Below are 113488 nucleotides of genomic sequence, written 5' to 3'. Positions count from 1 at the left end.
AGCCAAAAGAAGGACACCGAAGGAAAGAGCATGCTTCATCACGCCTCCAGGTACATCCAACTCAAAATTGGTACATCAGACCCGAAGGACGAGAGCCTTTTGTAGAAATAGGCTGTTCCGACGGGGATCTTCGGCAGGGAACTTCTTTCTGCCCTCAAAGCCCGAAATTCTACGCGCTTATTGGGTATGTAGAAAATCCTTTTTTAGAGGGGAATGTAAAGTTTTTACTTCAATTGAGCCAGGAATTCCTGATCTTCTTTGGTCAGCGGAGCGTTTTCTAACAGATCAGGTCGGTTCCGCCATGTCTTCTCAAGCGCTCGTTCCCGCCGCCACCGGCGAATCTGGTCATGGTTGCCGCCGGACAAAACTTCCGGCACCGACAGTCCGCGAAACTCTGCCGGCCGCGTGTAGTGCGGATAATCCAGCAACCCTCCAGCCCCATGCGTCGAGCGCGGCGGCCCATCCTCATTTTCCGGAAAGTGGGCATCAGGCTGCCCGAAGCTCTCATAGGCGCTTGAAGCCTCATTCCCCAGCACTCCCGGAATCAGCCGCATCGTGGCATCGAGGATCACGGCAGCCGCCAGCTCTCCACCAGAAAGAACATAATCTCCGATCGAAAGCTCGCGGTCGCAGAAGAGCTCATTCACACGCTCATCCACACCCTCATAGCGCCCGCAAACCAGAACAACGTGCTCCAGCACTGCCAGCTCCCGCGCCGTGGACTGGGTAAACCTGGCCCCTTGCGCCGAAAGCAGAATGACCGTCTCTCTAGAGAGATCGCGCTCCGTCCTTAGCCCGACACCCAGCGATTCAATGGCCTCAGCCAGTGGCTCAGGCTTCAGCACCATGCCTTCACCGCCGCCGAAAGGACGGTCATCCACCGTGCGATGCCTGTCATGCGCAAAATCCCGAAGATTGTGCATCTCGATGCGCAGCAACCCGCCGGCAATACCGCGTTTAAGCACGCCATGACCGAGGATGCCCGAAAAGAAATCCGGAAAGATAGTGACGATGTCAAAATGCATGGAGCCTGTCTCTTCAGAGTACACAGAGCGCGTGGGGCTGGAATTAGTTTTAGTGATTACTAATGAATTGTCATCCCGACCGGAGCCGAAGGCGGAGGGACCCGCAGTTTGCTTCCGGCTACACTAAACGATTCTATATACAGTCGCAAAACCCAGAAGCTCTACTCGCGATCAGCATTGATATCAAGCAGCCCCTCCGGCAGTGACATCTCGATGCGCCGATGTTCCAGATCCATCTTCCGCAGATAGGCCTTCACAAAGGGAACAAGCAGCTCTTCATTGCTCTCAGCCGGCTTCAGCACTAGCAGGGAAGTGCCGGCACTCTCACGGTCCACCGCAACAATCTCGCCAACGGAACGCGGTTCGCCGCCACCCACATCCACCACGCAGCATCCGATAAGGTCCGAAATATAAACCGAATCCTCATCGAGCGGCGCGCGTTGTTCCCGCGGAATGGCAACATCCAGCCCGCGCAACGCCTCAGCATCCGAGATCGTCTCGATCCCGGAAAACTTCAGAACCACGCGGCCTTTATGCAGCCAATGGCCTTCAAGAGTCACAGACCGCAGCAGTTCACCCGCGTCATCGAGCAGCGCCAGTTCGCGCCGTTCGCCGAAGCGTTCCGGAAAATCCGTGAGGATCTCTGCAAGTATCTCGCCCTGGCGTCCTTGCGGACGGACGAGATGCGCAATCACGATCCACTGCGGTTCGTTGTGCATTCAGGGGGAGCGAGAAAAAGACTTACTCGCCGGGGGTTAATTGCACCTTGTGTTCTTCCAGAATGTCGAGCGTGTAGCGGTGATGGTGTTTCATGCTGACCGCGCCCAGGATCGTACGCATCGAACGGGCCGTACGTCCCTGTTTGCCGATCACCTTGCCTACATCCGTCGGAGCCACACGGAGCTTCAGCACCGTGCTCTCATCCCGCTCCACTGCTTCTACAATTACAGCACCTGGGTCATCCACCAGAGCCTTCGCGATCTCGGTGACTAGTTCCTGCATATTGTCTGGCTTCTGTTCTAACATCATCGTTCTGCCCCCACCTTCGAGAACCAGCTGTCTCAAGGGCTGGCTCATACTAACAGTTCACTGTGAGGGAGGACAGTGCTTTCTAGTGTCTCAATTTCGTATTACTTCCGGCACTTCAAGCAGATAACCCATCTTTAAAGTTGGGAGAGAAGCCGGACAACAACCCGGCACCAGAAGCTAAGCCGCAGCTGTTGTCTTCAAAAGACGCTGCACCGTGTCGGAGAGTTGCGCGCCCTTGCCCGTCCAGTAGTCAATGCGCTCGCGCTTCAGGTCAACGGTTGCCGGAGTGGTACGAGGATTGTAGGTACCAACCACTTCCACTGAGCGACCATTGCGGGCGCGATCCTTCTCAATCACTACCACACGGTAATAAGGCTGCTTGCGGGCGCCAAAACGCGCCAGACGAATCATCAGCACAGGTAAATCTTCCTTTCAATCCTGGTTCTGTTTTTTGGGGAGATGTTTCTGAAGCGGCCGTGATAAGACACAGGCGCACACAACACCCAACGCCTTAGTATAGCAGGGATTTCAAAAAATGATCCTTCGACCAATTGTCATCCCCGCCGGAGCAATTGCAGGTTGTCATTCTGAGCGCAGTCGAAGAACCTGCAGTTTCTTTCCGCCTGCACGAATTCCTGATACGACAAGTCAATTCAGTTCATCAGGCCCCTCTGCATGCTTCAGCGTCCCTTCCACATCCACTGGCGGTAGATTTTTCATCTACCGCGTAAGAATCTCGCCGCAGAAAAGCAAAAATTTCCTCGCCTTGGACACGCTGATGCTGAATCTCCGCAAGTCGCAAGTTTTCTTCTGTTTGTAACATTCCTGTGAAGCAACAACTATGCTTTCCAATTTACTAAGGGACTGCCGGAAAACATATTTCCCCGGTATGGAGGATTACCATGCAAAAGCTTGTTGCCAGTTCGCTGGCAGCCTTGCTGGTCTCTGGCCAGTTGATTGCCCCAGCCGCTGCAAGTGCTCAGCGGGACAATGACACCGCGACGCCCATCAAGCACCTCGTTGTGATCTTTGGTGAAAACATCTCCTTCGATCACTACTTCGGAACCTACCCCAATGCCGTCAATCCGCCGCTCGGCCCACATTTCTATGCCGCGCCCAACACGCCGACCGTAAACGGACTGAACAGCGCTCTGCTCAACAACAATCCGAATTTTCTGAATACGACGCTCAATGGCGGCGGAGCTGCCAACCCCTTCCGTCTGGACCGCAAGCAGGTCGCTACCGCTGACCAGGACCACGACTACACGCCGGAACAGCAGGCCTTCCACGGTGGCCTGATGGATGGCTTCCCTGCCTACACCGGAACCCCTGGACCTCCGCCTACCGGGCAGACAACCAACGGTCTCGTCATGGGCTACTATGACGGCAACACCGTCACCGCTCTGTGGAACTATGCGCAGCGCTATGCCATGAGCGACAACTCGTATGACACCAATTTCGGTCCTTCGACTCCTGGTGCCATCAACCTCATCTCCGGCCAGACCAACGGCATTACCGACCAGAGCAATGCTACTGGCGACGTCATTGAAGACGGCAACGGCGGCTACACGCTCATCAGCGACGCCGATCCGGTGGGCGATGTCTGCTCCACCACCACAGGTGCTCTCGTACAGTTCGGCGGCCAGAACGTCGGCGACCTGCTCAACGCCAAGGGCATCACCTGGGGATTCTTCGAAGGCGGCTTCGATCTCACCGAGAAGAACCCGAACGGCACCACCGGCTGCAGCCGCTCCCATACCTCCGGCTACACCAACAGCGCCAAGGCCGACTATATCCCGCACCACCAGCCCTTCCAGTACTACAAGACGACTGCCAATCCGAAGCACCTGCGGCCCTCTGCAGTGTCCATGATTGGAAAGACCGATCAGGCAAACCACCAGTACGATACCAACGACTTCTTTACCGCTGTGCGCGCCGGCAACATGCCTGCCGTGAGCTATCTGAAGGCCCCTGGCTATCAGGACGCCCACGCTGGGTACTCTGACCCGCTCGACGAGCAGACCTTCGTCGTTTCGGTTATCAACTTCCTTCAGACTCGTCCCGAGTGGAACTCCACCGCCGTTGTCATCGCCTATGACGACTCCGACGGCTGGTATGACCACCAGATGAGCCCCATCGTCAACCAGTCAACCACCGCCGCCGATGCCCTCACCGCTTCTGGCCAGTGCGGCAACGGCACCGATACAGCTCTGCCCGGCCTCACCGCGGCACATGCGCAGGGACGCTGCGGCTATGGCCCGCGCCTCCCGTTGCTCGTGATCTCGCCCTGGGCAAAGCACAACTATGTTGACCACACCACCACGGATCAGACCTCGATCCTGAAGTTCGTGGAAGACAACTGGCTTGCCGGAGAGCGCATTCAGGGCTCCTTCGACACGCTGGCTGGCACTCTGAACGGTATGTTCAATTTCAATTCCCGCTTACCTTCAAACGCCGGCCTCTATATCCTCGACGAGACCTCCGGCGAGGTGCTCCACGGCGGCGGCTTATACTAACCAGGCGCAAGCCGTCACGAAAATATGGGGATGGCTTCGCGCCATCCCCACGTTTTTTATGTCGAGAAGACTCATTCCAGTCGGGCGAGGCTGGGTGGCCCATTCAAGCCTTCATTTGGCTTGAGTGGGATAGCACGAAAGCTAGGGCGTAGGCTGTCTGACGGATAGGGTTTTCGGTAGAAGCACCGGCCTTTAGGCCGGTGAAAGAGGATCGAAAACATAGGGGCTTTGGCCCCGGACAGCATGCGAATCGATTCCTTAGCGGTTTTCTTGGCGTCCTTCGCGCCTTGGCGGTAGATTTTCTTTTAAGCAAATAGCAAGAGGAATAAGTTTGATCACACGTAGAAGTTTCCTGGCCATGAGCGGCAGTTTCTCGCTGGCTCACATGCTCCCCGCGCCTCCGGATGCCCAACAGCTCGACCCATCCACGTTGCACCCATATGTTGACCCGCTACCCATCCCCGTAATCGCGAAACCAGCAGGCACGCGCCAGCACCCTGAAGACACAAAGCAGCAGATCCCGTACTATCGCATCCCCATGCACGAAGCGATGATCAAAGTTCATCGCGACCTCCCGCCCACGCGCATGTGGACCCTCGGCGGCAGCTTTCCTGGCCCCACTTTCGAAGCGCCCATTGCTCAGGGAATGATCGTCGAGTGGGCCAACCAGCTACCCGCGCGCCATCTGCTGCCCATCGACCACGCGCTCCACGGAGCAGAAGCGAGCCTGCCCGAGGTCCGCGCCGTCATCCATCTCCACGGAGGCCGCACGCCCGCAGCCAGCGACGGATACCCCGAAGACTGGACCGTTCCCGGCAAGTCACAGACCTGCTTTTACCCATCAAAGCAGCACGCCGCCATGCTTTTCTACCACGACCACACCATGGGCATAAACCGGCTGAACACCTATGCCGGCATGCTGGGCATGGTTCTCCTCCGTGATGACCGCGAGAATCCTCTCACGCTTCCGAGAGGCAAGTATGAAATCCCCTTGATGATCTGCGACCGCATGCTCAGGACCGACGGTCAGCTCGAATACCCCGTCTCGGAAAAGAAAGGCCAGGTCTGGGTGCCCGAGGTCTTCGGCAACGCCATCCTCGCCAACGGAAAACTCCTGCCCTATCTCGAAGTCGAGCCGCGCCTCTATCGGTTTCGGGTAATGAACGGATCAAACGGCCGCTTCTTCCGCTTCTCGCTTGAGAACAGCGCCGAGTTCTATCAGATCGGCTCCGACCAGGGCTTGCTCGTCGAGCCGGTCAAACTGAAACGCATCACCATGGCCCCGGCAGAGCGCGCCGACCTGCTCATCGACTTTAGTTCAATGGCCGGGCAGAATGTCGAGTTCGTGAGCGACAGCTTTTCCATTCTGCAATTCAGGGTAGGGAAGTCATCTGCCGGCGAGCGCGGCGCCGTCCCCGAGCAGCTGTACCAGTTCGAGCGCCTCGCCGAGTCCAGCGCCGTAAAAACCCGCCGCCTCACGCTCGACGAAGAGATGGACGACATCCAGCGCTCCATGCGCATGCTCCTGAACAACACCCCCTGGCACGCTCCGGTGAGCGAAAAGCCCGTGCTCAATACCACCGAAATCTGGGAGCTGGTCAATCTTACCGACGACTCGCATCCCATCCACCTGCACCTCGTCCGCTTTCAGGTCCTCGACCGCCGCCGCTTCGAAGTCTTCCACTACCAGCAGACGAACGAGCTGCGCTTCACCGGCCCCATCGTCCCGCCCGACCCCAACGAAAGAGGCTGGAAGGACACAGTACGCGCCGACCCGGGAATGGTCACCCGCATCATCGTCCCCTTCGAAGGCTACACAGGCCGCTACGTCTGGCACTGCCACGTCCTCGAACACGAAGACAACGAAATGATGCGCCCCTTCGAAGTAGTAGAGAAATAGCTCTATTTGGATGTGGTGAAGATACAGGTCTATCTAAAAATTGTTTATGTGAGCGCTTCACCCACAAGTCGTCATTGACGTTGTCACAGAAGTAGCGCTCCCCACAAAATTGTCATCCTGAGCAAAGTGACCGAAGGGAACGGAGTCGAATCGTTGCGAAGCAGCGACCGCTTTTTCGCATTGGCAGTCATCACATGGGTGCCCCAGGTTCGCGAAGCTAACCTGGGAGTTTTGCAGGATGGCAGGTGCCTCATCCCTTTCATCGGCAGTTCAACGGGGAGGGTGGTGGTCTGAGCCAGGAGAACCAAGCAGAGGCTCAAAAGAGCCTCCAGCCTGCTGAATAAGAGATTCTACGACTTCCAGGTCAGTTCTCATTGTTCTTGAGGATCATTAGAGCGCTTTCCCAGATTGATCCGCCTCGATACGGGCCGTCCCCTTCAGCATCGTACTGAGGTTCGTCGAACCAGACCCAGTAAATAGTGTTCGTTCCGAGAGCGCTTTTCTCTTGCCGGGTGAGTTCTCAGTCCCATGGTTCAGAAATGGCGGTAACCGCGTCTGGCGGTTTCGAAATCGTGCCGGTTGCACCTCGAGCCCAGAAGAAGTCATCGGAGACCCGCACTCGATCTCCCGCATCAAGCTTGTTGCTTTCCATGTATTTGAGCCCTGTCGCTAATAGTATGCGCCAGATACCCCATTCAAGCCTTCGTTTGGCTTGAGTGGTCAGTTAGCGGAGCCTGCTTCGAGCAGAAAATTCCCTCTGCGTACCTCCGCGAACCTCAGCGTCCTTTGCAGTGAAAGGTTTTTACTGATTCACCCCGGAAGCCAGAAACCCGCCATCCACCACTAGCACCTGCCCGGTGACATAAGAAGCCGCATCCGAAGCAAGATAAATCGCCGCCCCGACCACCTCTTCTGTCTTCCCGAACCGCCCCATAGGAGTCCGCATCAGCAGCTCCTTGCCTCGCGGAGTGCTGTCCAGCAGCTGTGCATTGAGCGCCGTCCGGAAGACCCCGGGAGCAATCGCATTCACCAGCACGCCATTTTTCGACCACTCCACGGCCAGCGACCGGGTAAGCGAGGCCACCGCCGCCTTGCTCGCCGCATAAGCCGCAACTTCTGAGAGCGCAACAAAAGTATTGAGCGAAGCAATATTGACGATCCGCCCATAGCCGCGCTCAAGCATGTGCTTGCCGAAGATCTGGCAGGAGCGGAGAGTCCCCGTAAGGTTCACATCGATGATGCTCTGCCACTCATCCTCAGGAAAGGTAAGCGTAGGCGCGCGCTTGATCTTGCCGGCGCAGTTGATGAGGATATCGACCTTGCCGAAGTGCTCAAGCGTCTGTGCCAGCAGGTTTTCGAGCGAAGCCCGGTCGCTCACATCAGAAGAGACGCGCAGCGTTCGCCTGCCCCGCGCTTCAATCTCGGCGGCAGTCTCGTCGACCTGCTCCTTGCGCCGTGCCGAAGCAACAACATCCGCGCCCGCCTCAGCAAGTCCGATACTGAGCGCACGCCCAATCCCCGACGTGCCGCCAACAATGACAGCAATTTTCCCTTCAAGACTAAGAGGATGACCCATTCGTATTCCTATGATTTAGTGTTGTCATCCTGAGCGAAGCGAAGGATCTGCTTTTTCGCTCTCCTCAGGATAGAACTGCAATCAGAACTGGTTAGCCCTTCACCTGGGCATGACCAACCGCAGCACCGGCCTCTTCTGAAGTCACCCCAAGAAACACAGGCCCAATATGCCGCACAAAAAGATTCTCGGTAACATTCCGCCCCACAACCGCCTCATTCGCCTCCAGCAGATCAAGATAACGGTCGCCCATCTTCGCCGCAATCTTGAACCCGACATGCAGCAGCTGCCGCAGGCTGCTGTTATAAGCAGGCGAATTAGGATCATGGCGCAGCGCCGAAGTGTACTGATCGGACGACCACCCCGCCACTTCCTCCGGCGATGGCAGCTTCTTCGGATCGATATCGATCACCGTCGCATAAGGCCCGCACAGCTCTTCACGATGATCGTAGGCCTGGGCATAGATTTCCTTGGCCAACGCCAGCCCGTCGCCGCCCGCTTCCGCCAGTCCGATCAATTCTTCGAGCCACGTCGTGCCCGCGGTCTTGAGGTGCACGCCGGCATTAAATCTGCGGATGGTCTTATGAATCGCGGCATAGATGGAAAACTTATCGCTGCCCGAGTGCACACTGAGCTTCAGGTCCTTCGGCAGTCCGTAATGCTTCACCGAATGAGCAATTGCCGCCACATCGAGAGCAAATTCCTTCTCGAATTGCGCCACATCGCCTACATAATCGACACCCTTGTTAAACCGTCCGCTGAATTTCGGAGCAATCGTCTGTAGCGGAATCTTCTCATCTGCCGCAGCCGCCAGGATAATCAGCAGTTCTGCAGGAGTCTGCGGCGAATCCGTCTCGTCCATCGAAACTTCTGTGATGAAATTGCCCTCACCCTTGTGTGCCGCAATCTTCTGGTAAATCACTGCCGCCTGCTGCACCGCAGCAAGAAACTGGTTCGCCACCTTCTCCAGAAACTCGCGGGTGATCGTCAGCGGTTCGTCAATGCCATCAATCCTGATCTCGCCCAGGAGCTCCGGATGCCGCTCAATGAATGTCGCAACCGCAGCCGGAGTCGCCGGCGTTCCGATCAGATCGGCAACATCAATGGTGTAGAAATCGCATGCTGGCAGAAAGCGATCGACCGTAGTAAGTCCAATATGGTCTGCATCGCAGAAGTAGGGCTTCGTCCAGCCCAGCGCCTTCACCGCTGCATCCGCCGCGATGCGCGTTGACACAGGTTCCGAGCCAATGATCGTGTGTTCGCGGTTCGACTTGTTCCATACAGGTATGACCTCGACGCCGGCCTTCGCCGCCTGCACGCAGGCCGCCAGCTGCGCCTTGGCCTGATGTACGAACCTGTCGCCTGTTCCGATCGAATACTTCGGCAGGGTGAGAGCGCCCATTCCGCCATGCTCCTTGGATTACGATTTGAACCGGCCGCGATAGGCCCACAGCCCAAGACCGGGATTGGAAATAAAGAAAACCTCTTCGCCATCGACGGTGTTGTAACCGTTCGCCAGCTTTTCCGGATCGTACTTCGCTGTCATCATCGCAAGATCGGCATAGCGGAAACCAACGCTCTCCACTTCTTCCTTGGTGAGCGATCCCGGACAGTAAGTAATGTTGAACCGCCCCTCCGACGACCCATGAATCAGATGCGCCGCTGCGCTCAGGTCAGCAGCAAGCTCCGGATTCTTCTCCACCGCTTCGAGCGTATACGGCGTGCCGCGATATCCATACTTGCGGATCAGCACATCAATCCCCGGATCTTCGCCAAACTCCTTCACTCCGGGAGCAAGCACTATCAATTCGCCTTCATCAGCAAGCGCCATGCGCGTGCGGTAGATTGATTTATTCCCAAGCCAGGTGCTCTTGAACTCATGCGGCTCAAGGTAGACGACGGCCTTCTTGATCGGCTTATCCAGCATCTCGAAATTCACTTGAAGGCTCAGATCGGCCGCGCGAAGAAAGCACTCGACATTGTCCCCAATAAAGAGCCCGCGCACCGCCAGATGCCCCTCAGCATTGCGGCTCACAACCGTGTGCACATAGACAATCGGAATGTTTTTCAGAAACGTATTCGAGGCATAATTCAGCACCTGGCGCACCGGATTATCCGCGCGCCCCATGATGCGTTCCATGCCGTAAACCGCGCCCAGATAGTGGCTGCGGTTGATGCCCTCGCGTCCGCCTGTGCCCACAAGAATGTTCTTGTTGTAATTGGCCATGCCGATCACTTCGTGCGGCACCACCTGGCCAATCGACAGCACAAGATCGAACCCGCCGCCCGAAATCAGCCTGTTCACCTGCGCCGGCCAGGCATAATTCAGCTTGCCTTCTGATTTTTCGCGGATGAAATCCGCCGGAACCTCACCCAGAGTTTCAATGTCTGTCCGCCAGTTGTGCGCGCGAAACAACGAGTGCGGCACTTCGCCGAACATGCGCGTCAGGCTTGCCGGCGACATGGCGGAATGCGTGCCCAGAGCAGGCAGAATCGTCTCCAGCCTCCCACCGTAGTATTCCCACGCGTAACGTGTCAGTTCACCGGCGCGCGAGTGCACCCGTGTCTGATCAGGAGGAACAACAAGCACACGCCTGCGCTCTCCCAGCGCATCCAGCGCTTCAAAGAGCATGGCTTTAAGCTGTTCCGATGTGAATTCAGTCGTGCCGCTTCCGGCGCTGAGGTAAAGGCTCATGAGCTTACGTTTTCAGTGTACGCTGAATTCAAGTGGTATGACCACCCCGAAGAGCGCTTTGGGGTGTGGATCACTTTGATCGTTTTTGAAGGGGCACGGCTTTAGCCGTGCCGTGAAGACTGCCGCAGGACAGGGCTTTTAGCCCCTGAGGGAAATTCTGCCCCCTTCCTCAGACCTCAACTTTTTTCAACCCGGGCGCCAGCGCGTTCAAAATAAGATACGCAATCAGATAAGCCGAGGCAGCCATGGCGAAAAGCGATGCATAGCTGTGCGTGATCTCCAGAATCTTTCCCGTTGTGATGGAAAGGAGAAATCCGCCCACCGACCCGGCCATGCCGCCAATGCCCACCACGCCGCCCACAGCGCTCTTCGGAAACATATCCGAAGCCGTCGTAAACAGGTTGGCTGACCACGCTTGGTGTGCCGCAGCCGCAAGGCTCAGCAGCGCAACCGCCATCCACTCCGAATTTGTCCGCCCGGCAAAGAAGATGGGCACAACCGCGACAGCATAGATCAGCATCGCCGTCAGGCGCGCCTTTGCCATCGCCATTCCTGTCCTGCGGTGGAAGAACGAAGGAAGCCAGCCGCCCCCAATGCTTCCGATCGCCGACGCGTTGTAAACAACAATCAGCGGCAGCCCCAGGTGCGACAGGTCCAGGTGAAAGCGCGCATTGAAAAACTTCGGCAGCCAGAAGAGATAGAACCACCAGAAAGGATCGGTAAGAAATTTCCCCATCGAGAAAGCCCACGTCTGTCTGCGCACAAAAAGCTTTCCCCATGAAATCTGCGCCGTCGGCTGAAATGGATCGGAGAGGATATGCTCCAGCTCAGGTGGATTGACCTTCGGGTGCTCTGTCGGCTTGCGGTAATGCGTCAGCCACCAGGTGATCCAGGTAAGGCTGAAGATGCCGGTTGCGAGAAACGCTGCGCGCCAGCCGAAGCGCAGCGTGATCCACGGAATCAAAGCTGGAGCAAGAATCGCGCCGACATTTGTACCTGAGTTGAAAATACCCGTCGCCAGCGAGCGCTCGCTCTGCGGGAACCATTCAGCAACAGTCTTAATGGCAGCCGGAAAGTTGCCCGACTCTCCAATCCCAAGAAAGAAGCGCGCAATGCCAAATCCCAGAGCCGAGCGCGCCAGCGCATGGCTCATCGCCGCAAGGCTCCAGATACCCATGATGACGGCATAGCCGATGCGCGTTCCCAGCTTATCGACCATGCGGCCCGCAAGAATCAGGCCGATCGCGTACGCCGCCTGAAACGCTCCGATAATGTAACCATACTGCGTCTCCGTCCAGCCAATGCTGTGCTGCAGCATCGGAGCCAGAAGACTCAGCACCTGCCGGTCCATGTAATTGATCGAAGTAGCGAAGAAAAGCAGTGCGCAGATTGTCCAACGCACATTGGTCTTACCAGGTTTGGCAACAGCCTGGTCAGAAAGCGGCTGAGATTCGGTCGAGTTCCCTGAGAGAGTCATGCAAACTGGCCTTCGCTTGGTTATATCTGCGTGTTGTAGCGATGGGCAAGACGAATCGCTGTCTCAGTCCCTATAAACGGTATGCTTTGCGCACGAGGTTTACTGTTAAATCCTGCGCCAGCTCGAAAGCCTCGTCTTCTTCCAGACGATGCTCGGCAACCAGCCGCGCTAGAAATGCGCAGTCCGTGCGCCGGGCCACATCATGGCGCGATGGAATGGAAAGAAACGCGCGCGTGTCATCGTTGAATCCAACCGTGTTGTAGAAGCCCGCCGTCTCCGTCGCCAGCTCGCGGAAGCGCATCATGCCTTCAGGGCTGTCGAAGAACCACCACGGCGGTCCCAGCCGCAGGCAAGGGTAATGCCCTGCCAGCGGAGCCAGCTCGCGGCTGTATGTCGACTCATCCAGAGTAAAAAGAATAATCGTCAGCGAAGGCTCGTTGCCGAATGCATCGAGCAGCGGCTTCAGCGCGTGAACATAATCCGTCGTCGTCGGAATGTCCGCGCCTGAGTCCCGTCCGTACTGCTCAAAGATTTTCTGGTTGTGATTGCGGAAGCTGCCTGGATGAATCTGCATCACCAGCCCATCCTCCACGCTCATGCGCGCCATCTCCGTCAGCATCTGCGCGCGGAAAAGTTCCTGCTGCTCGGTCGTCGCTTTTCCTGAAAGAACAATATCGAATAACGACGCAGCTTCCTTCGTGCTCAGGTTTGCCGTGTTCGCCGTAGGATGGCCATGATCGGTCGCCGTAGCTCCGAGCGTCTTGAAACGCTCGCGGCTCTTGCGCAGCGCATTCACATAGCCGCCCCATTTGGCCGTGTCCTCGCCTGTCAGCTCTCCTAGGCAGTCAATGTTCTTCCTGAATCCATCGAACGCAGGATCAACTACCGAATCAGGCCGGAACGTCGGCACAATACGCGCCTTCCAGCCCGACTCGCGGATAGCGCGATGATTCTCAAGCGTATCGAGCGGCGAATCCGTCGTAGCCAGCACTTCAATGCGAAAGCGCTCATAAAGCGCGCGCGGAAGAAACTCCGGCTGCTGCAGCTTCTCGTCGATCACGTCGTAATAATGGTCTGCATTGGCAGCGCTGAGCCGTTCCTCAAAACCAAAAAGTTTTTCAAATTCATAATCGAGCCACAGGCGCGACGGAGTGCCGCGGAAGAGATGATAATTCTCCGCAAAGATGCGCCAGATTTTGCGCGGATTCTTGGGCGCAGCCTCACGAATCCCCAGCTCTTTCATGGAGACGCCCTGGCTGTAAAGCATCCGGTAGACATAGTGGTCAGGCAGAATAAAAAGCTGCGTCGGGTTAGGGAAGGCCTCGTTCTTCGCAAACCAGGCAGCATCCGTATGCCCGTGCGGACTGATGATCGAAAGATCGCGAACCGTAGCGTAAAGGCGGCGCGCAATGCCGCGTGTTTCCGGGTCAGCAGGAAAAAGCCTGTCTTCGTGAAGGATTGCCATGGGCCTGTTCTTCCTTTGGGTATTCCGGCGGTGGTCTAACCACTACAAGTTAGCCTATCTCTGGTGGAACTTTCAAATTTGATGATAAAGTAGTTCGCCATGACGATAGAGTCGTGTTGAAGCAGTTCTCATTCAGATATAGTCCATCTTTAGATGAAGGTAGAAGCATCGGCCTTCAGGTTTAGAGGATGCTGAAAAAGTCGTAGTTTTGAAGGGGCACGACTTTAGTCGTGCCGTAAGGAACGTAAAATCAGTGCGGCTTTAGCCGCTGAGGGACTGTCTTTGAAACGAAGCCGATTTTTTCAGTAACCTCTTTAAACTCCGGAAATATGCAATCTCACTGGCAGGCGCGAAACGACCATGAGTGAAGCAAACCACAATCACGAAGCCCGCTTGACCATGCAGGTGGTCAACCACATCCGCAAATTGATTGAAGATGGAACGCTGCGCCCCGGCGATAAGATTCCTCCCGAGCGCGAGTTCGCCAAGAAGCTGAAGATCAGCCGCGCCAGTCTTCGCGCCGGGATCGGCCATCTCGCCGCCATGGGCGTGCTTAACGTGCGCCATGGCGTCGGAACCTTTGTTGCCGACGGTCCTCCCGCCCTCGGCGGCGCTTCTCTCGAATTGCTCAGCGTGCTCCATGGCTTCAAGCCGGCGCAGATGTTTGAAGCGCGCATGGTTCTTGAAAGCCATCTCGCTGCCCTGGCCGCAGAGCGCGGACGCGAACAGCACTTCACCGCGCTTGCCGAAGAGGTCACCGAAATGTACGCGACTTTCCAGGAGCCGCAGGAATATCTGATTCACGATATGCGCTTCCACCGCACCATCGCCGAAGCCTCCGGTAATCCGATTCTTGCCATCCTGATGGAGACCATCACTGCCGCGCTCTACGACGAGCGCCGCAAAACCGTGGAGCGTTCGCGCGACCTGAAGCAGTCAGCGGAAATCCATCGCGAAATTTACCGCGCCATCCGTTCGCGGAGCCCGAAAGAGGCGCGCGCTGTCATGGAGCGGCATCTCAAAATGGCTGAATCAGCCCAGGTGACCGAGCAGGCTTCGGCAAAAGATAAAAAGCGTACCTCCTCCACAAAGAAGGCCATCATTCGCAAGGTTTAGTCATATGGTTTGGAGTAGAAGTGTCGGGCTTCAAAGGGTTGCTGAAAAGTCATTGTTTTGAAGGGGCACGGCTTTAGCCGTGCCATAACCACAAGAATGCAGTGCGGCTTTAGCCGCTGAGGGACTGCTTTTCCGATGAAATGGACTCTTCCCCCAATCTCGCGGTTGAACGTATCAGACACTTCCTATAGTTGATCTCCATGCCTGATACAAAATACGATGTGCTCATTGTAGGAGCTGGCGTTGCCGGCTTGGCAGCTGCGTGCATCCTCGCAGAAGCGGGCAAACGCGTAGCCCTGCTCGAAGCCCGCGCGCGCATCGGCGGCCGTCTCTTCACCCTGCATGCCGATGGCTTCGACCTCCCCGTAGAGTTGGGCGCTGAATTTGTTCATGGCCGTCCCCCCGAGCTGTGGCAGCTCATCCATGAAGCTGGCCTCGAAAATTACGAGCTCCATGGCTCCAGCCTCTGTTTTGAACAGGACATTCTGCGCGAATGCCAGGAGATGCCCGCATTCGAGATATTGGAAGAACTGCAGAATGCAGAAGACACAAATTTTGCAGAATGGATCGCGCGTAAAAACCTGCCTGCAGAGATTGTTGAATCCGCCACAGCTTTCGTTGAAGGCTTCAACGCCGCTGACGCTTCAAAAATCGGAACCGCAGCATTGGCTAAGCAGCAGGTCGCAGAAGACGCCATCGAAGGCATGCGCGGATTCCGCCTTCAGCGCGGATATAGCGGAATCCCCGGCTATCTGCTGAACCGCTTCGAAGAAGCAGGCGGAGAAATTTTCTTTTCCACCGCAGTGCGGTCTGTTGAGTGGCAAGGCGGAAACGTCCGCGTCAGGGCCATGCGCGGCGACCATCATCCAAGCTCATTCGAAGTCCAACACTGCATCCTCACCTTGCCCCTAGGTGTTCTCCAGTCCGGCAGCGTGCGCTTCGATCCTGAACCGGTCCGTACATTGCAGGCCGCAGCGCAGATGGCCATGGGCACCGCCCGGCGCATCACGTTTCTCTTTCGTGAGCGGTTCTGGCAGAACAAATTTCCTGATGTAGGTTTCCTGTTTTCGCAGGAAGATCTCCCGCGCGTCTGGTGGACGCCCGCCCCCAGAACAACGCCGATGCTCACCGGCTGGATCGGCGGCCCGGCAGCACTGTCGCCTGCAGTTGCGAACAACGAGAGCCTGGCAAGCCTGAGCCTGCAGACCCTGGCAAAAATCTTCACCATCCCGGAACAGCATCTGCGCGAGTTATTAGTGAGCCAGCACACGCACGACTGGCAGCACGATCCATTCAGCCTCGGAGCCTACAGCTACGCTCCCGCCGGCGCGCTCCACGCCTCAGAGATCATGAGCGAGCCGGTCGAAGACACATTGTTTTTTGCCGGAGAACACACCGACACCACCGGCCACTGGGGAACAGTCCACGGAGCACTTCGTTCCGGACTGCGCGCAGCACAGCAGGTGCTCGCCCCCTAGAACGAATTAGGAGCGAATTAGTTTTTGGCTGGATCGAAAAACAATTTGTCATCCCGACCGGAGCGACTGTAAGGAGCGCAGTGGAGGGACCTGCAGTTGTATCGGCAGCCACATATACGGGTGCCCCAGGGTTCGCGAATCGGGGTCCCCACTATGCGCGGTTTTCGCATGGTGGGGTGAGAAGCTAACCTGGGGTAGTTCGGTGAATCAGCTCTTAGCGCTCAACAGCCCACGCCAACCCATCCGGCTCATGGCCTGCCTCGATGCGACCCACCGCCTGCAACGATTTCGTATCAATCACGGTTACATAATTGTCCGGCGAGCACGAAACAAACACGCGCTTGCCGTCGGGCTCCATAAGAATCCCCGCCGCGCCGCGGCCTGCAGGAATGCGTTTCACTTCCTTGTGCGTGCTGGCGTCGAATACCGCAACATCAGGCTTGCGCAGGCTTGAAATAAAGACAAGCTTTCCATCAGGAGTAAATTTCAGACGGTTCGCGCCCTCGACATTTGCCGCGAGCGTCTGTGCAACTTTCTTTGCGGCGATGTCGATGATGGACACGGTCCCGTCCTGGGCATTAGCAACCCATATCTCCCTGCCGTCGGGAGAAACATCAAATCCTTCCGAGCCTCTGCCTACCGGGATGACCGTCTCGTTCCAGTCGGTTCGATTGCCCGGAGGCGGCATATTCCGCGGCGCCGCTCCCGGACCCGGATTTGGACCAGCCCCCGGAGGCGGCCCCGGCGGAGTGACAGTAACCTTCTCAATGATGCTGATCGTGGCGGAATTTACATTCGTAGTGATAATGCGCTGCTGATCGGGAGAAACATAAATCATGTGCGTCCGGTTCTGGCCTGTGCCCAGAATCCAGTCAACCTTGTTCGTCGCCGGATCCAGCCGCGCAATGGATTTCGCAGCTTCGGCAGTGAACCACACTTTGCCGTCAACGAATGTAAGACCATGCGGACCGCGCAGTGGCCCGAGATCAACCGGGGGCAGCGCCTTCTGCCCAACCAGATCGATAACCGCCAGCGTGTTATACGCGCCAAAGCCGTAATTCGAGACATAAGCCAGCTTGCCATCCGTCGAGGCAATCACCTCATGCGGGTCTTTTCCCACAGGCATCCGCGCAATTACCTTCAGGCTCGCTGGATCGACAATTGAGAGTGTCTGGTCGACCTTCGAAAGCACCAGCAGCGCCGCCTTGGGCGTGCTCTGGGCCCACAGGCTCAGCGCAGCCAGAAGGCTGCACATCGCGATCGCACGAAAAATAGTTTTCATAGCTGCGGAACCTTTATATAGCAATGGACGAACCGGCACACAAAATTTCCCATACATCCGATGGCCCTGAAACCAACAGAACCATTAAGATCGCAAGTGATTCTGCATGGAGACAACCGAACAGCTCTCAGAAAAAACGCTGGCGCGCATCTCCGCCCGCCTGCTGCCTTTTCTTTTTACGCTCTATGTCTTTGCCTACCTCGACCGCGTCAACGTGGGATACGCCGCACTCTTCATCCGCCGCGAGCTCCACTTCAGTGACACCGTCTACGGCACAGGCGCAGGCCTCTTCTTCCTGAGCTACGCCCTCTTTGAAGTTCCAAGCAATCTCGTCCTGCTACGCCTTGGCCCGCGCCGTTGGATCGGCATCCTCATGCTCGTATGGGGCGTCATCTCCGCCAGCATGCCCCTGGTGCATACTCCCATCGCGTTCTACCTGCTGCGTTTTCTTCTCGGAGCAGCCGAGGCCGGATTCTTTCCCGGAATCGTCCTCTATCTTACCTACTGGTTTCCCCGCCGGCAGCGTGCGCGAGCGGTAGCGCTCTTCATGGCTGCGACCGCCATCGCCGGCGTCATCGGCGCGCCGCTTTCAGGCCTTCTGCTCCGGCTGGATGGGACCGCAGGCATCGCCGGATGGAAATGGCTCTTCGTCGGTGAAGGCCTGCCATCGATCCTGCTTGGTTCGTTCGTGTTTCTGGTGCTGACCGATTCTCCCGAGCAGGCGCACTGGCTCGATCCCGATGAGCGATCATGGCTCAGCGAAACGCTGGCCGCCGAGCACGCAACCATCTCGGCCTCGCATTCCGTGCACCTGCGCGATGTGTGGCGCAACACCGTGCTGTGGCAGCTGGCTTTCATTTATTTTGCGATCAGCGTCGGTCTCTACAGCCTGAGCCTCTGGCTGCCGGTTGTGCTCAAGCAGCTTTCCCATGCCTCCGATCTGCGTGTGATTCTGCTCACTGCCGTGCCCTACCTGCTGGCCGCCATTGCCATGATCCTTATCGCGCGTTCGTCCGACCGGAAGCAGGAGCGCAAAGGGCATCTTGTCGTAAGCCTGCTCGGCGCAGCCTCTGGATTCGCCCTGAGCGTCATCCTCCAGAGCCCATGGATGGCGATGGCCGCGCTTTTTCTCGCCGTTGCCGGCATCTGGGGCTGCTTCGGGCCCTTCTGGGCATTGCCTACAGCGATGCTGCGGGGAACCGCAGCCGCAGGCGGCATCGCCATTATCAATTCCATTGGAGCGCTTGGCGGATTCTGCGGATCCTATGTGATGGGCCGCGCCAGCGACGCCACGCACAGCTTCCACGCCGCGCTGGCTGCGGTCGCAGGCCTGCTTCTTATTGCCGCGGTGATCGCATATTTTCTGCGCACAGAATGAGTTCCGAATCGGAATTCGAGAGTGCATGCTAAGATACCGTGGTTCACGGCATCGCCTCGAAACCAGTAAAATAGAAGAGACGATGAAATTTCTGGCGATTCTCCGGGCTAATTCACCTCGAAAAACCAGCGTTTTGAACACCTTCAGGCGAACGTCTGCGCGAGAATCGATGCCGGCAATTTCCGGACAAAAAATATGAGTGCTACCAGGCTGGAACCTTCCCATTCTGACTTACAGCAAGCCTCGCAAAATCGCGAGCAGATCTTCGATGCTTTTCGCCGCTGGGGATATCTCCAGGCACAACTTGATCCTCTAGGCCAATACCTCTCTCCTGAACCGATTCCCGATCTCGATTTCGATGGCGAAGATGCCGACGAAGCCCGCAGCTGCTACTGCGGCACCATCGCAGCCGAGTTCATGCATATTCCCAACCGCGAGCAGCGGCAGTGGATCGTCGATCGTCTCGAATCTCCAGCTCCAAAGGCGAACCAGAAGCGCATTCTCGACCTGCTCATCCGGGCTGACATCTTCGAGCAGGTCATCCAGTCCCGCTATCTCGGGACCAAAAGGTTTTCGCTCGAAGGCGTAACCGCGCTCATTCCGTTTCTCGATGAGCTGCTCAACCGGGCGAGCGAGCTTGGCGCAGAGAAGAGCGTGATGGGTATGAGCCATCGCGGACGCCTCAGTGTCATGGTCAACACCTTCGGCAAGTCTCCGGCAGACATCTTTTCTAAGTTTGAAGACGTCGATCCCCGCAGCATTCTCGGCGGCGGCGACGTGAAGTACCACGTCGGCGCGACCGGTGCCTACAAAACCCGCGACGGAAAAACCATGGCGCTGCATCTGGTCTCGAACCCGAGCCATCTTGAAGCCGTCGATCCCGTTGTCGCCGGCCGGGCGCGCGCCAAGCAGGTCCGCTACGGTGCGGAAGGCACAGTCCGTGTGCTGCCTGTCGGCATCCACGGCGATGCGGCCTTTGCCGGGCAGGGCATCTGGGCTGAGACATTGAACCTCGGCGCAGTCGAAGGCTTCTCCATCGGCGGCACCGTCCACATCATCGTCAACAATCTGCTCGGATTCACCGCTGAGCCGGAAGAATCGAATTCATCGCGCTTCGCCTCCGACATCGCCAAGCGCCTGCCCATTCCCATCTTCCACGTCAACGCTGAAGACCCCGAAGCCGTCGTCCGCGTGGCCACTCTCGCCGCCGAGTACCGCTACACTTTCAAGACTGACGTAGTCGTGGACCTCATCGGCTACCGCCGCCACGGGCACAGCGAAGTTGACGATCCGACCATCACGCAGCCTCTGCGCTACGCCAAAATCAAGGACCATCCGCCGCTCTACGAAATCTACGCGAAGAAACTTGGCGCAAACGTGAGCGAGCGCGTGCGCGAGCTGCAGGCTGAGTTCACCGAGGCGCAGCGCACCGCAACCAAGATGCAGAAGATGCCGACGCTCGCCGTGCTTCCCGATTACTGGTCGCACTTTACCGGCGGCAAATACAAGCCTGAGTACGAAGTCGAGACCAGCCTGAGCGCGGAGGAAGTCGGCGAAATCTCTGCGGGCATTGCCAGAGCCCCGGAGGGTTTCCACGTTCATCCCAAAATCCAGAAATTACTGGACCAGCGCCTGGAAATGGGCCAGGGCAAGCGGCCCTTCGATTACGGCATGGCTGAAGCTGTTGCCATCGGTTCGCTGCTCAAAGCCGGAGTGCCGGTCCGCCTCAGCGGGCAGGACAGCCAGCGCGGCACCTTCAACCAGCGCCACAGCATCCTCATCGACATTGAGAACGAGCAGCTGCACATTCCGCTCAACCATCTCACCCCGGACCAGGCAAAGTTTGAGGTTTACAATTCCGTTCTTTCCGAAGCCGGCGTGCTCGGCTTCGAATATGGCTACAGCCGCGACTATCCCGAAACATTAGTCATGTGGGAGGCGCAGTTTGGCGACTTCGCCAACGGCGCGCAGATCATCATCGACCAGTTCATCTCCTCCGGCGAAGACAAGTGGGGGCTGCTGGGCGGCGTGACCATGCTGCTGCCGCACGGCTATGAAGGCCAGGGGCCGGAACACTCGAGCGCGCGCATCGAGCGCTACCTGCAGCTTGCCGCGCATGACAACATGCAGATTTGCCAGCCCTCGACGGCCGCGCAGTACTTCCATCTGCTGCGGCGCCAGGCGCTGCGCAAGTGGCGCAAGCCGCTTATCATCTTCACGCCCAAGAGCATGCTGCGGCACCCCGATGCGGTCTCGCCCATCGAAGATTTTGCTCAACCGCACTTCCTCAACGTGATCCCGGAAACCGAAATCACGAGCGCCAAGCGCCTGCTCATCTGCACCGGCAAAATCGGCCACGAGCTGCGCGTCGAGCGCGAAAAGCGCAAGGACGGCACGACAGGCATCGTCTTTGTCGAGCAGCTCTATCCCTGGCCCGAGGCCGAGCTGGTCGCCGCGATCAAGGCGCATCCCAATGCCCACGAAGTGATCTGGGTGCAGGAAGAGCCGGAGAATATGGGAGCCCTGTCCTTCGTCATGCCGCGCCTGAAGCGTCTGGCGCGCGACCGCCAGGTGCTGAGCATCAAGCGCTCAGCCGCTGCCAGCCCGGCGACGGGATCAGGCAAGGCCCACGAACTGGAGCAAAAGACCCTGATCGGGCTTGCCCTCGGCCCCAGCCTGAAAGAGAAGGCCGGGCAGCGATAATTGCAAATGAGGGGTCTGACAAGTCCAGAGTTTAAAACCCATGTCAAGCCCCCAAACTGCGCAAAATCCGCGCAACCCAAACAAACCAAAGCAAAAACAGAAGAAAAATAGTTGTCATAGTATTACGGCGAAAATTGGTAAACTGGAAATAGAGAGAAAAAGCCCGCCGTATGGCGGGCTTTCCTGTTTTCAGGATTTATTTAGTTTGTCATCCTGAGCGGAGCAACGTGGACCGGGGTTCCCGGACTGCGCGCTGTTCGCAGGGTGGGGGAGTCGAAGGACCCCCACGAACTCGAAGAGCTTGCCCTGAACTTGTCGAAGGGTTCGTGGGAGGTCGGCCAAAGGCCGACGGGATATACATCGAGACGAGTCAACCGATGGAAAGCCATAACCCCAGGAATTGGTCATCCTGACCCTGAGTGCAACGAAGGAGAAGGATCCATACATGGCATCGAGCCCCACAACATCCGGCAGCTTTCCACCACGAATACGGATATCCCAAGCCGAAAGACCGCCGCCGGAAGGTAACAAAAAAATAGACCCCCCGCTAAATACAAGAAAACATTATAGTAGTGCACAACCAATAGAAGAATCAACAACATAGCAGAGGGTCGCCCCCGCTATCTCACTGAAAACAAACAATCCCCGTAAAACAGGGGGGGAGGGGGTACCCCCTCATGCTCCCGCAAAACCTGCCGCCAGAAATATATCCAACTCCTGGTGGTGGCTGCCGATGCGAAAGGACGGTCGTTGCTACGCAACGATTCGCAGGAACGTTTTGATTTCGGTCAGCTAGATTCCACTTGTTCCTGCGGGTCCTTCTACTCCCCCTTCACTCCGTTCAGGTTTCGCTCCGGCTGACAATTCTTACATGCCTTGACACGTATATGCTTTTAGAGGTATATAAAGTGACGTGGAATCTGTATTCGAAATTATTGCGGAGCCGAACCGTCGCGCGATCCTGGGCCTTCTGGTCTCGTCAGAGCAGTCGGTAGGAGAGATCGAGCGCCAGCTTCGCATGTCGCAGCCGACGGTGTCCAAGCACCTGCGGGTGCTGCGCGAGGCTGGTTTCGTGGAATCGACGGTGGACGCACAGCGCCGTCTTTACCGGCTGAGACCAGAACCGTTTCAGGAGGTGGATATGTGGCTGGCTCAGTTCCGCAGGTTCTGGGAAGTTCATGTGGATGCTCTCGAATGCCACCTCGACCGCATGGATTCCCACCCCACGGACGAAGATCTGTCCGCGGAGCCACGGCCATCAACGAAAACGAAGGCTACACCAACGAAAAGGAAAACGTAGTAATGCGGCATCGTCCGCAAATCTGAGAATGCGAGGAAACCAATGAAGATCAAACTGACCAGTGTGTATGTCGATGACCAGGAGAAGGCTCTGCGCTTCTATACCGAAGTGCTGGGTTTTGTGAAGAAGGCCGATTTCAGTCAGGGGCCATTTCGCTGGCTGACTGTGGCCTCAGCAGAGGAGCCGGACGGCACAGAGCTGCAGCTGACACTCAACGACAAACCGGCGGCCAGGGCCTACCAGCAGGCCCTGTTGCAGGCAGGCCAGCCCGCAGCCATGTTCTACACCGACGACGTGCAGGCCGATTACGAACGCATGAAAGCGCACGGCGCCGAATTCACCATGCCGCCGACAGACGTGACGGCCTCGAAGATCGCCATGCTGAACGACACCTGCGGCAATCTCATTCAGCTCGTGCAGCTGATGCACTGGCAGGGCTGACGTTCAAGGAGAAAATGAATGACCGATCGCGTGCAGTATGAACCGGGTCCGGCCAGCGGGGCGCAGGTACGGAAGGACGGAGAGAAGTGGACGCTCATTCTCACGAGAGAACTGCGCCACTCGCCGGAGAAAGTCTGGCAGGCGCTGACCGATCCGGCTCAGCTGCGCGAGTGGGCGCCCTTTGAGGTCGATGGGAATCTGGGCACGGTGGGAACCACGGTGAAACTCACCTGGGCGGGGACGGCGCAGGTTTCCGAAACAATGGTGACGATAGCAGAGGCTCCCAGAGTGCTTGAGTACCACGATATCCGGTGGGAACTTGAACCGCTCGGCAGCGGCACGCGCCTGACGCTATGGCACAATATCGATCGCCGCTTCATCTCGTGGGGAGCTGCAGGCTGGCACATCTGCTTCGACGTGCTGGATCGGCTTCTTGCGGGCGAGCCAATTGGGCACATTGTCGGTCCCGACGTTATGAAGTTCAGCGGCTGGCAGCGATTGACTGCCGAATACGCAAAACAGTTCGACGCTGAGGCGCCCGGCGCTTCGAAGCGTGGAGCATAATTAAGTGCGGGAATGGGAGCTGCGTATGGAATCTGCTGCTGCATTCATCGATGAGAAGATTAAGCAACTCGGGGACTGGCGCGGGAAGACGCTCGCGAAGGTGCGCGGAATCATACACGAGGCTGACCCTGAGATTGTGGAGGAGTGGAAGTGGGCCAAGGCGACATCACCGGGTACTCCTGTCTTCTCCCACGGCGGCATCATCTGCACGGGAGAGACGTACAAGGATGTCGTCAAAATGACGTTTGCCAGGGGAGCCGCGTTGAAGGACCCTGCAGGTCTGTTCAACTCCAGCCTTGAAGGGAATGTGAGGCGCGCCATCGATATTCACGAAGGCGATAAGATCAATGAGGCGGCGTTGAAGGATCTTATCCGCGCTGCAGTGGCGTTTAATCTCGAAGGCAAGAGCAAGGCGAAGCCTCGGCGAGCGGACAGCAAACGGGCTGATTAAGAATGAGGCGGCTCATCCGTTTTCGGTACGGATGAGCCGCCTGTTGCTTTGGTTTATGCGAGGTCGAAGCGGTCCAGGTTCATCACCTTTGCCCAGGCTGCTGCGAAGTCCTCAGCGAATTTCTGTCCGGCGTCGCTGCTGGCGTAGACCTCAGCGACGGCGCGGAGCTGGGAGTTGGAGCCGAAGACGAGATCGACGACGGTGCCGGTCCACTTCACCTTGCCTGTCTTGCGGTCGCGTCCTTCCAGTACACTTTCGTCCTTCGCAGATTTCTGCCATGCCGTGCTCATGTCGAGCAGGTTCACGAAGAAGTCATTGGTCAGGGTCTCAGGCTTGCTGGTGAAGACGCCGTGCTGCGATTGTCCGAAGTTCGCGTCCAGGACTCGCAGACCGCCGATCAGGACGGCCATCTCGGGAGCGGTAAGGGTCAGAAGCTGCGCCTTGTCGATCAGCAGGTCGGCGACATGTGGCTCCAGCCCTGCCTGGACGTAGTTGCGGAAGCCGTCTGCCTTGGGCTCGAGCAGAGCGAAGGAAGCGACGTCGGTCTGCTCCTGCGAGGCATCGGTGCGGCCCGGCGCAAAGGGGACCTTCACGTCGTGACCGGCCTTCTTGGCCGCCGCTTCAACAGCAGCAGAACCGGCGAGAACGATCAGGTCGGCGAGCGAGACATTTCTGCCCTTGCTGCCGTTGGTCTGCGAGCTGTTGAACTCCTGCTGGATGGCTTCGAGTTTCGAAATCACCTTCTGGAGCTCGGCGGGCTGGTTTACTTCCCAGTCCTTCTGAGGTTCAAGCCGGATGCGCGCGCCATTGGCGCCGCCGCGCTTGTCGCCGCCACGGAAGGTGGAGGCTGAAGCCCACGCGGCTGAAACGAGCTGGGAGATAGACAGGCCGGAAGCAAGAATCTTGGCCTTCAGTGCTTCGATGTCCTTTTCGTTGATCAGCTCGTGATCGATGGCCGGGACGGGATCCTGCCAGATGAGCACTTCTTCGGGCACGAGTGGTCCAAGATAGCGGGCACGCGGACCCATGTCGCGATGCGTCAGCTTGAACCATGCGCGGGCGAAGGCATCGGCAAACAGATCGGGATTCTCGTAGAAGCGCCGGGAGATTTTTTCGTACTCGGGATCGACGCGCAGGGAGATGTCCGTGGTCAGCATGGATGGCGCACGACGCTTAGACGAATCAAATGCATCCGGAATCGTATTGGCGCCTGCATCACCCTTCGGCTTCCACTGGTGCGCTCCAGCCGGGCTCTTCGTCAGTTCCCATTCGTAGCCGAACAGGTTCCAGAAAAAGTTGTTGCTCCATTTTGTCGGCGTGGAGGTCCAGGTGACCTCGATGCCGCTGGTGATCGCATCACGGCCAACACCGGTGCCGTAGCTGTTCTTCCAGCCAAGACCCTGCTGCTCGATAGGAGAACCTTCAGGCTCGGGGCCGACATGGCTGGCCGGCGCAGCGCCGTGGGTCTTGCCGAAAGTGTGCCCGCCAGCAATCAAGGCGACAGTCTCTTCGTCATTCATCGCCATGCGTCCGAAAGTGTCGCGGATATCTTTAGCTGCCGCGACCGGATCGGGTTTGCCTTCCGGGCCTTCGGGGTTGACATAGATCAGACCCATGGTGGTGGCGCCGTACGGGTTTGCGAGATCGCGTTGACCGGAATAGCGCTTGTCCGTGCCCAGCCATGTAGTCTCCAGTCCCCAGTTGACGTCCTGATCTGGTTCCCAGACGTCTTCGCGGCCACCGGCAAAACCGAAGGTCTTGAAACCCATCGATTCGAGCGCGACATTGCCGGCGAGGATCATCAGGTCGGCCCAGGAAATCTTTTTGCCGTATTTCTGCTTGATGGGCCACAGGAGGCGGCGCGCCTTGTCGAGGCTGACGTTGTCAGGCCAGCTGTTGAGAGGAGCGAAGCGCTGCTGGCCGCGACCGGCGCCGCCACGGCCATCGCCGATGCGGTAGGTGCCCGCACTGTGCCAGGCCATGCGGATGAATAATGGTCCATAGTGGCCGAAGTCGGCCGGCCACCAATCCTGCGAATCGGTCATGAGGCCACGAAGATCCTTGATGACAGCATCCAGATCAAGGCTCTTGAACTCTTCAGCGTAGTTGAATTCCTCGTGCATGGGATTGGACAGTGAGGAATGCTGGTGCAGAATCCCCAGGTTCAACTGTTCAGGCCACCAGTCACTGTTCGTTGTTCCCGAGCCATTGGCTTGATGGAATGGGCACTTCGTTTCGGTCGACATTTTCATCTCCTGTAGTCGTCTGCAACTGCGGCTGACGAGCACGTTCAGTATAAGTTTTGGCCAGCAGTGTGGATGAGACTTCTTATCTATAGTTTTGATTGCTGAAAACTATTGAAAAGGAGGGCTCCAAGGGCATTGCCCTGAAGACGATAGATGAGAGGTTTGATTAAGTGTCCATTAATAAAAACAAGCCAGCTTCTAATTACCGGCAGACAACAGGCAAAAATGCAGGGCGTGCAGACTAAGCCCGCCCTGCAAGGTAGTCGCGACTTGCGGTTACTGCTGGAAGTTGACGGTAAGTGGCAGCGCAGAATTGGATGGAATACCGTTCGCGTTGCAGCTGAACGTTAGATCCAGAGGATCTGTGCTGTCGGTGGTTGAAAAACCATTTCCTAATGGGGGATTTCCGACGCCGTTGGCCAGTCCCAAAGCGGAGAAATACGCGCCTGTAATGACGCCGTGCGAAGCACCGCCACTGCATGCAGGAGCCGGTGCTGATCCCTGGTAGACAAACGGACCCGGAACGAAGGATGGGTTGTTCGCCGGAGTCGAATAAGTCTGGTTTTCCGGCATCGGAATGGTAAGTGTGTAGGAAGTTCCATCGAAGCATTGGACATCTGTCTGCACGGTCGCGCCTATCACCCCAACCGTTGCTGCCGGATGCTTGCCGCCGACTGCCAGTCGATAGCCTCCCTGGACGGGCTTGCCCTCACTGGCTACCAGAGGCAACAAACCAACATTGTTCAATGACATGACTACAGTCCCGCCTGTGTTCCAGTCATTTGGGAATTTCGGACCGCTGTTTGGATTTCCTCCCCACCACCATGTCCAGCGCTTTGCATCGAGAGTCGGGAATGGGGTGACTTCAATATCTGAGCCGGCTGACGTCTGACCGAGCATGAATTTGTTAACGAAGCTTGCGACTGCCGGAGCTTCGGCTGGCAGCGTTGCGCAGTGCTGGTGGCCGCCGTCGATATAGAAACCGAACCGGTCTCCGATGCCCAACGTGTTATATATCTCCTGCGTTGCCCGTGCCGAGACATAATTGGATCGATTGGACAGCCAATAAAAATCCGTGTTGCCTGTCTCGAGCAATGCTCTGGGCGCAACCATGGCCATGAGTTCATGATGGTCCACCGGCAGCTTGTATATGTTGTCGCCGGCGAACTGTTTCATTTGACCGGCGAACCAGTTGTAGTCGGTGTCGTCGACATCTTCTACTGAACCCTGGGCCTCAATCTCATGCGAGACGCGCCATGATGGTGCGCCGCCGCCGCCGTTTTCCTGGGCAATGGTAAGAGCAACCCGCTCGTCGAATGCCCCGGCAAAAAGCGCCATCTTTCCGGCATAGGAGCATCCAGTGACTGCCAGATGACTCACATCGATGGGCAGGGGATTGACGGCCTGATGACTGGCGATTTCTATGCCATCGATGAGGCGGCTCACTCCCCAGGACCAGGCGGCGTATTGTCCCGAATTGCTGGTGCCGCTGCTGCACACTCCAGCGCAAAGCTCAGGATAGAGCTGGTAGAACGGGTCCGTGGAATGGTCACTCGGAGAGGTAAACGAGTAATTAGTTACGTTGTTATGAACAAAGTCAATGGTTGCGACCGGGAGATTCGTAAAAACACTGGAGGGGAGACTGCCGTAATTGGGCCCGCTGGGACTGGGAAAGAAGGTCATAGCGATCACTGCAGGAAACGGGCCGCTGCCCATTCCTGATGGAAGCCAGACACCTGACGTCAGAGTCAACGATTTCCCATTCCTGGTGACGACTACTGTCAGAGTGCCTCTGGCTGTCGCCGCCGATCCTGGAGCTGGGGGCACCCAGTTCGCTGTAATGGTGCAGTCCGAGCAATCAGGCCTGGTGCCGATCTCGTATTTTTCGATTGCGGCCCTGATCTCGTTACGCCGGAGCTCCCAGTCCGTGAACCAGGGCTGGCGCAATCTGTCGTTGGACTGGAAAGGATCCGGCAGAGGCCGAATGATCGGAAGCTTGCCGAAAGATGGAAAGACAGGAGCCCGGAAGTGCGCACCCGTGTTCTCAACTTTATAAACCAGCGGAGTGCTGGAGTCGCCCCACGTCTTCTCCTGGGCTGATGCTTTTGGTGCTGCAGCTGACACCAGCAGTACCAGCATCAGCGCAAGAGACACTTTGGCAAGATTGGAAGACATAGCGAGGTGCGAATTTGTAAGTGCATTACCAAGGAAAGTCGTGAGCCGCAGCACTGCCGGCCCGATCCACATCAAGCAAAGACTTCTCATAGGCTTTTCCTCACGCAGGGGGAGGGCAGGGGAGTTCTTTCCACTGGCCCGGTTAGGAGGCCGTATTTAACGCGCCTCGCCACGTTGAAGCACCGTCACGGCCATGCATGCGGCGGAGCTGCTTCGCCGGGCGTTGGTTTGCGGCCGGCGTCAGTCCTATTTAATTTGCGTCACAAACGATATGCAGAATAGCTTTATGCTGTCAAGGAAAATGACGATATTTGCAGAATGAAAATCGATATAGCCTAAAAATTCACATATCGAATTATTGACAAAAACATTTCAAAAAGGACGCGATTTTTCCGGCTTTTTCTGAAGCGGATACGGTAGGCGGCGTGATGATGCTCAGGGCTGTGTTGTTGTGACAGGACAACAGGACTGAACTATAGGTTCGAGCCGAAGGCCAGCAGGCGGCCGTCGCAATCTTTCAGGACAAACTCTCGCGAGCGCCATGGCATGTTGGCAAGCTCGCGAGTGAACTCCACACCTTTGGCGGCGTACTCGGCATAAAGCGCGTCTGCATCTTCAACAAAGATGTAGGCGTCGAGCAGTTCGTCCGCATATTTGTTGGGGTTGGGCGTGGGAGGCTCAGCGCAGCGAAAGTGAATCGCATGTTGATCGCGCGCCGCGATGGCATAGACCGGTGGATCCTGCCATGTTCCCAGACATTCGAAGCCCAGCTTTTCCTTGTAATAGGTAAGCGTGCCTGGGATGTCCGTGGTGAAAAACAGAGGCGCGATCTGACGGATCATAGACACCAAGTGTACAGTAGCACCTCTGTTGCGACCATTGCATCGGCTGTCAACAAAATATTAAGGATAGCGAGTATTCATGTGATTAATCAGCATTCCCGCCAATACAAAGAAAAGAATCACAAGGACAAATCCGCATGGAACGAGTATGCCTTCATAGAGCACATTCCACTTGCTGTTCTGTCTCATTCCGTTTTCTGCCCGTATATTTGCCGGGTCAAGAAAAGGGTCGGTCTTGAGTTGATGAAGATTCATGATACGTTCGTTTCGTCAGACTGATGTTGTTACGCACCACTAGTAAATTCAGGTTTCTGCATTGCAGGTTACCTGCTAACTTCTGCCTTAAGCTTCTGACTGTCAGCTTCGGAATGAGTTGAGCTATTGGCGTCTGGAGCGGATGTTATCTGTTCTCGCCACACCCGGATAATTGTTACCAGTTCGGGTTTGGAAAACTTTGTAAGTTTGGTGATGGGTTCTCCTGCTTTTGCATTCAGGGGGCGAACCACTGTTGCCTCGTTTACTCCAGGCAGGATGCGAAGAAAGACGTTATGTTGCGGCTTTGGTTCTCCAGGCGCAACCGTTGAAGCCATTCGCAATTCACCATGCGGCTTCATATGCGGCACTGCATACACACTGCAGTTGCCATCTTTGAGCAGTTCTCGGACCAGGTCTTTTACCAGATCGGATTGATTCACCTTGAACTCAATACCATGTATGTTCGGCATTGGAACTATCTCCTCTCCAATACAATTGCGATGCTACTGCTAAATCACTAAAAAAGATGTAAGTGCGTCTAAGTCAAGGATAGCTATTATTCAGGGTTGATGGGATATTTATAGATTTCTTATAGAAGACCTAAACTAAGAGATATGCCTTAACTATTTCTTTATGGATTTCGAGCTCTACTGGAGAAGAGGAGATATCTGGTTCGGATAAGATAGCGTGAGAACCACGATGAAACCAAGAAGCCAGTTCAACCCGTACCCGACGGGAGCCGGATCATAGTGGCGACGTCAGTTCTGGCAAGGGACACTCCCAAAACCTCGGAATCCTTAGTCCGGCACTTAACTCCTGCGGACCTGCCTCATATCACTGCAATCTACGCCAGGTTTGTATTATCGAGCACGGCGACCATGGAAATTACTGCTCCGGATGAGTCGGAGATGTTAAGGCGGTGGCGAGCTGTTCGAGATCTTGGTTTGCCTTATCTTGTCGCAGAGCTCGAAGGTTACATTGTGGGCTATTGTTACGCGTCTCAGTTCCGCGCGCGTGAAGGCTATCGTTACACCGTGGAAGACTCAATTTATGTCCGCCCGGATTGCATCGGTCATGGAGTTGGCAAGGCGCTGCTGTCCCAGCTGATTGCGGAGTGCCGGACAAAAGGTTGCCACTCGATGGTTGCCTGTATCTGTGGGATGAATCCATCCTCCGTTGCCTTGCATGCGTTGCTCGGATTCCAGCAGGTCGGGTTGCTGCCTGATGCAGGCCGGAAGTTTGGAGAATGGGTGCGTCTGTTGATGATGCAGCGTAGCTTGCAGTGATGTGCGACAGCATGCTGTCGCACTCAGGATGAGATATTGTGGGGCCACGCGCTGTGCCCCACTTTGATGAGACGAGACCTATGGCTTATACCGCGGAGGCGGTCAGAGTACTGGCTTCAGCATGCTCTTTTTCGGCCAGAGAGAGGCACTCCTCGAAAATGTCGAGGGCGATGGCAGCTTCGTGCTCGTTGACGATAAGCGGAGGGGCCAGACGGATTGAGGTTTCGCCGCAGCCGAGGATCAGCAGGCCGCGCTCGAAGGCGAGCTCGACGATGCGGTCACGCAGCTGAGGAGCTGCTTCGCGGGTGGTCTGGTCTTTGACGATCTCGATGCCGATCATCAGGCCGCGTCCGCGCACGTCGCCTACGGTGGGATGCTTTGCCGGCCACTCGCGGAGGCGCGACAGCATCTGGTCGCCGATTTTTGTTGCGTTGGCAATGCCTTCGCGCTCGACGATGTCCATGGTGGCGAGAGCGGCGGCGATGGAGACGGGGTTTCCGCCAAAGGTCGAAGCATGCGAGCCGGGTTTCCAGTCCATGATGTCGGCGCGCGTCATGCAGATGCCAAGGGGCATTCCGGAGGCGATGCCTTTGGCCATGCAGACAATATCGGGCTCAACGCCGGTATGCTCGATGGCCCACCACTTGCCGGTGCGGCCTGCTCCAGATTGCACTTCGTCGGCGACGAGGAGGATGCCGTACTTGTCGCAGATGCGGCGCAGCTCCTGCATGAAGATGGTGGGAGCGACGACGTAGCCGCCTTCTCCCTGGATGGGTTCGACGAAGATGGCGGCGACTTCTTCAGGGGCGAGGGTGGTCTTGAAGAGCTTTTCTTCGATGTACCGGGCGCAGCCGAGCGCGAATTTTTCTTCGTCCTGCTGTCCTCCGCTGCAGCCGCGATAGGCGTAGGGGTAGCGGACGTGGGTGACTCCGGGAACGAGTGGTGAGAAGCGGCGGCGCTGCTGCGGCTTGGACGCGGTGAGAGAGAGCGCGCCCATGGTGCGTCCGTGAAAGGCGCCGAAGAAGGCGATGATGTGCTGGCGCTGGGTGTGGTAGCGCGCGATCTTGAGGGCGCACTCGACGGCCTCGGCTCCGGAGTTGCCATAGTAGAAGCGGTGCGGACCGGGCATGGGAGCGACGGCGGAGAGGCGCTCGGCGAAAGTGACCAGCGACTCGTAGTAGAAATCTGTGCCGGAAATATGGATGAGCTCGGCGGCCTGCTTCTGGATGGCGGCGACGACTTCAGGATGGCAGTGCCCGGTGGAAGTGACGGCGATGCCGGCGGCGAAGTCGAGGAACTGGTTGCCGTCCACGTCTGCAATGCGCACGCCCTTGCCGGACTTTGCCACGAGTGGATAGGAGCGGGTGTAGCTGGGGGAGATGAGGCGGTCGTCGGCATCGACGATGCGCCTGGCGTTGGGGCCGGGAAGCGGACCGTTGAGTTTCGGGCCGAATTTCTTGAGGATTTCAGTCGTCTGCATGGGGTTCTCCTTAGGGGCCTGTCGTGCGTTGCATTGAAATGGGCTTATGGGAGAAGTCTCTCTTCTGGTCATGGATGCTCTTTGAGCGACTTGGTCGCTGGATCGGAGAGCGCCACGGGCAGCGGTGACTAGTCGCTGCCGAAGAGGCTAGGTCGTGTGCGGGTGGGCAGGACGCGGTCGATCGAGCGTACACGGGTCCTGCTCCAGCTAGGGGAGCTGGAGACGGAAGCCGTCATGTGCCGCGGAGTGCGCATCGCTTTGCCTGTTGAGGTGAGAATAGCATGCGGGTGTTGGGGGTGGGAAGGATTACGGGCGTGACGTGATGTGTCAGTTTGAAGACTGCAGAGGAAAAGCTTCACGCAGAGGACTCGGAGTTTACGCGGAGGCCGCAGAGGAAAACTTCTTTTACCACAGAGAGCACAGAGGACACATAGGTAACTTGCCCGAGTCCGTGATGCACCTGAACGCAATCGCGTTGATATGCGAGCGCTCTATATCTGCATCTGTGGAGTTTATAGTCTGGCGAAGCGGCGGATGCTGTAGGAGATCGGCAGACCGACCACGACCATATGTATAAGCAATCCCTGAATCAGATCGTGGAGTTCGTAAGGGCCTCGGGCATGAAGGGCGGAGAGCGGCAGGACGATGAGGTTCATGACTTCTTCGACTGCGGCTCCATAGAAGAGACCGCAGATAAGAGGGTGTTCCGTCAGAAAAGTGAGTCTTCGGCTGACCGCATAGTAAAAGGCGGTGAAAGAGAAGGCGATGAAGAAGTGGAGGAATACTCCAAGAATGAAGGCCCCGGTGCCTCCGTGGCTAGCCTGCGGCCCTAACAGTCCGCCGGCGATCGAGAGGGGAATGTCCCATCCGAAGAGGATGGAGGCCTGGGTGAGGTCGAGGGTTCCGGCGATCAGTCCTCCGGTAGCGATGGCTACGAGGGCGCTCTTAGCTTCTGTCATTCGTTGTCTCCAAGGTTGTTCAGTGGCTTACGATAGCGAGGGAAGTATGGGAAGTCCTGAAGCCGGTCTGAATTACTCTGAATCCTTCTGAAAGGTCTCTGATGGAAGGCCAAACTCCTACGCGGTTGCGCATCGGCGAGTGGTGTGTGCACCCGGCTTCGGGTGAGATTTCGCGGGGTGAAGAGACGGTACAGCTCGAAACGCGGGCGATGAGGCTGCTCGTATGTCTGGCGGAACGGGCCGGCCAGGTGGTGAGCATCGATGATCTTCTGAACCATGTCTGGTCGGGCGTGAATGTGAGTCAGGACTCGGTGTATCAGGCGGTAGCGTCACTTCGCCGCGCGTTGGAGGATGATCCGAAACAGCCAGCTTACATCGCAACGGTTCCGCGGCTTGGATACCGGATGGTGGCGACGGTTGGTCCATGGGCGGAGCCTGCAGCGGAGATCACGACTACAACGTCCGGTTGGCGCCGCAGGATTGGCTTGACTGGCGGTGCTGTCGCTGTTCTTAGCCTTGTGCTCGTTTTTGCTTTTCTGTTTCGTGGCAAAACAGCCGATCAGCATGCAGCCGTTGCGGCGGCTGCTTCGGAGCCGCAGAAATCGATTGCAGTGCTGCCGTTTCTCGACCTTACTGAAGGGATGAAAGAAGAAGAGTTTGCCGATGGCATGACGGAAGAGCTGATCGACAGGCTCAGCAAGGTTCCGGGGCTGCGGATTCCTCCGCCTACGTCGTCGTTCTATTACAAAGGCAAGCAGGTTCCTGTTGCGGAAGTGGCAAAGGCGCTGGGAGTGGCTTATGTACTGGATGGAAGCGTGCGGAAGTCGGGCGACAGGCTGCGGGTGGCGGCGCGGCTGGTGCGTGCGGACAACGGATATGTGGTCTGGTCGGAGACGTATGACCGGCCATTCCACGATGTGCTGATGGTGCAGGATGACATTGCCGGCGAAGCGGTAAAGGCGCTTGAGACCTCGATTGGGAAATAGCTATCCGGCTTTGCGGAAGGTAAGGTTGATACGGCAGCGGCCAAGGGCTGGGTGATTGCCTTCCTTTAACGATGTAATGCCGTGATAGCGCAGTCTGGCGGGGCCGCCCCAGACAACGACATCGCCGTTGGTGAGCGGGATGCGCTGCTGCTTGTCAGAGCGCTTCAGACCGCCGAAGAGGAAGACGGCAGGCAGACCGAGCGAGACGGAGACGATAGGCTGGGTATAGTCCTGTTCGTCCTTGTCCTGATGGAGCGAGAGCTTCGCTCCGGGCTCGTAGCGGTTGACGAGGCAGGCGTCGGGGAGGAAGCCGGGGAATCCGGCTTCGGCAGCTGCGGTTTTTGCGAGGGTAGAGAACGTCTCCGGCATTGTAGGCCAGGGTTTTCCGCTTTCAGGGTCGGCGGGCGAGTAGCGATAGCCGGTGCGGTCAGTGATCCAGCCCAAGGGACCACAGTTGGTCATAGCGACAGACATGCGGTATCCACCAGGAGTGGTCATGTGGCGGAAAGGGGCTTTGGCTATTACATCATTGAGTGCGGCGAGGATTGCAGTTTCATTGGGCAGGGCGAAGGTGTGGAGTAGGTAGGCTCTGGGGGCTAGTTCTTCTTTCTTCAGTTCGACGGGTTGGAAGAGGTTTAAGGTCATGGTTTCTTCCTGTCTAACAGAGTAAATTCCTGGAGTGAGTATCCCGCGAACTCCGGAAATGATCTCTCTTTTAGATAATGAGAATCTGGACAATCTATCGCATCGATGTAACGGTTCACTGATCTATTCAGCATCATGAGTCGCCGAAATCTGAGTTCGCTTGCGGTTCCGTTTGCCTTTGGCTGCGTGTACTTCTTCTGGGGGTCGACGTACACGGCCATCAAGGTGGGCGTTCAATACTTGCATCCATTGGTGCTGGGCGGGGCGCGCTTTCTAATAGCCGGGTTGCTGATGCTGGCATTCTGCCGGGCACGCGGTTTGAAGGTATTGCTTCCGAAGCGCGAGTTGGTCTGGCTGAGCGTGGTTGGCCTGCTGTTGCTGGTGGGCGGAAACATCGGGCTGGTGTATGGCGAGAAGTATGTCTCGAGCGGTCTGGCGGCCTTGCTGGTGGCTTCGATGCCGCTCGATGTGGCGGTGATCGGGGTGCTGCTGCCGCGAGGGGAGCGGCTGGGGGCGCGCGGATGGGCGGGGCTGGCGCTGGGGTTTGCCGGTCTGCTGGTGCTGTTCTCGGATGCGGCGATGAAGAGCGGGCAGGCAACTGCGTGCGTAGTGATTCTTGTTGGAGCCTTCTTCTGGGCTGCTGGGTCGGTGCTGTCGCGGGAGCTGAAGCTGGAGGTCCATCCCATGGTGGCGGCGGGGTGGGAGATGTTATCTGCTGGAGTGGTGGTTTCAGTGGCCGGGGTCTTTGTTGGAGGTTGGTCATCTGCGCAATGGAACCTGAGATCGGTGGGGGCGGTCGCGTATCTCGTGGTTTTTGGCTCACTGGTGGGGTATTCGGCCTTTGTGTGGCTGCTGGCGCATGTTCCAGCGGCGAAGGCAACGACTCACGCTTACGTCAATCCGGTGGTGGCAGTGGTTCTGGGGGCGGTCCTTCTGAAAGAGCGGCTGGTGGCGATGGAGTATCTGGGCATGGCGGCGGTAGTGATTGCGGTGGCGCTGGTGACCTCGTCGCGGATGAAAACAGCTCCGAAACCAGAACCGGAGCCGGCAAAGATACAGCCGGAGCTGCAACCTGCATGTGTTCTTTCAGACTCCAAATAAATGGAGGTGAAGCATGCCGAATACGATTGGCGTCCTCCTGTTATTTGCCGTGGTTTTTGTCGCCGCCCTGCTGTGGGCCACGCACGGACATTGTTCCGACTCTGAAGGAAATGGTGATGTAACAGGGCATCCGGGCAAGATGTCGTAAGTCACTATGGAGTCACTCTCAAGAAGATGGAACGGAGCGGAAGTCTTCTGATAGCCTGAGTGAAAGGGCGAACCTTGCCCCACAGAGAATGGATACGACAACTGCAGAAATCAGGCATCTGGAAGCACCGCCTATTGAATCTTCACAGGAAGACGAACGTACGCTTCTAGGTTTGCTCACTATTCTTGCGCGGCGTAAGTGGTTCATTGCGAAAGTTACCATAGGGTTTGGGCTGGTTGTTCTCATCATCTCTTTGCTCATGGCAAAAAGCTACACCGCAGAGACTACTGTTCTTCCACCTCAACAGAATTCTTCGCTTGCTTCGAGCATCATGTCGCAGCTGGGAAGCCTCGGCTCACTAGGCGCTCTTGCCGGGGCTGGGGCGGGGCTCAAAAATCCCAATGATATGTATATCGCTATGTTCAAGAGCCGAACGGTAGAAGACGCCATGGTAGGGCGTTTCCACCTTATGCAGAGATACCACCAGAAATACATGTCGACGGGACGGAAGGCATTTGAAGGCCGTGTAAAAGTAGAGTCGGGGACAAAAGACAATCTGATTCATATCGCTGTTGTGGATGGAGACCCGAAATTTGCAGCTGAGATGGCCAATGGATATGTGGAGGAATTCCGAAATCTTTCGCAGCATCTCGCTATTGGCGAAGCGGCGCAGCGGCGGCTTTTCTTTGAACAGCAGCTTGCACAAGCCAAGGACAATCTTGCTAATGCAGAAGAGGCGCTCAAGGAAACGCAACAGCAGACAGGGATGCTGCAGCTCGACAGCCAGGCAAGGGCATTGATTGAGACGGTGGCGTCGCTGCGTGCGCAGATCAGGGCCAAGGAAGTCCAGTTGCAGGCCATGAAAACCTACGCGACTAATGAAAATGCCGATGTAGTACAGGCCCAGAAGGAAATGGACAGCCTGAAGGCGCAACTTGCGCAGCTGGGTGGTTCAGCCGAGGACTCAAGCTCAGATCTGATTCTCCCCAAAGGGAAGGTGACGCAAGCCGGCCTTGAATATGTTCGTAAGCTGCGCGACGTGAAATATTGGGAGACGATTTTCGAGATTCTTGCGCGGCAGTTTGAAGTGGCGAAGCTGGACGAGGCCAAAGAGGGCGCATTAATCCAGGTAGTGGACCCGGCGATTGTGCCAGACTACAAGTCTGGGCCAAAGCGCGGATTGATGACTATTGTTGCTGCGTTTATCGGGTTCATCATCAGTACCTTTATCGTGCTGGTTCAAGAAGGCCTGGCACGCGCTCGTCAGAACCCCGAACAGAATGTGCGCCTGACAGAACTTCACAGGGCGCTCTGGGGTAAGAAGACCGCCTGAAAACTATGAGCAAAAGTGATCCTATTCTGGTGACCGGGGGCGCCGGTTTTATCGGCTCGAATTTTGTCCTGCAGTGGATCAAGCAAGCTGGTTCTCCTGTGGTGAATCTTGATCTGCTGACTTATGCCGGCAACCGCAACAACCTGCATTCGCTTGACCACGATGCACGCCATATTTTTGTCCAGGGAGACATTGCGGACGAGAAGTTCGTGTCTGCGCTGCTGCGTGAGCACCGACCGCGGGCCGTGGTTCATTTTGCGGCTGAAAGCCATGTCGACCGCTCGATCATCGGACCGGATGCGTTTATTCAAACCAATGTTTTCGGAACGTTTTCCCTGTTGCAGGCGGTACGGGGATATTTTGCAGAACTGAGCGCTGAAGAACAGAAACGATTTCGTTTTCTGCATGTCTCTACGGATGAGGTTTATGGCACGCTGAGACTGGAAGATCCTGCGTTCTCGGAAACAACAGCGTATGCGCCGAACAGCCCTTATGCCGCATCGAAGGCGTCATCCGATCATTTAGTCCGCGCGTATTTTCATACTTATGAACTACCGGTGCTGACGACGAACTGCTCGAACAACTACGGTCCGTACCAGTTTCCGGAAAAACTGATCCCGCTGATGATTCTGAACAGTCTTGAAGGCAAGCCGTTGCCGGTGTACGGCGATGGGAAGAATGTTCGGGACTGGTTGTTTGTGGAGGATCACTGCTCGGCGATTCGTGCAGTGCTTGAGCGCGGCAGGCTGGGCGAAACCTATAACATCGGCGGATCGAGCGAGCGCACGAATATCGAAGTGGTGACGGTAATCTGTGATCTGCTGGATGAGCTGGCTCCGAGTGAGTCGATCGGCTCGCGGCGAAAACTGATCACCTATGTGAAAGACCGACCGGGGCACGACCGTCGCTATGCGATCAACGCAGCGAAGATCCGGCAGGAGCTCGGGTGGGAGCCTGCGGAACGCTTCGAATCAGGGATCCGCAAGACAGTCGAGTGGTATCTCGGCCATCAGGACTGGGTTGAGAATGTGCGCTCCGGCGCATACCAGCAGTGGATTGAAACCAATTACGCGGAGCGTGTGGCTCAATGAAAGGAATCATCCTCGCGGGCGGGTCGGGGACCCGCCTGTATCCGGTGACGCATGTTGTTTCGAAGCAGCTGCTACCGGTTTATGACAAACCCATGGTCTATTACCCGCTCAGCACGCTGATGCTGGCGGGTATTCGCGAGATCCTGATTATCTCGACGCCGCAGGATACATCGCGCTTTGCTGATCTGCTGGGCACGGGGGAAAAATGGGGCATACAGCTCTCGTATGCAGTGCAGCCCAGCCCGGATGGCCTGGCGCAGGCATTTCTGATCGGCAGGGAATTTATCGGCTCTGACGCCTGCTCACTGGTGCTGGGCGACAACATTTTCTATGGACAGTCGCTCACGGGGCAGTTGAAGAGGGCGGCAGAGAGAACGGACGGCGCGACGGTTTTTGCTTACCCTGTGCATGATCCGGAGCGTTATGGCGTGGTCGAATTTGACGGAAAGGGGCGCGCGGTGAGTCTTGAAGAGAAGCCTGCGGCTCCGAAGTCGCGTTATGCAGTGACAGGGCTCTATTTCTACGACAATGATGTTGTCGAACTGGCGCGATCGCTGAAGCCTTCACCGCGTGGCGAGCTTGAGATCACCGACCTGAACCGCCGCTATCTTGAGCGCGGCACTTTGAATGTAGAGTTAATGAGCCGCGGCATGGCATGGCTTGATACGGGAACGCATGATTCGCTTTTTGAGGCCGGGCTCTTTATCCAGACTATCGAGCGGCGGCAGGGATTGAAGATTGCCTGCCCGGAAGAAATTGCCTATCGTAGCGGATACATTACTGCAACGCAGCTAGAGGCGTTGGCTGAGCCCGTGCGCAAAAGTGGATATGGGCAGTATCTTTTATCACTCCTTAATGAACCTCAGTTTGTCGCAGATACTATCTGAAGCATGAAAATTATTGAGACTGCACTGCCGGGTGTCCTGATTCTGGAGCCGAAGATTTATAAGGACGCGCGCGGCGCCTTTTGTGAAACCTATAACGAGCGCCTGATGGCTGAGGCCGGACTGCCAACTCGCTGGGTGCAGGATAATTTTTCTCTCTCAAAGAAGAATGTTGTGCGGGGTATTCACTATCAGATCCAGAACACGCAAGGGAAGCTGGTGCGGGTGACTCATGGCGCGGTGTGGGATGTAGCGGTGGACCTGCGCAGCGGCTCGCCGACATTCGGAAAGCATGCAGGTGTCGAGCTTTCAGGCGAGAACGGACGCCTGTTCTGGATTCCGGAAGGCTTTGGGCATGGATTTACGGCCCTATCTGAGATAGCGGGTTTTGCCTACAAGGTGACGAGCTATTACTCGCCTGCGGATGAAAGAACTCTGCTGTGGAATGATCCTGAGGTGGCGATTCCGTGGCCTGTCTCGACGGAAGCGGCGATTGTTTCCGAGAAAGACCAGCAGGGGGGCAGGCTCGCTGAGGTGGATGTTTTTGCATGAGCGGGCGTAAGTTCCTGATTCTGGGCGCGAACGGTCAGGTAGGCACAGAGCTGCAGCGGAGCTTTCGTGACGCGGGCGAGGTGATCGCATACGATCGCAGGACGGCTGATTTGTCGCGTCCGGAAGAGCTACGCGGACTTGTTGCGAAGCTTCGACCGGATGTGATCCTGAATGCGGCTGCTTACACTGCTGTTGATCGTGCGGAATCAGAGCCTGAGCTGGCGATGACGATCAACGGAGTTGCCCCCGGCGTCCTGGCCGAAGAGGCGCGGAAGATGGATGCATGGCTTGTTCACTATTCGACGGACTATGTTTTTGACGGCACAAAGCAGGGCGTGTGGTTAGAGAGTGATATGCCCAATCCGCTGAATGTTTATGGGAAGACAAAGCTTGCAGGTGAGCAGGCGATCGAGCAAGCTGGCGGGAAGTATCTGATCTTTCGCACGAGCTGGGTCTATGGGCCCTATGGGAAGAATTTTCTGCTGACTATGCTGCGGCTGGGTGGGGAGCGCGACCAGCTGCGCATTGTGGACGACCAGATTGGCGCGCCCACTTCATCGATTGCAATTGCGGATGCGACTCGCGCGGCTCTCGAGAAGGCGCGTGCATTGCAGGCGGAATCAGGCGTTTATCATCTGACGTGCCCCGGCGAGACGACGTGGTGCGGATTTACACGCGCGATCTTTGACCGGTACAGTCCGGATGCTGGTCACGCGTGGCCGCAAGTTATCGGCATTCCGTCGAGTGAGTACCCGACTCCAGCCCAGCGGCCTGCGAATTCCGTTCTTGCAAACGGGAAACTCGAGGCGCAGCTGGGCGTGGCGCTACCTCACTGGACGGAGGCTCTGGACCAGGTGCTGGGTATTCTAAAGTCGGTGGGCGCGTAAAGCACTATTTCTGGTTTACTGTCTCGAGCTGGAGACGGTCGAGTTCATTCATCTCATGCATGACACGCGCGACAGGCTTGTGCGTGTCCACGGACTTGCGTCCTACGACAAAAGATACACCGCAGAGAAAAAATACAAATAAAAGGGTTCCGACTCCGGCAATACGGCTCTTCATGATTGATCCTCGATTGAGTTCAAGTGAGAGAACTAGGGGGAACTGGCAGAAAAATCCTTACAAAATAGCTGCAAACACTATCTGGGGGTACAGATTTTTTGTTTGTGTTCTATTACATTACACGCAAATGCGCGCATGTCCAAGGTGGAACTGTGCTCATGAGTAGGGGAAGTAAACTTTGGTAATGGACTTGAAGGGCTTTTAATTTACGAGCTTCCTGCGTGCCTGTTTAGAGAAAAATATAGCCGTGTCCTAAATTTTTAGTTGACACCAGCGTTTAGATTGACATAATTTCCTATTTGTTTAGGAGACTTCTGGTGGGACGTAAGAAAGGCTCGCAGTACCTGACGCCGCTTGAGCTGAAGATCATGCAAGTGCTTTGGCAGGAGGGGGCGAGTAATGTTCTGCATGTTCAGAAGAAACTGCTCCCCGATGCTGATCTTGCTTATACAACGGTACAGACCATGCTCAATGTGCTCTGCCGCAAGGGAAGAGTTGAGCGCAGGTTGAGCGGGCGCGCCTACGATTACAGCGCCGTGGTTTCGAAAGAGAAGGTCCTGGGCCAGGCGGTACGCGAGCTGATCGAGAGGATGTTCGGCGGTTCCTCGGAAAGCCTGGTGATGAATCTGATCAAGAACCGCCAGGTCGATCCGGAGCGGATCGCTGAACTGAGCCGGCTGATCGCAGCAGAAAAAGAGGCGAAGAAACATGAGTAGCCTGGTGTGCGCTGTTGTTGGCTATGTGGTGAATGCGGCCTGGGAGGTTCCTCTGATTGCGTCTGCGGCATGGGCTGTTAGTGGGCTGCTGAAGAAGATTAGTCCGCGGACCCAGCATGTCACTTGGGCTGCTGCTCTGGTAGCAGCTGTTCTTACGCCGGTTCTGCCGATGCTTGTGCTTCCTGGCTTTCAGAATGCCGCTGCAAGCCATGCCTCAAGCGTGATAGCTCCGGTAGTAGGTGCAGCAACCAGCGCAAAAGGAATGATTGTTCTGCCTGCGAATGTCATTCTTCTTCTGTTTTCTGGTTACATTTGTGCCTTCTTCTATTTTGCTGCGCGGCTGGTTTTCTCTTTTTTCAGAACGCTCCTGCTTGTGCGAGACAGCAGCCTTGCCGCTCTCAATCAAGAGCAAAGCAGACTCTGGAACCATTGCAGCAGGGCATTTTCATTGGCCGATGCATCGATCCGAACTTCGCCAGATGTGCATGGTCCTGTCACTGCCGGATTCTTGAGGTCGGTACTGCTGCTGCCCGCTGGATTTTCGGAGCAGTGCACTATGCATGATTTTCTGACCGCGATTGGCCACGAGTGTTCTCACATGAAGCGGCGGGATTTTGAAAAGAACTTCTTGTATGAAGTCGTAAGTCTTGCGATTGCTTTCCATCCTGTGACCTGGCTGCTGAAATCTCAAATCGCGCAGACGCGGGAGATGGTCTGCGACGCCATGGTTGTCGAGAAGCTCATGGACTCATACGAATACACACAATCTCTGCTGCGGCTGGCAGCGATGATCGCTCATCTGCCGCAAGCCTTCACCACTCACGCCATCGGAATTTTTGATGCCCACATATTGGAGAAACGAATCATGCGCATAACGGCGAAGAAACTGAACCTGACCCTGGCCATGAAGTGCGGCCTGATTGCTCCGGGTGTACTCCTGCTAAGCTCCGTGGTTGCTGCCTCGGCGACGGCAGCTGTCGGCATAGAGCCACAGGCCCAGCCGTCTTCATCTTCATCCGCAAGCCAGGCCGACCTTGCAGGGCAGATTTACCATATTGGCTCAGATGTGAGCGCGCCTCGAGTCATCTATGCGCCCGATCCTGTCTTTCCGAAGTCCGCGCACAAAGGGAAAGGAACGTTCCAGGGAATGTGCGTGGTGAAAGCTGTTGTCACTACTTCAGGAACGGCTACTGATGTTCAGGTGGTGCGTTCTCTCGGACCAGACTTCGATGCCAGCGCTATCAAGGCGGTGCAACAGTATCGCTTCAGTCCGGCCATGCACGCCGGAATGGCTGTTCCTGTGCTGATCCGCATCGAGGTGAATTTCAGGAGGTATTAAGGCGGCTGATTTTTAGGTGGGGGTTAGATGGTCGGGGGAGGAATTCGAAGGCTCTTACACCCGTGATCGCTATGCCGTTTCTTTGTGAGATTTAACTGCAAAACCATTCAATTTCAAGGGTTTGCCAGAATTCTCAAGCGTACCCTCTTGTCCCGGATTTTCTCACCAATGGACAGTTTTCGCAAGATTTTCGTATCACCAAATTGCACCAAAAATTATGCAATTAGTATAAAAAGTCGGGGCGGAGGGACTTCACCTTTCCGCTCGAAAGGGGCTTGAAGTTCGCCTACCGACAAGTTTTCAACTTCATTCATTTTGAAGAGAGAGCTTCCAGCAGACCCAATTTCTTCGTCCACTCAATAGGGAAGCGGACTACAAGTCACTTTCAATAAATCGATCCAACCCATCAGGATCGAATTCGATTAGGAAACTCGCTACTCATGTGACCGGCTAGACCAACAGAACTCCATGCCTTCCAAGAACCCACGACATAAAGGTTCTGCCTGGCTCGAGAGACGGCGACGTTCAAGATGTTCGGTGTCCCCGCAGCCCACTCTCGAGCACCATTCTGAGATTCGGCGGGCGCGCCTAGCAGCAATATAACGGTGTCGGCCTCGCGTCCTTGAAATGTATGGATCGTACCCACATGATCTTTCAGCCACTGTGTGCCATCACGGCTTAACATGCGTAGAAGATCCGGCCGGCTCTCTAAAGAACGAGCCATCTCGTGCACAACGATGCGGAAAGGCGAGATTACGAAGACATCTGGGTTTCCTGTCACCGATGCCAACCTGGTAAGCAGATCGATCACAGCTCTGCCTTCCGCCGGAGACCATTTCGAATCAGCTTCTCCCTCTACATCGATCCATGTTGATGCTCCAAGCACAGCTTCAACATCCAGTTTCCTGGGACCAACCACCTGCACCATCTGGCCGGCATAAGCGATCTTGTTCGAGATTGAGAACATCGGATTCTGGCAGCGGCGATGCACAAGCAATGGGAGACCTACGCGTCTCTCTCCCGCAATGGCTTCGAAGCTTGATTGATAGTGTGAGGCACGATCCGTAAGTGTTTGCGTCGAGGCTGCTGGAGCCGTCCAATCCAGTTCATTCACTTTGAAGAAGTCACAGATGTCTGTGTTCAGACGCTCCGGTAGCGAGACCACGGGCTGGATTTGCAGAGGATCGCCTATAGCGATGGTGCGCTTTGCTCGCAGGATTGCACCCATAGCAGCTTGCGGTGTGGCCTGACCAGCTTCATCAATCAGGAGCCATCCCAGAGTATTCGGAGGTAGGTCACCGAGCATTCGTTCAACCGAGGCGAATGTCGTCGAGAGTACCGGCACAACAAGGAAGAGTGTGGACCAGAGATCGCCAAGTAATCTGCGCCGCTTTTCGTTCTTCAGCATCCCTGTACTTGATACCTGAAGTGCACCAAGGTTGTGGAGAATCCTGGAAGCTGAGGCATCGATGAAGGCACGGTGAAGGGCTAGAGCGGCAATGAAGAGATTCTCGCGCTTGGCGTTCACCGCTTCTGTAACCCAGGGCGTCGATTGATTCCAGCTTACGTGTCCCTCCTGAAACTTCTCTTCACCAATAATTCGGTCATCAAGCCGGGTGCGGTGCTCGGAGATGAGTTGTGACCTTGCAGCGAGTTGCTTCCGTTCTCTCTCGAGATCCGTTTCAAGAACTTGTGCTTTCGCTGCAGCAAGCGAACGGGCACGTTCTGCTTTCTTGAGGTCATCTTCTAATACGGCCAACTCCCTTGCCGCCGAGTCCAACGGTCTTCGCCAAACAGCAGCTTCCTCCGCCCAGGCCTTTGCTTCGTCTGTACGTGCCAGACGTGCAAACAACCCAGGGCGCGAGCTCTTGTGCTGATTCCAAGCTGCTGAAGCTTGCGTATGGCGTGCAGAGGCTTGATCGCGCTCTTTACGAAGTGTCTCCACGCTTGCGACGAACTCGTCACGTTCTGCTTGCAGGCTCTCAAGTTCTTTTTCTTTGCCGGCTAACTGACGCCTGGACTCCCCTAGCACAAGGCAAAGAAGGCGCACCTCTTCAAGCGCCTGTAATTCAGCGTCTATCTCTGCCTTGAGAGTAAGAAATCGTGTTCGCGCCTTCGGCCAATTTTCCTTCGCTTGTTGTGGAGAAGGCGGATGTTCCCTAAGTACAACTTCGGGAGTTCTCTTCTCGACGACGCCCGTAGCCGGATCTCGATTTTCGATCAGAACGGAATGTCCCATTACAGTCTTGAGGTAGGTTCTGAAACCGCGGTCCTCGTTCCACCAGAACGCCTTCCAGAAAGCCGATCGATTGCCCTTATTGCCGAGGACGGCTGCGATCAACCCCCATGTCTTCACTGGCTCCGGCGCAAGACTTTCCTCTGTCGCTTCTTCCTCTTGCTTGCGCGGGCCGTGGACGAGGTCGCTGATCGACTTGAAATAACTCAATTGCTCACGTGAGTGCGCCACGGCGCCTTCGGCGGGCAACTCCTTGCTCACGTTCTCGACCGCCTTGTTATTGCTGGAGGCAACCAGCATCTCATGCCCCTTCAGGGCGGCATCGAGCTGGTAAATGTTGAAGGAAGCCTTTCCCGCTTCGACGCGCTCTTCGGTCTTCGTGAAGGCTTCTCTGGGGTCATCGAAGGCGCTCATGGCAACAGCTCGCTCAAGGATGCACATGGCAACAACGTCGCGCAGGAGCGTAGTCTTTCCCGTGCCAGGAGGCCCGTTCACCGCAAGAAGCCCTTCCTTGCCATTCAGTTCCTGCCTGATCAGGTTCACCGCAGCCTGTTGCAGCATGACGAGTGATCTGCCTTCTCCGGCAGGCCACTTGGCAGCGGGAATCTTCGCTGGAGCAACCGCCTCCTCCAAGAGAGAATGTTTTTTGAGCACATCCAGTGGATTGCTCTCTGACACCGCGCCAAGATATCGCAGCACACTGGTCGGAGCCGTCCTGTTCTCGATATGACGAGCAACGCGACTCAGATCGTGGAGGAAGAATGAATTGAGAAGCAGAGCCTCCGGCTGAGTCTTCGACCCCACCGGATAGTAGTGGCGCAGCACAAAGGTCGGGCGTTCGATCAGCCCATCTGGAACTTGGCATTTCTCGACCAGCCACTGATATGCCCGCTCCATCGTTGAGATATCGAGTGGAATGGGCTTACCGTCGGAATCAACTCTGTGCACGATTGCATCCAACCCGCTTTGCAACTCCTCCTCTACTGTCGGCCAGTTTCCAAGCTCTTGCAGCTTAAGCTGAAGTGCAAGAGGAAGCGCCCATGGAAAGCTGGAAACTGTGATTGCCTTCTCGGCAAGCACAACGCCATCACTGTTCAGCAAAACTTCTGCGGCGACCGCCTTCTTCTTCGATAGGCGGACTCTCGCCTCGTCATCGCCGAAGACCCTGATGAGAGCTTCGGTGGCTGGATCCATCAGCATCGAACCAAGGATGACGCTATAGAAGATCTGCTTTCCAGGCGGAGGCTTTGTGGATGTGGTCCAGGGCAGTGGCCCATCCTCAAAGCGGACTACCCGGTTCCGATCACCGTACACAAGATCGTGCGGAGCGTTGTAGGTTGCAGGCGAGAGCGCTTCGAGCACCGTCCATGTACTAAGGATGGCCGTTGGTTCGTTTTTGGTGTTGCCAGTCACAGTCGACGAAGATGCTGGTGATGGTGACGTGGGGCGTGCGCGACGAAGTCCTGAGCCCATGTCCAATCCTTTGCCCCCTTTGAGGGCCTGATTACCCCCTTATTTTCGCCTAATGCCGAGAAACGGGTTACGAGGCGAGTGTCTTCTCTTTCGGACACTTCCCGACAGACTAACCGCACCGACGAATAATGCCTTGCGCCTAGCGGGGGGTGGGTAACGGTTCTCCGCAGAGACTGGGCAAATCGATATCACTCCGATTGGTTACCTGGAATCGACCAAAATCACGCCGCGCTAACCACTTTAATTGGCACGATAGTAGAATTCGCGCCAATTAAGCGAGGGGTGAATATGGCGAACCGCCGTGGGGATGAGATCGCAGAGAACCTCGCGGCTGTCGTGGACTTCATACGGCAAAGCGTAGATGGTGCACAGAGTGGTCAAATTGCCAACGCTCTGAAGGGGATCCCTCAACGAACCCTACAGCGTTGGCTGAAACGTCTCGTGGAGGAAGGAAAGCTAACTCAGGCCGGCAAAGGGAGGGCTGCGCGATACCGGCTTCCGAAGGTACTAGAGGAACCAGAAGCCGCTCCCGGCCGGCAAGTGCAGCCGGAACAGGCAAAGTCGGAGGAGGCGGTTGGGTATAACCGTCAGTTTCTCGACGGCTACCGACCCAACACAAGCTTTTATCTCACTTCCAAAGAACGGGAACACTTGGCGGAAGTAGGCAAGACGACGACCGAGATCGAAGCCGCTGGGACGTATGCCAAACAGATTCTTAACCGCTTGCTAATCGACTTGTCGTGGAACTCCAGCCGACTCGAAGGCAATACCTATTCTTTGCTCGATACTCGCCGTTTGATTGAATTTGGCGAAGAGACAGAAGGGCAGAACAGACTGGAAGCTCAGATGATTCTCAATCACAAGGATGCCATTGCATTTCTTGTGAGTGCGGCCGATGAGATAGATTTTAACCGCTATACGATTCTGAACCTCCATGGAATTTTGGCGCAGAATCTCTTGCCGGACGAGGCAGCTCCTGGACGCCTGCGCCGCATTGCGGTCGGCATTGAAAAGTCCGTCTTTCATCCTCTCGAAGTCCCGCAGTTGATCGAGGAGTGTTTCCATCAGGTGCTGGCAACCGCGCAAGCGATTCGTGATCCGTTTGAACAATCCTTCTTCGCCATGGTGCAACTGCCGTACCTTCAGCCCTTCGACGATGTGAATAAACGCGTATCCCGCCTGGCTGCGAATATTCCCTTCATCAAGGAGAATCTATCGCCGTTGTCGTTCACTGACGTTCCGCGCTCGACCTACACGGAAGCCATCCTAGGAGTCTATGAGTTGAACAAAGTAGACCTGCTCAAAGATATCTTCATCTGGACCTACGAGCGCTCAGCCGAGAGCTACGCAGCGGTGCGGCAATCCTTGGGCGATCCCGATCCATTCAGGCAGAGGCATCGGGAGGCACTGCGTCAACTAGTGGGCGATGTGGTGCGGCGGCATATGGATAGGAAAGAGGCAGTTTCCTATATCGCGCAGTGGGTGCAGGACAATATTTCCGCGGATGAGCGAGGCAGATTCAGGGAAACTGCCGAGTCCGATCTTCTCAACCTGCATGAGGGAAATTTTGCTCGCCTTCAGGTTCGCCCCAGCGAGTTCGCGGCGTGGCAGACCGCGTGGGAACACAAGGAATAAATTTCCAAAATTGTAAATTTGGAGCCTCTGCTGGAAGATGCGTTTTTAAGCTCGCCTCTTTTCCTCTAGTCTCCAAAGCTACGTTTCTGGTATTCGCCGGGATTGGTTCCGACGATTCGCTTGAATGCTTTGCTGAAGGAGGCGTCGGATTCATACCCGACTGATCGTGCAACGTCGATGAGCTTCTTGTCGCGCTGCTGTAGGAACTGCATTGCCTTCTGCATGCGCCATTCGGTTACGTATTCCAGCGGTGTTTGTCCGAGGAGTTCTTTAAAGCGTGCGGCGAATGCGGAGCGCGACATGCCTGCTGCTGTGGCTAGGGATTCCACCGTCCAGGGTGCATTCACGCTGTTGTGAACGGCATTCAGCGCGGTGCCGATTTGAGGATCGAAGATGGCACGAAGCCATCCGTTATTGTGTTGCGGTTGGTATGCGATGTGCGCACGGAGTGCCTGGATAAATAAAACCTCAGCCAGCCGCGTTGCCACAACTTCCGATCCGGGCGCCTGTTCTGCCATCTCTAACGCCAGCGCCTGCATGGTGGTGTGAAGTGCAAGGGTGTGGGCCACATCGGCCTTGATGAGCATGAAGCTTGGCAATAGCTGGGTAATTGGCTTGAGGCTGGCGCGATCGAAGCTCAGGGAGCCACAAACGATGGTTGTGGGTGCGCCGCCTGCTCCGTAGTGAGCAACATTGCTGCCATCTCTGGACGCGACTTCGCTGAAACTCTTCATAGGACGTGTTTGCAAGCTGTCGCGCAGAACAAACGAAGTTCCTCGTGCCAGAAAAAAGCAATCGCCACCGGTGAGGGGAATCGGCTCTGGAGTTCCTTCCACACTGAGCCAGCAGTTGCCGCGCGAGAGCATGGCGAAGTGTGCCAGGTCTGTGAGACCACTCTCTCTATAGGCAGGCGTGGCTTCTTCTTCGGCCCATTTCCCCTGAATCAAGCCCCACGGGGCTGTCGCCTCCAGCCTGTGCTGACCGAACGCGGTGACGTGCATCGTGCGGAAGATGTCTGTTATCGGATCCAATTAAACCTCCTTGTTTGGACGAATGGACAAAACATTTGGACTTATGGGCAGTTCTCGTCCACGCCCAGCAAAATCTACTCCTCAGTACAAGATGCTACACATCGCGAAAGGGAGTATGTATGGGAAAGCTGGAAGGTAAGGTAGCAGTCGTCACAGGCGGATCGAGCGGCCTGGCGCTGGCGAGCGCCAAGCGCTTCGTTGAAGAGGGTGCCTACGTTTTCATCACGGGTCGGAGGCAAGCGGTGCTGGATGAGGCCGTCAAGGAGATTGGCCGGAACGTGACCGGCGTGCGGGGTGACGCGGCCAATCTCGACGACCTCGACCGTTTGTTCGAGACGGTCAAGCGCGAAAAGGGCAAGATCGACGTCCTCTATGCGAGCGCTGGCTGGGGCGAGGCCGCACCGTTGGGCGAGATTACCGAGCAGCACTTCGATGCGATCTTCGGCCTGAATGCGCGCGGAACGCTGTTTACGGTCCAGAAGGCGTTGCCATTGTTCAACGATGGCGGATCGATCTTCATGACCGGGTCCGTTGCTTCGCTGAAAGGTTTTCCTGGTTACAGCGTGTATGCGGCGAGCAAGGCGGCATTGCACGCATTCGCACGCGGGTGGCTCAACGAGCTGAAGGGCAGGAATATCCGGGTGAACGTGCTGCACCCGGGGCCGATCGCCACACCGATGCAGGACCAGGTTCTCACCAAGGAGGCAAAGCAAATGTTCGAATCACTGATCCCGCGGGGAACGATGGGGCAATCTGAGGAAATCGCAACGGCCGCACTGTTTCTTGCTTCAGACGATTCGAGCTTCGTCAATGGTGTGGAGTTGAACGTCGACGGCGGCTTCTCGGCTATCTGAACTCGGAGGATTTCGGTGAGTGCATGATCCAATGCACTCATCGAATCCGATGAGTATTGATATATCGACCAGTGTCGAGCTATCCAGGCAGTTAGGCCATCGACTGTCGATTTCAGAGCAATACTCTTATGCAGTAACGATGCGGGGAATAACTTCCCATAAGGCATTTTTCGTGAGTAATACAGAAATTTGGTATTGCTCCGGCCTCGGTGGCCCTGTTTCTCCAAGCTAAGAAGCGTGTCTTTCCATCATGCCCCGAGCTTATTCCGAAAGTTGCTTTCTAGAAAGTTTCGTCATTCTGAGCGAATCATGGTTGTCCGAGGGTCTTCACGTGTATAGGAGAGAAGCACAACGGGTTTCGCTTTGTTGCGATCTGCCACGGGACAATGATAGATGCAAACAAGTCGACCAAGGAATGCGGATCGAAGAAATGAAGGGTAGCCCCATAGAATTTCCCCAAAATTCTCATCAATTCATTTCCATTAACTGGCTGTTCTAATCCAAGGCTGCTCTTGGCCTTTTCAGACAAAGAGTTCCAAAGATCGAATGATGAAACGAAAGCCCGTGCTGCACTTCCACTCGCAGTTCCCATTTCGATTTCGACAGGGTCGGTCAGGATCTGCTCTGCTACCAGTCTATGGCATTTGCCATCGCCTAGATTTAAATCGCCCCAGGCGTCTAGCAACCGGATCAATGATGAAATAGAAGTGGCTATCTGTTCCGCTGAATACGGATGGGGGCGCATTCCTTCCCAGATGCAAGCTACGCCTGCCTGAACTGTATCATCCCTGTGCGGGAGTTTAGGGGGGACGATCAATAAGTCAATACAGGTCCGCCGCGCAGCAACTAATTCGCTAAGTTCTCTGTGGTTCTTTTTGAGTTGTTCGATAGACCAGAAAGGAGGCTTCGAATCGACATCGACAACACTCCAACGCTCGTCCGGGCCTTTGTTCCATCCAGTTTCAAGCGACGTCGAGTCAAGCACTGGAATGAGATCGCCATGCGGGGATTCAATCTTTATGTGCAACCCTCCTCTTCTTAACAAAGTGTTCTTCAAATTTCGAAAAGAGCGTTCCTGAGCTATCTGTGACCGATAATCATCAATCATCTGTTCCAGATGGCTACGGCGGTCAGGATAAATACGGTTTTTTTCTATTGTCGGCTCCGCTCCCGTTTGGGGAAAGACGATGCGATCGAACGGCCAGATTAGAGCAATATCACACTGTGCTTCCAGAAACAGCCCTGATTGCGCCTGAAGACGCCAGAGATTGGGAACATCGATTTGCAGAAATCTCAGCATCAATCCCGAACGAGTTCCCTCTTCAAAGAGACTGCTCACCGCCTCAGGATCAACGAGATAGATGGCACCATCTTGACCTGTTACCCCGCCTTTCGCCGCAAACCAGCCTGCAATGCTGGGATCTGTCGAAAAATCGATGAAAGGTGTCGCTGCCACCTGATGGTGTTGTGCTGCTGCGATAATTTTGTCATCATTCGCCAGATAAGGTACGAGTTTTTCAGCACCGTATACCCAATCAGCAAATGCACAAATATCTTCCTGCGCTTCGCGCTGCCCTGTGGCATCCAATCGCGCGAAGCTTGACGTCACATGCCACGTAGCGTCTCGCTGCCCACGAAAGTAACGGTACTTACCAGTTTCTCTAAAGCGTTTGGCAAGTGCGATTGCTTCTTCAACATCTGTAACGTCGAATTGAACAAAGCCTCCAGGCATTTCGCGTCCGAGTGGAAGGCCGGGATCGCAATAGCTGAGCCTCTCCGAAGCAAAACCGTTTTTGTCGTATATTTCTGCCTTTTCGTCCATCCATGTCCCTTTCAGACATGCGCCAAAAACTAACTGGCTAATCTTATACGTCTTGAGGAAGTAACTAATCCACTCATCAAACTATTGCTAGGTCAGCTTCTGAGAAGTGATTCGGCCGTGATCTGTAGGCATCGAGAGCGGCGTTTCACAGGACTAATGTTCGGAGGTCGGCTCAAACCTTTGCTGGATGAGTGCATTGGCCTGAAGTCACCGGTTGAGAATGGTGTTCGTAAATAGAAGCCGACTTCCCGGTAGCGAATGTTGTGCCTTACTGAAGTGATTGACGGACCTCGAACACCACACCCATACGTCATGCTGTTTGGTTGCCAACGCGACTTCCAACGATCTGGCCCGTTGCGCCGAACGGGTTGTCTCAACAAACCGTATAACATGGGTCTGTCGTTCTTCATTTGCCAGTTTCGGGAAGGTGCAGATGGGAATCGAGACCATGGGTGATCGAAGGCGCGATACCTGCCAGGTGCACGGAAGAAGCGTCGAAACACCGGGCATTGTCGTCGAACGCCGCACGAACGGAGCGGGTTCGCATCCCGCACAAGCTTATCCCTGCAACGAGTTGATTGTCATGCTGAGCGGTCAGGCGCTCGTATCGCTGGAAGCCAAAGCCGATGCCTCGAGCGCTCGACGCACAGCGCGTTAAGCGAGTCCTGGATTACATTGACGCTAACCTCGGCAAGCGCTTGCACTCGATCAGCTTGCGGCCGAGGCATGCCTCAGCCCCTTCCACTTTTCGCGCCTCTTCAAGCAGGCCATCGGTCTTTCACCGCAGCGCTATGTCACCGACCAGCGGGTGCAGGCCGCCAAGCGTGCGTTGGCATCGGAGCATGCCTCACTCTTCGAGATAGCACTCGATAACGGCTTCGGGTCGCTTGACAACTTTATTAGGGTCTTCCGCAAGAACACCGGCACAACACCAGCCCACTATCGACGACAGGTCTGCTAAAACATGGCTCTCGGGTGGAGCGCAAAGAGCAAGATGCGTCGAAAACTCCGCAAGAACTGCCGAGATTTGTCTATCTTTCTTCGGATACTTTCATCGACAGGATACTTGGATTCGGCGTCAGCACATGTGTTGTACCTCGAAGAAAGCCGAGTCTCGCAACCTTCTATTCCCAAATCCGGTGCTTTTCTTGAAATTGATATATTGCCTCAGCGTATCGGAGAGTCCGGAGAGAAGCTTGGTTCCATAAAGCGTTTGCATCGCGTCCGAAAGAGCCACATTTCCAGCACCCTCAACGCGTTTCTGTGCTTGCTCTCCATCGAAAAAGAAACATGGGAGAACATGTGCAGGGAAAAGAAGCTCTTCAATGCGATTATTGGCCTCTTGCCAAGAGGAATATCGCCGCGGGCGATTTTGGTGTTGGATAATGACCTCTTCGCCTTCGGGGGTATTGATATCACGTAATTTGCCCCGTGGAAGAAAGTGCCAGATGCGTGTGATGGTTAGAGGATTATCTTCTCCAATATCAAACACGAGCTGAACGCTGACCTGGGGATCAGATTCTCCAATCGATCCGCGATGTAGAATTCGCTCGATGAGTTGTCGGTACGAGCGCTGTTTTTCCTCTTCGTTATCAGAAAGCTTGACCCCTTCGACGTAGTACATCGCCTCCCGGCCAAACAAACCGAGATGGAGAGAGGCAAGCAATGAAGTCTTGCCTGTGCCATTCATCGCTCCGACAAGAATTACCTTCTTCCGCGCACTTGGGGTGGGGAATTGGAAAGTTGTCGATCGATAGCTACGCCAATTTTTGAGGGTCACCTCGCAGAGATGCACTAGACTGCTCCTATCATGCTTCCAAGTGATCTCCCAGAATGTTATCGACGTCGCCGTTGATTCCCTCACGACGGCCCGACCCGATGTAGTTCCTCTGGAGGTCGATTAATTGCTCAAGTAGCTTCAGCGTAGTTCTATTAAGCTAAAACTGCGAAAGGATGAATACTAATCATCAATACTCGATGAAGTTGGTATCCATCTGATATCCACGTCCACAAGTTATTGATTTTAGGTGATTTGATGGTCGGGGCGGAGGGATTCGAAGGCTCCTAGACCCGTGATTGCTATGCCGTTTTCTTTGTTGAATTTGACTGCAAAACCACTCAATTTGAAGGGTTTGCCAGAATTCTAAAGCGCACCCTCGTGTCCCGGATTTTCTCACCAACGGACAGTTTTTCGCAAGATTTTCGTATCATCTCGTATCACCTAATTGCACCAAAAATTGTACAAGTGAGCTCAGAAGTCGGGGCGGAGCGCCCTTCAGCCCTAAAAAGGAAGAATTTCGAATTTCCGAATTGGAAATTCTTAGCAATGCTCAATGATCCAGAGTCGAGATTGCCAGTCCATTGAATGCCACAGTATTTCATCTTTATGGTCCGATGAGTGATTCGGCGATTTGGCACCCTAGACTTAGTTACGTCAGTGATTTGCCTTTCAGGAGATCGATCTTGGGATGAAAGAGTCTTCTCTGGCGCGGTCGAGTTCCACGCACAGATTTCTCTTGATCGGACTTTCCTTCGGAAGTTACCCGCGGCGCGCAGCCGCAATTGCGAATAGCAAGATGACAATTAGCAACGCAGGCCTCTAAGCCTACGCTTTTCGAAACCTCCTTGTAGGAAACTAGCTGCTGAGGTGCACAATTGATCAAATATGAAACTTGAAGAACTTGTGTCCCGAACGAACGAGTTTTACTTCTTGAGAGAGTTCACGTTCTCTACGGCGAAATTCCGCCCCAACGCACAGTCTCAGGTTGAGTTGGCCGATGCCGTCATCTGGCTCGATGACCTTGCAGTCATCTTCCAATTGAAAGAACGATCCGATGACGTCGAATTCTCGGAGATTGCCTCTACCCGTTGGTTCGAAAACAAAGTGATTGGGAAAGCGGCACGCCAAGTCAAGAGCACACTTACCTACCTGAACCAATACGACCCGATTTCAGTCACGAACAACTACGGCCAGACTGTTCCTTTATCCGTTAGGGAGATAAGAACCATCCATAAGGTCATTGTCTATTCGGAGGACAATCCTGATCCGGTGCGACCAAAGTTTCATCTCAGTCGCACCGGGGGCCTGATGCACCTAATTCGGGCTGAGGATTACATTGGTATCGTAAGAACTCTTCTGACGCTTTCCGAAATCTCTGAGTACTTCTCATGGCGCGGCGATCTTCACGCAACTTGGTTAAGTGAGGCCGAGACTCTCCCTGAGCAGAGCTTGGTCGGCCACTATCTTCGTGGAGAAATGAAATTAAAACCGACCTTAACTGATGCGAAGAATCTTGGGCTCGTCGAAGAAGACATAGAAGAATGGGATGTGACTGGGATTCTACACAAGTTCTTAGAAAGAACGACAGACAACGATATAGACGGGATTCAATACCATCGCATTATTCGCGAAGTCGCAAAGCTCCACAGAGGCGAGCTTCGCTCATTCAAGGAGCGGTTCGTTCTCAGTATGGAGGCCGCAAAGGCCGACGAGTTCACCCGGCCTTATCGATTCATAAGTCCAAGAACCGGCTGCGGATTTGTTTTTATACCGCTTGAGTCCCAATTCTGGGAGGCAAGACGCACCGCTCTCGCAAACCTCACAGCGGCCTGCAAGTATGATCAGCGCCTGGACAAATGCATTGGGATCTCGTTCGTGCGCGATGGCGACGGATGGTTCACGGTGGATTGGTGTATTCATGTAGCGAAATGGGAGTTCAATGCAGAGATTGAATCCGTGCTCAAAAAATCGTACCCGTTCCGCCCGGTCAAGGAACATATGGTTTACAGATACCCATTCAAAACTGATAGTGAGGAGATCTAGTCGGTAGTGCCTGCCGGCAGGTGGCGGTTCACTGATCCTGCGTCAAATGTCGATTTCAGTCCAATGCGCTCGTCGAAAAGAGGTAACCAGGTCACCGCGTCAGAAGGGGGACCGATTTCATGTGAGCCGTTATCAAGCGGCAGGTCTTCTGATCCAGCGGGAGCTCTTTCTGGAGTCTAGGCCAGAGTGTCATCATTCTCTCTATGGTCTCGCGGGCGGTTTCGAGCACGAGCTTACTAGGAACCTGTGCTTTTCGTGCAAAGCGTTCCATCAATTCCCAATCCAATCGGCTGACGGCCTTCTCTTTGGCGATAGATAAGGCCAGACGATCCTCTGCGATATAGCGCACGGTAGACACGAAATCGTAGGCCGGGGCGAGTTGTGGCGTGTGGCTGTCAAGGTAGATAAGGGACCAGTTCTTCAAGTGCATGTCATTGTTTCCGATGACTGCATTGAAGATGAGCCTTCGGACGAACTCGGTGAACTGCGTCTCATCCGTCAGACGCCATAGATCAGCGGCCATATTGGTGTAGCTGTAGTTCTTATATTTGGCTTCGGGAAACTGCCCATATATCTGGTTGAAATCCTCGATATGGATGCGCTTTCCTTTCGCGCCGCGATCAAATCGCCTGATGTAATAGGCATCCCCCTTCAACTGCCCCCATTGTTCTGGAACGCCATCAATCCGGTCCATAGGGAGCAGGCCAACCTCGGGCACCTGTATGCCTACTTCGCGCGCGAACTGCATCATGGAGTATTCATTTTCGGGCAGGTTTGGATATGCCACGGACGGCAGTTTTACGATCCAGTGTTCGCCCTGCCTGGAAGCGGGGATAGAGAGTTGCCGGTTCGGATTGCCGACCGCCGAGAGCTTCAACTGGACGCCGGCGAGTGAAAATCGCAGGACATCCTTGCCGACCTTCGTGCGTACTTCGGCGGGAGTGCTTTGAGCGGGCGGAAATGTGCGGCCTTCGATGTCTTGAATAGTGACAGCCCCCGGCAAGTCATTGCCAAGAAGCCATAACAGAAAGAACTCTCTTTGCGCGTTCACATCGCCATGCTCGGCAATATATTGCCGCAACTGTCCTTCCGGCAGAAGATTGGAAAAGAATGGGGGCAGTCGGCGCGTTACTGGCCGAACGTCGGTTCGGAGCTCCCGGTATGCGTCATAGAAACTCAGGCTCAGAACAGGCCGTTTTTCGTCGGCTATATAGGCCGCATCGAAGACAAAAAGATTCTGATCGTTGGGCAGATTCGTAATCGTGCCAACAACGGTCCCCGAGAGACGTACCTCCAGGACGGAAGGCCGACTGGGGCTAGGAGCTTTCTTCGTCGGCATCTTCCGGCACTCCTCCTACAAGGGATGGGCTGCTTTCGGCAGAAACTTTTGAATGACCTCCATCGCCTGCATGTTCGATCAGTGCTCGCACGGCTGGCACAAGACGCTTGGGAATGAGCATGGGTTCGAGCTCTAAAACGCGCGCCATCTCCAGTAAAGTAGACACACGCAGATCCCCACCGCGTTCGATTCTGGAGACGGAGCTTTGCGGTTGGCCGATACGTTTCCCCAGGTCACCCTGGGTAAAGTTCCTAGCCTCACGAGCCTGCCGGATTTGATCCTGAATATATGCCATACGATATGTCCACCCAAAACATATCATAAAGCATATATGTGCTATAGCGCCGCTTACGTTCTGGAAGAATTCTCCATTCGGAGAAATAGCTTCCCACGGCGTATCGTCCGCTGTTTCCTACTCTGCTTTAGGTGGCTGAGCAGGCAGACCGTTTCGACATTGTTCATGCCTACGCCGACATCGAACATTCAAACAGTAGTTTGCTGCACTGTAATGTTGATGGAATGGAATGCGCCGAGATAAGTTGGTTTAATTCGAATTAGACGAGTTTTAAATCCGGATTGGACGAACATTCAATCCGGATTAGACGTTGTACTAATCCGGTGTGACTGAACCATCCCCTCATTTTTCGAGCGTTTCAACGAAGCTTATGTTTATGGGGTTAATTCATGCGTCTTGTTGTGATCTCTGACACTCATGGCCTCCACAATAGAATTCAGGAGCTTCCCGAGGGCGATGTGCTGATTCATGCTGGAGATTTTATGAACTCTGGCTATGATCCGGAGGAGATCCGGTCCTTCAATCATTGGCTGGGAAGGCAGCCTTTTGAACATCGCGTGGTCTGTGGCGGGAATCATGATCGGTATTTCCAAAATTCACCGCATCAGGCTCGCGCTCTTCTTACCAATGCAATCTACCTGGAGAATGACGGTCTCACGATCGACAATGTCTCCTTCTGGGGATCGCCCTACACACCTGAATTTATGAACTGGGCTTTTATGTACCGTCGTGGCCCAGCAGCCAGGCAATATTGGGACCAGATCCCATATAACCTGGATGTGCTGATCACACATGGACCACCCTTCGGCATTCTCGATCAATCCATGCCAGACGGCCCACATCTCGGTTGCAAAGAATTATTCGAAGCCGTGGAAGAAAAGAAGCCCAAGATCCACCTCTTTGGCCATATTCATGGAGGTGCTGGGATATTTGAGAACGGGGGCACTCGCTTTGTGAATGCCGCATATCTCAACGAACAGTACAAACCACTGGAGCCTGCGGGCAAGGTCCGCATCATTGACCTTTAGGTTATTGAAGAAGGATTTGACAGGATAGTTCGGAAAGCTCGGTTGGTTGGCCAGAGCATTTTTTCGCTGATGAGCTATCTAAAGATGCCAGCTTTTGGGATGAGTGTGAAGATCAATGGGGTCGCGGAGGGGGCTATCGAAATCGAATCAACGAGCGCAATCGCCAGAGGTTCGAGAAACAGGGCACGCAGCATCAGACGCCAGAGTAATTCAGATCATCTCGGATAACTGGACAGAAGCCCTTGCTCCAATAAAAGAACTAATGTGCGAGAGCGCGGTTGTGGAGGCCGCTTAGTGGCGGCTCCGGATCACTCAAAACCCTGCCGGAAGCGCTCTTCAATGAGGAGGAGGTGTTTCCGGAGATACGTACCTCTTTTGCACATTGCGATGTACGTATTTTGCGTAGATACTTTCACCATGCCAAAAGTTCCATCGCTTGAAGTAGTATTCCCAGAGACTCGCCGGGCGGTGCTCAACTCGGTTCTTTTTTCGGGGGATCGCTGGTGGTACCTGGCTGATCTTGCCAAGTCCTTGGGGAAACGACCATCGAGTCTCCAACGAGAGATGCAAGCCCTGAATCAAATTGGGATTCTTTCACGACGAGTCGAAGGTCGAAAGATCCTGTTCCGAGCAAACCATCAATCTAAGGAATGCGCTGCCTTACGGGGAATCTTCGAGATTTCCCGCCGAGCGTCTTGACCCTCCTGGAAAGCCGACACTGAGTCCCACATGGCAAATCGAAATATCCTCCTGATCGAACCCGGGTACAAGAATAAGTACCCGCCACTGGGCCTGATGAAGATTGCGCAGTATCACGGCCCCAATGGCAGGCGGGATCACGTCAAATTCATCAAGGGCGAAGACAAGTCGGTGCTCGGCCTGCCATGGGACCGTATTTATGTCACCACTCTTTTTTCGTTCGAGTACCCGAGGATCTCGGAGTCGATCGAATTTGCAAAACGGGTGGCGAACGGGCAAACGGACAAGATCTTTGTCGGCGGGATAGCCGCATCGCTCATGCACGACCGTTTCGTTGAGAACGATTCGTGGCGGGGCATACGCTTTATCAAAGGTCTTCTTGGAGAACCTCCTGCGGTTTCGCTACAGCTCGACGACTTCGCAGAAGAGATGTATTCCGACGATCGTGACGGAACTCCAATCGAAGATCTGACTCCGGACTACAGCATCTTGGAACAGATCGATTACAAATACCCCGTATACGACGCATACTTCGCCTATGCGTCGCGCGGATGTATCCGAAAGTGTCATTTCTGTGGGGTTCCAAAGCTCGAAGGTGAGCAGCGTGACATGCAGTCACTGACTTCGGTTGTGACACGTATCCGAGAGCTCTACGGCGAGAAGAAAGATCTGATTTTGATGGACAACAATGTGGTGGCGTCAGAGCGATTCCGGGAGATCGTCGCGGAGATTCGGGACCTTGGCTTCATTCCTGGTGCAATGTTGAAACGAGGGCGTGTGCCGGTTCAAAGGCGTGTTGATTTCAACCAGGGGGTGGATGCAAGAATTTTATGTAAGGATCCGATGTATCTGCGGGAACTGTCCAGTATCGCGATCAAGCCCCTGAGAATAGCCTTCGATCATCTCGGACTTCGAGGGCCGTATGAGAAGGCGGTGCGCACCGCCCACGAGTTTGGATTGAATGAGCTTTCGAATTACATGCTGTACAACTTTCACGATGATCCTAATGACTTATACGAGCGCATGGACATCAACGTCCGCTTGAATGAAGAACTCGATATCCGAATCTGGTCTTTTCCAATGCGTTACCAACCGACTGACAGGCCAGATAGGGGACACATCGGAGAAAAGTGGAGCCGTTACGAACTTCGGTCGATGCAGTTGATATTGCAAGCAACACACGGGGTTGTGAGCGGCGCCCCGATTTTCTTCCGTCGCGCTTTCGGCGCGAGTGTCTCCGATTTTCGTAACTTGCTGTTGCGCCCCCATCACTTTATCTTCAATCGCGACTGGTTTGACTCCGGTTTAGGGAGACCTGAGCTGGACGAGTTTTCCGCGAATTTTAGACGGCTTTCTGACGATGACCGTCGCGAGTTGGTGGAGCTTCTTTCCTCCTGCGATCCACGGGACATCCGCAAGCTGAGTGCATTCGCACAATCCAATTCGGTGAAGAGGATCTTGCCATTTTACGTACCTATTTCGAAGGATAAAGAAGCAGAGATTTGGAGAATGAGGAAAATGTCAGGACAACCTGCCGACGTTCCAGAAGATGAGAAGGTTGAAGATGCTGGTCTTGATGAGCCGATTCTGTTTCCGACGAAGCGACAGAAACCTCTGTCGATTGGAGCGACTGTATGAGTAATGTGCTTCCCATCTACGCGGCTGTTCGAAACGAATGGAAGAACATTGATGAAACACCAATATTGGGCAAGGATGTCTTGGAGTTACTAAGCAGCTCCATGTACGTGAACCCACTTTCTGTGTACCGCGAATATGTACAGAACGCTGCGGACTCGATAGAGGAGGCCTCCGCCATTGGCTCGCTGTCGCGTGCGAGCGAAGGACGTATCGAAATTTCCATCAATCAGTCCGAACGCAGCATTCGCATCCGTGACAACGGGACTGGTATCGAGCAAGGGAAGTTCGTTTCTCGAATGGTTGCGCTTGGGGCCAGCCGTAAGAGGGGCCTGAAGGCTCGTGGGTTTCGTGGTGTTGGACGGTTGGCTGGCCTCGGATATTGCCAAGAGCTGATATTTCGTTCGCGCGCCGACGGTGAACGGGAGATTTCAGAACTTCGTTGGGATTGCAGATCGCTCAAATCCAACCTTCGCGACCCTAAGTTCTCAGAGCAGCTTTCTTCCTTGATTTCCAGAGTTGTTCGAACCAGAAAGGGCGAGGATGCCGACTATCCTGACCGCTTTTTTGAGGTCGAGATGATTGGGGTAATGAGGAACGGAGCAGACATACTGATGAACTCCAGCGCTGTCGCATCATACCTGAGCCAAGTCGCGCCGGTCCCTTTTTCTCCTGAATTTGAACAGGGAGAAACACTCAATCAGGCTCTGACAAAAGCGGTCCCAATGGGGAATGTCAGAATCTACGTAAATGATAGCCAAGCCCCCCTTTATCGTCCCCACAGAGGGGAGTTCGTTGCCCGAAAGGGCATCAACGACACCGTTCGTGATGTGACGGTCAGGGAATTCTTCGGAGCGAATGGCGAACTGTCGGCCATAGGGTGGTGGGCTGACCATTCCTACTTGGGCGCGATTTCGTCCGAGACCGGGATCGGAGGGCTCCGCTTAAGGTGTGGCAACATTCAGGTTGGCGAGCATGACCTGCTTAACGACCTTTTTCAAGAATCCCGGTTTAATAGCTGGATTGTTGGCGAGATTCATGTACTGGATGAGCGCATCCTCCCGAATGGAAGACGAGACCATTTCGAACAAAGCGTCCCTTTCGCGGATCTCCTTACTCAATTGACTCCGCTGGCACATGAACTCGGCAAGAAATGCCGTGAGAGTTCAATCCAGCGTAACGCCATGCGCGAGTACCAAGCGAAACGTAAACAGATAGAAGATAGTCTAGAAATTCTCAAACAAGGGGCAATTTCTTTGGACAATGCAAGGCGGCGTGAAGAGGATATTCGCGCTTTGCTCGACCAGTTATGTCGCTTCAACAGTAGTCGCATCAAGGACGAACGACTAAGCCGCATCATGGCGCGAAAGACTGAATCCTTAAGGACGCGGGCGGAGCGAATATTTGCGAAAGCTCATACTGCGCCCGCTCTAAAGTCGAAGAGTAAGGCCGAACGATCGAGGTATGAACAGATCTTCGGAATGATCTACGAATGTTCTACCGAGCACAATGCGGCTAAGAGCCTTGTTGATCGGATCTTGAAAAGAATGGGCTCCTGAGAGCGCTCGGTTCTGTTCAGATCAGTCTCGAGAGTCATTTATTTTCTTTAGAAGCGCTCGGGCCCGCACGCTCGTCCGGTTTTGAGATCGAAATATAGTGTTGAACAGTCCTGTACGAGGCTCGAAAGATCAGTCGTTCCCGAAGACACGCAGTATCCATAAAGCCCCATAGGCGATCTATCCTTGTACTTAATCGCTCCGAAACATCGCACAGAAAGTTCTCTCTGGATTCCATTCAAACTAAGCGCTTTGAAAAGAGTCAGTGATGGATGAGCGCGACGGAATGTGCTTTTCACTATCGCTTCGTTAGAGGAGTCAATTCCGAGTACATCGAACTCTCCGCCAAATTGGTCACGGATAGCAGGGATGCCCAGGTGATGCCCAAGGTGACTTGTGATTATGAGACCATCACCCTCGCGAATAATCTCGTCCTGGAACAGCTCGCCGAATCGTTGGTCGTAATCGCCCCATGCGCATACGCCCAGTAGGTCAATGTAGAAGAGGTGAGGTAAATTCGACGTACGTTTGTGATTCCAAAGGGAGCCATGTTGGAGCTGAACTGAGATACCGATGTCCTTCAGTTCGTTTGCGGTCTGTTGTGCTAGCCCATGACGGTCTGCGTTAGTTTCATATGACCAGAAATTATTGGTGAAGTCAGGCTCAGCGAAGGCTACGCTGGGTATGTCTCGGAGTTGTGTTCCTCCTAGAGTCACGTAGCAATGCGGCCCCGGCAGGGCGCATTTGCGCAGCCATCTAGCGAGCATTAGATGGAAAGCCGCGTACTTGTTCGGACCGAAGTCCAGGCGGATATCGCTGGTGGTGGGCATCGGGCTAGGACTTTCTGGAACCCTTCTGCTTCAGGACGCTGAGAACATGCTCCTTGGCTTTCTCGCTGAGTTCCTTCTTGACTTTTGGACTGTCAAGCGCGCCTTGTATCTGAAACCAAGCTGCCACCCGTCTTGCCTCTTCAGTTGTTATCGCAAAGCTTAGCTGAACGCCCATATCTTTTTTCTTTTTCGGAGGCGCAAGCGTCGGTTTGAAAATATCGTCTGGGAGTTTCTGACCCCTCTTGCGGGTCGCGTCTATCGAGACGGTTGCGGAGTTCTTGAATTCAACCTTGTGCGTATGTTTATTGGAGACGTCGTAGCGAGCTTCGATCGTTTTCTTGATTCCCCCGTCACGCAACCTGCTGATCTGTTGGTAAGCATCATGCCAGTTGGAGAAAAGCTCCTTGACTGCAGGGTGAGTTCGAACGAGGTCGATAACGTCCCTGTCATAGTTCAGATGTCTCTTATGCGTATCCCATGGAATGAAGACGTTCGGACCTATGATGTTTACCCAACCCCGCACCAAGTTCCCCGCATTCCCCTTGGGGAGCTGTTCTGCGAAGAGTCGTGTGTCGTGAGCAGTGAAGAGGCGATTGTTCCCATATAGATCGAAGCCCGGGCCGGCCGAATGACGGTTTCCCGTCGTGACACGACACCCGATAACGATTTCGATAGTGATCGGATGCCTTAGCCCTTCATATTCCAAAGATGTCTCGAATGTGACCTGTTGAGGCGAAATGTTTACCCCGCCATCGTCGGCACCAGAAAAGTCATAGAACTCGTTAATATCGGAAGGAATTCGTTTCCCGCGCTTTGGGAAGTAAATATTTATGTTGCCGGACCGAGCAATCAACAGCCCGTAAGTCTTTGTAATCTCCCGAGTGATCTTATCCATTTCTGCGGGTGTGCAGTACCACATCGCACCGACAGGCTCGGGGCGCAGTTGCATCACGTACCGAGTTTGCCCACGCTGGAGATCAGATGGCCCAGCAAGATCAAAATAGGGAAATTTGTACTCGTCTACGTCGGACAGCCAGTCACTATCCAAGTGGATCGCTACACCCGAATCACCTGTCTCAGCAGGATTCCAAAATCGAGTCGTAATGTTGATAGCGTTGGCTAGGCGGAAGATTGCTTTCTTCCCTCCCGTCTTATAGCTTCCAATGCTCTTCGCTAATGCTTCGGTCTCACTGTGTCCTGGAACCACCAAGTTGATGAGCTTATCCGAAGGTACACCTCCTGCGTTGTCTTCATATGTCAGCTGTCCTAGCTCGGAGTCAATATCGATGTAAATATTAAGTTCAGATGCAGTCTTTTGTGGATAGCGCTCGCGCCTACGGTTCCAAGCATCGATGCTGTTGTCGATTAATTCAAGAAGAGCCTCGGATCTGTCGAGGTCACGCCAGGCGCCAAGAACGACCTCTTTGTTAGGAGGGCTTCCAGCTTCTTTGGCCGTTCCAGAAAAGGTCTGAGGCTGCCACAGAGCCTTCTCTCTAGCAAGATGCTGACGAAAGACCCCGTCGTCGCCGCCGTCAAACGTGTAGTCGTTGACGATTTGATCCTGTGGCACGTCTCTCAGAACCTGGAGTTTTTCTTCATGCCCTAATGTTTTCCAACTTGCTTTGGTCATTGGGTGTTCCTTTGGTTATTGACCGTGCGAAGAGCACGGGTTTCTTCGAAACTGAACAGTCGAACTATCGAGCCCCCAGACGACGAGACCAAATATGCCGAGCCTCGTGGAAGCGAGCTTACGGTCCTCGACAAGGTCTCTTCTGAGAGTCCTTCGAGAGCACGTTTACGAAGTTGCTTCACGACGCGGCCATTGGTGTCGAAAAGCTGGAAAGCTAGCTTTGTGGCGGTGTTGGTATATGCGACGGACGTAAAGTCTTCTGGTTGTTGCGAGGCGAGAATCACTCCCAAACCGAACTTCCGTCCTTCTCGCAAAAGTCTCTGCACCGGAGACCCGTCATTCATTGCTAATCGATGCGCCTCGTCGAGCACGATATAGCATCGTAGAGAACCTGGGCCGATAGATTCTGCAAACCTGACTAGATTCCATAGCAGGAACTCGGTTACCGCCTTTTCAACTGACTCTTCCAACCCATTAAGTTTGAGAATCCAGATTTGATCTCCGGATTCAAGCAGGTCTGGCCAGCTAAGAGTCAGGCCGCTTCTGCGGAACGTATCGAAGAAAAATATTGTTGAGATGTGCGATGCGAGGGACGAAGCAGCTCGACGTTCGACAGCAGTACCGGCTCGCTCGTATTCTCTGATTTTCGCTTCGATCTCTCGGAATGCAGGAACCGGGTGTTTCCAGCTTTCCTTGCTCTCAACCGTGATACCAGCATCTCTGAAGGCCTCGGTAGCAGCTTGCCTAAGCAAGGTATGCTGCTGAACACCTAGTCTTGGATACACGCGAAGAAATGTATCAGCGACTCGTTGTGACACCGTCAAGGGTCCAAGCAGATCGGTCGGAAAGATTTGAAGTGGATTGATGCTGATACCTTTTGCGCCTAGGTCGAGTGTCTTGACTGAGATCTCTTTGGCAAGATTGGCAGCTTCGGGTGTCAACGTGAAGCCTTGGCCATAGTCGAAAATAATCGAAGGTACTCTATGATTGGCAAGTTCTATCGCTAGCCGCGAAACGGTATACGTTTTGCCGGACCCGCTTTCCCCAACAATTAGGACATGCGGGTTACTTGCTCGCGACGGAGACCATGTAACTATCGCCCCGGAGGGATCAACGCCAAGAGGCAGCTCGATCGTTCCCGCAGAGTCATTCAGAAATTCTGTCGTAGCGGAACTAGTGTCTCCCGATCCAGCTTCGATTCTGGATAGAGCGCTCGTTTCTCGGTTGCTCCGCATCGTCCGATGTGCGAGTAACGCCGATATCTGTCCAGGTGCCAATCCTGTTTCGTTTGAGATAGCTTCACGGCTCATGCCCGCGTCCAGCATTTGGAATAGCCTCTGCTTCTGTTCTAGTGTGATCCGAGTCTTCACTGGGCCGCTACCCTCCCGGACGACAACGACCTAAGCAACTTTCTCAGGCACGAATTTATTGCGGTAGTCCTATCAGGCACGAGCCCTTCTCGCTCGGCCACTTGAAACTCGGCCCAAAGGGAGCGTTCAACCCGAAAAATTACCGATACGCGATCCGACATTTTTGTGCCTGCGGGCCGTCCAACCTTTCGGTTAGGCATCCGATTCCAAGCGAGCCGTGCTGCTGCGGAATAGTTTGTGATCTCGTCCATTCGAATCTGCATCGTATGGGCATCGCCATCCAAGGCGACGGTCCAACCAATGGCACCGCTCGACACTAGTACACCTCTCCGCCCAGCGAATTCGCCTTTTTTGATTCGCACCTTATCCCCAGATTTGAAAAGCGATTGCACAATAGAATGGTAAGGTTCAGAGTAAATACATGCAATAAATAAATTAGGCTATACTGGATTTCGAGGGCTGAAAGTGGCCGAACTTTCCAAAATCGAGTGGACGGACGCAACTTGGAACCCTGTCCGAGGGTGCACGAAGGTGAGTCCGGGCTGTAAGCATTGCTACGCATCAACATTTGCGGAGAGATTCAGAGGAGTTCCCAATCACCCGTATGAACAAGGATTCGATCTGCGTTTGGTCCCGGAGAAACTAACGGAACCGCTGAAGTGGTCGTCCAGCAAACGGGTCTTCGTAAACTCGATGAGCGACCTTTTCCACAACGATGTTCCTGATGACTACATCGCAAGGGTTGAGGATGTGATGGGCGAGGCGAAGTGGCATACCTTTCAAATCTTGACCAAGCGGGCTGAGCGTCTTCAGACGTACTCAGTGAACTCGAAAGGAGCCTGTTTGCCCAACGTCTGGTGGGGCGTGAGCGTTGAAGACCGCAAGTATGGCTTGGAGAGAATCGAGCATTTGCGTCATTCACAGGCAAGGTTCAAGTTTTTGTCGGTAGAACCACTCTTAGAGGATCTTGGTGATCTTGATTTGTCAGGCATTGATTGGGTCATCGTAGGTGGCGAGAGCGGATTCGGGGCGCGTCCTATGAATCCAGATTGGGTTCGCAGCGTTCGGGATCAATGCCAAGATCAACACGTTCTCTTCTTCTTTAAGCAGTGGGGAGGAGTGCAAAAAAAGCGCACAGGCAGAGAGATTGATGGGCGTACTCATGACGAATTGCCTCCGCACAGCAGTTGCAGAATTCCAGACAAAGAGACCCGAGACCTAACGATCAAGAGACTAGGCCTACGTTGGGGTCTACCAAGTGCTGCCCTAAAGCCAAATTCAGCACAGAACACATCCCTCAAGCTATTCGACTGTTGAAGTATCTAATTTCGATTTCGGTAGTGTGGCCACCTTCTCTTGCCCGGCAGAATTTCGGAATTCCTTGTTCGCGCGACCTCCTGCGGGTTTGCTTGAAATATTCTTAGCCATTTCTTAAAGGAGGGTACTTCGTCGATTGACAGCCTCGTAAATGACCCACCGTCCCAAAGTAAGGTCAATATCTTGACTATTACGTGTAACGTATGTTTATAGAGGCAACATATTGTCTTTTTATCTCAGGACGACGCAAGAGGTTCAGAAAGGGATTGCGGAGCGATTCAAAGCCCGGCGTCTAGCCCGGACCTGACGCAAAGAGAACTGACGGTGCGCTCGGGCGTGACCCTGAGCTCCCTGAAGCGATTTGAACGCCAGAGATTGATCGCGCTGGATTCGCTTTTGAATCTAGCCTTGGCGCTGGATTGCCTTGAGGATTTCGACAAGCTGGCGGTGAAAAGTCAGCCGATCCCGACGGCCCAATCGCTCGACGACATGCTGGCCACACCGATGTTACGGCGGAGAGCTACAGACAGAAAGGACGTACCCATGGCGGATGATCCAACAGGGTTGCCGACCGTCTATCTGGATGCGCAAGATCAACACCGTAGGGTCGGGCGCCTCGCATTCAAGGATAGACAGATTCTCTTCGAGTATGACGCCGCGAATCTCACTATAGGTACGCTGCGATATCGTGAGGGTCGAACCGGATCGAACTGGAAATCTTGAGTGACGGGATTTGGCCTTTAGCGGCCATCCTGTAGATCTTCTTGATCGATACGTCCAGGATTTGGGCGACCTCCGCTACGCGGAGAGCTTCTTTCTTACCTTCTACGATTTCGGCTAAGAGCATCGGTTCCTCCGTAGTCCCAAGCGAAATGGGGTCTGGTGAAAGTCTCACCGAATGGAATTTCGGTCAAATTCAGGAATAGGGAACGTCAGATGGGAAGAAAGGGATGTTAAGAGGCACGCTTCGACGCTCGTAGCCATTTTTTAAAGGGAGGGGGAGGGAGCTCTCTCACTGACTGTTCATGATGTTCTCAGATGGAAATTGCTGGATGCAGGGAACACGCAGGAACGTCGTGCTCTTGAGAAGGCATCCAAGGTGCCTGTTGGTACAGAGGCTGGTATAAACGAAGCGAGGGATGAATGAGCCATTTCTACACCGTTCAAGAGGAAAATCCGCTTGCGACTGCGAAGCTGAGGGGGATGAAGCGTCGGGAGGAGATGGTTAAGGCTGCGGGTGGAACGATGACTTCCGAGCAGGTAGCCAAGGTTCTGAATCTGTCCCGCCTGGCAGTGGACAAGCGCCGCGCATCGAACCAACTGCTCGCCCTTCCTCAAGGAAAGCGAGACTATAGTTATCCGCGCTTTCAGTTCCATGAAGGCAATATGCTAGACGGTTTCGAGCACGTACTCAAAAGCCTCAACTCGCTCGATTCCTGGATGCAGCTCAATTTCTTCACCACTCCCGATGAACGTTTAGAAGGAGAAAGTCCGATCGAAGCCCTGCAACAGGGAAAGATCAATGAGGTTGCAAGGATTGCCAGCACATATGGGGAGCAGGGAGCGCTATGACGGATTCCAAGTCTTTAGGCGGATACCCTTTGCTACATCCAGAACTCGCGACACAACATCTCGTAATATTCCCAGAACTCATACAGCGCTAGCCACCAAGCATGGTTTGTGCTGGTTGTGGCTGCGGTTTGCGAAACTCAAATTGACCCTTTCGATGACAGCCTGATTCCTGGCAGGCTTCAAATACCGGATAATGCTCTCCAGGTTGGTCTGTCCCATCCAGGTCATCACCGTTCTGAGGTCGATGCCAGCCTGAAGGTGAGTGGTGGCGAAGGTCGCGCGGAACTTGTGGAGCCAGAACTCATCGGGATTCAATTCGGCTTTCTTGGCGTTGCGCTTGAGGGCGCGCAGCATATGTTTGTCTCGCGTGTTGTTTTCTGTGCTGAAGACCAACGAATGGGCCGATGCGCGTGATGCTGGCAAGGATTTGCGATGAGCTTCGAGTATCGCTAGCAGTTCGTTCGGTACAGGCACTTCACGTTCTTTGTAGGCCTTCGGTGTCCAGTTGAATTGCGGCTTCCAGCGCATCTCGATGATGTTGGCGTTGAAGCGGACATTGTTCCAGGTGACGTGCATGGCCTCTTGTTCCCGAAAGCCGCTCATTAGAAGGAAGTCATAGAGCGTGCTGTGATAGGGCGAGCAGGCTGCATGGAGCTTCGATAGCTCCTCTTCCTCGTAGATCGAGACTTCCTGCTCGATGAAGCGCGGATGATCGTTCTTGCCAATCAGCTTCGGCACGCCTTGGGCCTGAAGGAAGGTGAGCACGTCTGCGAACTTGTTATGCACGGTGCGTGGAGAGAGCTTCTTTGTATCGCGAAGGAAAGCCGCCAGACGCAGGAGATCTTTCCGTTCGACTTCATCCAGAAATCTCTTGCTGCAGGATTCCTGGAAATATCGCAGGGAGACGATGTATCCCATCCAGGTCTTTCTTTGTCGGCTGAGCTGAATCTCTTCGAGAAAGTCGTCTACCGCAGAATTGATTCGTAGTCGGGAGTCGTCTTCGATGGGATTGGAAACGATGAGTCCGGATGCGAGCGCATCCAGCTCTCTTTGCTTGCGAACTCGGCAGTTGTATGCAGCAGTGGCATCCGTGCCAACAGAAACACGTGTGCGCTTTCCGTCATCCGTCCAGTCGAGGTAGTAAGCGCCTTCGGGATGCCTTTCCTGGCGTCCATCAACCATCACCGAATCGGGCTTGATGCGTCCGTTGGGACCGACGACGACCGGGCAGTAGCGCTTGCCTTCCGGGGTGTCGATACGTTTGGTGATATTCACCTGCATGGGACCTTCCCACGGCAAAGTTCGTATCACTTTTCGTATCACCCCTCCCATACTCGGTCAAAAGCATTGATGGGAAATGGGTTAGATGGTCGGGGCGGAGGGATTCGAACCTTCTCGCCCTTTTCCCGAAAGGGTTCCAGAATCAATCCTCTGGACTGAGCTTCCGATCGGTGGTGCCTAGGGTGGTGCCGTTTTGGCCAGAAGATGGCCATGGAAGTCTGCCTCACCAGGCATATCGTAACCCAACCTCCTCGCCCTCTTCTGGACCGAGATCCAGGCCCAGCAAATTGGACTGAACTTCCCGGCAGTAGTAACTACACTGCTGCCGCTTTGGCCAGGAGATGACCATGGAAGTGAATGTGATCAAGCGCGTCATAACCGAAAACTGGGACCGGTACTGCACCGTAGTCCTCAACAGCAGTGGGCGTATCAAACCGGACTGGGTCGTCGTCGACGGCAATCCGGAGAAACACCCGGAGGGGTCCTACTATCTGGAATGGCGCGAGGACGGGCGAAAGAAGCGCCTCTCGGTGGGCAACGACGCCACCGTCGCCTTCAACAGCAAAATACGAAAGCAAAAGGAGCTGGAGGCCCGGGCACAGGGGCTGATCGTCGAAGCCCCCAAGGACGAGCCGGACCGCGCCCAGCTCCGCTCCGCAATGGCTGACTTTCTCACGGAGATTAAGCTCTCCCGGAAAGACAAGACATGGCGAGGGTACAAAGTGGCCTTCGCGTACTTCCAGAAGTCCTGCGACAAGACATGCGCCGAAGACCTGCAACGGATCGATCTGCTCCGCTTCGTCGCCTATCTCCGGGACAAGAAGAAGCTCTCCCCGCGGACCGTCTTCAACAAGTTCACCTGTGTGATGACCTTCCTCGATGCGCAGGGATTACCGAAGCTTCTGGCGAAGAACGATCGGCCGCGCTTCGTGCGAGCCGAAGTGGAGATCTACGAGGACGATCAATTGCTCGACCTCTACCCTGTCTGTTCTCTCTACCACCAGACGCTCTACGACTTCCTGCTGATGACGGGTTTCCGGGAACAGGAGGCGATGTACGTCACCTGGGAGAACATACGGTTCAGGGCGAATATCGTAGAGATGAAACGCAAGCCCCAGTACAACTGGATGCCGAAGGGGTACAAGGAGAGGGAGGTTCCCGTACCCGATGAGCTGCTCCGGGCGCTCGAAGTCTATCGGAGTACCTTGCCTCCGAAACGCGCTGCCCCGGCCGCGCTCGTCTTCAGCACAAGAAGCGGAAAACCGGATAAGCACATGATCCGGGCGCTCAAGCGAAACGCCAACAAAGCCAACTTGAACCCGGAAGACTTCTGGCTTCACAAGTTCAGAGCGACGTTCGCAACCACGCATCTTCGGGCCGGAGTCGATCTGAGGACGGTGATGCTCTGGATGGGGCAGACCACGCTCGAGAGCATCACCCGCTACTTGAAGCCGGCCCGCAAGGACGAAGTCATCCACAAGGTCAACTCGAGCTTTACCGGACCCACGTTTGCCAATCGCAAGAAGTTCGTGGATTCAGGCACAACAATTACAGAAGCAGCCTAGACCACGCTAGTTTAGGTGGATAAAGAGGTTGATTCAGTTCAATTTTCCTTACGCCGGGGAGCAATCTCCGGCGTTTTTCTTTTCACTCTATAGAACGTATTCACAGATTTGACGCAAACCCCACTTGACCTCATCGTTACGTGGCCATTGCTTTTACTCCGAGATAAGCAAAAGGAGGACATCATGCTTATCGATCAGATGCTTGAGCAGAAGAAAGGTGCTCTTAGAGCAAGTGAGATAGCACGCTTATTAGATCTTTCCGCAAAGCAGATCTACAAGATGGCTGCAAGTGGAGAGATCCCATCACTCCGCATTGCAAATTCCGTCCGATTCGACCCACACGATTTTGCCGCTTGGCTCAGGAGTCGATCGAGTGCTCCTGCAATCGAACCCGAGCAAAGGCCCACTTTGCGGAAGCCCCGCCCAAGACCGCATCAGCATTCGAAGAAGAACCGATAAAATCGATTAAATTTGGTCAAAGATCATTCTGGAGGCGGAAATGACAGAGCCTCTGAGCAGATCGCCGGTTGCCTGAATGCTTTCACTGACCATTGTCTGAGGAAGTTCTTGTTCTCGCTATGTCCATCGATTTTTTAGAGACTCTGTAGAAGAACAGGAAGGGTTTGTGCCCGGTTGATTTTCTCAAGAATGTGGAAACAATGGAAGGTCGCCGAGAATCCAATGTCTCACCCCATCGAAGCAAAGCCTCTCTTGCGAATCGAAGCAAATGTGACCCATCGGCTCGATTCCTTTGATTGGTCTCATTCCTTGACACATACCCCGGTTATCAATTCGAGACTTTAAGCGCAAGCGACTGCATCATCAGTTCAATGCCTCCGCTCGTTCAACTTTCTTAAAAGCTATGCCGAATTGCTCCGGAGGAGGTTTTCCCCAATTGCGCATTTCGGTGCAAACCCTACCGTCTTTTCCTCAAATTTCCGGGGAACAATAGATAGAGCAGGGGCAGACAGAGTTCCCGAGCAATCAGAGCCACCGCGTGGCACGCGAGCTGGCGGTGAACTCAACGAACCGCGCCAGGGCCGTGGGACGACTCAAGTTTCGCTCGCTAGCATCGGATCGTAGTTATCGCGAGAGGCTTAGTCCGCCTGCAAATTCACGAGAAGGAGAGAACGCCAGAATATTGGCTGCGCACCATGACGCCAACACACTCACCCGACGATCCCAACAAGCAACGCGACGAATTCACGAGACAAATGGTTGAAGTATTGCAGGACAAGATTCTGGAGATTGTCGAAAATTTTGCGGAAGATCATCCAGACTGTGACCCCGCCGCTTACCCGATTGCAATCGGGCAAGCCTTCGTCGCCCAATGCCTCAAGACTTACGGCGTGCAAGGCTTTGAGGCGGCGAGTAAGCAAGCGAAGCTCATCATCGATGAGATGAAAAAGGCATTGCGCGATAACACAGGTGATTACACGATGTGATCCCAGGAGGTTCTAATCATGAAGCTACATATTTTGGTTTTGTCAGCTATCTTCGCGCTGCTTGCTCTCTCCGGTTGCAAGTCCGCGCCTCCAGAGATTGCAGGTAAGTGGCATGGCACTAGCCCTATGAACGCAACCCTTACGACCACGCTTAACCCTAAGCCCCGCAGTGAACAAGCGGAAATCGATATCACTCTTGTTCTCACCCAAAACGCCGGCACAGTGCAGGGAGAGGCGACTGTGGCGGTGCCTAAAGGTTCCGTCTATCACATCCCTATCAAAGCCGGAGTAGTGGCTGCCGATGGCAAGATTACCCTCGACGGCGAGTCTGACTCTGCCCTCACGAAGTCACATTTTAGCTTTGATGGGACGGCCTCTACCGGGAAGCTGTCCGGCGATGCGGAATTCGGATTCAGTAACGTCGGCGGAAAAGCTGATTGCAAAGGGCCAGTAACTTTCGCCGCTGCAAGTTGAAAGAGTGCTTATCAGCGAACTGCTCGAAAATTTGACCGAAAAGTGAAGCCGACCCACACTCACCCCGCGCAGAAACTTCCGCGCGGAGGCGAAGGTGTTCGAAAGTCCGTCACAAGCGCATCAGGCGCTGACAGACGTCGGCTACATCACGGACGAGGTGACCGCAACCACGGTCTACCTGGCGGGAAAGCTGCATAAACCTCTGCTTCTGGAAGGGCCGGCAGGCAGCGGGAAGACGGAACTTTCCTATGCGGTAACCCGCGCGGCCCAGACATCGATCGAGCGGCTGCAATGCTTCGAGGGTCTTGCCGCCAGGCATGCCATCGGAGAGTTTGATGAATCGCTGCAGCGGCTCTATCTTGAAACGGCCACACGCGTAGAGAGGCCGGACTGGAAGGCGCTGGCCAAAGAAATCACGACGCTTGATTTCTTCATCCCTGGCCCGCTTCTCAAAGCCATCCTTGCAAGAAAGCGCTGCGTTCTGCTCATTGACGAACTGGATAAAGTGGATCATGCCATCGAGGCCATGCTGCTCGAGATCCTTTCCATGTGGCAGATCTCCGATCCCCGGCTCGGCACCATCCCCGCGGAGTCGATCCCTTTCACCGTACTCACCTCGAATGAAGAACGGCGGCTTGGCGATCCTCTGCGCCGTCGCAGTCTCTATCTGCGTATCGAATATCCTACGCCCGAGCGCGAGGGAGAAATCGTTGCGCGTCGTACACCGGAAGCGGCGGCTTATACGCACCTGCTAATTGCGGGGATCGCTAAAGCTCTCCGCGCCTATCGCCTGGAGAAGCCACCTTCGGTCTCCGAAATGATCGATATTGCCCTGGCGATCGAGTTGCTCCGGATCGACGAGGTTACAGTCGAGCACCGCGATGTACTCTTACCGCTCTTCGCCAAGACATCACGCGACCGAAAAAAGCTCGCCGATCTCAGAGATGCCTTCGCCACCATTCTCTATGCTGCCAAACTCTATGCGCGGGACATGGCAAGCCGTGATGTTTCCGAAGTGCTCAAGCAGACGGCCGAGGAGCAGCCTGTATGAACAGGCACATCTTGGTAACGGTGATGTTTCTGCTCTTCGGGAGCAGTGCCGCTCATGCGAATACCCTCGATCACGAAGCAATCTATTACGCCAATGCATACGCCGACCACTATGGTGTACCGCGTCCCCTGGTGTACGCGATCATCGATCAGGAATCCGGGTGGAATCCCAGAGCACTTTCGAATAAAGGAGCTATGGGGCTGGGACAGCTCATGCCCGCTACCGCCCGCCGTTACGGCGTGCAAAGACCCTTCGTGAAGTCCGACAACATCGGCGGATGCGTCCGCTACCTCCATGATCTGCTCACACAGTTTCACGGGGATATGCGCCTCGCTGTGGCGGCCTATTACACAGGCGAGAAGCGGATTGCGCATCGCGGTCTAGCTCTCCGAGATCCCGATGTTGTCAGCTATGTGGCGCAGGTGCGTCAGCATTACTTGCGCGAATTGAAGCTTCACTCCTCACCTACCGCGGAGGGTCATCCATGAACCGGCAGATCCTGATTCGTCTCTTTCTCTGCTGCGCATATTCTGCAACAGCCCAGTTGTCATCTCCAGGCGTTGCGACGAATTTGCCTGTAAAACCTCAGGTATCACAAATTCTGATCTCGCCTGACGTTGTCTCTGAAATTCACCTCAGACCGAATATCGCCACCAGCATCCTCATGCCTGAAACCGTCGCGGACGTGGTGCTGGGAGCCCCCGAACTTTTCAGTGCGGAACACTCCGAACACGCGCCTCAATTGGTCGTTGTGAAGCCAATCACGGATCAATCGGCCACCAGCAATCTGCTCATCTCAACGAGTTCAGGGCAACACGTGAGTCTGAGGCTCATCAGTGATGGATCCACATCCCCAGAACAACCGGTGGACTATGTTCTCGTCTACAACGTTCGGCATGACTTTCTGATTCCATCGGATGATCCAGCGGATGCAGTTGGAGTCGGACCTCAGCCTCAGTCCCAGCCGCGCTCGGTCCTCGAGGCAGCATTTGAGGCGCAACAACGGATCGCCAGCCCCAACTGGAAAGTCGAAGTCGATGCCAAACATCCTTCTAAAATCACGGCTTCGATTGGCTCTGTAAGTGCTGACGGGAACAGCCTTGTTGTCGCATTTTCTGCTTTGAACCAGAGCGGTCAATGGGTCGAGATCTTGCCGCCACAAGTCGAGTTGAATAATCCAGCTGCGCAGGCGGGTAAGAAACCGAAAAAGAAACACCCTGAAATTCTCGCCGACCAGATTCCGATCACCGACTATCGCTATACCCAACAAAAACTCGCGCCTGGCCAGCGCGCCGATGGAGCCGTGCGTTTCGAACGTCCGGATTTCAAACAGGCCCAGGAACACCTGCAGCTCGAACTGGCCACTGCCGACGCGGTCAACGAACCGGTTTTGCTCAATCTCATCTTTACCGCGCCCGCAAATTCACATTCATCGCAGGAGGACACCGATGCCCGTCCCTGAACCGACTACCCGTCAGAAAAATCCTATCGAGCATCTGCGAGATTTTGTTTCCAGCGTACTCGAACCACAGAAAAAGAAACAGGATCCAGAGCCGGAGCAAGCGGATGGCGCCGAAGCAAGGAAGCCTTTCCGCGGCCGCAACGTCGCTGACGGCAATAGCGAAGACAGGACCATCAAATTCCTCTTTGCCGGCACTGGAGCCGTGGTTGTGATCGTTCTGATGGTTATGGGGCTATCCCATAAACATGTCACGAAGAAAGCGCCCGCGAACGCTCCCCCGATCGGCCAACCTCCATCCTCATCCCAGCCATCGCCCACACAACCGAACAACAGCAATATTGTGCCCCATATTGCCATGCAACCTGCTCCGGCGCAACGAGAGCATGCGGGAAAGCTCACGGCGCGGGACCTTGAAAACGCAGACACCGCATCCTCGTCCGCAGTTCCGCAAACAAAAGCTATTCCGAGTTCTCCTCCTGCAACTCTGGGGCAGGTCGCTCCATTCAATGCAGGTCAAACCGGCAATGATAACTGGTCGCCAAAGCCCTACGCAGGCCAGACAGAGCCAGCAAGCGCCACTCAACTAAAAGCAGAACGGGCCGGCCTTGCAAAACCTTCGTTGGTCTTTGTAGCCACACCAAAGGCGGAAACTTCTTCCCGCGAGGCGGCGAACCCGCTTCAGCCAACTCTCAATCTGGGACCCGGGACTCGCCTGGTTGCGAGACTGAACGCTATCACGACAACTGCTGTCGATCTGCCGGTGAATGCAGACATTGAGTATAGCTATCAGCGCGACGGCGAAATCATCGTGCCTGCCGGCTCCACAGCCGTAGGCCATATTCAACAGGCAGACCGCTCCGGCTATATGCTGATCAAATTCGACCGGATAGAGATTCCCCATCGGGGGGAAGTTCCCATCGACGCGGTCGCCACGAACAGGAATCTTGGGCCACTTAAAGGAAAGGTAACCGGAACTCATACCGGCCGCAACTTTCTAGTGCGCTCGTTCACCGATGTCGGGTCCGGCCTTGCGATGTTTGCGGGGCAGAACAATACGAGCGGTGCCATCAGCGAAAATGATCTCCTCCGCGCTCAACTAGCACAGAACGTTGGCAATGCCGGAGATCAGGAGATCATGCAGTTGATGCTCACCGAGCACCCTATCGTCACTCTCCCTGCGCACACGGATATTTTCGTGGTGTTCGAAAAGACGGACGCCAAAGCAACGAACGCCAACAGGGGCACACTCTCAAGCGGTCTCCCACAAACGTCTCTCACTCAGTTGCGTCAATTGCTAGAGCTTCAGCGAGAGCTGAATCAGAGCCAGCCTGTCGCCCCAAACGCGCAGCAATAGTTTTCGCGGTGTTCAGCATCTGCTCGCGCCATGGCATTACAGTCATCATTGGATGACGATGTAATGTCGCACAGCCAATCCGCTTTTCCAAGTGCACTGCTTTGTCCTTAGGCTGAGACTCCTCAGCGCGCAAAGACAACTCCTGTCTTTGTTTGATCGAGCGCGATTGACTTTGCGTTACTTCAGAAACCCCGCCCCGTCTTTGTATTTCCTCGGGCAAATGAGTAAAAGGTGCGTCATTGCTTTCGTTCCATGAAGAAGATGCACTCGCTACACCGTTGCATTTCCAGATTGCGCAGTTGGATCAAACCTATGGACTTGACCGGAGTGCGCATTTGGGCCCGGAGGTGAGCTTTTCCTCATTACGCAATCAGGGAGAAAGTCTCTACAACTCCTGAATGCGCAATTCGTCTCAGTTCACCGTTTCCGGTTTGCGCAGTTGGTTCAAACCTCTAGACGTGGCCGAAGTGCGCATTTCGGTCCAAGACCAGCTTTCGCCAGTGCGCAATCGGGGAATAAATCATTACAGCGCCCGAATGCGCAATCAGTCTCAAGCTTACTTTTCCGATTCGCGCAGTTTGGTCAAACCTATAGAGTTGACCGGAGTGCGCGTTTGGGTTCAGAAGTGGGCCTTCCTCACTGCGCATTCAGGGACAACCTCTCTACAAGACCTAACTGCGCAATTGGAGAATAAACTCTTCCAACCCTGTGTTAAGTCTTTGAATTTGCGATGCACGATCTCCGCGGATCTGTGCGATATGAAGGTTGCGTAGACGCTGTCTTCTTACATGCAGCAATGGCCGCGCACGTGAGTCAGCGAGCAATCACTCTCAACACGCACACATAGATGCGATCTGACATTCCTTATGTCCCCGCAATAGCGACATATTCGTTGCCTGCGAAAAATTGATCGAGTTATGGAGCCGACTTAAGTTTCCTTCCGCGACGGCACACCGTCGAGGAGGAATTCATGAAGTCCACTCTCAAGCGCTGGCATGAGAGAGTTGCCCTCCAGGCTCTCATCGGCGTTTTTCTTCTCACACTAGCGATGGTCCCCGCAGCTGCCGTCGCCCAGAATCTCGGACAGCAGCCGGCCACCGGACAAGCAGTACAAGGCCAGAGTGCCACTGCGCCCGAAGGGACCTTCTTAAATTTCACAAACTGGGTCGGAAACGTTATTTGCCCGATCGCCGCCGCTCTCGCACTGGTCGGCTCGATCATCAACTGGCGCCAGGGCCGCAACTATGCCGGATGGCTCGCAACTGCAGCCGGACTGCTCATGGTCTCAGGCGGCCTGCGATTCATCGAATATCTGATCGAGAACTCGCAAGCGGTGGGATAGGACGCGCCATGCAACTTCCCACCATCCTCGGTTCCGCGATCAACCTCCTGCTGGGGCTCGCCTCCATCGCAGGCCTCGGCTCGCTGATTCTTGCGGGCTGGAGCCTGCGGCAGGAGGGGATCGGAGTGAACTTTGAAGTGGGCGGCAGCTTTCTCCGGTACATTCTCTGGGCGGGAATCTTCCTCACTCTTCCGGGAGTTTTCTCCTGGCTCAATGCAAATGGCGTGAGCGTGCAACAGGAGACCACGGGCGCACCGTCTGGTTACATGCAACAAATCGAAACGGTGATTGAGACATTTGTCACTGACATCGTTCTCACGCATCTGGTTCCGGTGCTTGCGGCAGTGCTCGTTCTGAAAGGCATTTTTGACGCAACAGAAGGACACATTCCGACGGGATCCATCATTGCCTGTCTGTTTCTTCTCGGCATCTATGGCATCTACAGCCATGCCACTCAGCAGTGGAATGACGTCTCCCCTTATGCCACGACCAACTTCCTGATGAATGTCTGGACCTGGGTTGCAACCAGCATCTGCCCCATTGCTGCAGGCCTTTCGATTGCAGGCGCGATATTTGCCTACGTGCATAATCAGCGATGGGTTCATTACGTGGGCAGTGCCCTCGCGTTGCTGAGCGTGACTGGTCTCTACGCGCTCGTGAAGAGCATGACGGGGGTCAATGTATGAGAACGCGCTGGCTCCACGTTTTGCTCTTTGCACTGCTTCTTTTCGCGACGATCGTTCTATTGCGGCTGCTACTGGGGACTGTCGCCGGCCTGGTTTTCGCCATCGCTGTTCTTTCTGCCAGGATTCTTTGGACTCTCTACCGCTGGACAGAAGCCGCCACGATTCTGCTCTGGGCATTCACCGGGGAACTGTCGGAACGCTTCGCGCAGGCGCGTCAGAGTCGCCTTGCCGCAAAGGAGGCGCGTCATGCAGCAAGGCTCCTTTGATAGCGCCATCCTGAACTTGACCAACTGGGTCGGCAACCAGGTTTTCGTGATCCTGGCTGGATTGATCCTGGCTGCGGGAATCTACCAGTATTCCAAAGGACGCGATGCGGACCGCTACTTCTATGGCGGACTTGCGTCTCTTCTGGTTTCTGGATTTCTTCGTCTTGCCGAGACGATGAGCCAGCAAGCATCCGGAGCGAACCAGTACTGGACCGCCATTCTCACGCTGACCAATTACGTCGGCAACGTCATTCTGCCCACCTATGCCGCGCTCGAAATTGTGAAGCTGATTCTCGGCTTCGGCGGCGTTTTCGAACGCCTCAACATCGGCGACGACTGGCTGCGGCATCTCTTCGCCGCCATGATGTCGCTCATGGTTTCGGGCATTCTCCGCGAATTCGAACACTTTGTCACTGCCTGATGAGAGGAGCTTTGCCATGCCGCTTCTGATGAGTCCGATTTCCCGCAATCTGCACGCGAAAATTACCTTTTTCTACCTCGAACTCGAGGATCTTCTGACCGTGCTGCTCTCGACCTCGGGATCGATGATCGTCGGCAATTTCCTTTTTCCCGACCGCGAAGTCTTTCACATCCCGATGAATTATTTCCTGCCACTGATGATCCTGGTCTTCGGCGTGCCTGGACTGATGCTCTTCAAGTACGGCAAGCCGCGATCATACTTGCAAGACCTCGTCCTTTGGTATGCCAGGCCACGCGCTTATTCCTGCGGCTCCCATGACAAGCATTTCACCGAGCCGTATCTGAGGGAGGACGACTAAGCCATGTTCGCGAAACCCAAAGATCGTGAGCCAGACGAGCCCGCAGTCTGTGAGTTGCTGCCCGTCCGGGACTATCTCGACAATCTGATAGTTCGCGACAACGGCGCCTTTGTGGCCGGCTTCCGCTTGCAGGGAGCGATGAGCTACTTCGCTGACGACGAGGGCCGTAATGACCGCAAACGCCATCTTGAGGCCCTTCTGCGCACGATCCCGGAAGAGAGCATGCGCGTGCAGTTCCGCTATGAAGTTGCCGAGGATCTCGGCGACCTGCTGGCGCGGTACCAGGACGAGACCCGAAGCTCGCGGGAGCCGGTGCTTGCGCTTGAACGGGAACGCATTGCGCAGTGGCGCGAAAAAGAAGAAGCGGGAACCTACCTTCGCCGCATGGCCCATGTGTATTTTCTCTGGGATCCCGTGAAGCACCATCAGGTGCTGGCGGCGGGCGGCAGCAACCCAGGCAGGCACAGCAGCGGCAGCCGCAGTCTTTCGACACGCACCCAGATCCAGAGAACACTCAAGGAGCATCTCGATCTCACCAACGAATACGAAAGCATTCTGAACGGAATTGAGTCGGCGCTGAGGAGTGGCGGTTTCGAGCCTACGCGGCTCACCGACCAAGATTTATTTCTTGAGACGAAGCGGGCGCAGGCGCCCCTCTGGCCTGACATCGCGCCCTTGAACCTCTACCCGATGTCGACCCGTTATGTGAGCCCGCGCGAGCAGGCTGCGATGGGCAATATCCTCAACCAGACGGAAACCTATATCAACGTGGATGGCCTGCTGTGGAGCACTGTCACTTTGCGCAACATGCCTGAGGCCACGTATCCAGGTATTCTTCGCGACCTCCTTACCTCTGGGATTCCGATGGTGATCTCGGTGCAGGTCACCATTCCCAACCAGGTCAAAGTCCTCGACCAGTACAAGAAGAAGCACAAGAAGATGCGCGCCTCTCAGCTCGATTCCAAAGGCAACCAGCGCATCGATGTTACGGCCCAGGTGGCGGAAGCCGAGCTCCTCCGGATCCAGCAGGAGATTATCGCCAGCTCCACCAAAACCGCAAAGCTCAGCCTGACCATTGCCCTCCGCACTTCAAGCCCAGCCTGCACGCAGTCGGAATACGAACTGGCCGAGCGAGAGATTCAGCGCCGCAGCCAGCAGGTCATGCACATCATCAGCCGGATGAATGGCGCTCGTGGATTTGCCGAGAACAAAGCCAAGCTTCGCCTCTATCTCACCACGTTGCCGGGCATGATGGACCAGGACAAGCGCGAGCATGATCTGCTCACGACTCACGCAGCGGACCTGATTCCGATCGAGATGCCCTGGGACGGCACGCCGCGGTCGCCGCTGATGCTTATCGAGACGCCCTACCGGCAACTCCTCCCATTTTCTCCCTTCGACGCCAATCTCTCCGACGCCAACATGATGATTGCCGCCGCCCCGGGCCACGGCAAGAGCGTGCTCATGGGTCACCTGCTCCTGCAGGCTGCGCGCCAGGACAATCTCGTTTCGATCCTCGAACGGGGAAACTCCTACCGCCCCATGGTCGAGTACATGGACGGGCAGATGATCACGGTGGCGCTTGATTCGAATACCACATTGAATCCTTGGGACCTCGAAGAAGGTCAAACCGAACCGAGCAAAGAGCAGATCGCTTTTCTGAAGAACCTTACCCGGTTCATGCTTGGTGATTCGCCCAGCGTCGACTCAGAACTGCTCGATATCGTGCTGCTCGACGCCATTCGCCGGACCTACGCCCGAACCTCCATGCGGCCGTCGAATCCCATCCCCGTCCTCTCCGATCTGCGGGACGAGCTTGAGTACTACCAGGATGAGAGTGAGCGAGTCGTCGCCGAGGCCAAGCTGGCTGCGACCAAGCTGCGCAGTTGGGTCGACGACGGCGTCTATGCCAATCTTTTCGACCGGCATACGACCCTGAAGCTGACCCAACCATGGGTCTACTTCAATATCGAACAGCTCAAAGATGATGCGCGGCTCGACCAGGCAATGAGCTTGCTGATTGCGCACGTCACGACGAAGCGCGCCGAGGGCAAGACCAGCCAGCGCAGCGTTACCGCACTCGAAGAGCTCTGGGACCTGTTGAAGTCCCCCCATCTCGGCCCAGTGGCGGAACAGCTCTGGCGCACAGCCCGGAAACGGAATGGCAGCGTCTGCGGCATTTCACAGGCTGTCGAGGACATCACCGGCGAGGTGACCGCTCCCAATCCTTTTGGGGCAGCCATCCTCAAGAGCACGACAACGCGCATCATCGGCCGGCAGGTGGGCGGCCTCGATGCTCTGCGCCACTTCCTCCATTTCAATGACACCACCATCAATGAAGTGCGGAAGCTGGGAATGGCCGAAAAGGGCAAACGGAGCGATTTCGTGGTCGCGATCGGAGACAAGGCGGAAACCACACACAGCTTCCGCGTCGTGCTGGCGCCGATCGAATACTGGCTGTTGACCACGTTCCCTCGCGAAAAGTGGTACCGCGCCTGGTGGCTGCGCAAGCATGAACATCTTTCGCTTCATGCTTGCTACGAGTTGCTGGCAAAGAAATACCCGCACGGCCTGGCGCAACTCGATCAGCTCCCCGAAGAGCGCTCGGGCGAGGTGTTCGAGGGGGTGGCAGCATGAATATGCATCCTCAACCTGCCATAAAGCTGATTGCCCGCGTAACGGAAGTGCTGTTATGCCTTGTGCTTTTGGTTCCTGTGCCGGCTCATGCCGGGATCTTCGACATCTTCAGCTCGATCGAATCGACGATCAACAAAGTCATCGGCGGTGCGCTCCAGGACATCCGGACAATTCAGTCTCAAGTCCAGACGATGTACAAGGAAGTGCTCTGGCCGGTCACGGCGATTCAACAGGCTCAATCCTTCGTCTCGCATACGATCCAGAGCTATCGCGGCTGGATGAATAGTGTCTATAGCCTTCAGATCGCCAGCGCGCAGTTGAGCAATCAGCAGCAATTCGAATCCCGATTCCTGAGCGGAAGCGCAGCCGGCTTTTCGCAGATGAGCACCGGCTACACGGCCACCTATGGGAGTCTCCCGACTGCCCAACAAGCGCCAGCAACACGCCTCCAGATCATGGACATAAATGACGCACTCGCGAAGGACGCACTCGCACAATCCATGGCCTCCGACCAGGCGAACCACCAGATGCTGGCGCTTGCGGACCAGATGGAGAGCGGAACCTCGACAGCTGCTCCGGGCACCGCTCCGTATCTCACGGCAAGCGCCTTGACAGCAACGCTTCAGACCCAGGCTTTTCAACTCAAGCTCATGGCCTCGCTATTGCGTGAGGAGTCGGCGCAGCTCGCACATCAGAACGCGCGACTCAAGCAATTGGTGACAGAACGGAATCAATTGAACCTGAACCTGCAGCAGATGCTGAACACACGGTAGAAGACATGACACGGCGCACATATCTATCGATCGCAGTCACTCTTACAGCACTCCTGCTGTGCGGCTTTTCAAGGCCCAAGCTCGTTGCAGCCGGAGTGACGGCTATTGTCCATGTTTATGAGCGTGTGACTGAGCGATTCACCGAAGCTTTTCGGCCACACCCAGTTTGCCCACTGAGCGAGGAGTGCATATGAATCAGACAATTAAATTCCCAACCTCTCTCGTCAGGACCACGTGTGCGAACCGGTCCTTCCTCGCTTGCGGTGGAGTGTGGCTTCTCATTGCTCTTATCTTTGCAGCCTGGCCGCGCCCGGCGCACGCGCAATTCGGTATCGATATCGCGGCCATTGAAGCGGGCCTGCAAGCCGTGCAAAAAGCTCTTGTGAACTCTGTCGGCACGCCGCTTCAGGACATCGGGAAGGTCGAAAAGGATTGGACGCAGTTCGAACAGACCATCATCTATTCGCAAACGGCAATCAATCAGGCCAAGAGCATAGTGACAAGCCTCGCGAGTCCCATGCAGCAGATGAACAGCGTCTTCTCGATGACCTATTCAAGCGCGCAGCTCCCAGGCCCTCAGCAACTCGAACAGCAATTGCTGTCACGCGATCCCAACCAGGTTTCCACTCTCGGAACAGCCTACCACCAGGTCTACGGCAACCTGCCTGCGAACACGCAGGCACCGCAGAATGTACTGAACTCCATCGATATCACTGACGCCGAAGCGCAGGACGGCTTCAAAAAAGCCATTGAGCTCGATGCTCTGGCGCAGCAGGAGCAGCAGGTCGCGGAACAACTCCAACAACAGATTCAACAGGCGGCACCAGGGTCGGCTCCAATCCTCGAAGCCGAAGCTGCGTCCTGGGTTGTGCGGGCGAATGCCTACACGCAATCGGCGATGGCGGAGCTGATGCGTGTCCGCAGCGCGGGTGCGGCCAATCAAAGCAGTACGCTCAAAAGCATCACCACCAACAACGTAAACACGAACCAGAACCTGCAGCAGATGCTGAATGTGCGGTAGGAAGCGATGAATCCGACGAATCAATATTTCTGGGTACAGCCGCTGCAGTCGGCACTCAACGGCATCAATTCGAGCAACCTTATGGAAGTCGTGTCGAGCGTTGGCTATGCGCTCCTCCTGCTGAGCTTCCTCTGGTCCGTATACGAGTCTTTCTTTCGTGGAGGAGATGTGCGCGGCTTCGCAGTCAGCCTCCTGAAGTATGGGACCATGACGCTGGTCATTCAACACTGGAGTCAAGTCTTTCAGGACGCAGTGAATGGGTTCAACAGCATCGCGACAACCATCATCCTGAATTCCGTCAATCAGGATCTCACCACCCGTTGGACCCAGCAGTTGCAGGCATACTACACCGCGCAGAATCCGAATGGGAGCATGAGCAACGGCCTTTCCGCACTCTCAACGATCGACAACGGCCTGGGAACTGCCCTCATCAATCTGTTTCTCACTCTGGTCGCAGTTGCGATCTGGCCCCTTTGTGTGGAGGTCTTTGCACTGGTGTATTCGCTCTGGGGATGTGTCCTCTATTGCATTGGCCCGCTGGTGCTGGGACTCATGCCGAGCATGGGCTTTAGCCGGATCACGAAGGCATACATTCAGAACCTGATCATCTGGAACATGTGGGTAGTCCTGATCGCCATCCTGTGGGCGATGTTGTGGGCCATGAACCTCACGTCCATCAGTACGATCCTGAATACCGATGGGCTGCTTGGTTACTTGCAGGGCGTCAATGCAACCCTGCTCGTATCTATCTCCACTCTGTTGCTTTCAATCTGCACCCTCCTGATTCCGTTTGTTGCCCGGCACATCTTGCACGGCGAATTCGGAGCAGTTGGCATGGCCGCGGCTTACATGGCGCAGCGTGCGTCGCGCGCGGTTGCCGCGCTTTTCAGCGGCGGCGCCGCAGCGGCAGCGTCGGCAGGGGCCAGCGGAACTGTCGGCATGGGCGGGATGATGACCGGCGGATACGGCGGCGGGCTGATGCCGGGCGGGTTCGGGGGCGGCTCCGGGGGAGTCTTCACGACAGAAGGTCCGATGCTGCCGGGGTCGGGAGGACCAGGGCGCTTTTCACTCCCGCCGTCAGAGACACCCCCTCCCGATGGGGGAACACGATACTTCCCGCGTGGGGGTGGCCCGCTGCTGCTACCACCACCCACCACAGCTTGAAGGAGGCATGACGCTATGCAGGAACGAACGCAAAGCAACGTTGCGCGAGATGAGATCTTCGATCTCAGGCGGAGCTACGTCCGCGATGGGATCATGCGCGCCTATGCGAACCGTTTCGGGCTCCTGGCTTTTCTCTGTGCCGGCATGGCCCTGATCTCACTTGGATTTGCGATCTACGTGCGCATGCAGCCGCCCACTCTTATCCGCACCACGCCGGACGGTGAATCCACTGTGATCAGCGGTCGGGCATTCTTTCACAAAGCGAAGCCAGCCGTGCTTGCGAACGCGCAAAGCTCACCGGAACCCATGGACTACGAGAAGGAGCGCATCGTTCGTGATTTTCTCGACGACTATCTGAACTATGACTATCGCAATATCGGCGACAGGTGGGCCGCAGCCCTGAACCTCACGACGCCTGATCTGAGCGGTCCCGCAGTCGACATTATCAAGAAGGAACACCGAATCGAGCAGGCGCGCGCCGCCCAGATGCGATCGACCTTCATGGTCCGCGAAGTGGAACAGTCAAAGCAGGATCCCATGACTTACACCGTCTTCGGCGTCCGCAATGTGTACCGGATGGATGGCACGCGGGAGATTGCCGAACAGATGGTGAACCGCTACGAGATCCGTCTCGCGCTTCTGGACCGCACGCCTCAGGTGCCTCGCGGCCTTCTGATTGCAAAGTACAGCGAAACCCAGTTGGACGGCGAAACGAAGCAGCCAACCTTCGCTGTCGACAGCGGACTGATCGATTCTCGCGAAACTTCCCGCGTGAGCGCAGCGGCGCAACCGTAATGGAGGTGGACGATGGAACAGCTTCGAGGCAGCAACGAGGATACGGCCACTTCAAAGGGGGAGGAGCCAACTAGTGACGAAAAAAAGACGCGCAAGTCCCGCAGAACTGCTTTTCCTGCTCCATCGCAGCGGTCGGCGCGCTTTTTTCTCGCTGCCGAGGGTTCCGGGCGTGACGGCTCGCCCCTCGTACTGGGTGAAGAGATTGCAACCGAAGACGAAGTCATGGTTGCGGCATTCAAGAAAGATATTCCGTTCTACCGCGTGGAGACATGGCGCGCGCGAATGGAAAAGAAAGGCAGGAACATGGTCCTCCGTAAACAAAGCTGACAAAGGTTTCTTGTAGAGAAGAGGCGAGTTTCAACTCTGTCCTCTTTTACAAGCGACCCGCGCTTTCCGAGCGCGGGAATTTGTCGCTGACCGGTGCTTCCGCACCTGGCCAGTCCCTGCTGGCCAGATCAGGACACCGGAGAACAGCACCTCTCCCCTGTTCCTCGTCCACGGCCAGTTTGATTCCACCGTGAACAGCGAATGAGGAGACACACCATGAAAAGAATGACGATGCTTGAGATGACACGTGACGGCAAAATCACCGAGCGGCTTCCGGAGAACAACTCCGAAGGCGTTCTTGACGGCACGTTGCTCCATGCACTTTATCCGAATATCCACGTGGCCATGGTCAGCCTGCCACAAGGGTTTCTCGACATCCACGAAGAATCGGGCTTCTCAGGGCAGTTCGATCTGATCGAACACAATGGGATCCGCTATCAGCTCGCAGGTGGATCGGGCTCGGTGAAGAACCGCAAGTACTATTTCGTCGACGAGGATCACAGAGATGTGATTGCCGAACGCTACCAGCGGTGGCCGGAAGCGCTCATCACCTACCTGGGCATCCTGGTCAGCCCCTGCAAGAAGATCGTGCAGAACAGCGTTGGGGTATTGGTTGTCCAGGACAAGACCTTCGGGACGAATGCAGATCGTGCCTGGTTCAGCAGTCGATATGGGAGCCAGTTCGGCATGTTGCCGCGCCGGTTCTACCAATTCCGTATGGCCTTTCTGGACCTCATGCAGGCCAAAGGAAGCGCCAAGATCATGGATGACAATGTCGCTGACTTTCTCGGTGCCGACATCATCCTGCCCATGAGCTGCATCAAGCCCGCCTCGGAAGCGGAAATTTCTGAAGAAGGCTTTCAGGTGCAGACCGATGTCACCTCCGGAATCCGTGAAACCTCACGGCTTCTGAATTTTGAATCCAGCAACACACTCATCATCCACGCTCCACGCGAGTCCGTGCAGCTTGAGATTATTCCCGAAGCTCGCACGAAGATTCGCAAGGTGACTGACGCGTTCGCAACACGGAATCACCCCGCACTTGTGGAATTGCTGGGACGCAGTGTCCCTGACGATTCCGACAATGAGGAGGAGGCAACGGAGAACGCGCAGGAAAGGATGCTCGAAGCTATTTTGCTGGCGGATGGAAGCGGCGAGATCACTCGCCACCCTTATATCCACCAGCAGCTCAATAAACGGCTGGCTCACTGGGCCTACAAGACGCTGACCGCGGGAGGACTGGAGTTGCCTGCGTTTGCTCTGGCAGACGACGGCTACCTCTTTCTTGACAACGGACAGCTACGTTGTGGGTCTGACTGGCTGCCGCTCGATACAGCCATTACTGCGGTCTCCGCTCCTTACGGGCTCTGTGTCCGCTACCCGATTCGCATGCGCGAGGATCTGCTTCCCATGATCCACATGCACGCCGATCAGGTGGCCGAAGAACTGGTCAGGCGCGAGGGCATCGATCCCATCGAGGCGCATCGGATCGCTCGCGATCAGATCTGCCTCCAGGGTGTTTATGTCCTCAACTCGGAAACCGCAAAACGCAATGGCGGTGATTTCGATTTCGATCTTGTCTGCGTCGTCGATGGAGACAAGTACGAACGTTTCGTCGCCTGGCGCTTCAACATCACGGAGCGCCCTGCAATCGAAAAAGACAAGAGCGAGAAGACGCATTCGCCGTGGTTCAACTTCGAGGACACGGCCATCGAGGCGGGAGGCAATCAGATTGGACGCATTACCAATCTGAAAATTTCCTGCACCGCTGCAGGACGTGATGACCTGGAGTACGAACTCACGAAGGAGTTGCAGAACGAGATCGACTCGCTCAAGTGGGGCACACGCGCCAACATGAAGCGCGTGCGCGAGATCGAAAAAGAAGTTCCGGCGGCGCCGTGGCTCGACCTCAAATGGGCGGAGAAAATCAGCGATTTTCCCGATCATCTTGAGGTGTTGCCCACCGATGTCATCGGCAACATGTACAACGAGCTTCGCCCCGATATGAAGGCGATGCTCGCCGACCCCCTGCCCATCAAGTACTTCAAGGGACTGATCAAGGGCATCCCGCTCACCCGCAACATGATCCGGGAAGTGCGCTTTATCGGCTCGATCTACGGTGCTACGCACAGGGAACAGATAGACAAGGTCGAAAAAGCAAAGCTTCGTCTCGCCGAAGTACAAAAGCGCTACGACGAGGTGAAGGCCGCGACCGATGCCGAGCTGGCTCAGCTTGGAATCAGCGGTAAACCCTCCAAAGGCAAGGTCAGCGCGCAGGTCGCGGAGAGGTGGTCACAGCTCTGGGACAAGCGCGAAAAGGCCTATGACCGCTTGCGAGAGGCAAGGCTGAAACAACAGGACGCGATCGAAAAATATCGCTCGAAAGCGTCGCAGATCGCAAAAGTCATTCGCGACTGGGGAAATGGGAAGGCAGAAAACCGCCGCGCCTGGGCTGTGGCAGCACATCAATCCGCCTGCCGTGGCACAGGTAAGGGGTCGGTTCTCTTTTTGGCGTTCCCGCAGGAAGCAGTAGACATGATCGCAGAACGCACCGGAGGCATTCGCACGGAAGTATTTCAGCCTGCGAATGCCGGTGTCGTCGTAATCGAAAACGACCGTCTGTATGAGGTCACAGAAAAAGGCCGCCGCAAGTTTGTGCTGCGCTACGAGCGGGCTACACAGACGGTGCACTGGCGGTAATTAACCCAAACAACCGGAACGGGAGAGCGCACGAAACGCAGGACCTGCTCTCCCTTTCGGGGAAGCGCAGGAATTTCGTTCATGGCGCTCTCGAGGAGGAGGAAAGATGAAGATGCCGTGGACGAGAAAGCAACCGATGTTTCAGGTCCGGTCGATGCAAATGGCCGAGCCTGTAATTTTCGACCTTGTGGTGCGCCGCACCCCATCCGGGTACGAGCAGCAGTGGAGGGTCGATCGTATGTCGCTGGCTTCGGCGGGCGCAGTGGCTTTGGCGGAAGAGCTGGCCAACGCGCTTCCTGAAATCATGCGGCGGGCCAACCGGACGGCCCCCAGCCGCCCGGAGGTCATTCACCTGAAGATGGGCATGTACTAGGCGAAAGGCATGACCCTTCTTCGCAATCGCTGGCCGCGGAAGACTCCCCGTCTTCCGCAGCCGGCAGGAGGTGCAGTCGTTATGAGATGCCGAAGCTTCGCGATGGCGACCTTTCTGTTCAGTGCCGGCGCCTTTGCCCAAAAACAACCTGTCACGGAAGTCCATACAGCGCTCAATCATGTCACGGTGATCGAACTTCCCGAAACCATCACCAGGGCCGCAGCCGGGAGCGATTCTTTTGAAATTACGAGGCATGGCAACCAGGCTTTTATTGAGCCCTATCGTGCAGGCGTATCCACAAATCTATTACTCGAAACTGCCCACAGCGAAACCATGTACGAGCTTGAGGCTCCCGGGGAGGTCAAAGATATGGATGTTCTCATCGTTTCGAAACCGCATGTCGAGTTGTCGCCCGCAGCCGCAGCGGCAGTCCACGATTCGGAAGTGCAGAAGATCGCCGACATGGTGATGAGTAAAACGCTCATGCAGACGCAGCATATCTCGCAGCGCGACTTCCAACCTGCTAAAAACGGAGTGAGCGTTCAGATCGAGGACGTTGTCTATGGCAAAGACTCACTGTATGTGCGATATCAGCTTATCAACGACAGTAAAACGCCGTACCGGCTGTCCGAGCCCAGCGTGGAAACTATCCGGCCGGCACAGCCTGCGGTCTCCCTCCGCTCATTCCTCTATACGCAGCTGAGTGAGAAATCTCTGCTGCGCCTCGGCCCAGGACAGACGACTGGTGTGCCAGTGGCCCGCTCGGAAATTGCGGACAGGGATATTGCTCCAGGCACTGTCGGCTCCGGCGTCATCGCCGTCCGGTTATCCGGCGCCAGCCCCCAGGTATATCGGCTGATATTTGGCAATGACGGCGCGCATGCAGTCGTCGCATCCGCGGTACTCTGATGGTTTCCCGGGAGCAGATACGCGCGGAATTGGTGGCTGCGTACAAGCGGCGCAAGGAAGATGGCTTCCTGCAGCTTCTGTTGCGAGGCACGAGCGACCCCATCAAGCCGCTGACGGAGAAGAAACGCCGCCGCTTTCATCCGATCCTCATCACGGCGTTGCTCCTGCTCAGTCTTTGTCTGGGAATTTCGCTGCTCCTGTCGAGGTGAAACCATGCCTCCCACGTCTTCCCGCTCTTCCATGCGCGATCCGAATCAGGAAGCCCTGTTCCTGATCGGCATTCTCTGTCTTCTTACGCTGCTCAGCGTCTACTACCTACTTTATGCGCGGCTCCATCTTTATCGCAATCAGTTGATCGAGCTTACGGTTTACCTGACATCCGGCTGCCTCTGCGCCTGGGATGTCATCCGCTACGTCGCGACCTTTGCGCGGACCAAGGAAGAAACCTGGCCGCATCCGGCGATGTATATCGAACGGTGCCATGACGTGCGCGAGATGGAGAAGGCGCACGCGCGCAACTGCGTTCTCCTCGGCTATGATCTCGACGGTAAGCCATGGCTATGGTCCGACGAATCGCGCGTCATGCAGGCCAACAGCTTCGGCATGACCGGGGCTGGCAAATCGACCTTGTTGTCGAGCATTATCGAACAGGATCTGGTGCGCCTCACCGGTCCTGCGGGGAGCAGGCACAAGGTCCCTCTGATCATCATCGACGGAAAGGGAGAGAAATCCTTCCTCGATGACTTTCTCATCCCTGCAGTTGCCGCTGCTGGCCGTCTTCAGGACCTCGACATCATCGCGCCCTCGCGACCGGAGATCAGCGCGCGCTTCAACCCGTTCGTCGCCATGGCCCAGAACTATCAGGACCACGTGAACTTCATCTTCGAATCGTTCGACCTGAAGACCGATTTCTTTTATACCCACCAGAAAACCTATCTGAGCGATGTTGTCCGCATCCTGTATTACACCGGCAAGCGGTACAACATCTACGACATCCTGGTGATGATTTACGATCAGTCGGTTCTCAAGGAGCAGGCACAGATTGCGCAGCGCCGCATGGCCACTCTGTCAGGAGTGAGCAGGCAACAAAAGCTGAATTTCGAGATGAGTGTGCGCAGTCTCGTGGAGTCGTTCAATGATCCCAAGCGCGTGCAGATGGTCCGCGGTTTGATCAACAATATGATGACATTCCTCGAAGACCGGCTCTCGATCATCACCGGTCCCTATGAGGATCTTGTTTCGATCGAGGAAAGCATCGAATGCAAACGGATCCTTGCCATTTCACTCAACACCAGCGCAAACGATGAAACCACCACCGCTCTCGGCCGCATGATTCTCCAGAACCTTCAGATGGTCATTGGAGAACGTTACGAGCAGAGTAGCCGCGATATATACATGCCGTTTGTATCCGTGACCATGGATGAGTTTGCGCCCATCGCTTACTACAACTTCGCTACGATCATCCACACGGCGCGCGGGTCGAACACAGCATTCAACTTCTCGATGCAAAGCTCTCCGCAGATGCTCGAGGTTGGACGAGGCTTCCAGCGAAACATTGTGAGCGCGCCGAACACCACGTTCATGATGCTGACCCGCGATAAGGACACTTGCGATAACTTTATCGAAGCTTCGTCGCGTGTGAAGCAACTCCGGCGCAGCCGTAGTGTGCGCAAGGTGGGCGTCCTCAATCCGAAGTACCGCGACGAGGGTGTCGGAACGGAAACTGAGATCAAGGACACGCGCTCGCAGGAAGAGCACATCAAGAACATGCCGGTCGGACAGATGGAGTTTCTGACGAGTGATCGCACTTTCGGCACTGTTCACGGCCATCTGCATGTCCGCTCACCGTTCTACGATCACCTGGCCAGCGTGAAGTCGATTGTGTTTCCGCGTTACACAGCTCGCTACAACACGGAGATCGGCGCCAACCTGCGATTTTCAGATGTGGAACTTGAGGCCAAACGTCAGCGCGGCATGCGCACCTCGCGGAGGCACATGTGAAACTCCTTCGATTCATCGCTCTCGTGCTCGCGTTCAGTTCGATCCTTGCGCACAACACATGCGCACAGGAAAAGCAGACGAATACACAGACCGCACAACAAGCTCCACAGGAGTCCGACAAAACAGGTGCGCAACGTCATTACGATCCGCTTGCCGGCCGGCAGCATCTGCGCGGCAGTCTGTGGGATAACGCACTCAACAGCATCAATCCGGAGAACAGGGACTATGGCGAGTGTGTCAGCGAGTGGAGGCGTATCGCCGCAATGGCTACCATCGAGAATTTTGTCTTCTGGGTAGCAATACTCATGTCGGCATCACTTCTCTTGTCTCTCTTCTTCAACTATTGGCTTGTCCATGATCGCGGGCGGCGCCTGCATATCAGCGTAGAGATTCTCGCTCAGATATCAAACGCTTATATTGATGCGCGCGACCATGCACTTGACGCCATCGAGCGCCATAACAAGCTGGCGGACGACTACAACGTATTGGCCGAGAAAATGGCTACGCTCGAGAAACAGAAAACTGAAAACGCGAAACGAACCAAAACTACAAATGAGAGCGCCGACCCGGAGACTGCCCAACCCGCACTTGATGAGAGTTCGCGGACTGCGGACGATGCGGCGGCGGATACGCGTCTCAGGACTCCGTCTCCACTGGAAACCGAGACGCAGGTGCGTCAGCGGTTTGCGAACCAGATCAACGCCTTGCAGGAAAAGAATAAGAACCTGCGCAACTCCTTGAATGAAGCGCTTGCACAGCTTGAGCAAGCCACGCAGCAACATGGCTCAGCGCGGAGAGGATGAAGATGGAATTGACCGTGCAAATTCTCAGCTTCGGGTCGGCATGGTGGGTGCGCCCGGGACGCGATGAAATGGATTCCGACCGTTATACAAGCCATGCCGCGTACTTTAACTCAACCGGCATTGTCGTCGGCAGCAAAATCCACACCGCGGGGCCGGTACAAGGGCTGGTGCGGTTCAATGCGACAAGCGGTCTCGATCCCCATCACACCTTGGCCAACGTAGGCCGAATCTTTCGTTCCAATCCCATGGAGCGGTATCGTGATACGAACCGGCTGTTGTTTCTTGGGGCGGCCGCCCGCGAGACATCCGCCACACACTTTCTCGTGTGTCTGAACAACGTTCTGCACGGCATGATTCGATATCGCAACTTGCTCAATCAGGGGGACGTGCAACTGATTGCACTGAGCCGCTACCGCGGCAAACAGGAAGGTCTTCTCCTGTTGGCACGGGATGCTCGCATTTCGACCACAAACGGAATCTGGGCCGTTGTGCAAAATGCCGTCGCTACACCAAAGCTTATGTTACTCGCCGAAGAGGAATCTCAAACACATGCGATATAAGAGAGGCTCTGTCGCCCTGAGTGATGCATTCGACTTTCCGCTACTGTTGCATGTCCGCAACGCGCGCTGCATCGGCCGGGAACAAATGCGCGAATTACTTGGCATGGAGGTGTCGCACCTCGCGCAAAGACGACTCGCGTGGCGAATGGATAGGCTTGTGACTGCGGGTTATCTCGACGTTCTTGAAGAGCGCATCCAGGGAGACAGGATTTACAACATTACGCGGAAAGGTCTCCGGTATCTCGAAATGCGCGGGCAAGGACTGATTTCCATTCACTCATCAATGGAGAAACTTTTCGATCCCGTCGCCGTGATGCATGCGCTCGATCTTGTCACGATCCGCCTCACGCTGCAACGGAGCGGGCTGCTCAATACGTGGTTCAGCGAAGCAGAAATCAGCTCGGAGAACATCGAGACAGGAAATGGATACGCCAAAGATTATGACGCCGTTGCCAGCCTGCGCGTACAGAACAGTGTGCTGAATTACGGAATCGAATATGAACGCACCACGAAAGCTCATCACCGCTACCGCGAGTTGCGTGACCGGATGCTGGTTGAGAATCGCCTGCACGGCATACTCTATTTCATTCGCGACACGCCTCGAGATACTAGACGCCTGTTTACAGTTGCAGCCGAACTCGCAAATGCACACGCCGGAATCTTGTTCTGTGACGCTGAAAGTTTTTTTGAACGCGGCCTTGATGCAATCTTTCTTCAAAGCGTCGTTGAGCCCGGAGCGACTCTTAAGGAAATGCTTGAACAGCGGCGAAACGGCCTCAGACTTTGACCTGCATTGCCTGTTTCTTTGTCTTCTATAGCGTTCTATTGCCATCGCCTTTGTCTTCGATTGCCTTCCCCTTTGCGTTCGCATCCGCCCTTTGAGTCGTTATTGCGCTGATTTTCAGCTCAATAACGATTGCAGTTTCAGCAGCTTGGGCGCTGACTATCCCTTCATTTGATGTTTTTTGGATGAGGTTTCCGAATTTCTGTCTCTCCCTCCGGAACTCGGCCGGCGCTCGTATCTGCTGGGCCAGGACGCGCCATTCCGCCGACGCCGAGCTGACGGTTGCCGACAACTGGTGCAGTGGGGCCTGAGCCCGTAGCCGGGCAGAACCTATTACGCACGAGTTCGCCTGTACCGGGCTGCCTGTTGTCTGCACAATTACAGCTCCCATCTAGCCAGGCTCACCCTACTCCAGAAGTTGCGCTCCTCTTTTGCATCGCCTCTACACCGGCTGCTTGCACGCCTGTGCAACCTAGCGCTTTGTTGATGCTGTGCTTCACAGCACTGTGCTCTTGATTTTAGCTGCACCGACAGGATGCACCCACCATTGCCGAAAAACAGGGAGGTCAAAATGATTGTCATCGATCATGTACAGAAGAGACTTCTCGACGCAGGAATGCTCTGCACTGCGCAGAAAACTCTGCCTCACTGCGTTCAGTTGCGCCTTGCAAACGGAGCGATCGTGAACATCTACGGCACCGGCAAAATCCTGGTGCAGGGCAAGAACATAGATGAGGTCCGTCGGATCCTCGGACTGATGCCCTGATCAATGCGGGTACCGCACCGAAGCTACGAAGCCAGCACTGAAGGTTTCTCACACACCTGTCTCTCTCAGAACTACTCAATCCTGTCTCACGCTAAGGAGCACCTATGCTTTCCGAGCCAGCGTTCTATTTCAGCACACCGGATATTCCTGTTCAGACACTGCTTTCGCTAAGAGCCCAGGTAGAGCGGATTCGCAGTTCGTACGCAAACGCTCTGGCTGAACTGGATGAAATGCGCGGCGGCTCCCGCTCCCGCCTCTTCGGACCCAAACTCGCCTCCAGTGCAGCGCTTCTCATATCCGAGCTCACAGCCATCATGCATTCCTTCGGTGTGAATTCGGAGCTCAGTGCCGAGCATGCGGCGCTCTCCCGCAGCATAGAGAAACTGGTCGAAGAGTTATCGGCGGTGGAGGACATCCTGCGTCCCGGGCAGGCTATTGCCGGCGGCACCAAGGCGCTGAATATGTTCCGGAGGATCAGCGACGATTTTCGCAGTCCGCTTTCTATTCTCGATTTTTTGATTGCCGAACGCGAGCGTACGTCCAATCGACGGTCACGAGGGTCGCGACGCAAACCCAAAGAAGAGAAACCACTCGCCTGACCGCCCCCTCTCCGATCTCGAGTTGCGATCTGCCTGCTCACCCGTATCGTTCGAAATTGCGAACCGCCCCGGCTGGCCACCAATTTCGAATTCACCAGCTGGTCGCATTCGTCATCACGGAGGTTCTCCATGACTGTTGTCGAAAGGCTAGACGATCCCACGGATTGTGATCGGTGTGGCCGTGAGCTTTTAGCGGGCGAGATCGTTGCCGTCGATCATGTTCCGGTTCCTATCTATGGCGACGAAATTGATTGGGTGCCGGTGATCACGGATTGTGCGCGGTGCGCTGAAATACCGATTGGATTCCAACCCGGATGGAACCTCTACTGTGTCGCTGAAGGGAACATCTTGCAGTTTGCGGAAGAGAGCGGTGAGGATACCGCTGCGAGATCGTTCGGAAGCGCCGAGATAACAGCTGCGCTCCACACAATCGCCCGCATCAGGCACTATTTGCTTTGCCGTTCGCTGTCAAGGCATTCCAAGTTGTCCCCCCGCCGAAGCTCTATACGACACGCCTGAATTGCGTTGAATATTCACCACGACTGATTCCGCCCAGCGCCCTGCGTCCATGCCCACTCGCGGTCGTGCATCTCTCGGCCGTCCTCTGTCCAAATGTCCATGCCGATTCTCAGTCCTTCACTCTAAGGAGAACTCTGCCGTGTCTGAATCATCTATTGTCTTGATCGAAGATTGGGGCATCACCACGCACCCATACTATCCAGACTCCGAACCATGTTTGCGTGGCATAGTCACGGGCCATCCACGCTTTCTCGATGGCGATGTCATTACCTCAACCTCTCCCATCCGGGAACTCCGCGCTCGCCATGTCGTCACGCGCTCCGGGACCGTTTACCAGCTAGGCAGGCCCGATCCGAACGCGGTGAGCGCCGCCTTCGCGATTCGGCGTGAGTTCGCCTACCTTGTCCTTTTGCTTTGCTTCATTTCCTTGCAGGGTCCAGGCATGCCGCCCGCAGCTCCTCCTTATCCGGCAGAGCCCACCGTGACAGCCCCGGTGCTGGCGTTCGCCGCTTCTTCCCGCAATGGAAGGAAACCTCCAATCCAGTGATGGAAGACTGGTCCTACGCGCCGAGAGCCACCAGCTAAGTTTCCTTGCTTTGTCCCGCTGCTTCCACCCGTGTCTTTTCACTCTGGCCGAAAATTCGACCGGATTTTGCTTTCGGGTTATAGATCGATCACTTCACAGGCGCGTGAGCAACGCTCGCGGCCTCGGCCACGTGCTCAACCCCATCCTCCAGGAGGAGTCCATGACATTCTTTGCATCGTTCCACCCGAACTCGATCCGACGCATGCAGGATGTGTTATCTCCACTCGCATTCCGCCTGCTTCGCCGTCTCACCCTGTGCCTCTTCAGCACCTTAGTCTTCGGTGCGCTGCTCGCTCACTACGCGTTACCGTCGATCGCCCGCTTATGCGCGATGGGTGAACCGGCAGGACTGGCGGAAGTCGCTCTCCTATATATATGGTTCCGCAGCCTCGCTGATATGTGGCGTTACGCCGCCTGGGATCTTTTCCATCTGACCGCTACTCGGCGCAATCGGGAAAAGCTTTCTGTTCAATCTGTTACAACAAACGGCCCGGAAATTTGACCGAGTTTTCATTCCGGGTTACAACAACGCCACTCGAGGGAGAGATGCCCATGTGCCAAATTGTGGAACACGACGATCTGTGGCAGCCTCCCAAGCACCGAGTACCGGTACTGGAGGTCAGTGAAGAGAACATCGCTGACTTCTGGAATCTCTTTGTAAATCGTCGGGCCTACACCCGCCAGTCGAATCGACCATCCACGAAGAGCGGTAAGTTCTTCTACTATCCGCCGAAAGCTAGCCGCGCCAAAGATGCGCCTCGTCTGCCGCTGGACCGGCCTGCGGTCCGCCGGCACCTGGCCGGATGGCAGACGATCGGTCTGTACGCCGTCCAGCCTGAAACACAGAAGTCGAAGTGGGTTGCTATCGATGCCGATTATGGGCGCGCCCATTACGATCTCAAGAACCTTAAAGAGGAACTGCGCGAAGACGGCGTCGAAGCACTCGAAGAAGCCTCGCGGCGCGGCGGTCATCTCTGGATTTTCGGCCGTGAACCGCTGCCGGCACGCGAGTGCAAGATTTATATCTACAATCTCGCCCTGCGTTTGGGCGTTCCCATCAAACGTTCTGCGGACGAGGACGGCATCGAAGTGTTTCCTCGCCAGGAAGAACTGGCTCCCGGAAAGTTCGGCCACCAGATTCGCGGCCCGTTGGGAGTACATCGCGCCACGCTCAAGCGGTACTGGTTCTATGGCGCCGACCAGACGCTCGACGACCAGCTAGCCTTTCTTAAATCTGCGAAAAAGCTGACCGCGGAAGAATTGCACCGGTTTACAGCTGGTATGCAGCTGCCCGAAGAGTTCACGCGGCCTAAGGTCACTGCGGCGGAAATCAACTATCGGTCAAACGGGAATGAGTTTCGCATCCTCGACTACGTGACGATCACGGAGAAAGAAGGCTCCGACTACCGTGCACCGTGTCCGTCCTGCGGGCCGGCGAATGATCCCAGAGGCCACCACCTTGCGGTTTCGATCGCCGAGCCCTGGAAATACCGGTGCTGGTATGGATGCACGAAAGAGATGATTCGGGGGGCAGTGGGCTGCCCCATTCCTGACAAAACGCAAGGAGGCCACTATGCGCTTCGCAGATCGTGAGTCGCAGATACACCAAATCATCCATCCGGCAGCAGCACTGAAGCATCTGCCGGCAGACCATGTTCCCTCATTGGGCCCTTGGCCTGAGTCCCAGTGTTCGACACAACGGCTCATCAAGCAGGCGAGCCGGTCGCAATCCCGCAAGTGGAGGCAATATGCCACATCCGAAGAAGGAGGACCTGATCGCGCGCCGCGGTCTGACGTTTCCTGAGCGGACCCGGAACTATCTCCGGCAGGTTGGCATCTGGAGCGATGCGAATCTGTCGGTCGAAGAGCAGAGATGGTTGATACCTGCCGCGTGGCGCATTCGTGGCACGGAGTCCGGCGGCGCGGTCGCAGAAATCGGCCGCTATGTCGGGTTTTGCCGCGAAGACGGCAGTTCCCTGTCCTGGATGCAGCGTGTGCAGAATTTCATGCCCAACGGCGTGCATGCCATCGTTCTTGCTGAAGAGCCCCTGGTGCGTTTGGATATATACCGCTATCAGACCTCGTACGACCTTCTGATCACACGGCACCGGCTTCATCAAGAACCGGGGCAAACCCGCCCCAGGCTCTGGAATGAGACTTTGTTTTTCGCGCGGTATGGCGTGATCGATTGGGAACTGTGGGGCAAGGACAAGAAATATCGTGGTGCCGTTGCTCCACGATTTATGGGCAGAAATGGAAGCGAGTTGCTACTGCCAGAGCAGTTTCGCTTATCCGTCTTCAAGATGGTCGAAGGTGTGACGACGCTCGGATGCCGCCAACCCTGCCTGCTCGAAGCGCCGCAACCAGTTGTCATGACGTAACCCCCGCCGTAGCGCGGAGAATGCGGCACACCGCCTTATACCCAAAGGCGTCCGCCCGCCGTGTGCGCAATCGATCTCGGGAGGTATTCGATGGATATTCGCGCGCTCTGCGCACAGGCCATGGTTCCTGTAGAGCTTGGAGGCCGGGACCAATGGGGGCATGTGTATGAGGCTGACGAGCTCCGCTTCGGGTTTGCGTTTGAGCAGCATGTTCTGTGCTTTCGCCATCGCACCTGCGAAGGGTCAAGCGGATGGTTCATCCACGTGCGGGGGCCTGGGGTGGAAGGGTCCTCTTTGGTTTTCACGCGCATCACTGAAGCCGATGTCGCCCAGATACTGATGCTCTATACCGGTCGTAGCCAACGCAAACCGCCGCGCACTGCGCCCCCGACGACTCGTGCCAACCAGCAGTTCTCGCTGTTCGGTTCCTGATGCCTCGATCAACCTTCCACACTAAGGAGGAAGTTCCAAATGGCCATCTCTGCCGCCCGCCGTCAAAGGCTCGAACGAGCCTGCGAGATCATCCATGACCGCGCATTCAATCCCCGCAAATATGAGCTGCCTCCGTTGCCACCTTCACCCCCTCTGGCGCCTGCCGAGCCGCTGCACTCACGGAAGGAATGGTTGGAAGAGCGCTTCCGCTCAGGAGTGCAAAAGGAGTTCGCGCGCCTCGGATTGAAGTGAATGGACGGCCAGGCCATTCACGGACGCGCATCGACTCAGGAGCTCGCCGCACTTTCCTCTCTTCATCGCCAACCCTTGCCTGTACCGCCAGCCCCACGTTGCATCAAAATGCATTTCCTTGCCACCCACGACAGGAGGTAGCCATGCCCATTTATGGCGTGACCCACAATCAGGACGGATCTGCCATCCTGCGCCGTTCCGTCACCACGAAGCTCGCCATCGGATTGCCGCCCAACGACAAGGACGGCCAACCCAAAATGCTCGACCATTTTGTCTTTCAGAAGAAAGTGCAACGCGGCACGGGCAAGCGGCTGGAAGTTGTCTGGGAAATCGATGAAGAGAAGACCAGGCACTATGGCCGTAACTGCCGCGCCGTCGACATCATTTTGCTTGATCAAGACCTCGAACGCATCTTTCGCACCGAATACGCATGGTGGTCAGAGTCCCAGAAGGAATGCTGGGGAGATGGTGATACCGCAACTCGTCGCACGCGAGAAAATCCGCACGGGGAGCCGTGGGAGCCCTGCGCCAATGACAACTGCCCTGACCTGTTTGATGACCGGTGCCGTCCTTCCGGCGATCTGTACTTCCTGCTGGCCGACTATCCCACACTAGGTACGATCGCCAAGCTCCACACTTCGAGTTATCAGTCCATCCGTGAAATCTACGCGGCACTCGAGGATATCCGCGGCTATGCGAATGGACAAATGCGCGGACTGCGGCTGAAGCTCTTCGTCCGTGCGGAACGAAATGTTTACCGCGACGATCAGGGCAATCTCAGAAATGGGATGAAGCACGTACTCGGATTGGAGCTAACTGCAAATCATGTGCAGCAACTCACCACGCGGTCGCTCTCGGCCGCGGAATCCTTCCGTCCGATCGACCTCCAGCTTGGAGGCAGGCCCCTGGCCATCGAGGATCCAGAGAGCGAGCAGGCGGCCGCGCTCAAGTCGGAGTTCTATCCGGCTTCAAACATTCGGCGCGCTTCTGGAGAAGAAAGCCGCAACGGCTCGAAACCATCGGAGACAGTCCTGTCGCCACTTCGGAAGAAGGTCGAGGCTGCATTCGATGATCTCAACGCGACCACGGCGCAGCGGGGCGCGTTGCTGGATCAGTACCGCCATGATCTCGCCGGCCTGCTGAAGCATCTCGAAGGGAAAATCGCGCGGAAGAATCACAACGGAAATTCCCAGGTTTCCCTACCAGAGCAGACGGCAAGGTCGAACGGGAACTCTAACCAGGCACGGCCAACGTCGGCTTGTTCACCGGCGAGGAGGGCAGGATGACACCCTCTCCTCTCGTGCAGATCCAGCCTCTCTCACAGTCGAGCTTCGAGCAGATGGCCTGCGAGTATGGTTACCGCGCAGTCCACGTCCATCATGTGGACCGCGCAGGCACCCTCTGGGCCGATCTCTCGCTCGAAGCCCATCGCGTACTGTCCGAGTACATCGAGCATCTGGTCGAGACGCGCCAGGCCACCGACTACGAATACTTCGACGCGCTCATCGAAGCCGTGCGGCCAGAGATCCTTGAGGAACTCGAACGCGTTCGCGACACCCTCGTCGTCGATCCGGACAAGGTCCTTGGAACCGAGCAGTATATTGGTCTCGACAAGGACTTCTCGCTGGTAGTCATGGAGCACGTTGCACACGGCCACCGCACCGGAGGCGATCCGCGCATCGAGTATGAAGGCACCCTCGATCTCGTTCTCCTCGATACGCCCGCTGAAGCGGAGATCCCAGACTGGAAGAACCACTTCTATGTCGCCGCGCCGGATACATTTCAGGCGAAGCTCTACTCTTTGCTTCTGTTTTGCGCATTGCCCAGCCTTGAGACGATTCATTTCCGCCTTGAATACCTGCGATGGGGCGCTACCCGGTCAATCACGTTCACGCGAAAGGACGTGCCTCGCCTCAAGCGCATGGCCACCGTCGCGCGCAACCGGCAACGCAGGATTATCGCAATGGAGAAGGAACCGAGGCCGACTCCGCACAAGGGATGTATCTACTGCCCACTCTTGCTGAACGGCTGTCCCATCGACAAAGGGAATCCTTATGCGCGGCTGAGCGGCGAGGATCGTCTCCGCTTGCAGGTCTATCTCGACGCGGCGCAAAAGGTGAATCAGCCGCTCTTGAAAGAGTGGGCCCAGCGCCAGCCGATCTCGACGCGTGATGCAAACGGCGCGACCTATACCGCGTCCTTTGTGCCTCGCAAACGCACGCGCTATGCACTCGATTCGGCACTTCCCGTTGTCGATAGTTGGGATCGGAATCACCCTGAAGATCCGTTGCGACCGCGCCTCATCATCGGGGCGTCCGAGCTCAACGAGCTTGCCAAAGCCCGGGAAAAGAGACCCGATCTCGCTGCCTCTCTCAGCGCGGTGGCCGAGGTCACACCGTACACGGAATTTCAGATCACGGTGGAGGCCGCGAAAACGGGCACCAAGCGGCAGACACGCGCGTCGCGCCGCCGCCGGAATTGATGTCTCCTAACCGCAATCCAGACGAGAGGACAAAAGACGATGGCATACGACGCTCAGACTCTCCATGACCAGTTCGGACACTGGGGTGAACACCCCGAGCATCCGCTTTCCGACTGGCGGCATGAAATTGCGGACGACAACACGCGACTCGGATATTGGGACTGGGTAGGCTCACGCCTCGAAGAAGGACGAGAGCGCGAACCGCTTTCTCTCGACACCATGACCAGCGAGGATGCTGATCGTCTGCTTGGACTCGCGGATCAGTTTCTCGAGGACTGGGCGAACGACGCCATTGACAAAGGCTCCCCTGATTCTGAATACGAGCTCCGCAACCAGGAGTGGGAGATGGCGCGGCCCCTGTTTGTCGCGTCGCCCACCATGATGCACGGGCTTCAGGCCATCGTGGAGCTTGGCAGGCGCGGTGATGCGTTGAGCGCGCGGCTCTGCTCCCAATTGGCCGGCATCATCCTCACCTCCATCCATCGCGACGAGTAATCGCGTCCCACACCAACCAGGAGTGCTCCGATGCAGATATCCGTCACGTCATGCCGGTTCTGCGCAGCGACTCCAGTCACCAAGACGTACCTCGCCGCGCCACAGCCCGTATCCCTCGGCAAGCTGACCATCCTGGTTGCCGACATCGAATGGGACGCATGCGGCGCCTGTGCAGATCTGATCGATCGGGCACGTTGGGACGAACTGAATCAGCATGTTTTCCAAGCCCGGCTGAATGGGCTCAAGGCCAAGGGAACAATTTTAGATTTCGAACAGCAGGACCGGCTCAGGCGAAGCATCATCGAGGCTCACCAGGTGATGCGTGAAGCCATGGGAAGAACGGCCTAGCGTAATGAAGGGCCCATTCCTAAACGACTTTGCAAAGGAGCGAGAAGATGAGCGACCTATCTCCTGCCACAGTTGCCGGGGGTCATGAACAGCAGAGATATCCAAAGTTCTGGTCCGACGATTTCGACCTGGACTTGTTGAAAGTGTGGCCGGATCTGCCAGAAAAACTCGGCCCCGCCGCCGACGTGGTTCTCTGGACGGTCGGGAGTGAAACCTATGGCCGCCTCAACCACCCGTCCGTCTGGAACACACATGGCGCGTATCTCTGGTTCGAAAAGCCAAATCTCCCGCGCGATCCGGACGGATGGTTCCGATTTCAAGGGTGTGTCGCAAACTCGCCAGAAATCGAATGCACCTGGCTCGAATGGCTGCGCAGCTGGTGGCCCCATCACCACGGGTTTCTACTGTCCGGCCAGTACTTCGACGCCTGCGTTGAGGAATACTTCTGGCAGATCATGGAGCACATTCGTGGACACGATCGAGGCGCGAGCGCAGAGTTCGCCTATGTCATGTCCCTGGGCGAAATTCTGGCCATGAATCGCCGCTTCGTTCGTCTGCTCGAAGCCTATCGCCTGGGCCGCGAGGACTTCCCCTACTTTGCTCCTCGCTATCGATAGCTGAAACGCCGCTCCCGATCCCTTCTCTATGGAGACACCCATGGCGGATGAACCGCAAAAATTCCGGAATTATTATCGCTGCCCGCATGATGGCACGGAGTGGTCGGACAGATGGTCGTGCATGTGTAACGACCGGTGTCCGGTGTGTCGTGCCGAGATCGAGCCGTATACATCGGAGGAACTCTGCCTCAGATGTGGCGCAATCGTAGACAACGCTGAAGAGGGCATGTGCCCGGAGTGCGGAGAACCTGTCGCAGACTTCGACGCCCTGCAGGCCGCACTCACCAATCGTCATGAACCTGCAGAGAGCGCCCTTTCCATCGCAACAGAGGCTAGAGCAGAAGCATGGATCGTTCTTGTGCGTCGCGCAGAAAGAGTGACGAACTTCGCTTACGAATTTACCTCGGAAGGGGAAGCCCGCTCCTTTATTGACGCCGCTCCGGCACAAGGCCTCTGGCTGCGGCTCTATCGCGCAACGCTTGCTGGAGAGCGAAAACCATAGCCGCTGCTCGAACCGTGGGGAGAGGAGAACCGTATGGCTCAGTTCCGAGAATTCAATCCCTCAAATCAGCTTGGGACCTGTCTTTACTGCGGACGCCGACTCAACTGGATCAAGAAAGCATTCACGGACGGTCCCCGCGGCGAACTCATTCCGTACGAACAGCGCCCGAATCTGTACGACAAGCCTGGAGATTATGGCGATGGGTTCTTCTGCGGTCTCCGGTGCGGCTATCAGTTTGGAGTCCTTGCGGCCACGCATGGCCATCGCTTCCGAAACAAGAAAACCAACTGATTCCTAGCAACAATCGCCCACACGCGTGACCCGCCAAAGGAGTCTTCTATATGAAGAAGGTGATGTATATCGGTATCGCCCCGGAGTTTGGCAAAGACAGTGTGCGTCGCGTTCGCGAGGAACAGGACCCGCCTCAAGGCACGGTTCTCAACCCGCGCCTCGATCTTCGTCGTCACAGTCCGGACGGTTTTGCGTGGGGCTATGGGGGCAGTGGCCCGGCACAACTGAGCCTGGCAATCCTCGCCGATTTTCTGGGAAATGATCGCCGGGCAGAGCGTCTCTATCAACACTTCAAGTTCGCGGTCATCGGGCGGCTGCCACAGCGCGAAAGATGGATCCTCACCGGGGAAGAAGTTGCCAGCGCCGTGGCAAGGCTCGAGCAGGAGCGGGGCTGGGTCTGGGATGAGACCGCCCGGCAATATCAAGACGAGATCGACTGACCCCGATTTCGGCCAATTCGAACACGTCGCGTCATCTCACCTCATCCTCATGCCTAAAGATCCTCGCAGGAGATAATCCTATGCGCTATTCGTTTACGTTCTACTGGAATGCCCACCGGGATCAGGCTGGCCACCTGATCGGTTTTCTGGAGGGCTATCAGCCGGGCCACCGGTTGGAGATTGCTTACCAGGGGTTCGTTTCCGTGGATGAATCTGAAAGGCCACGTGAACAGGGAGATCTCGTGCGAGTCGCCGATGTCCTGTTCGCGGTCTTCAATGACGATGATCGCGCCCGGCCTGCTATCGCGGTCCCTCGATGAGCGTGGGCAATGTGGTCGAGGTTCAGGGTGTCTGCTTCGCTGTCGCGCCTGTCGGTTTCGAGCGGGTAGAAATCTGGCAGAGCGAAATCGGTCCCAGCGATCGGGGTTGGATCAGTTCCATAGACTGCCCGGAGGTCGTTCGATGAAGATTACAGTAAAAAGTGCGCTGGACATTCCCCTTGCCTCTCGATTCGCAGAACAGATCAGGCCCTTGAATCAGTTCCTGACCAAGGCCTATGGTGTGCGTACAGAGATTCGCTCCCTGGCATTCGAAAGCGCCACCTTGTGTGGTTTCGAAGCGAACACTTATTTCTGGCAGGTCACTGTTACCGCCCAAACATTCCACGAGAGCGCTCTAGGAGAATTCTCCTGTGAGATCACACCTACCGATGCCACCCCCGTATCGGAGTATCTGAAAGCGGCGCTCGGTTGGCTGTATGCGATGGACGATATCGAGCCTGCTTTAGGACAGGAGTTTGGGTTCCATGCTCCCTGGATTGTGATCGAGGACATATGATCATTCACCATCCCGTCCGCATCTGGCGCGCCTTCTGGAATTACTGGTCTGAACTGAAGGATCAACCGATTGCGATCAACCGCTCCGGCGTTTTTCATTCTGCCTGGTGATGGCATGCGCCATCTCGAAACCTCTGTTGACCCTTCGTTTTCGACGGCAGCACTGACGCAGGCGGGCGCAAGGGAGTCCACTCTGCGCCACCAGCAAAGGAGCCCTATGCAATTTGAAGTGATCGGATATGCGGATATTTCAACAGCCTATCTTGAAGAAGGCGACCTTCCGCTGTTGGAATCAGCCCCGAACCATCTGGCGGAACTCGACGACGGCGTGGGAACAATTCTCTGGGTCCCGAGTGAAGCTGACCTGCTTGACGACTTCGTGTCCAAGGCACGGGCACTTGGCATGAGCGAGCGCTTCGTCGAGATCGTCACGGAACTGCACAAGCAGAAGATCGCTTACGTCCGTTTTGACGCCGATGGCGGCGAAGTTGAGGGCCTTGACCACGCAGAAAGCTGATACGCTGCCCAAACACTGCAATCGTGCAGAAATCAATGCAACCGGAAAGGAGTGACATGGTGATTGCGGTCGAAGAAATCGGCGATTGGATAGCATCGCTCCCTAAAGGGACCGAAGTTGCGATAGACGACGGCGGGCTCGCCCTGGTGCACCTTGGCAGCAATGCCTATCTGGAAGTAGGCGGCATCCCCAGTGCAGAAGACGAGGACGAATGCGTCTGAAGTGTTGAGAGGTGACCGGCAACAGACAAACAGAACGACGTACTTTCTCCCGCCCTTGAAAAGACGCTCCCGGCTGCGGTCTCTCGAAGATGATCTCTAAAAAGACACTGTCAAAACGCATTTTGCTGTATCAGAAGGGTAACAAGCACGGCTTCCCTGAACCGTTGTCCCCAAGAGAACGCCCGTGTTGAACTAACTGCTCTGCGATCCCATCTGCAGGAAAACATGTCTTTCAATCTCTCATTCGTTAGCGCGCGTCGCAGCTTTGTTTCTCTCCACGCTTAATCCCTAGACAACCCGAAACAAAGCAAGTGAAAGGAGATCCTGTGTCCGATGTGATGCAATCCTTCATCCGCACTTTTCTTAGTGCGCGGATGGTTTCGACGCCTCTGGTGTCCATACGCACACCCGACCCGGCCGGAACTATCCGGGCTATCAGCGATGCAGTCGATTCAGGCTCGGAAGTTGGCGAAGGTAGCACGCCCCTGGTCAGCTGGGATGTAATGCGCGGGCTGGTCGGCCTGAACAAGGCCGGCAAGATCACGGTGACGAAGGTCCTGACGATCGGGGATTCAACCGCGCTTTCGCAAAAGCCTGCGGATGCCCTCGAATTTGCCGAGGGCCTCGCTGAAGATACTGTGCTCTTTTTCGTCAATGCGCATCGTTTCTACGATGCCCCGGATGTGATGCAGGGGATCTGGAACCTGCGTGATCGTTTCAAAGCTGAAGGCAAAATGCTCGTTTTGTTGACAACTGTTGGCGCGACACTCCCTCCGGAACTGGCCTCCGATATCTTCGTCCTCGACGAGCCTCTGCCCACCCTCGGGGATCTTGAGCGCATCGTGATCGAGACCTGTTCTGCAGCAGATCTGAAGGCGCCGGCGCGGGAGGTGGTGATGCGTGCCACGGATGCGCTGATCGGGCTCTCCAATTTTCCTGCGGAGCAGGCGCTTGCAATGTCCCTCACAAGAAAAGGTCTCGATACCGATGGTCTGTGGGAACGCAAGCGGAAGTTGATTGAGCAGACACCAGGATTGAGCATCTGGCGCGGGAACGAGTCGTTCGACCAGATTGGCGGCGCGGACAATGTCAAAGAGTTTTTGAGCTCAGTGCTCCGAGGCATCGATCCACCGCGCGTGATTGTCTTCCTCGATGAGATAGAGAAAGCTTTCGCAGGCACAGGCACAGATCTCAGCGGCACCAAGACCGAAATGACGGGGACCATGCTGACCTGGATGCAGGATCGCGAGGTCGATGGCTGTCTTTTTCTGGGTCCACCGGGCTGCGCCAAATCGGCGGTCGGCAAAGCTGCCGGAAATCTTGCCGGTATTCTGACGATTGCATTCGATCTCAGCGCGATGCAGAACTCCCTTATCGGAGCCTCCGGAGAGCGTCTGCGGAGTGCGCTGAACATTGTGGATGCCATTTCTCAGGGCCGGGCACTCTTCATTGCAACCTGCAATTCACTGAGCAGTCTCCCCGCTGAACTCCGGCGCCGATTCAAGCTTGGAACCTTCTTCTTCGATCTTCCGACCGCTGCGGAGCGCCGGCTCATCTGGAACATCTATCGCAGTAAATATGGAGTCACTGGCGATTTGCCGGAGGACGAAGGCTGGACAGGCGCAGAAATCAAGGAGTGCTGCCAAAAAGCATACCGCCTGAAAATGACCCTCGGACAGGCTGCTTCTTATATTGTCCCGGTGGCTCGCTCGGCTGCAGAACAAATCCGAAATCTTCGTCTCCAGGCAAGCGGAAAGTATATTTCCGCGTCTGTTCCCGGTGTCTACCAATTCGAAGAATCCATCAATACAAATCTCGCGACGCTGTCACGCCGCAAGATTCGTGAGGAGGCCAGCAGTGCCGTGTAATACGATCCAACGCTCCAAGGTCGAATTTCTCGCTATCAGCACGGAGGTTCGGCTACTGATGGAGGCTCTGCGCTCGCTGGGCTACAACAGTGTCACCTTCGAGAACCAACAGGTCACGTTTCGGACAGCGCGCGGCACTGGCAGCTTTGACAAGACCACGGGAAGGCTTGCCCTTCCCGCATCGTGCGATGTGAATGTCATCAAGCGCGCCTATTCCGAGCAAGTGGTGCAGTCTCAGGCCGCAAAGCATGGATGGAAGATCGCATGGGCCACCAACGCGCAAGGCCGGCGTCAGGCTTCCGTCCAACGACGCGGGTAGACTGAAACGCTTTCCCAGCAGAAAGGAGTCTCAGCCTTATGGATTTCGACACGCTCACCATTGAAATTCTGGAAGACGGCACGATCAAAACTACCTCTGATGTGGTGTCCCCCGCGAATCATGAGAACGCGGAACAGTTCCTCAAAGGAATTGCCCGGCTTGCGGGAGGAGAAACGACGCGCGAAGCGCGCAAAGATGTCAAACATGGGCATGTCCATGTCCACTCCCATGCAAAAGAACATTTGCGCCACGAGAAATAGTGGCAGCGGCACTCCTGCTACGCCTTCGCAGATGCACGCTATCAGCTTCGATTCCATTCAGAAAGGAAAGGTTATGGCTACTCTTGTCTCTGAAAGAATTCGTGTGCCCGATCGGGATCTGAGTCAGATGACTCTTTGCCTCAGGGTGCAGATGGGCTCTTTGGGCAACTCGCGGAAAGTCAGTTCCGCACGCGTCGATGTCGATGCGGACAAGAACCTCATCCGTGTCACCAAGCGTCTCCTCGACGCTCGTGAATTACAGGCGATTTCAAGCTTTGATAACGCGTTGCGCCAGAGTCTATACCAGCTGTGTCTGCCCTATGACATCGGAATCCAGCTTGTTCCATATGAGATGGTCGAAGAAGTCGATGCGAAACTTATGAAGGCGAAGGGTGAGCGCCTGGCGTTGGTGGAAGCGTTCCTAGCCGTCTACCCGAGTCTTTGCCGGCAGATCTCCATGCGGCTGCGGACGCTCTATAACCCCGCCGACTATCCACCGATGGACTATGTGCGCTCCAAATTCACTCTTGACTGGACCTACTGGAAGTTCGGTGTTCCGGCTGAATTGAGCGAGATTTCCCCTCGTATCTTCGCGAGTGAGCGGGAAAAAGCAGCCCAGCGCATCGCGGAAGCAACTCTTGAAATCCAACAGATCCTTCGCACGACCCTGGCACAAATGGTGGATCGGCTGCGTGAGCGCCTCAGCGAGGATGAGAGTGGGCGACCAAAGCAACTGCGCGATTCCGCAGTAGAGAAGCTCAAGGAATTTCTTGCGACTTTCGATATCCGTAACGTCACGGACGATCGTGAACTGGCGCGGGAGGTCAGCAAGGCCCGTCAGTTGCTCGATGGCGTCAGCGCCGATACGATCCGCGACACAGATACCCTGCGTGATCGCATTCGAAGTGGCATGGAGGAAATTGGAGAACGCCTCGACAGCATGATCGTCGAACGCCCAAAGAGGAAGTTCCGCTTTCCTGTCGAGTAAACGTACCGAAATCTGAACGATCCAAGGGAGGTTCCGATGCGTATTCGTTGCATTCTCTTAGGCTGCCGTATATATGACCAGCCGGCTTGCGGTCGTTGCATGGCTGGGATCTACGATGCCGACTTCATTCAGATGGGGCATCTCGAACCGTTGACCGATCGCATCGCCAGGATCCGCGGATGGTTTCGCACAGATAATGCCCGCTGTGCCGAATGCCGTCGTCTGCTCTCTCTTCCTCGAATGTTCAGCGAATCGAAACGGAACGGGGAGTTCTGGAGCTGCAATTCAGCGAAGTTCTGTTCGGACGAGTGCCGCGACCAGTGGCTCCCGTTTTGAGGAAACATAGGGCGCGACGGGGGATGAGGAATCGAACCGGGAAAGGAGACGCGATGCCACGCAAGCGGGTTCCGGAGAACTCCGTTGCCCCATTCTATGGAGAGCAGACGGGCGCTGAACGAACACTGCAGGAGGGACGGCTTGACGCCGCTCCCCAAGCGGCCGTCGATGAGAAGCGCCGGGCGCTGCTCCATCGGATCAACACGGATCCCAAAGAACGAGAGGATCTCGAATCACGGTATGGCAAAGTGTGGAACACGCAGGAACTGGCAGGTCCTTGGTTTCGCGGCGCCCTTCGTAGTCGTGCGTCGTAGAACGGATGGACAAAAAGGAAGCCTCGAGTTCCAGCACTTACCGCGCTTCTATTTCAACTTTGTCGGCGATCGCTAAACAGGAGCGTGGCGTCAAGCGGCGCTCCATACCGGTGAAGGAGAAAAAGATGAAGCCAACCTTACGGGAGTACGGCGACCTCGATCGCCATGAGATGTCACAGGGGATACTCCTGGCAAGTTGTGAAGGCTGGTCGCTCAGCAACCATAGCGAAGGCTACGAACCTGCGGGCAGTGTTGCCCGTTACACGCCTGAGCGTTGGCGAGTGACCAGATACGATGCGCGATCGAACACGACATATGGCAGGTCTTTCCTTACACACCAAGCTGCCGCTGCCTATTTTGACGAACGCGTAGCGCTTGTCCGGCAAGCCTAAAGCGCTTCAGTTCAGCGCTCGTTGTGAGCGGCTCGCAGAACAGTCCCCACTTTTCCAATGACCAGGAGCAAGCATGGACAAGCACTTGATGGAGGTTCTCTGGGAGTTGCTCGCGAGCGAAGATGCGACCGGACGCCCAGATGACCGCACGGTCGTTGCTGCCGAACCCGTCCGCCTTATCCGTAGCTATCTGCGCACGCATCCCTCGCCGTCTGTTGGCACACAGAAGCCATGGCATCTCGAATCGTCGGCTGACGGAACTATTCATCTGGTGCTGACGTCGCCTGCTGCCGTCGCGGTCGCAACTGCGCTGGAGAAAGGCGCTACCGGGAGGCAGAGGCTACGCTTTGTCGCTCCTCTCGTCACGGCTCTACGCAAGCTTCGTGCGACTGGCGAATAAATTTCCCATCGCCGCGCAGCCCTGGGGCGAAGCAGCAACGTGCTTTTCAGATGCCTCGTACCGTCCCGTGTTCCAACACTGCACCGCCTGCTGGTGGGGTTTGCGAGAAGCGTGGTTCCCAATGCAAACCCCGGAAG

General features: G+C 55.6%; 115 protein-coding genes and 1 pseudogene (1 of these 116 cut by a window edge). 86 read left to right on the top strand and 30 right to left on the bottom strand.

All coding sequences use genetic code 11. From position 1 onward, the window contains the following. From AC5S16_RS14995 to rpsP, 5 genes are all read right to left on the bottom strand, one after another. Window positions 1-39: the 5' portion of an aryl-sulfate sulfotransferase gene (locus tag AC5S16_RS14995; protein ID WP_493930889.1), read on the bottom strand. 2196 nt of this gene lie to the left of the window's left edge; the window shows 39 of its 2235 coding nt (coding positions 1-39); its start codon is at window positions 37-39; its stop codon lies off the left edge, out of view. A 185-nt stretch (window positions 40-224) separates the two neighbouring features. Continuing rightward, window positions 225-1025 carry a tRNA (guanosine(37)-N1)-methyltransferase TrmD gene (trmD, locus tag AC5S16_RS14990; RefSeq protein ID WP_493930888.1) on the bottom strand — a complete coding sequence of 267 codons (801 nt, stop codon included), beginning with the start codon at window positions 1023-1025 and terminating at the stop codon, window positions 225-227. Between the two features lie 161 nt (window positions 1026-1186). Continuing rightward, window positions 1187-1720: a ribosome maturation factor RimM gene (gene rimM, locus AC5S16_RS14985; RefSeq protein ID WP_493930887.1), complete on the bottom strand. Its 534-nt coding sequence runs from the start codon at window positions 1718-1720 to the stop codon at window positions 1187-1189. A gap of 46 nt (window positions 1721-1766) precedes the next feature. Continuing rightward, window positions 1767-2054 carry a KH domain-containing protein gene (locus AC5S16_RS14980; protein ID WP_493930886.1) on the bottom strand — a complete coding sequence of 96 codons (288 nt, stop codon included), beginning with the start codon at window positions 2052-2054 and terminating at the stop codon, window positions 1767-1769. 177 nt (window positions 2055-2231) lie between these two features. Further along, window positions 2232-2465: a 30S ribosomal protein S16 gene (gene rpsP / locus AC5S16_RS14975; protein ID WP_493930947.1), complete on the bottom strand. Its 234-nt coding sequence runs from the start codon at window positions 2463-2465 to the stop codon at window positions 2232-2234. Between the two features lie 491 nt (window positions 2466-2956). Here rpsP and AC5S16_RS14970 point away from each other — a divergent pair, with 491 nt between their 5' ends. Next, on the top strand, window positions 2957-4570 hold the full coding sequence (locus AC5S16_RS14970; protein WP_493930885.1) for a phospholipase C: 1614 nt from the start codon (window positions 2957-2959) through the stop codon (window positions 4568-4570). A 358-nt stretch (window positions 4571-4928) separates the two neighbouring features. Continuing rightward, window positions 4929-6470: a multicopper oxidase family protein gene (locus AC5S16_RS14965; RefSeq protein ID WP_493930884.1), complete on the top strand. Its 1542-nt coding sequence runs from the start codon at window positions 4929-4931 to the stop codon at window positions 6468-6470. 802 nt (window positions 6471-7272) lie between these two features. Here AC5S16_RS14965 and AC5S16_RS14960 read toward each other — a convergent pair. From AC5S16_RS14960 to uxaC, 5 genes are all read right to left on the bottom strand, one after another. Further along, a complete protein-coding gene (locus AC5S16_RS14960) occupies window positions 7273-8046 on the bottom strand; it encodes an SDR family NAD(P)-dependent oxidoreductase (protein WP_493930883.1) in 774 nt (257 codons plus the stop codon). Between the two features lie 91 nt (window positions 8047-8137). Beyond that, window positions 8138-9445, bottom strand: a complete 1308-nt coding sequence (locus AC5S16_RS14955; RefSeq protein ID WP_493930882.1) for a tagaturonate epimerase family protein — start codon at window positions 9443-9445, stop codon at window positions 8138-8140. An 18-nt stretch (window positions 9446-9463) separates the two neighbouring features. Beyond that, window positions 9464-10738 carry a nickel-dependent putative hexonate epimerase gene (locus tag AC5S16_RS14950; RefSeq protein ID WP_493930881.1) on the bottom strand — a complete coding sequence of 425 codons (1275 nt, stop codon included), beginning with the start codon at window positions 10736-10738 and terminating at the stop codon, window positions 9464-9466. 169 nt (window positions 10739-10907) lie between these two features. Then, entirely contained in the window at window positions 10908-12215 is a 1308-nt protein-coding gene (locus AC5S16_RS14945; RefSeq protein WP_493930880.1) for an MFS transporter, read from the bottom strand. Window positions 12216-12285: 70 nt separating this feature from the next. Next, on the bottom strand, window positions 12286-13680 hold the full coding sequence (gene uxaC, locus AC5S16_RS14940) for a glucuronate isomerase (protein WP_493930879.1): 1395 nt from the start codon (window positions 13678-13680) through the stop codon (window positions 12286-12288). A gap of 360 nt (window positions 13681-14040) precedes the next feature. Here uxaC and AC5S16_RS14935 point away from each other — a divergent pair, with 360 nt between their 5' ends. Both AC5S16_RS14935 and AC5S16_RS14930 read left to right on the top strand, forming a co-directional pair. After that, the gene (locus tag AC5S16_RS14935) at window positions 14041-14796 is read left to right on the top strand and encodes a FadR/GntR family transcriptional regulator (protein ID WP_493930878.1); all 756 of its coding nucleotides are present in this window, start codon (window positions 14041-14043) and stop codon (window positions 14794-14796) included. Window positions 14797-14996: 200 nt separating this feature from the next. Continuing rightward, on the top strand, window positions 14997-16274 hold the full coding sequence (locus tag AC5S16_RS14930) for a flavin monoamine oxidase family protein (RefSeq protein ID WP_493930877.1): 1278 nt from the start codon (window positions 14997-14999) through the stop codon (window positions 16272-16274). A gap of 214 nt (window positions 16275-16488) precedes the next feature. On the opposite strand, the gene AC5S16_RS14925 is transcribed toward AC5S16_RS14930, so the two are convergent. Then, window positions 16489-17556, bottom strand: coding sequence for a YncE family protein (locus AC5S16_RS14925; RefSeq protein WP_493930876.1), 1068 nt, complete (start codon window positions 17554-17556; stop codon window positions 16489-16491). 106 nt (window positions 17557-17662) lie between these two features. Between AC5S16_RS14925 and AC5S16_RS14920 the strand changes: the two genes are divergently transcribed. The 6 genes from AC5S16_RS14920 (at window position 17663) to AC5S16_RS14895 (ending at window position 24393) form a co-directional block, all read left to right on the top strand. Continuing rightward, the gene (locus AC5S16_RS14920) at window positions 17663-18934 is read left to right on the top strand and encodes an MFS transporter (RefSeq protein ID WP_493930875.1); all 1272 of its coding nucleotides are present in this window, start codon (window positions 17663-17665) and stop codon (window positions 18932-18934) included. A gap of 195 nt (window positions 18935-19129) precedes the next feature. Next, window positions 19130-21637 carry a 2-oxoglutarate dehydrogenase E1 component gene (locus AC5S16_RS14915; protein WP_493930874.1) on the top strand — a complete coding sequence of 836 codons (2508 nt, stop codon included), beginning with the start codon at window positions 19130-19132 and terminating at the stop codon, window positions 21635-21637. A gap of 913 nt (window positions 21638-22550) precedes the next feature. Beyond that, window positions 22551-22937 carry an ArsR/SmtB family transcription factor gene (locus AC5S16_RS14910; RefSeq protein WP_493930873.1) on the top strand — a complete coding sequence of 129 codons (387 nt, stop codon included), beginning with the start codon at window positions 22551-22553 and terminating at the stop codon, window positions 22935-22937. A gap of 42 nt (window positions 22938-22979) precedes the next feature. Beyond that, window positions 22980-23378, top strand: a complete 399-nt coding sequence (locus AC5S16_RS14905) for a VOC family protein (RefSeq protein WP_493930872.1) — start codon at window positions 22980-22982, stop codon at window positions 23376-23378. An 18-nt stretch (window positions 23379-23396) separates the two neighbouring features. Continuing rightward, window positions 23397-23942, top strand: a complete 546-nt coding sequence (locus tag AC5S16_RS14900; protein ID WP_493930871.1) for an SRPBCC family protein — start codon at window positions 23397-23399, stop codon at window positions 23940-23942. A 25-nt stretch (window positions 23943-23967) separates the two neighbouring features. Then, complete coding sequence (locus tag AC5S16_RS14895) at window positions 23968-24393, top strand: DUF1801 domain-containing protein (protein ID WP_493930870.1); 426 nt, start codon at window positions 23968-23970, stop codon at window positions 24391-24393. A gap of 53 nt (window positions 24394-24446) precedes the next feature. Here AC5S16_RS14895 and katG read toward each other — a convergent pair whose 3' ends face one another. From katG to AC5S16_RS14870, 5 genes are all read right to left on the bottom strand, one after another. After that, complete coding sequence (katG, locus tag AC5S16_RS14890; RefSeq protein ID WP_493930869.1) at window positions 24447-26639, bottom strand: catalase/peroxidase HPI; 2193 nt, start codon at window positions 26637-26639, stop codon at window positions 24447-24449. Between the two features lie 276 nt (window positions 26640-26915). Then, on the bottom strand, window positions 26916-28904 hold the full coding sequence (locus tag AC5S16_RS14885) for a glucuronyl esterase domain-containing protein (protein ID WP_493930868.1): 1989 nt from the start codon (window positions 28902-28904) through the stop codon (window positions 26916-26918). A 383-nt stretch (window positions 28905-29287) separates the two neighbouring features. Continuing rightward, a complete protein-coding gene (locus tag AC5S16_RS14880; protein WP_493930946.1) occupies window positions 29288-29656 on the bottom strand; it encodes a VOC family protein in 369 nt (122 codons plus the stop codon). 60 nt (window positions 29657-29716) lie between these two features. Then, window positions 29717-29911 carry a hypothetical protein gene (locus AC5S16_RS14875; protein WP_493930867.1) on the bottom strand — a complete coding sequence of 65 codons (195 nt, stop codon included), beginning with the start codon at window positions 29909-29911 and terminating at the stop codon, window positions 29717-29719. A 68-nt stretch (window positions 29912-29979) separates the two neighbouring features. After that, complete coding sequence (locus tag AC5S16_RS14870) at window positions 29980-30381, bottom strand: CRISPR-associated protein Cas5 (protein WP_493930866.1); 402 nt, start codon at window positions 30379-30381, stop codon at window positions 29980-29982. A 279-nt stretch (window positions 30382-30660) separates the two neighbouring features. On the opposite strand from AC5S16_RS14870, the gene AC5S16_RS14865 reads away from it, so the two are divergent. Then, window positions 30661-31197 carry a GNAT family N-acetyltransferase gene (locus tag AC5S16_RS14865; protein ID WP_493930865.1) on the top strand — a complete coding sequence of 179 codons (537 nt, stop codon included), beginning with the start codon at window positions 30661-30663 and terminating at the stop codon, window positions 31195-31197. An 85-nt stretch (window positions 31198-31282) separates the two neighbouring features. Here the strand turns inward: AC5S16_RS14865 and AC5S16_RS14860 are convergent, their stop codons facing one another. Together AC5S16_RS14860 and AC5S16_RS14855 are read right to left on the bottom strand one after the other, a co-directional pair. After that, window positions 31283-32677 carry an acetyl ornithine aminotransferase family protein gene (locus tag AC5S16_RS14860; protein WP_493930864.1) on the bottom strand — a complete coding sequence of 465 codons (1395 nt, stop codon included), beginning with the start codon at window positions 32675-32677 and terminating at the stop codon, window positions 31283-31285. Between the two features lie 512 nt (window positions 32678-33189). After that, window positions 33190-33636 (bottom strand): hypothetical protein, encoded by a 447-nt coding sequence (locus AC5S16_RS14855; protein ID WP_493930863.1) that lies wholly within the window; start codon window positions 33634-33636, stop codon window positions 33190-33192. A 101-nt stretch (window positions 33637-33737) separates the two neighbouring features. Between AC5S16_RS14855 and AC5S16_RS14850 the strand changes: the two genes are divergently transcribed. Next, window positions 33738-34622, top strand: coding sequence for a winged helix-turn-helix domain-containing protein (locus tag AC5S16_RS14850; protein ID WP_493930862.1), 885 nt, complete (start codon window positions 33738-33740; stop codon window positions 34620-34622). Here AC5S16_RS14850 and alkB read toward each other — a convergent pair whose 3' ends face one another. Beyond that, window positions 34623-35267, bottom strand: coding sequence for a DNA oxidative demethylase AlkB (gene alkB, locus AC5S16_RS14845; RefSeq protein WP_493930861.1), 645 nt, complete (start codon window positions 35265-35267; stop codon window positions 34623-34625). It lies immediately after the preceding gene. 135 nt (window positions 35268-35402) lie between these two features. Between alkB and AC5S16_RS14840 the strand changes: the two genes are divergently transcribed. From AC5S16_RS14840 to rfbD, 7 genes are all read left to right on the top strand, one after another. After that, window positions 35403-36368, top strand: coding sequence for an EamA family transporter (locus AC5S16_RS14840; protein WP_493930860.1), 966 nt, complete (start codon window positions 35403-35405; stop codon window positions 36366-36368). Window positions 36369-36381: 13 nt separating this feature from the next. Beyond that, a complete protein-coding gene (locus tag AC5S16_RS14835; protein ID WP_493930859.1) occupies window positions 36382-36516 on the top strand; it encodes a hypothetical protein in 135 nt (44 codons plus the stop codon). Between the two features lie 88 nt (window positions 36517-36604). Next, a complete protein-coding gene (locus AC5S16_RS14830) occupies window positions 36605-37849 on the top strand; it encodes a GumC family protein (protein WP_493930858.1) in 1245 nt (414 codons plus the stop codon). A gap of 5 nt (window positions 37850-37854) precedes the next feature. After that, window positions 37855-38940 (top strand): dTDP-glucose 4,6-dehydratase, encoded by a 1086-nt coding sequence (rfbB, locus tag AC5S16_RS14825; protein WP_493930857.1) that lies wholly within the window; start codon window positions 37855-37857, stop codon window positions 38938-38940. Continuing rightward, on the top strand, window positions 38937-39827 hold the full coding sequence (gene rfbA / locus AC5S16_RS14820; RefSeq protein WP_493930856.1) for a glucose-1-phosphate thymidylyltransferase RfbA: 891 nt from the start codon (window positions 38937-38939) through the stop codon (window positions 39825-39827). The genes rfbB and rfbA overlap by 4 nt, the downstream gene beginning before the upstream one ends. A gap of 3 nt (window positions 39828-39830) precedes the next feature. Next, entirely contained in the window at window positions 39831-40376 is a 546-nt protein-coding gene (gene rfbC, locus AC5S16_RS14815; protein WP_493930855.1) for a dTDP-4-dehydrorhamnose 3,5-epimerase, read from the top strand. Beyond that, window positions 40373-41263: a dTDP-4-dehydrorhamnose reductase gene (rfbD, locus tag AC5S16_RS14810; RefSeq protein WP_493930854.1), complete on the top strand. Its 891-nt coding sequence runs from the start codon at window positions 40373-40375 to the stop codon at window positions 41261-41263. The genes rfbC and rfbD overlap by 4 nt, the downstream gene beginning before the upstream one ends. Before the next feature lie 4 nt (window positions 41264-41267). Here rfbD and AC5S16_RS14805 read toward each other — a convergent pair whose 3' ends face one another. Then, entirely contained in the window at window positions 41268-41438 is a 171-nt protein-coding gene (locus AC5S16_RS14805; protein WP_493930853.1) for a hypothetical protein, read from the bottom strand. 317 nt (window positions 41439-41755) lie between these two features. Here AC5S16_RS14805 and AC5S16_RS14800 point away from each other — a divergent pair, with 317 nt between their 5' ends. Beyond that, window positions 41756-42154, top strand: a complete 399-nt coding sequence (locus AC5S16_RS14800) for a BlaI/MecI/CopY family transcriptional regulator (RefSeq protein ID WP_493930852.1) — start codon at window positions 41756-41758, stop codon at window positions 42152-42154. Further along, complete coding sequence (locus AC5S16_RS14795) at window positions 42147-43493, top strand: M56 family metallopeptidase (RefSeq protein WP_493930851.1); 1347 nt, start codon at window positions 42147-42149, stop codon at window positions 43491-43493. The genes AC5S16_RS14800 and AC5S16_RS14795 overlap by 8 nt, the downstream gene beginning before the upstream one ends. Window positions 43494-43899: 406 nt before the next feature. Here AC5S16_RS14795 and AC5S16_RS14790 read toward each other — a convergent pair whose 3' ends face one another. Beyond that, on the bottom strand, window positions 43900-47202 hold the full coding sequence (locus AC5S16_RS14790; protein ID WP_493930850.1) for a DEAD/DEAH box helicase: 3303 nt from the start codon (window positions 47200-47202) through the stop codon (window positions 43900-43902). Between the two features lie 288 nt (window positions 47203-47490). Between AC5S16_RS14790 and AC5S16_RS14785 the strand changes: the two genes are divergently transcribed. Continuing rightward, window positions 47491-48837, top strand: a complete 1347-nt coding sequence (locus AC5S16_RS14785; RefSeq protein ID WP_493930849.1) for a Fic family protein — start codon at window positions 47491-47493, stop codon at window positions 48835-48837. Between the two features lie 65 nt (window positions 48838-48902). Here AC5S16_RS14785 and AC5S16_RS14780 read toward each other — a convergent pair whose 3' ends face one another. After that, window positions 48903-49868: an AraC family transcriptional regulator gene (locus tag AC5S16_RS14780; RefSeq protein WP_493930848.1), complete on the bottom strand. Its 966-nt coding sequence runs from the start codon at window positions 49866-49868 to the stop codon at window positions 48903-48905. Between the two features lie 119 nt (window positions 49869-49987). On the opposite strand from AC5S16_RS14780, the gene AC5S16_RS14775 reads away from it, so the two are divergent. After that, entirely contained in the window at window positions 49988-50722 is a 735-nt protein-coding gene (locus tag AC5S16_RS14775; protein ID WP_493930847.1) for an SDR family NAD(P)-dependent oxidoreductase, read from the top strand. A gap of 307 nt (window positions 50723-51029) precedes the next feature. On the opposite strand, the gene AC5S16_RS14770 is transcribed toward AC5S16_RS14775, so the two are convergent. Further along, window positions 51030-52544, bottom strand: a complete 1515-nt coding sequence (locus AC5S16_RS14770; RefSeq protein ID WP_493930846.1) for an FRG domain-containing protein — start codon at window positions 52542-52544, stop codon at window positions 51030-51032. A 433-nt stretch (window positions 52545-52977) separates the two neighbouring features. Between AC5S16_RS14770 and AC5S16_RS14765 the strand changes: the two genes are divergently transcribed. Both AC5S16_RS14765 and AC5S16_RS14760 read left to right on the top strand, forming a co-directional pair. After that, window positions 52978-53202 (top strand): hypothetical protein, encoded by a 225-nt coding sequence (locus AC5S16_RS14765; RefSeq protein WP_493930845.1) that lies wholly within the window; start codon window positions 52978-52980, stop codon window positions 53200-53202. Between the two features lie 51 nt (window positions 53203-53253). Beyond that, window positions 53254-53505: pseudogene (locus tag AC5S16_RS14760) on the top strand (helix-turn-helix transcriptional regulator); the annotation flags it as partial. 117 nt (window positions 53506-53622) lie between these two features. On the opposite strand, the gene AC5S16_RS14755 reads toward AC5S16_RS14760, so the two are convergent. After that, window positions 53623-54324, bottom strand: a complete 702-nt coding sequence (locus tag AC5S16_RS14755) for an AAA family ATPase (RefSeq protein ID WP_493930945.1) — start codon at window positions 54322-54324, stop codon at window positions 53623-53625. Window positions 54325-55209: 885 nt separating this feature from the next. On the opposite strand from AC5S16_RS14755, the gene AC5S16_RS14750 reads away from it, so the two are divergent. Next, the gene (locus AC5S16_RS14750) at window positions 55210-56367 is read left to right on the top strand and encodes a hypothetical protein (protein WP_493930844.1); all 1158 of its coding nucleotides are present in this window, start codon (window positions 55210-55212) and stop codon (window positions 56365-56367) included. Window positions 56368-56458: 91 nt separating this feature from the next. Here AC5S16_RS14750 and AC5S16_RS14745 read toward each other — a convergent pair whose 3' ends face one another. Then, window positions 56459-57706, bottom strand: a complete 1248-nt coding sequence (locus tag AC5S16_RS14745; RefSeq protein ID WP_493930843.1) for a type II toxin-antitoxin system HipA family toxin — start codon at window positions 57704-57706, stop codon at window positions 56459-56461. Then, window positions 57684-58001, bottom strand: a complete 318-nt coding sequence (locus tag AC5S16_RS14740; protein WP_493930842.1) for a helix-turn-helix domain-containing protein — start codon at window positions 57999-58001, stop codon at window positions 57684-57686. The genes AC5S16_RS14745 and AC5S16_RS14740 overlap by 23 nt, the downstream gene beginning before the upstream one ends. A 389-nt stretch (window positions 58002-58390) precedes the next feature. Here AC5S16_RS14740 and AC5S16_RS14735 point away from each other — a divergent pair, with 389 nt between their 5' ends. The 3 genes from AC5S16_RS14735 (at window position 58391) to AC5S16_RS14725 (ending at window position 62922) form a co-directional block, all read left to right on the top strand. Further along, on the top strand, window positions 58391-59029 hold the full coding sequence (locus AC5S16_RS14735) for a metallophosphatase domain-containing protein (protein WP_493930841.1): 639 nt from the start codon (window positions 58391-58393) through the stop codon (window positions 59027-59029). A gap of 729 nt (window positions 59030-59758) precedes the next feature. Next, window positions 59759-61366 (top strand): radical SAM protein, encoded by a 1608-nt coding sequence (locus AC5S16_RS14730; RefSeq protein WP_493930840.1) that lies wholly within the window; start codon window positions 59759-59761, stop codon window positions 61364-61366. Continuing rightward, the gene (locus tag AC5S16_RS14725) at window positions 61363-62922 is read left to right on the top strand and encodes an ATP-binding protein (RefSeq protein ID WP_493930839.1); all 1560 of its coding nucleotides are present in this window, start codon (window positions 61363-61365) and stop codon (window positions 62920-62922) included. Before AC5S16_RS14730 ends, AC5S16_RS14725 begins: the two co-directional genes overlap by 4 nt. A gap of 831 nt (window positions 62923-63753) precedes the next feature. Here AC5S16_RS14725 and AC5S16_RS14720 read toward each other — a convergent pair. After that, window positions 63754-65379, bottom strand: a complete 1626-nt coding sequence (locus AC5S16_RS14720; protein ID WP_493930838.1) for an ATP-binding protein — start codon at window positions 65377-65379, stop codon at window positions 63754-63756. Continuing rightward, a complete protein-coding gene (locus tag AC5S16_RS14715) occupies window positions 65376-66704 on the bottom strand; it encodes an ATP-binding protein (RefSeq protein WP_493930837.1) in 1329 nt (442 codons plus the stop codon). The genes AC5S16_RS14720 and AC5S16_RS14715 overlap by 4 nt, the downstream gene beginning before the upstream one ends. 510 nt (window positions 66705-67214) lie before the next feature. Here AC5S16_RS14715 and AC5S16_RS14710 point away from each other — a divergent pair. Both AC5S16_RS14710 and AC5S16_RS14705 read left to right on the top strand, forming a co-directional pair. Then, window positions 67215-68066 carry a DUF5131 family protein gene (locus AC5S16_RS14710; RefSeq protein ID WP_493930836.1) on the top strand — a complete coding sequence of 284 codons (852 nt, stop codon included), beginning with the start codon at window positions 67215-67217 and terminating at the stop codon, window positions 68064-68066. Between the two features lie 324 nt (window positions 68067-68390). Then, a complete protein-coding gene (locus tag AC5S16_RS14705) occupies window positions 68391-68789 on the top strand; it encodes a hypothetical protein (protein WP_493930950.1) in 399 nt (132 codons plus the stop codon). On the opposite strand, the gene AC5S16_RS14700 is transcribed toward AC5S16_RS14705, so the two are convergent. Beyond that, complete coding sequence (locus tag AC5S16_RS14700) at window positions 68734-68913, bottom strand: helix-turn-helix domain-containing protein (protein ID WP_493930835.1); 180 nt, start codon at window positions 68911-68913, stop codon at window positions 68734-68736. The two genes, AC5S16_RS14705 and AC5S16_RS14700, sit on opposite strands and share 56 nt — an antisense overlap. A 296-nt stretch (window positions 68914-69209) precedes the next feature. Between AC5S16_RS14700 and AC5S16_RS14695 the strand changes: the two genes are divergently transcribed. Next, window positions 69210-69638 (top strand): hypothetical protein, encoded by a 429-nt coding sequence (locus tag AC5S16_RS14695; protein ID WP_493930834.1) that lies wholly within the window; start codon window positions 69210-69212, stop codon window positions 69636-69638. Between the two features lie 78 nt (window positions 69639-69716). Here AC5S16_RS14695 and AC5S16_RS14690 read toward each other — a convergent pair whose 3' ends face one another. Continuing rightward, entirely contained in the window at window positions 69717-70919 is a 1203-nt protein-coding gene (locus AC5S16_RS14690; RefSeq protein ID WP_493930833.1) for a tyrosine-type recombinase/integrase, read from the bottom strand. Between the two features lie 347 nt (window positions 70920-71266). On the opposite strand from AC5S16_RS14690, the gene AC5S16_RS14685 reads away from it, so the two are divergent. The 54 genes from AC5S16_RS14685 (at window position 71267) to AC5S16_RS14420 (ending at window position 113351) form a co-directional block, all read left to right on the top strand. After that, window positions 71267-72484 carry a tyrosine-type recombinase/integrase gene (locus AC5S16_RS14685; protein ID WP_493930832.1) on the top strand — a complete coding sequence of 406 codons (1218 nt, stop codon included), beginning with the start codon at window positions 71267-71269 and terminating at the stop codon, window positions 72482-72484. Between the two features lie 183 nt (window positions 72485-72667). Continuing rightward, a complete protein-coding gene (locus AC5S16_RS14680; protein WP_493930831.1) occupies window positions 72668-72943 on the top strand; it encodes a helix-turn-helix domain-containing protein in 276 nt (91 codons plus the stop codon). A 695-nt stretch (window positions 72944-73638) separates the two neighbouring features. Next, window positions 73639-73929: a hypothetical protein gene (locus AC5S16_RS14675; protein ID WP_493930830.1), complete on the top strand. Its 291-nt coding sequence runs from the start codon at window positions 73639-73641 to the stop codon at window positions 73927-73929. Between the two features lie 18 nt (window positions 73930-73947). Continuing rightward, window positions 73948-74403, top strand: a complete 456-nt coding sequence (locus AC5S16_RS14670) for a hypothetical protein (protein ID WP_493930829.1) — start codon at window positions 73948-73950, stop codon at window positions 74401-74403. A gap of 94 nt (window positions 74404-74497) precedes the next feature. Beyond that, window positions 74498-75454 (top strand): AAA family ATPase, encoded by a 957-nt coding sequence (locus AC5S16_RS14665; protein WP_493930828.1) that lies wholly within the window; start codon window positions 74498-74500, stop codon window positions 75452-75454. Then, window positions 75451-75942: a lytic transglycosylase domain-containing protein gene (locus tag AC5S16_RS14660; RefSeq protein ID WP_493930827.1), complete on the top strand. Its 492-nt coding sequence runs from the start codon at window positions 75451-75453 to the stop codon at window positions 75940-75942. The genes AC5S16_RS14665 and AC5S16_RS14660 overlap by 4 nt, the downstream gene beginning before the upstream one ends. Next, window positions 75939-76916, top strand: coding sequence for a hypothetical protein (locus tag AC5S16_RS14655; RefSeq protein ID WP_493930826.1), 978 nt, complete (start codon window positions 75939-75941; stop codon window positions 76914-76916). Before AC5S16_RS14660 ends, AC5S16_RS14655 begins: the two co-directional genes overlap by 4 nt. Then, entirely contained in the window at window positions 76903-78270 is a 1368-nt protein-coding gene (locus AC5S16_RS14650; protein ID WP_493930825.1) for a TrbI/VirB10 family protein, read from the top strand. The genes AC5S16_RS14655 and AC5S16_RS14650 overlap by 14 nt, the downstream gene beginning before the upstream one ends. A 970-nt stretch (window positions 78271-79240) precedes the next feature. Next, window positions 79241-79612, top strand: a complete 372-nt coding sequence (locus AC5S16_RS14645) for a hypothetical protein (protein WP_493930824.1) — start codon at window positions 79241-79243, stop codon at window positions 79610-79612. Between the two features lie 8 nt (window positions 79613-79620). Beyond that, complete coding sequence (locus AC5S16_RS14640) at window positions 79621-80298, top strand: hypothetical protein (RefSeq protein WP_493930823.1); 678 nt, start codon at window positions 79621-79623, stop codon at window positions 80296-80298. Further along, on the top strand, window positions 80295-80564 hold the full coding sequence (locus AC5S16_RS14635; protein WP_493930822.1) for a hypothetical protein: 270 nt from the start codon (window positions 80295-80297) through the stop codon (window positions 80562-80564). The genes AC5S16_RS14640 and AC5S16_RS14635 overlap by 4 nt, the downstream gene beginning before the upstream one ends. Further along, window positions 80545-80985 carry a hypothetical protein gene (locus tag AC5S16_RS14630; RefSeq protein WP_493930821.1) on the top strand — a complete coding sequence of 147 codons (441 nt, stop codon included), beginning with the start codon at window positions 80545-80547 and terminating at the stop codon, window positions 80983-80985. Before AC5S16_RS14635 ends, AC5S16_RS14630 begins: the two co-directional genes overlap by 20 nt. A 16-nt stretch (window positions 80986-81001) precedes the next feature. After that, a complete protein-coding gene (locus AC5S16_RS14625) occupies window positions 81002-81343 on the top strand; it encodes a hypothetical protein (protein WP_493930820.1) in 342 nt (113 codons plus the stop codon). 3 nt (window positions 81344-81346) lie between these two features. Continuing rightward, entirely contained in the window at window positions 81347-83980 is a 2634-nt protein-coding gene (locus AC5S16_RS14620) for a VirB4 family type IV secretion system protein (RefSeq protein WP_493930819.1), read from the top strand. Then, entirely contained in the window at window positions 83977-84753 is a 777-nt protein-coding gene (locus tag AC5S16_RS14615; protein ID WP_493930818.1) for a hypothetical protein, read from the top strand. The genes AC5S16_RS14620 and AC5S16_RS14615 overlap by 4 nt, the downstream gene beginning before the upstream one ends. A gap of 190 nt (window positions 84754-84943) precedes the next feature. Then, entirely contained in the window at window positions 84944-85774 is an 831-nt protein-coding gene (locus tag AC5S16_RS14610) for a hypothetical protein (RefSeq protein WP_493930817.1), read from the top strand. A gap of 6 nt (window positions 85775-85780) precedes the next feature. Beyond that, window positions 85781-86938 carry a hypothetical protein gene (locus AC5S16_RS14605; protein WP_493930816.1) on the top strand — a complete coding sequence of 386 codons (1158 nt, stop codon included), beginning with the start codon at window positions 85781-85783 and terminating at the stop codon, window positions 86936-86938. Between the two features lie 15 nt (window positions 86939-86953). Beyond that, the gene (locus tag AC5S16_RS14600) at window positions 86954-87733 is read left to right on the top strand and encodes a hypothetical protein (protein WP_493930815.1); all 780 of its coding nucleotides are present in this window, start codon (window positions 86954-86956) and stop codon (window positions 87731-87733) included. A 12-nt stretch (window positions 87734-87745) separates the two neighbouring features. Then, window positions 87746-88060 carry a hypothetical protein gene (locus AC5S16_RS14595; RefSeq protein ID WP_493930814.1) on the top strand — a complete coding sequence of 105 codons (315 nt, stop codon included), beginning with the start codon at window positions 87746-87748 and terminating at the stop codon, window positions 88058-88060. Between the two features lie 216 nt (window positions 88061-88276). Next, window positions 88277-90760, top strand: coding sequence for a hypothetical protein (locus tag AC5S16_RS14590; RefSeq protein WP_493930813.1), 2484 nt, complete (start codon window positions 88277-88279; stop codon window positions 90758-90760). A gap of 112 nt (window positions 90761-90872) precedes the next feature. Beyond that, complete coding sequence (locus AC5S16_RS14585) at window positions 90873-91133, top strand: hypothetical protein (protein ID WP_493930812.1); 261 nt, start codon at window positions 90873-90875, stop codon at window positions 91131-91133. Window positions 91134-91235: 102 nt separating this feature from the next. Then, window positions 91236-92042, top strand: coding sequence for a hypothetical protein (locus AC5S16_RS14580; protein WP_493930811.1), 807 nt, complete (start codon window positions 91236-91238; stop codon window positions 92040-92042). Between the two features lie 32 nt (window positions 92043-92074). Beyond that, on the top strand, window positions 92075-92251 hold the full coding sequence (locus AC5S16_RS14575) for a hypothetical protein (RefSeq protein WP_493930810.1): 177 nt from the start codon (window positions 92075-92077) through the stop codon (window positions 92249-92251). A 4-nt stretch (window positions 92252-92255) separates the two neighbouring features. After that, on the top strand, window positions 92256-94043 hold the full coding sequence (locus AC5S16_RS14570) for a type IV secretory system conjugative DNA transfer family protein (protein ID WP_493930809.1): 1788 nt from the start codon (window positions 92256-92258) through the stop codon (window positions 94041-94043). Further along, on the top strand, window positions 94040-94846 hold the full coding sequence (locus AC5S16_RS14565) for a hypothetical protein (protein WP_493930808.1): 807 nt from the start codon (window positions 94040-94042) through the stop codon (window positions 94844-94846). The genes AC5S16_RS14570 and AC5S16_RS14565 overlap by 4 nt, the downstream gene beginning before the upstream one ends. Window positions 94847-94848: 2 nt before the next feature. After that, the gene (locus AC5S16_RS14560; RefSeq protein WP_493930807.1) at window positions 94849-95406 is read left to right on the top strand and encodes a hypothetical protein; all 558 of its coding nucleotides are present in this window, start codon (window positions 94849-94851) and stop codon (window positions 95404-95406) included. Further along, entirely contained in the window at window positions 95396-96193 is a 798-nt protein-coding gene (locus AC5S16_RS14555) for a hypothetical protein (protein ID WP_493930806.1), read from the top strand. The genes AC5S16_RS14560 and AC5S16_RS14555 overlap by 11 nt, the downstream gene beginning before the upstream one ends. Before the next feature lie 568 nt (window positions 96194-96761). Beyond that, complete coding sequence (locus AC5S16_RS14550; protein WP_493930805.1) at window positions 96762-96956, top strand: hypothetical protein; 195 nt, start codon at window positions 96762-96764, stop codon at window positions 96954-96956. Window positions 96957-97060: 104 nt separating this feature from the next. Further along, window positions 97061-97555 carry a hypothetical protein gene (locus tag AC5S16_RS14545; protein ID WP_493930804.1) on the top strand — a complete coding sequence of 165 codons (495 nt, stop codon included), beginning with the start codon at window positions 97061-97063 and terminating at the stop codon, window positions 97553-97555. 658 nt (window positions 97556-98213) lie between these two features. Further along, entirely contained in the window at window positions 98214-98621 is a 408-nt protein-coding gene (locus AC5S16_RS14540) for a hypothetical protein (RefSeq protein WP_493930803.1), read from the top strand. A gap of 199 nt (window positions 98622-98820) precedes the next feature. Continuing rightward, the gene (locus AC5S16_RS14535) at window positions 98821-99162 is read left to right on the top strand and encodes a hypothetical protein (RefSeq protein ID WP_493930802.1); all 342 of its coding nucleotides are present in this window, start codon (window positions 98821-98823) and stop codon (window positions 99160-99162) included. A gap of 50 nt (window positions 99163-99212) precedes the next feature. Continuing rightward, window positions 99213-100253: a TOTE conflict system archaeo-eukaryotic primase domain-containing protein gene (locus AC5S16_RS14530; RefSeq protein WP_493930801.1), complete on the top strand. Its 1041-nt coding sequence runs from the start codon at window positions 99213-99215 to the stop codon at window positions 100251-100253. Between the two features lie 155 nt (window positions 100254-100408). After that, window positions 100409-101041 carry a hypothetical protein gene (locus AC5S16_RS14525; protein ID WP_493930800.1) on the top strand — a complete coding sequence of 211 codons (633 nt, stop codon included), beginning with the start codon at window positions 100409-100411 and terminating at the stop codon, window positions 101039-101041. A gap of 90 nt (window positions 101042-101131) precedes the next feature. Further along, on the top strand, window positions 101132-101473 hold the full coding sequence (locus tag AC5S16_RS14520; protein WP_493930799.1) for a hypothetical protein: 342 nt from the start codon (window positions 101132-101134) through the stop codon (window positions 101471-101473). A gap of 39 nt (window positions 101474-101512) precedes the next feature. Then, on the top strand, window positions 101513-101725 hold the full coding sequence (locus tag AC5S16_RS14515; protein WP_493930798.1) for a hypothetical protein: 213 nt from the start codon (window positions 101513-101515) through the stop codon (window positions 101723-101725). 143 nt (window positions 101726-101868) lie between these two features. Then, complete coding sequence (locus tag AC5S16_RS14510) at window positions 101869-103011, top strand: recombination directionality factor (RefSeq protein ID WP_493930797.1); 1143 nt, start codon at window positions 101869-101871, stop codon at window positions 103009-103011. Further along, the gene (locus tag AC5S16_RS14505; protein ID WP_493930796.1) at window positions 103008-104207 is read left to right on the top strand and encodes a PD-(D/E)XK nuclease family protein; all 1200 of its coding nucleotides are present in this window, start codon (window positions 103008-103010) and stop codon (window positions 104205-104207) included. Before AC5S16_RS14510 ends, AC5S16_RS14505 begins: the two co-directional genes overlap by 4 nt. A 39-nt stretch (window positions 104208-104246) precedes the next feature. Then, complete coding sequence (locus AC5S16_RS14500; RefSeq protein ID WP_493930795.1) at window positions 104247-104702, top strand: hypothetical protein; 456 nt, start codon at window positions 104247-104249, stop codon at window positions 104700-104702. Between the two features lie 30 nt (window positions 104703-104732). Further along, the gene (locus AC5S16_RS14495; protein WP_493930794.1) at window positions 104733-105050 is read left to right on the top strand and encodes a hypothetical protein; all 318 of its coding nucleotides are present in this window, start codon (window positions 104733-104735) and stop codon (window positions 105048-105050) included. 47 nt (window positions 105051-105097) lie between these two features. Further along, the gene (locus tag AC5S16_RS14490; protein WP_493930793.1) at window positions 105098-105667 is read left to right on the top strand and encodes a hypothetical protein; all 570 of its coding nucleotides are present in this window, start codon (window positions 105098-105100) and stop codon (window positions 105665-105667) included. A gap of 40 nt (window positions 105668-105707) precedes the next feature. After that, window positions 105708-106169: a hypothetical protein gene (locus AC5S16_RS14485; protein WP_493930792.1), complete on the top strand. Its 462-nt coding sequence runs from the start codon at window positions 105708-105710 to the stop codon at window positions 106167-106169. Window positions 106170-106202: 33 nt separating this feature from the next. Next, window positions 106203-106460 carry a hypothetical protein gene (locus AC5S16_RS14480; protein WP_493930791.1) on the top strand — a complete coding sequence of 86 codons (258 nt, stop codon included), beginning with the start codon at window positions 106203-106205 and terminating at the stop codon, window positions 106458-106460. A gap of 50 nt (window positions 106461-106510) precedes the next feature. Beyond that, window positions 106511-106900: a DUF6166 domain-containing protein gene (locus AC5S16_RS14475; RefSeq protein ID WP_493930790.1), complete on the top strand. Its 390-nt coding sequence runs from the start codon at window positions 106511-106513 to the stop codon at window positions 106898-106900. Window positions 106901-106980: 80 nt separating this feature from the next. Further along, window positions 106981-107220, top strand: coding sequence for a hypothetical protein (locus tag AC5S16_RS14470; protein ID WP_493930789.1), 240 nt, complete (start codon window positions 106981-106983; stop codon window positions 107218-107220). 142 nt (window positions 107221-107362) lie between these two features. Continuing rightward, window positions 107363-107737 (top strand): hypothetical protein, encoded by a 375-nt coding sequence (locus AC5S16_RS14465; RefSeq protein ID WP_493930788.1) that lies wholly within the window; start codon window positions 107363-107365, stop codon window positions 107735-107737. A gap of 114 nt (window positions 107738-107851) precedes the next feature. Then, on the top strand, window positions 107852-108253 hold the full coding sequence (locus AC5S16_RS14460; RefSeq protein ID WP_493930787.1) for a DUF5983 family protein: 402 nt from the start codon (window positions 107852-107854) through the stop codon (window positions 108251-108253). Between the two features lie 35 nt (window positions 108254-108288). Beyond that, window positions 108289-108474: a hypothetical protein gene (locus AC5S16_RS14455; RefSeq protein ID WP_493930786.1), complete on the top strand. Its 186-nt coding sequence runs from the start codon at window positions 108289-108291 to the stop codon at window positions 108472-108474. Window positions 108475-108800: 326 nt separating this feature from the next. Beyond that, complete coding sequence (locus AC5S16_RS14450; protein ID WP_493930785.1) at window positions 108801-110342, top strand: ATP-binding protein; 1542 nt, start codon at window positions 108801-108803, stop codon at window positions 110340-110342. Further along, the gene (locus tag AC5S16_RS14445) at window positions 110332-110661 is read left to right on the top strand and encodes a hypothetical protein (protein ID WP_493930784.1); all 330 of its coding nucleotides are present in this window, start codon (window positions 110332-110334) and stop codon (window positions 110659-110661) included. The genes AC5S16_RS14450 and AC5S16_RS14445 overlap by 11 nt, the downstream gene beginning before the upstream one ends. Before the next feature lie 38 nt (window positions 110662-110699). Continuing rightward, window positions 110700-110921 (top strand): hypothetical protein, encoded by a 222-nt coding sequence (locus AC5S16_RS14440; RefSeq protein WP_493930783.1) that lies wholly within the window; start codon window positions 110700-110702, stop codon window positions 110919-110921. A 73-nt stretch (window positions 110922-110994) separates the two neighbouring features. Next, the gene (locus tag AC5S16_RS14435; protein WP_493930782.1) at window positions 110995-111909 is read left to right on the top strand and encodes a hypothetical protein; all 915 of its coding nucleotides are present in this window, start codon (window positions 110995-110997) and stop codon (window positions 111907-111909) included. Window positions 111910-112298: 389 nt separating this feature from the next. After that, the gene (locus AC5S16_RS14430) at window positions 112299-112559 is read left to right on the top strand and encodes a hypothetical protein (protein ID WP_493930781.1); all 261 of its coding nucleotides are present in this window, start codon (window positions 112299-112301) and stop codon (window positions 112557-112559) included. Window positions 112560-112684: 125 nt separating this feature from the next. Further along, window positions 112685-112951 carry a hypothetical protein gene (locus AC5S16_RS14425; RefSeq protein ID WP_493930780.1) on the top strand — a complete coding sequence of 89 codons (267 nt, stop codon included), beginning with the start codon at window positions 112685-112687 and terminating at the stop codon, window positions 112949-112951. Window positions 112952-113024: 73 nt separating this feature from the next. Beyond that, entirely contained in the window at window positions 113025-113351 is a 327-nt protein-coding gene (locus tag AC5S16_RS14420) for a hypothetical protein (RefSeq protein ID WP_493930779.1), read from the top strand. Window positions 113352-113488 lie beyond the last annotated feature (137 nt).

It is taken from the genome of Acidobacterium sp. FHG110202_01 (assembly GCF_059115305.1).
This window is presented reverse-complemented; position numbering and strand designations above follow the sequence as displayed.

Coding starts and splice junctions, on each gene's coding strand:
- trmD (WP_493930888.1), bottom strand. CDS start 1,025: ATGCATTTTGACATCGTCACTATCTTTCCGGATTTCTTTTCGGGCATC.
- AC5S16_RS14980 (WP_493930886.1), bottom strand. CDS start 2,054: ATGATGTTAGAACAGAAGCCAGACAATATGCAGGAACTAGTCACCGAG.
- rpsP (WP_493930947.1), bottom strand. CDS start 2,465: ATGATTCGTCTGGCGCGTTTTGGCGCCCGCAAGCAGCCTTATTACCGT.
- AC5S16_RS14970 (WP_493930885.1), top strand. CDS start 2,957: ATGCAAAAGCTTGTTGCCAGTTCGCTGGCAGCCTTGCTGGTCTCTGGC.
- AC5S16_RS14965 (WP_493930884.1), top strand. CDS start 4,929: ATGAGCGGCAGTTTCTCGCTGGCTCACATGCTCCCCGCGCCTCCGGAT.
- AC5S16_RS14960 (WP_493930883.1), bottom strand. CDS start 8,046: ATGGGTCATCCTCTTAGTCTTGAAGGGAAAATTGCTGTCATTGTTGGC.
- AC5S16_RS14955 (WP_493930882.1), bottom strand. CDS start 9,445: ATGGGCGCTCTCACCCTGCCGAAGTATTCGATCGGAACAGGCGACAGG.
- AC5S16_RS14950 (WP_493930881.1), bottom strand. CDS start 10,738: ATGAGCCTTTACCTCAGCGCCGGAAGCGGCACGACTGAATTCACATCG.
- AC5S16_RS14945 (WP_493930880.1), bottom strand. CDS start 12,215: ATGACTCTCTCAGGGAACTCGACCGAATCTCAGCCGCTTTCTGACCAG.
- uxaC (WP_493930879.1), bottom strand. CDS start 13,680: ATGGCAATCCTTCACGAAGACAGGCTTTTTCCTGCTGACCCGGAAACA.
- AC5S16_RS14935 (WP_493930878.1), top strand. CDS start 14,041: ATGAGTGAAGCAAACCACAATCACGAAGCCCGCTTGACCATGCAGGTG.
- AC5S16_RS14930 (WP_493930877.1), top strand. CDS start 14,997: ATGCCTGATACAAAATACGATGTGCTCATTGTAGGAGCTGGCGTTGCC.
- AC5S16_RS14925 (WP_493930876.1), bottom strand. CDS start 17,556: ATGAAAACTATTTTTCGTGCGATCGCGATGTGCAGCCTTCTGGCTGCG.
- AC5S16_RS14920 (WP_493930875.1), top strand. CDS start 17,663: ATGGAGACAACCGAACAGCTCTCAGAAAAAACGCTGGCGCGCATCTCC.
- AC5S16_RS14915 (WP_493930874.1), top strand. CDS start 19,130: ATGAGTGCTACCAGGCTGGAACCTTCCCATTCTGACTTACAGCAAGCC.
- AC5S16_RS14905 (WP_493930872.1), top strand. CDS start 22,980: ATGAAGATCAAACTGACCAGTGTGTATGTCGATGACCAGGAGAAGGCT.
- AC5S16_RS14900 (WP_493930871.1), top strand. CDS start 23,397: ATGACCGATCGCGTGCAGTATGAACCGGGTCCGGCCAGCGGGGCGCAG.
- AC5S16_RS14895 (WP_493930870.1), top strand. CDS start 23,968: ATGGAATCTGCTGCTGCATTCATCGATGAGAAGATTAAGCAACTCGGG.
- katG (WP_493930869.1), bottom strand. CDS start 26,639: ATGTCGACCGAAACGAAGTGCCCATTCCATCAAGCCAATGGCTCGGGA.
- AC5S16_RS14885 (WP_493930868.1), bottom strand. CDS start 28,904: ATGAGAAGTCTTTGCTTGATGTGGATCGGGCCGGCAGTGCTGCGGCTC.
- AC5S16_RS14880 (WP_493930946.1), bottom strand. CDS start 29,656: ATGATCCGTCAGATCGCGCCTCTGTTTTTCACCACGGACATCCCAGGC.
- AC5S16_RS14875 (WP_493930867.1), bottom strand. CDS start 29,911: ATGAATCTTCATCAACTCAAGACCGACCCTTTTCTTGACCCGGCAAAT.
- AC5S16_RS14870 (WP_493930866.1), bottom strand. CDS start 30,381: ATGCCGAACATACATGGTATTGAGTTCAAGGTGAATCAATCCGATCTG.
- AC5S16_RS14860 (WP_493930864.1), bottom strand. CDS start 32,677: ATGCAGACGACTGAAATCCTCAAGAAATTCGGCCCGAAACTCAACGGT.
- AC5S16_RS14855 (WP_493930863.1), bottom strand. CDS start 33,636: ATGACAGAAGCTAAGAGCGCCCTCGTAGCCATCGCTACCGGAGGACTG.
- AC5S16_RS14850 (WP_493930862.1), top strand. CDS start 33,738: ATGGAAGGCCAAACTCCTACGCGGTTGCGCATCGGCGAGTGGTGTGTG.
- alkB (WP_493930861.1), bottom strand. CDS start 35,267: ATGACCTTAAACCTCTTCCAACCCGTCGAACTGAAGAAAGAAGAACTA.
- AC5S16_RS14840 (WP_493930860.1), top strand. CDS start 35,403: ATGAGTCGCCGAAATCTGAGTTCGCTTGCGGTTCCGTTTGCCTTTGGC.
- AC5S16_RS14835 (WP_493930859.1), top strand. CDS start 36,382: ATGCCGAATACGATTGGCGTCCTCCTGTTATTTGCCGTGGTTTTTGTC.
- AC5S16_RS14830 (WP_493930858.1), top strand. CDS start 36,605: ATGGATACGACAACTGCAGAAATCAGGCATCTGGAAGCACCGCCTATT.
- rfbB (WP_493930857.1), top strand. CDS start 37,855: ATGAGCAAAAGTGATCCTATTCTGGTGACCGGGGGCGCCGGTTTTATC.
- rfbA (WP_493930856.1), top strand. CDS start 38,937: ATGAAAGGAATCATCCTCGCGGGCGGGTCGGGGACCCGCCTGTATCCG.
- rfbC (WP_493930855.1), top strand. CDS start 39,831: ATGAAAATTATTGAGACTGCACTGCCGGGTGTCCTGATTCTGGAGCCG.
- rfbD (WP_493930854.1), top strand. CDS start 40,373: ATGAGCGGGCGTAAGTTCCTGATTCTGGGCGCGAACGGTCAGGTAGGC.
- AC5S16_RS14805 (WP_493930853.1), bottom strand. CDS start 41,438: ATGAAGAGCCGTATTGCCGGAGTCGGAACCCTTTTATTTGTATTTTTT.
- AC5S16_RS14795 (WP_493930851.1), top strand. CDS start 42,147: ATGAGTAGCCTGGTGTGCGCTGTTGTTGGCTATGTGGTGAATGCGGCC.
- AC5S16_RS14790 (WP_493930850.1), bottom strand. CDS start 47,202: ATGGGCTCAGGACTTCGTCGCGCACGCCCCACGTCACCATCACCAGCA.
- AC5S16_RS14785 (WP_493930849.1), top strand. CDS start 47,491: ATGGCGAACCGCCGTGGGGATGAGATCGCAGAGAACCTCGCGGCTGTC.
- AC5S16_RS14775 (WP_493930847.1), top strand. CDS start 49,988: ATGGGAAAGCTGGAAGGTAAGGTAGCAGTCGTCACAGGCGGATCGAGC.
- AC5S16_RS14770 (WP_493930846.1), bottom strand. CDS start 52,544: ATGGACGAAAAGGCAGAAATATACGACAAAAACGGTTTTGCTTCGGAG.
- AC5S16_RS14765 (WP_493930845.1), top strand. CDS start 52,978: ATGGGAATCGAGACCATGGGTGATCGAAGGCGCGATACCTGCCAGGTG.
- AC5S16_RS14750 (WP_493930844.1), top strand. CDS start 55,210: ATGAAACTTGAAGAACTTGTGTCCCGAACGAACGAGTTTTACTTCTTG.
- AC5S16_RS14745 (WP_493930843.1), bottom strand. CDS start 57,706: ATGCCGACGAAGAAAGCTCCTAGCCCCAGTCGGCCTTCCGTCCTGGAG.
- AC5S16_RS14740 (WP_493930842.1), bottom strand. CDS start 58,001: ATGGCATATATTCAGGATCAAATCCGGCAGGCTCGTGAGGCTAGGAAC.
- AC5S16_RS14735 (WP_493930841.1), top strand. CDS start 58,391: ATGCGTCTTGTTGTGATCTCTGACACTCATGGCCTCCACAATAGAATT.
- AC5S16_RS14730 (WP_493930840.1), top strand. CDS start 59,759: ATGGCAAATCGAAATATCCTCCTGATCGAACCCGGGTACAAGAATAAG.
- AC5S16_RS14725 (WP_493930839.1), top strand. CDS start 61,363: ATGAGTAATGTGCTTCCCATCTACGCGGCTGTTCGAAACGAATGGAAG.
- AC5S16_RS14720 (WP_493930838.1), bottom strand. CDS start 65,379: ATGACCAAAGCAAGTTGGAAAACATTAGGGCATGAAGAAAAACTCCAG.
- AC5S16_RS14715 (WP_493930837.1), bottom strand. CDS start 66,704: ATGCTGGACGCGGGCATGAGCCGTGAAGCTATCTCAAACGAAACAGGA.
- AC5S16_RS14700 (WP_493930835.1), bottom strand. CDS start 68,913: ATGCTCTTAGCCGAAATCGTAGAAGGTAAGAAAGAAGCTCTCCGCGTA.
- AC5S16_RS14695 (WP_493930834.1), top strand. CDS start 69,210: ATGAGCCATTTCTACACCGTTCAAGAGGAAAATCCGCTTGCGACTGCG.
- AC5S16_RS14690 (WP_493930833.1), bottom strand. CDS start 70,919: ATGCAGGTGAATATCACCAAACGTATCGACACCCCGGAAGGCAAGCGC.
- AC5S16_RS14685 (WP_493930832.1), top strand. CDS start 71,267: ATGGAAGTGAATGTGATCAAGCGCGTCATAACCGAAAACTGGGACCGG.
- AC5S16_RS14680 (WP_493930831.1), top strand. CDS start 72,668: ATGCTTATCGATCAGATGCTTGAGCAGAAGAAAGGTGCTCTTAGAGCA.
- AC5S16_RS14675 (WP_493930830.1), top strand. CDS start 73,639: ATGACGCCAACACACTCACCCGACGATCCCAACAAGCAACGCGACGAA.
- AC5S16_RS14670 (WP_493930829.1), top strand. CDS start 73,948: ATGAAGCTACATATTTTGGTTTTGTCAGCTATCTTCGCGCTGCTTGCT.
- AC5S16_RS14660 (WP_493930827.1), top strand. CDS start 75,451: ATGAACAGGCACATCTTGGTAACGGTGATGTTTCTGCTCTTCGGGAGC.
- AC5S16_RS14655 (WP_493930826.1), top strand. CDS start 75,939: ATGAACCGGCAGATCCTGATTCGTCTCTTTCTCTGCTGCGCATATTCT.
- AC5S16_RS14650 (WP_493930825.1), top strand. CDS start 76,903: ATGCCCGTCCCTGAACCGACTACCCGTCAGAAAAATCCTATCGAGCAT.
- AC5S16_RS14645 (WP_493930824.1), top strand. CDS start 79,241: ATGAAGTCCACTCTCAAGCGCTGGCATGAGAGAGTTGCCCTCCAGGCT.
- AC5S16_RS14640 (WP_493930823.1), top strand. CDS start 79,621: ATGCAACTTCCCACCATCCTCGGTTCCGCGATCAACCTCCTGCTGGGG.
- AC5S16_RS14635 (WP_493930822.1), top strand. CDS start 80,295: ATGAGAACGCGCTGGCTCCACGTTTTGCTCTTTGCACTGCTTCTTTTC.
- AC5S16_RS14630 (WP_493930821.1), top strand. CDS start 80,545: ATGCAGCAAGGCTCCTTTGATAGCGCCATCCTGAACTTGACCAACTGG.
- AC5S16_RS14625 (WP_493930820.1), top strand. CDS start 81,002: ATGCCGCTTCTGATGAGTCCGATTTCCCGCAATCTGCACGCGAAAATT.
- AC5S16_RS14620 (WP_493930819.1), top strand. CDS start 81,347: ATGTTCGCGAAACCCAAAGATCGTGAGCCAGACGAGCCCGCAGTCTGT.
- AC5S16_RS14615 (WP_493930818.1), top strand. CDS start 83,977: ATGAATATGCATCCTCAACCTGCCATAAAGCTGATTGCCCGCGTAACG.
- AC5S16_RS14610 (WP_493930817.1), top strand. CDS start 84,944: ATGAATCAGACAATTAAATTCCCAACCTCTCTCGTCAGGACCACGTGT.
- AC5S16_RS14605 (WP_493930816.1), top strand. CDS start 85,781: ATGAATCCGACGAATCAATATTTCTGGGTACAGCCGCTGCAGTCGGCA.
- AC5S16_RS14600 (WP_493930815.1), top strand. CDS start 86,954: ATGCAGGAACGAACGCAAAGCAACGTTGCGCGAGATGAGATCTTCGAT.
- AC5S16_RS14595 (WP_493930814.1), top strand. CDS start 87,746: ATGGAACAGCTTCGAGGCAGCAACGAGGATACGGCCACTTCAAAGGGG.
- AC5S16_RS14590 (WP_493930813.1), top strand. CDS start 88,277: ATGAAAAGAATGACGATGCTTGAGATGACACGTGACGGCAAAATCACC.
- AC5S16_RS14585 (WP_493930812.1), top strand. CDS start 90,873: ATGCCGTGGACGAGAAAGCAACCGATGTTTCAGGTCCGGTCGATGCAA.
- AC5S16_RS14580 (WP_493930811.1), top strand. CDS start 91,236: ATGGCGACCTTTCTGTTCAGTGCCGGCGCCTTTGCCCAAAAACAACCT.
- AC5S16_RS14570 (WP_493930809.1), top strand. CDS start 92,256: ATGCCTCCCACGTCTTCCCGCTCTTCCATGCGCGATCCGAATCAGGAA.
- AC5S16_RS14560 (WP_493930807.1), top strand. CDS start 94,849: ATGGAATTGACCGTGCAAATTCTCAGCTTCGGGTCGGCATGGTGGGTG.
- AC5S16_RS14555 (WP_493930806.1), top strand. CDS start 95,396: ATGCGATATAAGAGAGGCTCTGTCGCCCTGAGTGATGCATTCGACTTT.
- AC5S16_RS14550 (WP_493930805.1), top strand. CDS start 96,762: ATGATTGTCATCGATCATGTACAGAAGAGACTTCTCGACGCAGGAATG.
- AC5S16_RS14545 (WP_493930804.1), top strand. CDS start 97,061: ATGCTTTCCGAGCCAGCGTTCTATTTCAGCACACCGGATATTCCTGTT.
- AC5S16_RS14535 (WP_493930802.1), top strand. CDS start 98,821: ATGACATTCTTTGCATCGTTCCACCCGAACTCGATCCGACGCATGCAG.
- AC5S16_RS14530 (WP_493930801.1), top strand. CDS start 99,213: ATGTGCCAAATTGTGGAACACGACGATCTGTGGCAGCCTCCCAAGCAC.
- AC5S16_RS14525 (WP_493930800.1), top strand. CDS start 100,409: ATGCCACATCCGAAGAAGGAGGACCTGATCGCGCGCCGCGGTCTGACG.
- AC5S16_RS14520 (WP_493930799.1), top strand. CDS start 101,132: ATGGATATTCGCGCGCTCTGCGCACAGGCCATGGTTCCTGTAGAGCTT.
- AC5S16_RS14515 (WP_493930798.1), top strand. CDS start 101,513: ATGGCCATCTCTGCCGCCCGCCGTCAAAGGCTCGAACGAGCCTGCGAG.
- AC5S16_RS14510 (WP_493930797.1), top strand. CDS start 101,869: ATGCCCATTTATGGCGTGACCCACAATCAGGACGGATCTGCCATCCTG.
- AC5S16_RS14505 (WP_493930796.1), top strand. CDS start 103,008: ATGACACCCTCTCCTCTCGTGCAGATCCAGCCTCTCTCACAGTCGAGC.
- AC5S16_RS14500 (WP_493930795.1), top strand. CDS start 104,247: ATGGCATACGACGCTCAGACTCTCCATGACCAGTTCGGACACTGGGGT.
- AC5S16_RS14495 (WP_493930794.1), top strand. CDS start 104,733: ATGCAGATATCCGTCACGTCATGCCGGTTCTGCGCAGCGACTCCAGTC.
- AC5S16_RS14490 (WP_493930793.1), top strand. CDS start 105,098: ATGAGCGACCTATCTCCTGCCACAGTTGCCGGGGGTCATGAACAGCAG.
- AC5S16_RS14485 (WP_493930792.1), top strand. CDS start 105,708: ATGGCGGATGAACCGCAAAAATTCCGGAATTATTATCGCTGCCCGCAT.
- AC5S16_RS14480 (WP_493930791.1), top strand. CDS start 106,203: ATGGCTCAGTTCCGAGAATTCAATCCCTCAAATCAGCTTGGGACCTGT.
- AC5S16_RS14475 (WP_493930790.1), top strand. CDS start 106,511: ATGAAGAAGGTGATGTATATCGGTATCGCCCCGGAGTTTGGCAAAGAC.
- AC5S16_RS14470 (WP_493930789.1), top strand. CDS start 106,981: ATGCGCTATTCGTTTACGTTCTACTGGAATGCCCACCGGGATCAGGCT.
- AC5S16_RS14465 (WP_493930788.1), top strand. CDS start 107,363: ATGAAGATTACAGTAAAAAGTGCGCTGGACATTCCCCTTGCCTCTCGA.
- AC5S16_RS14460 (WP_493930787.1), top strand. CDS start 107,852: ATGCGCCATCTCGAAACCTCTGTTGACCCTTCGTTTTCGACGGCAGCA.
- AC5S16_RS14455 (WP_493930786.1), top strand. CDS start 108,289: ATGCAACCGGAAAGGAGTGACATGGTGATTGCGGTCGAAGAAATCGGC.
- AC5S16_RS14440 (WP_493930783.1), top strand. CDS start 110,700: ATGGATTTCGACACGCTCACCATTGAAATTCTGGAAGACGGCACGATC.
- AC5S16_RS14435 (WP_493930782.1), top strand. CDS start 110,995: ATGGCTACTCTTGTCTCTGAAAGAATTCGTGTGCCCGATCGGGATCTG.
- AC5S16_RS14430 (WP_493930781.1), top strand. CDS start 112,299: ATGCCACGCAAGCGGGTTCCGGAGAACTCCGTTGCCCCATTCTATGGA.
- AC5S16_RS14425 (WP_493930780.1), top strand. CDS start 112,685: ATGAAGCCAACCTTACGGGAGTACGGCGACCTCGATCGCCATGAGATG.
- AC5S16_RS14420 (WP_493930779.1), top strand. CDS start 113,025: ATGGACAAGCACTTGATGGAGGTTCTCTGGGAGTTGCTCGCGAGCGAA.